We start from the raw sequence: 91,423 nt of genomic DNA on the forward strand, positions 1-91,423 counted from the left end.
AACTTTTTTACCATCCGATGCATATTTTTCAGCATTATTTAGAAAATTGCAGATTATATGCACAACACTATCTTCATCAGTATCAATAAAACACTCTTTTTTAGAGTTTATAATTAAATTGAATTGTAATGATTTACTGTCAAAAACTGGTTTAAATGTAGAATAAACTTGTCGAACAAGCTTTGTTATATTTACAGGCTTTATATTCAGTTTGATCATCTTATTAAAAGTCAAAACATTTTGAACTAACCGTGTTAACCGTTTGCTTTCACAAATAATAACATCTATATAATCAATTAGTTGACAGGGTTCATTACTTAATTTTTCTTTTAATATTTCGCTATATAGTATGATATTAGTTAAAGGAATCTTAAACTCGTGGGAAAGTTGATCTGCTAAATTTAGTTTTGGCTCAGCCCTACATAAAGTTTGAAAGTATTTTCGATAAAAATATATGATTGTAAGAATAAGTAATATAGTAAACAAAATAATCAAAAAAACAAAAAACGCATAAAAGTAAGTTAAAGATTTTGTTTCAAAATAATGGAGTACTTTCCAATATGAGGAAAGATAATCAAAATTAATTTTGATATTATTGTTATATAGTTTTTCTTTTGAATGGCTCTGCTTATCATAATTAAATAAAATAAAATGATTAGCTATTAATACTTTATCAGCAAAGAAAGGGGGGGCAATGTCTCTATTTATTGAATAAAATTCTGAACCTATTATGTTATTATCCTTAATTAACCAATAGATTATATGATTATAATCTTGGTACCAGCCAAACTTAGCTGGAAATAATTCTGATATGATACTGCGATTACTTAAAGTAGCTTTTTCATATTTGATTGGTTCTGTTAATTTAGTCCAATGTTTATGATTTGAAGTAATTAAACAGCTAATTTTATTTTTCTCAATTTTCAAGTAGTTTTGTATACTATTTTGAGTTTCCAGCAAACATTGAATATCATTTTTTTCATTTTTTAAATCCAAATTAAAACGATTAAAATACATCGAGTATTGACTAAAACAAGATTCAATCATAGTATTTATATTTTCAAAGCAAGCCTGCACTAGTTTTTGTCGGTTATTTGGGGTTATAACACCTTTATTTTCAGTACTCCACCAACTTAAATAGCTAATAGCAATAATAAATATAAAAATTGATAAAATTGCTGTTAATGTTTTCATAAATTAATTTTTATAATAGCAAACTGTTTAAATTAACATTGTTTTCATTGATGTTTTTACGATAAACGTCACACCACTTTCAATTCAAATTACCAAATAAAAAATAACTTCCACAGGTGTTCAACACCTAAAACTACTATGAAATTTTTAATCTTTTTAAGATACTCATAGAGTAATGGAGATTAAAGTTCAATTACTAAAGCTAAATTTATAAACCTATCACTTATTTGAATTAAGCAATACCGACATCAAACAAATTTGGGTTTAACCTTGTTTTTTTCTTGATAAAAATAACCATTAAAAGCTAAGCAACAACTTATTTTTGATAATTAACCTTATAATTTTTCTGTGAAAAATTTGTGCAATTATCATCTTTTTGTTAATTAAACTGTCTAATTATTGTATTTAATTGCAAAAAATTGTAAAAAAGCCATTTACAAAAAATTATTGGAACATGTTTTTATTATTAACAATAATTTTAAATTTTAGTTATATTACTTTGAATATTTGTTAAAAAAATTACTGATAATTTGTAACATACATTTTGATATCATCAATACAAATAATGCATTTATACTGCTCATTATATTAATCAAATTACGAGAAGTTATGTCAAAATCAATGATAATATTGAAATCATTTCGTTAGATTTACATATCATTTTCGATTGTAGTCAATTTTTATTAAATTTGACACATTTTCAATTAGTTGATGATATAACTTGATAATCTAATTGTTACAACTAATTTAGATCTATGACAATGTATTGAACCACAAAGAAAAATAATAAATCACTCTTATAATAGCAAGCTATTAATAGATTCATCTATCATAGGTGATCATGACAAAAAAATAAATAGCTATAAGTGTTGTATAAATTATTTATAAAGAAAAAGAAAAAGAAAAAGAAAAAGAAAAAGAAAAATAGTGTTTAGTTTTTATTTATTAATTCGTAAGTTAATTTTACAAAAAAATATCACTCAATTATTTAACCAGTAAATTGCTTATATTTTTCAATATAATAAAATAAAATTAATTATAAAATAATTAGGATTATTACTTTAACTAAGTGTTTAAGTAGCAGTCAAATTAAATCAACTATTCGAATAAACTTTCAAAAAAACGTCTAACTTTACATAATATTTACTGAATTAAATATTGATAATTAGATACAACTAAAATGGTAGTTACTAAAGTGCTAAAGACTCATTGATTATTGCCAGCATTGAGCGCAAAGGTATATAATAGAAGATTAGCCATTGTTATAGAAAAATGTAGAGAACATCTAACATGACTCATATACAAGAAAAACTTACACTGATTAAAAACAGTATTATCACTATTCCAGACTATCCTAAAAAAGGCATTTTATTTCGCGATATTACCAGTTTATTGGAAGATCCTATCGCGTTTAAGGCGTCTGTCGATCTATTAATTGATCATTATAAAGATAAAAAAATCGATAAAGTTGTGGGTACTGAAGCGCGAGGCTTTATCTTCGCTGCACCCATTGCATTAGCTTTAGGTGTTGGTTTTGTGCCGGTTAGAAAACCAAATAAGCTACCGCGTCATGTATTTAAAGAAGAATATCAACTTGAATATGGTACCGATACGCTCGAAATTCATTCCGATGCGATCAAATCGGGAGAGCGCGTATTGATTATTGATGATCTGTTGGCTACGGGTGGCACAGTTGCAGCGACAGCAAAATTAATACAACGATGTGGTGGAATTGCAGAAGATGCCGCTTTTGTTATTAACTTACCTGATTTACAAGGCAAAACCAAATTAACTCAAGCTGGAATCAATTGTTTTACACTCATTGATTTTGAAGGAAAGTAATCCACCTTTATAGTAGGGCGAAACTTTCGCCCTATTGCACTGGTAGCGTCCCATCTTTTCATCAATGTTATCGTAGAAAATCAAAGTAATTTTTTATCTATTGCACCTGCTCAAAAAAAACACTTATCGATGCAACATTCTGGACTGGCTATCGATTCCAAAGGGATTATTATGCTATTGGAATAGATATCAAAAGCAATATCAATTGTTGAAATAACCTTGTTATGCATAATAAATTAGTTAATACCCCCCCCTACAGAACAAATACTCAATGAGATAGTTCAAAACGTACCCTGTTACATTACAAACAATCAACCAATAAGACATCTATTTACCAATTGAGGGCAGTTGAATCAATTAACAAAGTGCTTGGCACTATCTTTTCTGAAAAAGTTGTTGATAAAAATGTTGTCATTGAGCCACTTAAAGTCATCGTTTATGCGCCTTTTGGTGGTAGAGAATGTGAGCTATTTCATACCAAACACGCCATGAGTTTAACATCCAAATTAGGTATTAAATTACTGATTCATATTGGACAAGAAACAGTCGCACTGGAAGGCAAATAGTTTAACACACTTATCAATACTGGCGACAAAATCAAAAAAGGCGATAACTTATTTAACACGATATCAATAGCTTAAAAAAGAAGAATATAATTAATTTGTTAACATCAATTGCGATAACCAACCGTAATAATTTTATGACAATTATAATACCCTTAGCCAACAATGATTAGCCATGATCGATTAATGATGCTATCAAAGCAAAGCTAAGCTAAGGATCACAAAACCAAGCACTCAAATAACAAAATTGTTACGTTCTATCATTAAAAAACCCGTCAAAGTCACAATCGTAAACTTCATTATTGACAAACAAATAAAATAATTGCATAAAAAATCACATTAATACTTGATTAAGCGCTTAATGTGAATTATTATTCAAAAATAAAGCATAATTATTAAAAAAGGAAATAAATAGAAAATGAAAAAATTTAGTCATATTATTGCCAGAACACCCGCTAAATCACTAATTAATGGGCTAACGTCAGCTAATTTAGGTAAACCCGATTATCAAAAAGCCTTAAATCAACATAATGATTATATTCGCGCTTTACAGCAATGCGATGTTGACATCACCATTCTTCCCGCTGATGAACGTTTTCCTGATTCTGTATTTGTTGAAGATGCCGTACTTTGTACGCCGCATTGTGCAATAATCACAAGGCCGGGCGCTGAAAGTCGACGAGATGAAACAACTATCATTGCCGATACCATTGAACGTTTTTATCCAAATAAAGTCGAAGCCATTACAGCGCCGGGAACGGTTGAAGCTGGCGATATTATGATGGTTGGTGATCATTATTATATTGGTTTATCGGCGCGTACCAATCAAGCTGGTGCCGATCAAATGATTACCATATTAAAAAAATATGGTATGACAGGATCGGTTGTCACTTTAGAAAAGGTTCTCCATTTAAAAACAGGCCTAGCCTATTTGGAAAATAATAATTTACTTGCAGCAGGCGAATTTATCACTAAGCCGGAATTTCAACACCTTAATATCATTGAGATCCCTGAACAAGAAAGTTATGCCGCTAACTGTATTTGGGTTAATGATCGCGTCATTATGCCAGCCGGTTATCCGATCACAAAAGCAAAAATCGAAGCATTAGGCTATCAAGTCATTGAAGTCGATACCTCTGAATATCGAAAGGTTGACGGTGGCGTCAGCTGTATGTCATTACGATTTTAATGTTGATGTATTAAATGACGCTATTTTTAACCCTTTAAAAAAGATAACAACATGAATACACCTACAAAAACAAAACTTGGTATTTTGCCACTAACCTTGTTAGTGGTAGGCAGTATTGTTGGCAGTGGTATTTTTAGTTTGCCGCAAAATATGGCCGAAGCATCGGGGGCTGGTTCGATTTTAATTGCTTGGGTAATAACCTTAATTGGCATGTTAATGCTAACACGAATCTTTCAATATTTGTCGATTCGATTTTACAAGATCAATGATGGATTATACGGTTATGTCCGTGAAGGTTTTGGTGATTATATCGGCTTTAATGCAGCATGGGGATATTGGATATCCGCCTGGATGTCTTGTGCCAGCTATTTAGTCATTTTATTCAGTGCATTAGGCTCGTTTGACTGTTTGCGTTTTTTTGGCAATGGTACCACATTGCCTGCTGTCATGGGTGGTTTGGTCTTTTTATGGATTGTCCATACTTTTATTTTAAAGGGAATTTATCGCGCATTTTTATTAAATTGTTTAGTCACATTGGCTAAAATTGTGCCCATTGGTTTGTTTATTATTTGCGTGATTCTTGCATTTAAAATCGATACCTTTAACACCAATTTTTGGGGAACACCACAATTAGGATCGGTCATCGATCAGGTCAAACATACCATGCTTTACACGGTATGGGTGTATTTAGGTATCGAAAGTGCGACGGTTTATGCGTCACGGGCAAAAACAATTTTAAGCATTAGCCGAGCAACCTTTTTCGGCTTTGCAATCACTAGTCTATTATTAGTATGTGTTTCGGTTTTATCGCTAGGAATCGTACCCCAACAAGAACTTGCCGAAATGAAGAATCCATCCATGGCTTGGGTGATCGAACGAGTGGTTGGCAGTTGGGGAGCGACATTTATAAATATTGGTTTAATTGTTTCGGTCAGTGGTGGGTTACTCTCTTGGTTATTACTTGCAGCCGAAATGCTATTTTTAACCGGACATGGTAACAGACACACTGTACCGAGTTATTTTGGTAAGATCAATAAAAACGGCACGCCTGTTAATGCATTGTGGCTAACTACCGCGCTAATTAGTGTTTTAATCATTCTTGCCCACTTCTATCAATCTGGCTATAACACCCTAATTCAACTCTCAACGTCAATGGTACTAATCCCCTACTTACTTTCGGCGCTATTTGTTTTTAAATTGGCGGTTAAACAACGAAAAACCGACTTAATTTTTATTGGTAGTATTGGTTCAATTTATGGATTTTGGTTGATTTATGCTGGAGGCATTGTTTACTTATTGCTCTCTATGATTTTATACAGTGTAGGTTTATTATTTTATCTCTATGCACGAAAACAACGATCACTCCCAGCTTTTAGTTTTTTACACGACAAAATCTATGCCTTAACTATTGTCATATTAGGGATGACTGCAATTCTATATTTTTATATGTAAAGCTATTAAACGAATTATCAAGCGTTATTTTCGAAACAGATAAAAATCGACCAATAAAGCTCGAAAATCATCGGAATAGCGCCCATCCTCATCTCGCATACAAAGATGCTGTTCCAAAACAGCATCACAAGGCTGAAAAGCAAAAGTCATTAATGACAAAGAAAAGGATTTGTTGGCAGAGTACTTAACTTTGAGTTCTTGCTGTAAATATAAATGATTAGACTTTGCTAATAACTTAAATTGATTGGATAAGTGATAAGGCAAAACCAAACAAAACCTACCCGTTATGCTTAATAACCGTTTTACAACATCAAGCAGCTGTTGATAGCTCAAACTTTCAGTATAGCGAGCCAGTTGCCTTTGGCGATCACGGCAATCAACGGCAGATTCAAAATAGGGAGGATTGGTAACAATCAGATCATAACAACCAGATGACTCTATTCTAAATTGATTGATATCTCCCTCAATGGCGTTAACCTTGCTAAAATCAGCAGAAAAGGCATTTTGCTGACACTGGTTTACAGCCTGTTTATCAATATCAATAGCATCAATCTGACAATCATGATTGATAAGGCGCGCGGCTAACATTAAAGCAATCACACCACAACCCGTGCCAATATCAAGTACCTGTTTAGGTGCATGTGTAATCGGTGCCCAGGCGCCTAATAAACAACTATCGGTTGTTACTTTCATTGGGCTTTTATCATGAGCGACAAAAAAATGTTTAAAGGTAAAACCACCTTTTTTGAGTGATAAATGATTATTTGGCATCAAGACTCTTTTTGAATAACGGTTTATTCGAAGCAATAGCATCAGCCCAACGCGTCGGTTCAGGCAAACGATAACCACGTAAACATAGATTAACCCATTTTAACGCACTATCTTGGCTAACACGATGACCAGATGAGATGAATAGTGGATTACAATTATTTTTACTTTGTAACACCCAACCAATTTGTTGTTGCTTATCAACTAATGGGGTAACTTGACCTGCTATTTTAGCGATCGGCGAAAATTGACCACATAGGCGTTTTTTTGCCACACCAATAGTTGGCATATCTAACAATAATCCTAAATGGCTGGCAATACCCAAACGCCTTGGATGCGCAACACCCTGACCATCGACCAACAAAAGATCCGGTTTATGCTTCACTTGCTGCCAAGCGCTAAGTAAAGCGGGATATTCACGAAACGATAAATAACCGGGAATATAAGGAAATTCAGTTTTTAAGCGTGCAATATGATACTCAACTACTTTAAAATCAGGATAAGTTAAAATGACAATAGCTGCTCGCGTGACATTACCATCATCTTCAAATCCAACATCGGTCCCCCCCACTAACTTTATTGCGGGATTAAAATCATCAACCAATTTTACCTGATTGGCTAAGCGTTGCTGGGATTGCTTTAATTGTACTAAATTGATAGACATTTTTATTCTGCTGGGTATTATTATCGGCAATAAAGTGATTTTAACAGAATTAGTATGCGATATACATTAACAAATCCAGTTGAATTGACTGAAGAAATAAAAAAAAGCCGTTTTATCGTCAATGCTGCGCCCGTCACCACTGCCGATCAGGCAAGCCAATTTATTGAACAAGTTAGCGATATTAATGCTACACACAACTGCTGGGCATGGAAAATCGGTCAACACTACCGCTTTAATGACGATGGCGAACCCACCAGCACCGCAGGTCGCCCAATTCTATCAGCAATTGAAGGACAGGATTGTGATCAAGTCGTGGTAGTGGTTACGCGCTATTTTGGTGGCATAAAATTAGGTACAGGTGGATTAATTCGTGCTTACGGTGGCAGCGCCAGCCACTGCTTACAACAAGCCCAGTTGATCGAACTCATAACCCGTATTCCTCTACAATTTCACTGCTACTATAACGAATGGCCGATTATTGAAAATCGCCTTAAAGAACTCGATGCCATTATCGAACATCAAGATTTTGACGCCGAAGGCGTAGAAGTTAGCTTAGCAATCACCCAAGATAAAATCACAATATTACAAAAAAATATCAGTGATATAACACGTGGTAGAGTTTTGATAGAGGAATAACATTCTGAAAATGTTATGTTACTATTTTTTATGATTTAAAACATTAATGGTTTGGCGATGTTGAGGTTTATATTAAAATGCCCACTTTACTTCAACATCTAAGAAAGGATTGTTTCTATTTATTAAGAAATTCGTTTCTTTCATTCTTAATTTTTTGAAAAAGATTTTTTTGTTTGGTTTTGGGCGTTAATGATTTTATGAATTTTCTTTTAAGTGAAAACACCCAAGTTGGGATATTTGTGCACCCCCCCCGAAGTTACCTGTATCATCTAAGAGACTTACCGCTTCGAGTCCACCATCAGTGCAAATTTTTTCCGTAAAAATTTTCGCCCACACTGTGCTAGAAAGAGGTCTGCAAGGTGCCTTGGTCTTCGTTTCGTGTGGTTCACTGATTTGTTGCTAACAAAGTCGTGTTGCCAACCATCCCTATTTGGCATACACCGCGCGCGGTTGTCGGCACTTTATCATTGCGTAAATATTAACTTTAATAAACCCAACGGATTATTTATCCATTTTTATTTTTGTATTGGTGAGTGAAAATTTTAGATCTTTTAATAAGATTCTGTCATTTTAGGAACGCTATACAACAACACACGCCTGTCATTGAATTTTTGAGTAAGCTTTTAGTCTGTTTAACTACCTACACGGCAGTGAACAATTTCATTAGTAATTCTCCACTCTTTCACCATTTCTAAACTACCTACACGGCAGTGAACGAAGTTTTGGATATTACAGCTAGCGCGGGAATTTTCTAAACTACCTACACGGCAGTGAACATGATTTAGCATCAAACGCTGTAAAAAAATCATTTCTAAACTACCTACACGGCAGTGAACCAGATGAATTTATATGACATTCGAAACGGAAATTTCTAAACTACCTACACGGCAGTGAACCTTTAGATTTTAGTCCTAGCTCCTCAGGTTTTTTTCTAAACTACCTACACGGCAGTGAACTTGTAGATGTAACACTACAACAATCACCACGGTTTCTAAACTACCTACACGGCAGTGAACTTTTGGTTGAGTAAAATTCGATTATTGGTGCATTTTCTAAACTACCTACACGGCAGTGAACATTATTCTGGTTTTGACGGCCATTCAATGTTTTTTCTAAACTACCTACACGGCAGTGAACATAAAAATTCAGTAAATACACCAAACCCAGGTTTTCTAAACTACCTACACGGCAGTGAACACAGAAGTTCAGAAAGCAGTAAATATCGGTATTTTCTAAACTACCTACACGGCAGTGAACCTTTAAATTTTACTTTACTGTGCGGATTGGTTTTTCTAAACTACCTACACGGCAGTGAACTAGCGTGTCGATTACTATAAAGTTTGTTTGGGCAAAGGTAAATAGTGTTTTGGGTGGTTCAAACCCTTTTTTTTGATGAATTTGTAATTTATTGATTTTATTTGATTTAAAACAAGGTCAAAAAAAAGGGTTAAAAACTCGCATAAATTTGGATTAGGTAGAATTTCAGACATTAATAGTTTAATGTTTTTTCATAACGATAATTACGTCCAAAAGCTAGACTAACCCAAAATCCCCCATGTCTACCTAAACTCAACCAGATCACCAATTTGTTGGCTAAGGATTATCATCAATTCGAGTATTTGTCGATCGCCATGAATGAACATGTAAAAGGTATCTAAGCGCGGGTAAAATTTTTTCATTTCTTTGCCTTTTGGTGTTTCGGCTGGGCAAAAGTTGAAGGAGAGTACTTCATGCGTTACCATAATACACATAAAGTCATCCCAGTAGAAAACCCCTTCCATGTCCATTGCTTTATAATAGAAGCCTTCTTCATAAAAAGCACAGTATGACTCACATGGCCATTGTGCATTTTTGTAAAGTTTTTTTAATCGTCTTATTTCGGTAAAGACCGCAATATAATGACTAATTAAAGAGAACACCATACCAATTCCAAAGAGCATAATAATAAATGCCACACTAGTCATCATTTTCATTGGCAGACCAAATGTTGCCGTAATTAAAACAACGAGGATAAAAGCAACGATCGATCCACCTAAACATAAAAACCTTTTTTTAGGGAGAAACATGTGGTGAATCATTTTAGCAATTTTGGGGAGGATTTCATCGCGTGATTCTAATTTAAAATGGCGATCAAATAAAAATGTTGCCTGTTCAGGATCAAAAGCAATATAGGGTTCTTTTACCTGTTTTTTCATTATTTTTTCCTTATTACTATTTTATTTAGATTTTAATTGTCTTTTTTGTAAAAAATCAAAATATTTTCCATAAAATAATATTATTTTGCGAAAATGGCTATTGAATTTTTTGACTGGTTGTTCTGTTGACTAAAAAATATAAACAATTTAATCGTTATATAACGATTATTTACTGCGAAACTCTTTGTTGTAAGCAATCATCTTGAAAAGTATTTTTGTTCATTTTTTCAGTATAGATTAGTACAATTCACTAGTTGCTTGATATAGATAATCTCATTACAATGATGTGAAAATAGTTTTTAATAATTGAAAATATGATCACCTACCGCGATGCCACTTTAGCTGATTTACCTTTTATCGTTGATGTCTACAATTCAACCATTGCTAGCCGCATGGTGACAGCTGATACAGAAACTGTTTCAGTACAAAGCAAAGTGGCATGGTTTGAACAACATAACCCTCAAAACCGTCCGCTTTGGTTAATTCAATACCATAATCAACCATGCGGTTGGGTTAGTTTGTCATCCTTTTATGGACGACCCGCCTATAATAAAACAGTCGAAATTAGCCTTTATATCCATCAAGATTTTCGTGGTCAACAAATTGGGCAAAAAGCCGTTGAGCACATTGAGGAATTTGCTCAAAAAGTAGGAATAACCGCTATTATGAGTTATATCTTTGGTCATAATATTCCAAGCTTAGCGTTGTTTAAAAAAATGCAGTATCAACAATGGGGGCTATTTCCTAATATTGCAGAACTTGATGGGATCAAACGTGACTTAATTATACTTGGTAAGCGATTGTCCTGATTTTCATCACTGCTTATTATTCCCTACTGTTATAAAGGATCTTTTTTTAATGCGCATAGTCAATGTATTAAAAATACTTACATCACAAGCTAAAATCACAAATGTTTTAATAATGTTAAATGTGGGTTATTTTGTGGTATCACGATTATTAGGTTTCACTACATTAACCTATATGACTGATGAACAATTCCTTATTCTTTGGGGAGCAGATAATGCGGAATTAACCTTATTTTACCATGAATATTGGCGCTTATTTACCAGTATGTTTGTGCATGCTGATTTGACACATTTAGTAATGAACATGCTTGCCTTATGGAGCGTAGGCCCTATTTTAGAAAAACGCATACCAGCTTTTGTGTATATTGGCATCTACTTGTTTTCCGGTTTGTTTGGTAACTTAATCAGTGACTTTTTTTTACTTTATCAACATGTGGTTAGCTGCGGTGCGTCGGGCGCCATTATTGGTGTTATTACCTCACTATTAGCTTATAGTTTAGTATTTAAAACTAATTTCGAAGAGATGCCAATCAAAGCTATCTTAATTAGTTTAGTCTTAACCGCAGGACTGGGATTGTTACCGTCTATTAATAATATTGCCCATGTAGCGGGCGCGATTAGCGGATTTATCATAAGCTTTGCTTTCTTTACTTGTCTTAAATTGGCCCATTATCCAAGTAAATTAGGCATGATACTGCTTTTAACTTTACTTGTAATTGTAGCGGCTATATTCGTTTTATTGGTCTATGAATTAACCCCATATGAAGAATTATTTTACAAATATTTGGAGCTATATCATAAAAATAACTGAAAAAAAGCGCGAATGATTCATTTCATACCGCGCTTTTGTAATGAAAGTAAATCGCTAAAAACTATTTAAAATACGAGCAGGATCAACTTTACAAGCTCGCTTAGCAGGATAATAACTCGCAACTAAGCTTAATAACATAGCTGTAACAAATACTATTGCGACATCGGTAAAATGAATTTCTGAGGGTAAAAAATCGACAAAATAGATATGGCTATTTAAAATTTTATGTCCCATCAGTGATTCGACTACTTTCATAATATTTGATAATTGCCATGCAACTACAACACCTAATATTACGCCCATTAAACTCCCAATCAATCCAGAAATAATGCCATACCAAATAAAAATATGTTTGATCAGACCATTGGTTGCACCAAGCGTTTTAAGTATAGCAATATCACGTTGTTTATCTTTCACAGCAATAACAAGTGTAGATACAATATTAAAACAAGCAACGCCAATAACTACAATCATCGCCAAATACATAATTTGTCTTATCATCTGAATATCTCGGTACATAAAGCCATAAGCGTTTTCCCAACTATTAAAAGACAAATTCATATCCAAACCCAATGCAGCTTGAGCAATAATACGGCTTGCATCGAATACTTTATCGACATTAACCATAACACCCGTGACACTGTCACCCATGTCTAGCAACTTTTGTGCATCAGCTAGAGGCACTAAAGCCACATTGTTACTTAAGCTACCACTTAAATCTAAAATACCAACAACGTGTAAACGTACGCGCTTTGGTTGTTTAAGTTGAGTTGAGCCATTGGTTGATACTGGAAGCAATAACGAAACCCAGCTGCCCTCTTTAATTGATAATGTTTTGGCTAATCCTGCACCAATAATCACCTGTTGACTATCAGATTTAAATTCTTGCCATTTGTTATTCAATACAAATTTAGGCAGCGCACTTGTTTGGCTTTCTTGTTCAGGATCGATACCTTGCACTTCAACCGCCCCAAGTTTGCTACCATTTTCAATCAAACCAGTAAAATTGACAAAAGGCACTGCTGAAACGATATTCTTATTTTCTTTTAACTCCTTTTGCACCTGACGCCATTGTTCTAAATTGCCATATTGTGGATATAATTGTCCATGCGGTACAACCGATAAAACACGATTATGTAATTCGCGTTCAAAGCCATTCATCGCACTTAAACCAATTATTAAAGCAGCAATGCCAATAGCAATACTCAGGGTTGAGATAATCGAAATTAAAGATAACATGCCACTTTTACGACGACCTTTTCGAAATTTAATAGCCGTCAATAATGATAAATTCATAGTTAATTTTCCAGTAACGGTTTGTCTGACTCACAATTACTCAACAATTGCCCATCGCTCATAGTTAACTGTTTATCTAATTTTTTTGCCAAACTTAAATCATGCGTGACAACTAAAAAAGCGGTGCCATGTTCACGATTTAAACGAATTAACAAATCAAAAATAGTATCGGCAGTTGATTTATCCAGATTTCCTGTTGGTTCATCAGCCATCACTAATGCAGGATTATTGATTAATGCGCGACCAATAGCGACTCTCTGGCGTTCCCCACCCGAAAGTTCAGCCGGTCGATGATCTGCCCGCTTCACCAAGTTAACCGATTCTAACATTGCCATTGCCCGTTTTTTAGCTTCGTTAGCTGAAACACCGCCAATTAATAACGGCATCGCCACATTTTCAAGTGCAGTAAAATCCGGTAAAAGGTGATGAAACTGATAAACAAAACCAATTTCTTGGTTACGTAAATGCGCTTTTTGCACTTCAGACAATTGATTAAGCTGTTGTGATTTAAAAAAGATTTCGCCAGATGTTGGCTTATCTAAGCCACCAAGTAAATGTAAAAGTGTACTTTTCCCCGATCCTGAGCTACCAATAATAGCTAACATATCACTACGATAGATATCAAATGATACATTTTTTAACACTTCGGTCACCATTTTGCCTTCTTTATAGGTTTTATAAAGATTTTTAGCGCAAAGTAGTCTTTCTGAATTATTCATAACGTAAAGCCTCGGCAGGTTGAATATTAGCTGCACGATAAGCAGGATAGATAGTTGAAATTAGCGATAACATAAGCAATCCAATAATAATAAATATAATTTGTGATGGTTCAACCAACGAAGGTAACTCAATACCTGCAAATGATAATCCCAAAACTTGCATAAGTTCATTTAAATTCAAAGCAAGAATTAGACCAATAATACTGCCTAATAACGTCCCCATCACGCCGGAACTGGCACCTTGAATAATAAAAATCAGCATAATTTTAAATCGTGATAATCCTTGAGTTTTCAGGATTGCAACTTCACCTTGTTTTTCCATCACTAATAAACTTAACGAAGTGATGATATTAAATGCAGCGACAATAACAATTAAGCTTATTAATAAACCCATCACATTCTTTTCCATTTTTATAGCCTGAAATAACTCCCCGCGTTTGGCACGCCAATCATTAAATATTAAACCATCGGGCAAAGGCGTATTTGTTACCGCTGCGATATTTAGAGGGTTATCTAAAAATAGACGCCAGCTTGTAATCATATTAGCGGGATAACGTAACAGATTTCTTGCATCGGATTGGTTAATATAAATTAGCGCTTGATTGATATCATGATTGACCGAAAATAACCCAACAATATTGAATAAACGCTGAGAAGGGATTCGCCCTACTGGGGTAATTTGGCTGGCATCGGTGACCATTAAACGAATTTTATCACCGACTGTCACCCCTAATTGATTTGCTAATGTCTGCCCTAAAATTACGTTATATTGCCCAGCTTGTAGATCAGCTATCGAGCCACTATAAATATAATCATTGATAGGATCTTCATCTTCCGCTGTAATTCCCATTAATGTGCTTACGGTAATACTTTGTTCACTTTGTAATATTACATCGCCAGTCACTAATGGTGTGATTCGATTGACGCCCTTAATGCTATTAAAAAGCGTACTTGGTGTGAGATTAGGATCGATTCGACCTTGCGTTGAAGTAATTTGTGCTTGAGGAAAAAATTTCAAAATACTATTTTGCATTTGATTTTCAAGCCCATTCATTACCGACAACACGACAATTAAGCCAATCGAACCTAGCATAATCCCTATCATCGATAACCACGAGACAAAACGACCAAAGCCATCTGTTTTTTGACCATAAACATAGCGTAAGCCAATATAAAAAACTAATGGGCGAAATATTTTTGACATAAACGTTTATATTACCTAAAACTTTTAATAAAGTTTACTCGTTAAGTAGAATTTGCTTATCATACAGGATTAAACAGTTATAGAAAACAACCACGTAATTACGCTATAATCCTTCGATAACTTTTTTTGATATCAAAAAAAATTCCTATGCCTAAAACAATCAATCTATCAACACTTATTCCACAAAAACCTGGGGACATAAAACACTGTGGTCAACTAGTTGGCTCAGCTTTATCACTATTTTGTGCGCAAGCAATTCAAGCTCATAACGGATTAGTGGTGATTATTACCGATGATATGCAGCAAACCTCACGCATACACGAAGAACTAAAACAATTTTCGCCCTTTCCGTCTATTTTTTTCCCAGATTGGGAAACCTTACCTTATGACAGTTTTTCCCCACATCAAGACATTGTATCGGCGCGCTTATCTTGCTTATATCACCTTGGTCATTTAACCAAAGGTGCTCTGATCTTACCAATTAATACATTAATGCAAAAAGTTTGCCCGCAAAGCTTTTTAGGTGGGCATGTATTCATGATGAAAAAAGGTCTGCAGATAAGCCGTGAACACCTACGTTTACAATTAGAAAATGCGGGTTATCGCTCAGTAAGTCAAGTAATGGAACATGGTGAATATGCCACACGCGGCGCATTATTTGATATTTTTCCAATGGGCAGTGATAAACCTTATCGTATTGATTTTTTTGATGATGAGATTGATAGCATTCGAACTTTTGATGTTGAAAGCCAACGCACTTTTGAAGAAATTGAGCAAATTCAACTGCTACCTGCACATGAATTTCCATTTGATAAAGCAGCTATTGAGCTATTTCGTAGTCAATGGCGTGAACAATTTGCAGTGAGACTTGAGCCAGAAAGCATTTATCAGCAAGTCAGTAAAAACATCCTACCAACAGGTATTGAATATTGGCAAGCGTTATTCTTTAATGAGCCGCTGGTGCCGCTGTTTTCATATTTTTTAGATAATACTTTGATTATTAATACGGCAAATATTGAACAGTTTGCCAATAAATATTGGCAAGACATTAATCAGCGATACGAAAGCCGCCAAGTTGATCCAATGCGTCCACTATTATCACCCTCAGTTATTTGGTCTAAAACCGATGAAATATTTGCGCAATTTAAACATTATCCGCGACTTATTGTAGCAAACGAAGCCGTTAATCAATCAACTAAAAATATTAACTTACCTTTTAGTGCATTACCTGATGTTGCAATACAAATTCAACATAAAGATCCTTATTTTCATTTTGAACAATTTAATAAAGAGTTTGCGGGTAAAATTATATTTTCGGTCGAATCAGAAGGACGCAAAGAAGCGCTTCAAGAAATACTTGGTCGTCTACGTATTTATCCCACAACAATTACCCAATTAGATCAACTAGACAATATAAATGATCGCTTTTGTGTCATCGTTGGCGCAAGCGAACAAGGGTTTATAGATTTACAGCACAATTTTGCGTTTATTACTGAAAACGAATTGCTAGGACGACGAATTATCCGCCGTAAAAAAGAGTCGAAACAATCAATCAATACTGACTCGTTAATTCGTAGTTTAGCTGAATTAACACCGGGTAAACCAGTGGTACATTTAGAACATGGGGTTGGACGATATGCAGGATTAACCACACTTGAAACCGGCGGTATTACAGCAGAATATCTAATTTTACTCTATGCTAACGAGACTAAACTTTATGTACCTGTTTCGTCGCTGAATCTAATTAGTCGTTATTCAGGCGGCGATGAAGAAAATGCGCCCTTAAATAAACTAGGTACCGATGCGTGGAGTAAAGCACGGCAAAAAGCGGCTGAAAAAGTCCGCGATGTGGCAGCTGAATTACTCGATATCTATGCTGAGCGTGAAAGCAAACCTGGTTTTGAATTTAAACAAGATCGTGAACAATATAAACTCTTTTGTGAAGCTTTTCCTTATCAAGAAACGGAAGATCAACAAAATGCCATTGGTGCTGTTATTGGTGATATGTGCTCCCCTTATGCTATGGACAGATTGGTATGTGGGGATGTAGGATTTGGCAAAACCGAAGTTGCCATTCGAGCGGCTTTTTTAGCGGTAATCAATCATAAACAAGCCGCTGTTTTAGTGCCAACAACGCTATTAGCACAGCAACACTACGAAAATTTTTGCGATCGTTTTGCCAATTGGCCAATACGTATTGAAAGTTTATCCCGCTTTAAAACAGCAAAACAGCAACAAGCGGTAATTCAAGCACTGGCTGAAGGCAAAGTAGATATTGTCATCGGCACACATAAATTACTGCAAGAAGACGTGAAATGGAAAGATTTAGGCTTACTTATTGTTGATGAAGAACATCGGTTTGGGGTTCGACAAAAAGAGCGGATCAAGGCTATGCGAGCCAATATTGATATTTTAACATTGACCGCAACGCCAATTCCTAGAACGCTTAACATGGCAATGAGTGGTATGCGCGATCTCTCGATTATTGCAACGCCACCAGCTCGCCGTTTAGCTGTAAAAACGTTTGTCCGGGAATACGACGATTTAGTTATTCGTGAAGCCATTTTACGAGAAATTTTACGTGGTGGTCAGATCTACTATTTGCATAATGATGTATCAGATATCGAAGCTGTTGCTGAAAAACTAGCCGAACTGGTACCGGAAGCCCGAATTGCAATTGGTCATGGACAGATGCATGAACGCGATCTTGAAAGAATAATGAATGATTTTCATCATCAACGATTTAATCTTCTAGTCTGCACAACTATTGTCGAAACAGGTATTGATATTCCTAACGCCAATACCATTATCATTGAACGGGCAGATAAATTTGGTCTGGCACAATTACACCAACTGCGCGGACGCGTTGGGCGTTCTTACCATCAAGCTTACGCTTATCTGTTAACGCCGCACCCTAAATTACTCAGTAAAGATGCTAAAAAACGGCTTGACGCTATCGCCACATTAGAAGATTTAGGTGCAGGTTTTGCCCTCGCAACGCACGATCTTGAGATTCGTGGTGCCGGTGAATTGCTCGGCAGTGATCAAAGTGGGCAAATTGAAACCATTGGCTTTAATTTGTATATCGAATTGCTTGAAGATGCCGTTAAATCATTAAAAGAAGGTAAAGAACCAACACTCGAATCTTTACTGAATAATCAACAAACCGAGATAGAATTACGCTTACCAACATTAATTCCTGATGATTTTATTCCCGATGTTAACACACGTCTATCCCTGTATAAACGTATCGCAAGTGTCGATGATTTAGATGAGTTAACCGATATTCAAGTGGAAATGCGCGATCGCTTTGGTCAATTACCCGATGCTGTTTTGTTTTTATTAGACATTACTAAAATTCGTCATCATGCAAGCCAACTTGGCATTACTAAAATTGAATTGGGTGAAAAAGGCGGTTTCATCGAGTTTGGCCCTAACAATAAAATTTCGGTCGATTATTTAATAGAAATGATTCAAAAAGCGCCAAAAAATTATCGCCTAGAAGGCACAAATCGATTAAAATTGTTGAAATCAGAATTACAACGTCTTGAACGTATTGAATATATTAAAAATTTATTGGTTGATTTTGCTAAACATCAAGCTTAACAACATAATTCATAATTAATTTAAAAGAGAAATATAATGAAAAAAAGCACACTGGCAGTTGGTATTATTGCAATATTAGGAATTGGATACGTTGGCACAGCATGGTATACAGGTAATATCATTGAAACTAACATCGATAGTAAGTTAGAGCAAATAACAGAAATTGCCAATAAATATCAAGATGACTTTACCGTAAAATTTGCTTACAGCAATTATGAAAAGCATATTTTTTCAACAAAAATGCATTTAACCATTACCCTATCGCCTATCGATTCCCCTAATGATAGCATCAATTTATTTAACGATGATATTACCATCCACCATGGCCCTTTCCCAATTGCCGCCCTAAGCAAAGGTTGTTTAACACCGCAGATGGCTTGGATAGATTATACCATGACCGAACAGGCTTACCCTGAGCTTTGGAAACTTGCTGATAACAAGCCACTGATTACAGGGCATGCGGGTGTAAGTTATGGTCAATATTTGACTGTTGCATTGGCAAATAAAGCCATTACCATGACAAATGCCCAATGGGATGGGCTTGACGGTAAACTCGATCTTTCTGAAGGAAACTACACATTTGAAAGTAATAGTGATGCATCAAGCATTAAAAGTACGGCCAATTTAGACAAATTTGTTTATCAATTAAATGATAAAAGTTCAATTTCATTAAATAAATTAAAATTATCAGCACAACCAAATAGTGAAAAAGGCAAGATAAATTACGAGATTAGCTTTGATAACTTTAAAACTATTATGGATGATTTTGATATACAAGGCAATGTTGAAGTCAGTAATGTCAATAGCAAAGGTGTCATTGATTCAAATGATGTTAATATGGATATCGAAACAACGTTTGATAAATTTACCTTTATACCAACTGGCAAATATTCAAATATAATGTCACAAGTTGAACTGCAAAAATTTGATTTCAAGCAAAAATCTGTAGTTAACTCAACCAATACTGTCGATGGTTCAACAAAATCAACAATTGGTTCTATCATTTTAGGTCAACAAAACTTAGGCTCAACCCTTTTAGATCTGGATTTTAAAGGTGTTGATAAGAGATTCATTTTTTCAAATATAAATGAATCTTACAGTTACAACAGTGACGCTTCTAGCAATCCAGTTAATACTAAGGTAACGTTAAATAAGTTTAATTTTCACAATGCTAGTGGCGATATTAATATGACCGCAAATATTGATATTTCTGGTGTTGACAGTGATGATTTAACCATCAGTGATATTGATAATATTAATGCTTTGCAATTTAGCCTACATGCACCATTTGATGTTATGGCGCGTTTTGCTGCACAAATGGATAACCCGAAAAGCAACGAAGTCACGCCAGATCAACTATCTAAAGCTAATCAAACAGTTCAAATCATGGCAAAAATGTTCTTAAGTGGTTCTGATGCATTCGTATTTAATAACGGCAACACTAAAGGTGTATTCTCTGACATAGATTTTTCTAAAGATAAAGATGAGGTTTTAGTGAATGGTAAAACAATTGCTAAAGATGAATTTTTAAATAATCTATAATTACCTATTACATAAAATCTGATAACAGATGAGCTATTGCGCCGGTCAATTCTGGCGCAATGTTTTTTTAAATCATTGAGCAAAAACAGGTTATGAACACAAACTCCCCATCTCACAACGAAAATCAATTTAAACGTACCATGAAAACTCGGCATTTAATAATGCTATCGCTAGGGGGCGTGATTGGTACAGGGTTATTTTTTAATACAGGTTATATTATCGCAACGGCCGGCGCAGTTGGCGCAATCATCGCTTATTTAATTGGCGCATTGGTGGTTTATTTAGTCATGCTATGTCTTGGCGAACTGGCTGTTGCCATGCCCGAAACGGGCGCATTTCATACTTATGCGTCGCGATTTATCAGTCCAGGAACAGGCTACACTGTTGCTTGGCTTTATTGGTTAACTTGGACTGTAGCACTAGGTTCAAGCTTTACTGCTGCTGGTCTATGTATGCAGTATTGGTTTCCTACTGTTTCGGTTTGGATTTGGTGTCTAATTTTCTGTGTCGTGATTTTTGCTCTAAATATTATTACCGCTCAATTTTTTGCGGAAAGTGAATTTTGGTTTTCAATCATTAAAGTGGTCACCATTATCATCTTTATTATTGCTGGCTCAGCTGCAATATTTGGCTTTATTCCAATGAAAAACGACATGCCAGCACCTTTTTTACATAATATAACTGACAATGGTTGGTTTCCAAATGGCATTATTCCGATTATTATGACGATGGTTTCAGTTAATTTTGCTTTTTCTGGGACCGAATTAATAGGCATTGCTGCTGGCGAAACGCATAATCCTGAAAAGAGCATACCGTTAGCAATTAAAACCACAATTTTAAGATTGATTATCTTTTTTGTTGGCACTATTTTTGTGTTAGCCGCGTTATTACCGATGGATCAAGCTGGCGTAATTAAAAGTCCATTTGTTATGGTATTTGAAAATATTGGTTTACCTTATGCAGCTGACCTATTTAATTTTGTTATCTTAACTGCAATTTTGTCAGCAGCAAACTCTGGGCTATACGCATCAGGACGTATGCTTTGGTCACTTTCAAATCAAGGTACACTACCAAAATGCTTTAGCAAATTAACCCAAAAAGGCATTCCAACTATTGCTATCGCAGTCAGTATGCTAGGTGGGTTATTAGCACTATTTTCAAGTGTTATTGCGCCCGACTCGGTATTTGTTGCACTAACTGCTATTTCGGGTTTTGCCGTAGTTGCAGTGTGGTTAAGCATTTGTGCTTCACACTACTTTTTTAGAAAACAACTTTCAATTGCTGAGCTAAAAACACTAAAATATAAAGCCCCATTGTACCCAATTGTACCTATATTAGGTTTTATATTATGCTTAATTGCCTGTGTCGGTCTTGCGTTCGATCCAGAGCAGCGTATTGCATTATATTGTGGTATTCCTTTTGTTATTGTTTGTTTTATTGCACATCATTTTACCGAAAAATACCAAAAAAAGAGTCATGCCAATGAATAGTTGTAATCCAATAGCTGCTTTGCTAAAGCAGAAAAAATACATTGTTATTGATGGTGCGCTTGCCAGCGAATTACAACGCCGTGGTTGTGATTTAAATGATAGTTTGTGGTCTGCTAAAGTGCTTATTGAGCAACCCGAATTAATCAGTCAAGTCCATTATGAATATTTTAAAGCAGGCGCTGATTGTGCTATCACGGCAAGTTATCAAGCTACTCCGCTCGGGTTTGCCAAAAAAGGGATTGATTTAAAACAGTCCATAGCCTTAATCAAAACAAGTGTTAAACTTGCTAAGCAAGCCAAACAACGTTATTTAAATGAGCTAGCTGATAACAAGCCACTACTGATTGCAGGATCAGTTGGCCCTTATGGTGCTTATTTGGCCGATGGTTCAGAATATACGGGCGATTATCAACTAACTGAACAGCAATTTATTCAATTCCATTTGGATCGAATTAAAGCGTTAATTGAGGCAAAAGTCGATATTCTTGCTTGTGAAACGTTACCCTCTTTTCCCGAAATTCAAGCGTTAACCAAGCTTATTGCACAATTCCCAACGATAACTTGTTGGTTTTCTTTAACGTTAAAAGATGAAAATCATTTAAGTGATGGTACCCCAATATCAAAGGTGATTAACTATCTAAACAACGTTGATCAGATTGTAAGTGTTGGCATTAATTGCATTGCGTTAGAAAAAGTCACGCCAGCATTAGCGGTAATGAGTAAGCTGACAACTAAGCCTATTATTGTTTATCCTAATTCTGGTGAGCAATACGATCCTATCACCAAGCAATGGCATAAAAACCATCAACATTGCTGTACCTTTGCAAATCAAATTGATATATGGACAAAACTCGGGGCGAAATTAATCGGTGGGTGTTGCCAAACCACACCAAAGGATATTGTAGAAATAACAGCGTTATTAAATCGTCAATAAACCATTGAGCTTATAAACCTATTGCTCAATGTTATAGTTGAATATTGTAACGTTTATCGCCCATCAATTGGGATTTGATGGGTTTATATCAACACTAAATTGGCTTAGTTTTGAGTTCTTGCCGCTAGAACTCGTTCAACGGTATCGACAATTGCTTGTGTTTGCGAATCTATTTCAATATTGACATGATCACCTATTTTTTTGCTATCTAACGTGGTGATTGCTAATGTTTCAGGAATAAGATGTAAATCAAAACAATTTTGCTGTATATCACCAACAGTTAAGCTGGCACCATCAACACCAATAAATCCTTTATAGAGTACATATTTCATAAATTGGGCTGGCATAGCTAAAGTCATTTGACAATTAGTTGCTGTTTTTTGAATATTGGTAATGGTTGCCACGCAAGAAATATGTCCGGACATAACATGCCCTCCTATTTCATCACCATATTTTGCACTACGCTCAATGTTCACGTAATCATTAATTTTTTTAGCGCCCAATGTAGTAAGTGCTAAGGTTTCTTGCATAATGTCAAACGACACCCAATCTTGTTCAAAACCGGTCACAGTCAAGCAACAACCATCATTGGCAATAGACGCGCCAATTTTCAAATTGTGATTTAGCTCATCAGGCAATTTGACCTTATAAGTGCGTAGTTTATCGTGATCGATAATATCAATAATTTGCCCCACACCTTGCACAATTCCTGTAAACATAATGTATCCTTAATAAAAAACGGTTATTCGTTATTATTTTAACTTATTTAATACAAAATTAGCTAGAATTAGCATAGTTAACCGAGTTTGAAAGTCCTATAAAATAATATGTTTAAATAATTTGCCACCAATCCATGAGCCATTCATGTTACAAAAATAAAATTAACTGCACATTTTTGACTAAAAATAGTCATAAATTCGCTAAATAGAATGGCTTATTTATAGGCAGCTATTTGCCTTGATTGTCATTGAATTAGTGATCCTAATCATTGAAATAAAGTCTTATACAATTTTATTGCTTAGCTAATAATAAGATTATAACCCGAGGTATACATTTTGTTATGATCTCGGTTATAGTTAACCACCTTTGTCAACAAAACAGATAAAATATCATTAAATAAAACTATCGAATTTGTAAGGATCTTTATATGTTAAAACTTATTTTAGCTATTTCGGTTGGTTCTGTGGCTGGAGGATTATTAAGATGGTTTTTATCATTAAAATTAAATGTGATTGCCTTTGCCATTCCTATTGGTACTTTACTGTCTAATCTGATTGCGGGTTACGTTATCGGTTTTGCTATTGCATTTTTTACACATAGTCATCTTTCAGCAGAATGGCGACTGCTGGTTATTACTGGCTTTTGTGGGGGGTTATCTACCTTTTCAACATTTTCAGCCGAAATAGTTAACTTTATACAAGAAGGCAAAATAACATGGGCACTAACAACCATTGCTGTTCACGTTATTGGTTCAATATTAATGACTTTTTTAGGTATTTTATCTTATCAATATTTTCGCTCTTGATTTTATATAAATAGATTTACCTTAAAAGAATCATCAAACAGAGTTTACAACCGCGAAATACTGTATTAATATACACTGTATATAAATACAGTTTAGAGGTTATTATGTTTATTGAACATTCAACTCCACAACTTATTGCGGTTGATTTTGAATCACCTTTTCAACAATTATTACAACAACAGCAATCTTTATTAAAATCATTAAATAAAGCCAAAAAATGGCAATTATGGCTTTCAGATAGACCGATGCTAAAACGTTCATGGTTTAATACAGCTGGGCTTGATAAACAAAAAGTGATTCAATTGGCTAATTTGAAAAATGAAAATTTAATTGCAACTATTGAAAAAGCCCTGCAAAGCGAAACTTGTAGCTATATTGCTGCTTGTATTCATAATTTGAATGAACAGGATAAACAACGCTTGCAAAAGGCGGTATCAAATAGTGATACATGCTTATTATTAGTTAATGATGAACAATATCAACAGCAGACACAATATCATTAATCATTTTGAGTATTACACAGCAAAACCTTATTTAGTCATTAAATGACTAAGTTTACTATTCGCTGTTTAATGACGTGCTTGAAGAAAATTCATAGTTAACTGCTAATATTCATTTTATGCAAACAAAGTTAAATCAATAAATATAGCGTTATCATCATACAAAGGTGAGTTTAAACAACCAAAAAGATCTTTTTTTTGGGATCTTTTTAGTTGCTTGGGCATTTAATCGTACATAAAATTAATATTGACTCTATTTTTATCTAAATCAATCATCAATTCACATCCTGTCCATATTGTCTTACCGTTAGTTAAATTATTATCGATGTGAAATTGCCTTAATTTGATTAGATAACTTAATATTCCTAAATTCACATATCTTGAAGTCGTAAACCAATTTCTTTCATTAAGATCGTTGATATAATCATATTCATAATGGCAACGCTGATCATTTGATAAAAATTTAGCTTTCATAATCACTTTTTTCGCTTCTATTGGCGCGACATTAAGTAAAATTTGGCTTATACCATTATAGATACTACTATCCTCTCTCATTGCTTATCTCCTAGGATATTTCAAAAAAAATTGACAACTAACATTTTGAGTTCACGTTGAACATAAAATTAATAGGGATAATCTACAACTGATATTAAAGTACTATTTAAAATGTATTGCTTTAAATACTAAGCAAAAATCAACGGTTTTGATAAGCTTAATATTTGTCTTATTTGATCAATAAATAATGTTATTACGAATTACTAAGTTTAAAAGCAAATCTGATTTGATAAAGTGAAAGTCTAACTAGCATAATGAATGCTTAACATAATTAGATTCATCACTAGGTATATATAGTTAAAATATTGCTGGGCATTCTACGATAAAAGTGCTAAAAACCAAAACTATTAATCAATACTTGTCAGCTATTTAGTACTGTTTATTAAATGTAATGGATAATGACATGCATGACACTTATCGTGCAATCTACCTATAAAACATTTAAAATCAAATGTTAACCATTTTTTTAACCATTACTCTTTACAAGAGTTTTCCACCATAAAAACCATTTAATTTACATTATAAAAGCCTTAATTAACAAAATAACAGGTGCAGATAGACAAACCTGAGTATGCCAGAGATGATTCAACATAAAATATAAATGACTATTAAATCGCTACAGCAAAAATCTAGCTAGTATTCAATAAATTGAATAACAAAAAATCGTTCCGTTGTTGATAATACTAAATTCCAAAAATATACTTTACTAATTTAATATGTACACTTATAATAATAACACTTATTAAAATCATGGAAGAACACTATGAATACTATTACAACCTCGTTTTTACTCCCTACTACGGCTAAACCTGAACACGTATGGCAATATTATGTTGATTTATCTTTAAGAAAATTGTGGGAAACCGATCTTGAGGATTTTAAATTATTCGGTGAGATGAAAACGGGTGCAGAAGGTATATTTAAATTACAAAATACACCAGAAATGCCCGTTACTTTATCAAAGGTTATCGTTAATCAAGAATTTACTGAACAATTTATGATGCCAGAGATGGGCGTTTTCTATTTTTCACATCAAATTGTGCCAATTGCAACAAATCAATATGCATTAAAATCAGAAATATCATTAAAGCCTAATCAAAACGTAGCGGATAGTGCATCTTATCATTTCATAAAACAACTGTCTGATGATATTATTGACAAAACATATGCATTGAAAAATTTAGTTGAAAGGTAAATGATGATTCAGGACAATAAGTTTCGTACACAATTTGTAAAAGACGCTGACTCATTAGGATTTGTCTTTATGCGCACTTATTCGTCCTGGCAGACCAAAATCAAACAATGTCTAAAAAAATACGCGATTACTCATCCCCAATTTATTGTACTGGCAACGCTTGCTTATCTATCCCAATCTGATGACGAAATAACCCAAGTAATATTAGCGACCAAAACCAATATTGATGTCATGACAATTTCGCAAATTTTAGATAATTTAGAAAAAAAAGGGTTAGTAAAGCGATCGACCTCAATCAAAGATAGCCGAGCAAAGCGTATTAATTTGACACAAAGTGGTTTAGATAAAGCCAATGAAACAGTATCTTTAGTGGAAGCGATCGATAATCAATTTTTTTCAGTATTGGGCAATAACACGCCAATTTTTCATCAAATGCTATCAAAATTGTTAGACGGTAATCATTAAACTTATGCTAGAGAACAAGTTAGCCATAATCGATTAAACAACTAAAAACAACAACAAACGGATGAAGCAAATCTCACAAATTTACTTTTAATTTTTCCCTCCTTTTCATCAATCACTATTAAATAAAAGTCTGTACTCAGTTTTAGCGTGCTAGCGTTTTACTTGTTATTAGCATTTTTGCGGATAAAAGCCCAATTGTGTCTAGTCATTTTAGGTTGGTCTACATATAAACATGCTGGATAATAAATCATAGCACTTTAAGTTTAGAGGTAATCAGCATTACACACTCAATACTATTTTCAATTTTATTGCTGAATAAAAAATAAGGCACTTTTTCCAATATGCTTTTAACGTACTTGCTTGTTTTAATTAAGCTAAGTTGATGTTCTCACGTTGCTAGGGCTGATAAGGCTAAGGCATTTTTCATCATTTTCTTTACGCTGATACTACACTTTTAGTGTAGATTATTATCAACAGATTCAATACACTTTAATGTAGTTCAATTAATTAAGGTGTTGAGCTGCTAGCATACTGCGTTTATTGAATTTTTAGCGCATCTTGTTTAGCCTGATTAATGACTGCTTTAGCCATCCATTGTGACAAAGATACTACCTGTTGGTTATCGAGTTTCCAGATATCTTTCAGCACTAAAAATATTTCTGACCCATAAATAACCGAAATCGCATGCAAAACATTATTATAGATTTGTTCAGGCATTTGAGATTTAAGTGGTTTTAAAATAGTTGATAAAATTTCCTTCCGGTTACCACGAACTAACTTATCACTTTGTTGAGATGACGTTGTTCTTTCTGCTGCCCATTGTTGTAATGAAATTCTTAATGCTGCACGAAGTGCCCCTTCATGTTTTAACATTTGTGGAAAGGCAAAAGCTAAAAAATCCAATATTTGTTGATCTGGATCTTGATTATCGGATTGCCAGTAAAAGATCGGCTCTAATGCGCTTTCTACAACAGCAGCAATTAAGTCGCTTTGAGTTGGAAAGTAACGATAAGCTGTGGCTCTAGATATGCCCGATTTATCTGCAAGTTCAGTAATCGTCAGTTCACACCCCTGCTCTAGGGCATTTAGTGCAGTATTGATTAAACGATCAAACGTTCGTTTTTTCACACCGCTATATTTAGGTGATGAAGCTAAGCTGTTATGAGTCATACGGTCAATTTTCTAATTACATTTTTAATGTATATATCATACTTCAATTTTCGGTATTCAATAAATTTTATGATTTAACAAAAAAATGAGACTAAAGTCTCATTTTTGATTTATAATATGTGGCAGACTATCACCCCATAGGTCAAAGTATCGAATTTTAATTTATCCATAAAGGAGGGATAAATGACATCTAACAATATGATTTATTTAGTATCGACACTTGATACCAAAGGGGAAGAAATTGTTTATATTAAAAACCTGCTCGCTGAAAAAGATTTAATCTGTAAAATTGTCGACTTATCAACGCAGCCCCATGCTTTTAATCATCTGGCTGATGTCAGTGCCAGTCTGATTGCTAGTTTTCATCCTGAAGGTAGTGGTGCTGTTTTTTGTGGTGATAGAGGAAAAGCCATTGTCGCAATGGCGAAAGCATTTGAGCTATTTTTATCTAAACAAAACGATATTGGTGCAATACTGGGGTTGGGCGGTTCAGGCGGCACTGCATTAATTACACCGGCTATGCAGTCATTAGCAATTGGTATACCTAAATTGATGGTATCAACCATGGCATCGGGTGACATTTCGGGTTATATCGGTGCTAGTGATATTGCCATGATGTACTCAGTTACTGATATTGCTGGGATAAACGTTATCTCAAGAAAAATTTTAAGCAATGCAGCAAACTTTATCGCTGGTTCAATATTATTTAAAAAGCAAGAAGTGGTCGAAGATAAACCAGCGATAGGGTTAACGATGTTTGGTGTAACAACGCCATGTGTACAATCTGTTTCCGCTCAGCTTCATGATCAATATGATTGCTTAATTTTTCATGCCACGGGTAGTGGTGGAAAGGCAATGGAAAAATTGGCCGATAGCCACCTTTTACATGGCGTGCTTGACATTACAACAACCGAAGTATGCGACTATTTATTTGGCGGTGTATTGGCTTGCGATGATAATCGGTTTGATGCGATAGCTAGAAGCCAAATACCTTATATTGGATCTTGTGGGGCACTCGATATGGTTAATTTTGCAAGCCCTGATACCATTCCTGAAAAATATCAAAATCGATTGTTCTATCCACACAATCCGCAAGTAACATTAATGAGAACCACACCAGAAGAAAATCAACAAATGGCGAATTGGATTGCAAATAAACTTAACCAATGCCAAGGATATGTCACCTTTATCATCCCCGAAGAAGGATTTTCAGCCTTAGATATAAAAGGCGGTGCGTTTTGGTCACCAGACGCTAACAAAGCCTTTATTGAAGAGTTCGAAAAAACGTATATGGTCACCGAAAAAAGACGATTAATTAAAGTTCCTTATCACATAAACTCACCACAGTTTTGTGATCTAATTATCAACGAATTTAAAAAAATAATGAAATAAATGGAGAGAATTATGACAAGTAAACGCGCACAGTTGTTAAAAAAATTTCACGATATGATAGCTAAAGGCCAACCAATTATTGGTGGCGGTGCTGGTACTGGATTGTCGGCTAAATGCGAAGAAGCGGGTGGTATCGATCTCATTGTTATCTATAATTCTGGCCGTTATCGTATGGCGGGTCGTGGTTCGCTAGCAGGTTTACTTGCTTATGGGAATGCCAACGAAATTGTTATGGATATGGCAAAAGAGGTGTTACCGGTAGTTAAAAATACCCCTGTGCTAGCTGGCGTAAATGGTACAGACCCATTTTGTCAATTTGATCAGTTTTTAGATAAATTAAAAGAAACCGGTTTTGCAGGCGTACAAAACTTTCCAACTGTTGGTTTAATCGATGGTAACTTTAGGGCAAATCTTGAAGAAACAGGCATGGGGTATGCGTTAGAAGTTGAGATGATTCGTCAAGCAAATCAAAAAGATTTACTGACAACACCTTATGTATTTAGTGAACAAAATGCTATTGATATGGCAAAAGCCGGCGCAGATATTTTAGTACCTCATATGGGACTAACAACCGGCGGAAGTATCGGGGCAGAAACTGCACTAAAACTTGCTGACTGTGTACCACTAATTAATCAATGGGCAAAAGCAGCGAAGGCAATTCGACCTGATATCATCATACTATGTCATGGTGGTCCAATTGCAACCCCTGAAGATGCTGAGTATATTTTACAAAATTGTCCAGATTGTAATGGTTTCTATGGTGCAAGCTCAATGGAACGTTTACCGACCGAAATTGCTCTAAAACAGACCACTCAGCAATTTAAAGCGATTCGTCGTTAATCTATAATCGCCAAAAACTGCACAAAATTATTAAAGAACGGCTCAATCATCCTAGAGCCGTTACTTTAACATTAAATACCTCAAGCAATATTCTTTATAAAATACGTATAGCCATAGTATCCAAAAGATCGCGATAAAGATTCAATCAAATTTGATAAAATAATTGATAATAGCTAAAACACCACGTATAACTACGCATAATAACTTGATTTAACTTCGTATAAAGGTAGCAAATGCTAGACATTCTTAATTTTATTGAATCATATCAGAAACATCATTCTGTATTTGATCGAAAGTTAGCGTTAATAAAACAGTTAATTATTTATCTCGATAAACATGATTTTCAAGGTCATATTGACAACATTTTGCCCATTTTGGATCAGCACACCGGTTACAGTGAATTCCGAATCATGAATGATTGTGAATCGAACAATCCGAATTTATGGATAGAATACCAATATCATGGCAAACATATTCGACTTAGTCCTGGCGATATTGTCATTACCATGAAAAAATGATATCAATGCTAAGTGATATCATTTTTCATAAATTTATAATGATTTTTTAATTTATTTAATCATCGGTAATGAAATTAAAAATGATAAAAACCATTACGTTGATAATGTCATTGCAAATGAGTGAGTCATTCAATTAAGAATTAACTTGACTATCATGGATTTCAACAACGAGCACATTACCTTCATCTTTTAGGAAAGATTCATCATTATTTGGTGCGCGTAGAGACATCATTTTGTCATCGCCACATTCCATTGTATCGCCCGCAACCATGGTTGCACCACTTTCACGTAAATAATTGAGCACATTACTAAATAACGTAAAGTAGTATTCGCTTTCATCATGACTTTTCGCTAATACAGCAAAATCTGGCAGCCCAAATGCATCGGCACCATAGGTACGCATCCAGACACCGTCGACGTTTTCCACTTGATATTTAACAAACCCACAGAACAATGTTGGTAAAGAAGTGGATAGTAAATCAATTCCATCTTCATCAGTAACTAATTCTAACAGTGATTCAATTGGGAAAGAAGTATGAGCTTGCTCATTTATGACGGCTAACGCATTAAACGTTGCAAAACTTGCTGCTAAACGCGCCAATGCTAAATATTGTTCGAGGACATCTTGCTCATAGCCTTTATAAAATAACATTAAATGACTATCGTGATGACGAACTTGTTCTTTGATATCTTGGCTATAATGTGCTGAGGCAATACAAGGCTCTAACGCATTGGCAGGATAAGGATGATTCATACCAATTAATTGAATAACATGTTTATCCCAACCAATTAACAAGTAACATCCTCCATCTAATTGCTCGAATGGTGTTTCATATTGAATATTTTTTATTGAAGGATCTATCTTAAGTAGCGCTTCTTTTAATTGATTTTTATCAAAATCCAATTTGCCCTTAAACAAAACACTTAGGCTTATGGCATTGTCAATATTTGGATTAGCCACTAATGTGCCACTCTCTAACATTGATTTGTTTTTTTTACCAAAAAGACGTGAAAAAAAATTCATTGATACCTTCCTTTATCATATACAATCAAAAAATAAGCACTAAATTGTCATTAGTGCAGGATGTTATTGAGAATTATACTTTACGATATTGCGCCACTAATACCAAACTTCCATCTTTTAAAAAGCCCTCTTCTGCTGAGGGTTCACGCAAAAGCATTATTTTACCGCGATCATCTTCGATAGTATGCCCTGCTGCTATTTCTGCATGAGTCTGATGCAAATACAATAATAGATTATTGAATATATTTAGGTATTTATCTGTTTCATCAAAACTATCAGCAAACGCAGCAAAATCGGGAAATCCTAGCTGACCAGCACCATAAGTTCGCATACAGATGCCAGTATGAATATCTACTTTCATGGCTTTAAAACCGACAAAAAATAGGGGTAAACATTCACAAAGTAATTCAATCCCATTATCGCTCTCGACTAACGCACTAACCACATGAGTTGACAAAATAGTCTGTGCCTTTAGGTTAAGTAGCCCTACCATATTAAAATGTTCAAAGCCAATAGCAAATTGCGTTAATATCAAATACTGTTTAATAAGATCGTCTTCATAGCCATGATAAGAGATGATAATATGGCTATTATGATGTTTAATCGTTTGAATTAAATCTTGATTATCCTTAGCAAATTCAATACTTTGCTTTACTACCTCGGGTGAGCAAGCCGTATCAAAACCAACAACTTTAATTAAGTGTTGGTTCCAGCTCGCTAAAGCATTAAATGCTTCACCCTTGCCACAAGGCAAAGACTGGAACTTGACTTTCTTCATTGAAGAATTAATTTTGCCTAGAGATCGAGTTAATTTATTGAAATCAAAAGAGAGAGTACGATCAACTAAAATAGTTAATGAAAGTGGATTTTTTATAGCGGGATTTTCAATGATCGCACTGTCTGATTGCGCTACATTACTTTTTTTAAAAGTAAACAGTCTAGACAAAATACTCATGAAAATTTCCTAATACATTGTTGTGTTATAACATTATTTATAACAAAATATGACTTTAATCATTTTTATGTATACATTATATTATTTATCTATTTTTTTCAAATAGTATCGTTTTTTTCAACAACAACTTTACCACTGTACCTGTTCAAGCTCACTGATTAAAAAGTCGATTAAGCAACGAGTACGAAGTGGCAATAATTTACGGCTTGGATACATTGCATAAATATTATAATCTTCAACATAATAATTAGTTAAAACCGAAACTAACTGGCCGGCTTTAACATCTTGACCAATAATGAAGTCAGGCTGCTTTGAGATACCACCACCTTGAAGTATTATTTGCCTGCATGTATCGCCATTATTACAATAGACATTTGCACTCAAATTTACCGAATAACAGCGATTATTTTGATAAAAATTCCATTGCTCTTTTTTTGCCCAGTGACTGTACATAATAATTTTATGTTGTTTAAGATCATCGGGATTTATTGGCATGCCATAGTGAGCAATATAATCAGGGGAAGCGGCTACAATCATTTTAGTTGTAGCTAATTTACGACTAATTAAAGAAGAATTGTCTAAATTACCAATTCGAATAGCTAGGTCATATCCCTCTTCCAATAAGTTAACAAAGCGATCGGATAGAGTGATATCTAAAATGATTTGAGGATATTTTTTGCTAAATTTTTGCCATAATGGTGCTAAATGCAAAACACCAAAACTAACAGGAACATTAACTCGTAAAATACCTTGTGGGCTAGCTTGCTTTAAACTCAGACTTTCTTCTGCTTCTGCTGTAGCATTAATAATGGCTTTTGCTTGCCAGTAAAAGGTTTGCCCTTCATTAGTTACAACCATATTACGTGTTGTACGCTGTAATAATCTTACTTGTAGGCGATCTTCTAAAGCTTGAATATAACGCGATACCGCTTGTTTAGACAAATTTAATTTACCCGCTGCTTCAATAAAACTGTTACAATCAACAACGGTGACAAAAACTGTCATCTCCAAAAATTTATTTGATTTATTCATCCATTTTCACCTAGTCAAGTAATTGTTCCACTTAATGAGACAATAAGTCACATAATAGCTTATTTATCTACAAATAAATAACCATTATGATGAACTTACCATTTAAATGATAATAATTGTTAACATATAGGAAAAATAAAATGAAACAATATCGAATTGATTTAGCCTCACTTATTTTACGCATTACGCTTGGTGTCATGTTTTTAGCGCATGGTTTTACTAAATTAGTTGTGTTTACCCCTGCTGGCACTGCCCAATATTTTGAGTCACTTGGTTTTCCAGGTTTTGTGGGGTATTTAACTATTTTGTTTGAAATTGGGAGTGGTGTTTTATTATTGTTAGGGATTTTCACACGCATAATCAGCTTTTTAGCCGTAATTCAGATGATTGTTATTACTTATATTCATTCAGCAAATGGATGGATGTTTACTAATACGGGGGGCGGCTTTGAATATCCTGCATTTATGGCAATGACAGCATTAAGTTTACTGCTATTAGGTACTGGATGCTTTAGCCTTTTCTCTAAAAGGTATCAATTAATCAATCTACTATAAAAAACCAAACAATAAATTAAACTAAAAAGTTAATAAGAAAAAACAAAGGAAAGGCAAAATTAAGCAACAAGCTTATTGCCTTTCCTAATACAGTTGCAATGAAAATATTAAGGAAATTAATTTACGCTCATCTCTTCAATAATAGCACTAACAATTTTGTGTGCTTTGTGCGCTTTTTTTAATCACTTTACCATGTTGTTCATGCCCAATTACTGTCGGCAATATCATGGGACAATTTAAGCTTAATTGCTAAGATTTATCCCCCCCTTATGTTACCGAGTTAATATAATAATTTTTTTGATTTACTGTGGTTACCGAATCACAAAAATTGACAGTTGAAACATCAGTAGAATTGATCCCAAAATTTGCATCATAACCCTACTTGGGATAAATACGATAAATCGTATCGTTAGAAAAAAGACTAACCGCTACTTTATTAACATTCATTACTTGGAAGTTTACTCAATCATAGAAGGGATAATCAGATAAATAGGCCAAAAGCATGTAGACAAAAACGGTAAGATAAAATAGATCACATCAAAAAATTTTTGTTTTTTATCTTTGTACTTTTTTCTATGTAATTGATAATATCGAATAGCAAAGGCAAAAAGAATGCCTGTTATTGGAAATAATAAAAGGGAAAATTCCCTATAACATAGACTGTATGATAACCATCCAATGATAATTAATGTCGCAACTTGAGTACAACGATACAAATCAACTTTATAGTTATTAGATTTATTTAATCTGTTAGCACGATGGTATCGAATTGTGATCGGAAAAAGAATAGTAAAAATGGATAACAGCACTAATACCATCACACCCATATCCATATAGATATAATCAAACAAGTCAAAGCAAAGTAAACCAATAAAAATGACTAAACAATATTTAACAAACCAATGATATCTAATCCCAAAAAACAAAAAAGCACTTAAATAGGGTAAATAAAAGAAAGGAAACATAAACAGCCATACGAATATATAGCTATCGGTATGATCTGAAGGATGCAACATGACGAATTCTTATAATAAATAACCTTTTTCATATAGTTAAATTATATCACATTGCAAATCAACAATAAAATTCAATAAAAACATCAAAAGAATCGATTTAATAATTGTTCATTCTATGACTTAACTAATCTCAATAAACTGCTCACAACTTATTACAGATGCAAAATTCATTAAAGCAGACATAAAACTGTTATGGACAGTTTCAGCCGGTATCAATTCACCATTAAACTCAAGATCTCGAGTAGTGCAAGCATCATCAATCAATATTGGTTGATAACCTAATTCGCTGGCACATCGCGTCGTGGAGTCAATACACATATGACTCATCATGCCACAAATAACTAATTGTTTAACATTTTGCTGCTGTAATTTTTGTTGTAAATCGGTTTGAAAAAAACTATTGGGATAAGACTTTTGTATAATTTGTTTATATTGATTGCTCGAAGCTAGCAAATCTGGGTGAATGTCGGCACCATGACTCCCTTTGGCAAAAAAAGCTGCATTAGGATCTAATTTAATATGTTGAATATAAAAAATGGGTAAGCCATTTTCGGAAAAATATTTTTGTATTGTTAAGATGTTGTTTAGCACACGTTCAGTATCAACTAATGTAAATTTACCTTGCGGAAAATAGTCATTTTGTACATCAATAATTACTAATCCTTGTTTCACTGCTTTCTCCTGTCATTGTTTTATACAACTAAATTATGCGATAATTTGTCATTGCCTAACATAGTGTATTGAAAGCATTTAGATAAATTAACTTTCAGCGTGAAAAAATGGATAAAAAAGATCGAGCTATTTTAAATGAACTTAAAAATAACAGTCGACAATCCTGGAAAGAGATTGGTGAAAAAATCTATCTGTCTGGTCAAGCAGTCGGTCAACGAGTAGTAGAGTTACAAATTAAAGGTATTATTGAAAAATTTACAATCAAAGAAAAAACCAAACATCTGCAATTCATCACTATTTACATGAACACGAATCAATTTGAATCTTTCGAGCAGCTAATTAAATCTTATTGCGAAATAATTGAGTTTTATAAAATTACCGGAGATGGCTGCTATTTTATAAAAAGCTGTTTTGATCGCCAAACACTAACAACTTTTTTAGAAAAAATAGAATATTTTTGTCGTTATAAGGTCAGCCACCAGCTAAAAAATATTCTATAAAATGGTCATGTTTATTCACAATAAAGAGGTCAAATCGACGTTAAGGTAAAATTTTTTTAGATTTTTTTGATCAAAACTAAAAAAACAGTTGCCAGTGAGCAAAAACTGTTATATTTTGTACAACAGTATTTATGGTCAATTAAATTATTGGTTTATTTTATGAATTGTTTTTGCGCTTTAGTTATTAAACATCATCACCATCATCATTCCTGAATAGTCTTCGGGCGATAGGTGCTGGAAGACATTTGATCTTCCGGTGATAACGCAAAAGCAAATAGAAAACCCTCGGAAGATCAAACTTCCGAGGGTTTTTTGTTTTTAGTTGATAAATTTTGGTTAAGTTGGAGAATAAATATGTTGGATAATTCACGTTTACGCATTGCTATGCAAAAATCGGGACGCTTAAGTGATGAGTCAAAAAAATTGCTTGCGCAGTGTGGTATTAAAATTAATCTTCAAGAGCAACGTTTAATTGCTTTTGCTGAAAATATGCCTATTGATATTTTACGTGTCCGTGATGATGATATACCTGGTTTGGTAATTGATGGAGTCGTAGATATTGGTATTGTTGGTGAAAACGTTTTAGAGGAAGAAGTACTCGACCGTCAAGCAGAAGGTGAAAATCCACAATATAAAAAATTACGGCGTTTAGATTTTGGTGGCTGCCGTTTATCAATCGCTGCGCCGCGTGATTTTGATTATACTGGCCCTGAATGTTTAAATGATTTACGTATTGCCACTACTTACCCACACTTATTGCGTCGTTATCTATCACAATACAACGTCAACTTTAAAACTTGCTTGCTAAATGGTTCGGTCGAGGTCGCTCCGCGCGCTGGACTTGCCGATGTGATTTGCGATCTTGTCTCTAGTGGCGCCACGTTAGAAGCCAACGGGCTACGAGAAATTGAAATTATTTACCAATCTAAAGCTTGCCTGATTCAGCGACAAGGTGAAATGCCACAAGTCAAACAAGCCTTAATCGATAAAATAATGACACGTATTCAGGGAGTTATTCAAGCACGAGAATCAAAATATATTATGTTACATGCTCCAACTGAAGTGTTAGACCAAGTCGTTGCATTGTTACCCGGCGCGGAAAATCCAACAATACTCCCATTGACGGGCGAACAAAATCGAGTTGCGCTGCACATGGTTAGCAGTGAGTCACTGTTTTGGGAAACCATGGAAAAACTAAAAGCATTAGGCGCCAGCTCTATTTTGGTATTACCAATTGAAAAAATGATGGAGTAATAAAAATGAAAATCTCATATTGGCAACAATGTTCAGATAAACAACAGCAAGCACTACTCATGCGACCTGCCATTGCTGCATCAGATACTATCAGTCAAGCTGTTACGACAATTTTAGAACAAGTAAAACAAGACGGTGATAAGGCGCTAATAGCACTTAGTAATAAATTTGATAAAGTCCAAATTAAACAAATAAAATTAACTGAAGCTGAAATAAAAGCGGCAACTGCTCGAGTCAATCAAGAATTGAAGCAAGCCATGCAGTTAGCGGTATCAAATATCAAAAAGTTCCATCAAGCCCAAGTTAAACCTGTCATCAATGTTGAAACGATGCCAGGCATAAATTGTCAACTAGTCACTCGACCTATTGATTCAGTAGGGTTATATATTCCAGGTGGTTCAGCCCCCTTATTTTCAACGGTATTAATGTTGGCCACTCCAGCAAAAATTGCCGGATGTCGTAAAGTAATTTTATGTTCGCCCCCTCCAATCGCTGACGAAATTTTATATGCTGCTGAACTTTGTGGCATAAGTGAAATTTATCAATTAGGTGGAGCCCAAGCTATCGCGGCAATGGCATTTGGCACAGAATCCGTCCCTAAAGTTGATAAACTTTTTGGACCCGGTAATGCTTTTGTGACCGAAGCTAAACGCCAAGTGAGTCAACGCCTTGATGGTGCTGCTATTGATATGCCAGCGGGCCCTTCTGAGGTTTTGGTCATTGCTGATAGTTTGGCAAATCCAGCCTTTATCGCAGCCGATCTATTATCTCAAGCAGAGCATGGCCCAGATTCACAAGTGGTTTTGCTTACCCCTGATGAAAAAATCGCTCAAGCAGTATCTACTGAAGTGGACAAACAACTTAGTACATTATCACGACATGAGATCGCCCAAAAAGCTTTACAAGAAAGCCGTTTGATTGTGACTAAAGATTTAGAAGAATGTGTAACAATTAGTAATCGCTATGGGCCAGAACACTTAATTATACAAACCCGAAATGCAGATGACTTAGTTGATAAAATAAACAGTGCTGGATCAATCTTTTTAGGTGATTGGTCGCCGGAATCTGCTGGTGATTATGCATCGGGTACCAACCACGTACTACCCACTTATGGTTATACAGCAACTTACTCAAGTCTTGGGCTAGCTGATTTTCAAAAACGTATGACAGTGCAAAAACTCACTCAAGAAGGGTTGAAAGAGATTGGTCATGCCGTTGAACTCATGGCAGAAGCAGAGCAGCTAACCGCCCATAAACAAGCGGTTAGTTTACGATTAGCGACACTAAATACAACCAAGTAAAATTAGGGATAAACAATGGACATTAATCAACTAGTCAGAAAGAATGTGCAAAAACTGACCCCATATCAATCCGCCCGTCGTATTGGTGGTAAAGGTGATGTATGGCTTAACGCTAACGAATACCCTGTTGCGCCTCATTTTGAATTAACTGAACAAACCTTAAATCGCTATCCAGAACCACAACCTGAACAGGTAATTAGCCGATATGCGCAGTATGCAGGAGTCACTAATGAACAATTAATTGTCAGTCGAGGGGCAGATGAAGCGATTGAACTATTAATGCGAGCATTTTGTGAGCCAGAACAAGATAGTATTTTATATTGCCCGCCAACTTATGGTATGTATCAAGTTAGCGCTGAAACACTCGGAGTTCAAACCAAAACAGTCCCTACTAAAGCAGATTGGCAACTCGATCTTGACGCAATTAAACAAAATCTTGATAGCGTAAAATTAATTTATGTCTGTTCACCCAATAATCCAACCGGTAACCTAATTAATCCTGATGATATTAAATCATTACTTAATATGGCAAAAGACCGCGCGCTAGTTGTTATTGATGAGGCTTATATCGAGTTTTCGCCTGAATCTTCTGTGATCAAATGGTTAGCGACCTATCCACATTTAGTGATTTTACGGACTTTATCTAAAGCATTTGCTTTGGCAGGATTACGCTGTGGGTTTACCATCGCTAATAAACCGGTGATCGATGCATTACAAAAAGTCATTGCTCCCTATCCATTAGCAACCCCAGTAGCAGACATTGCCGCTCAAGCTTTAAGTAAAGACGGCATAAATACCATGAAACTTCACGTTATCAATCTCAATAACCAAAAAGAAAAATTTGCAAACGCACTGAATCAATTATCGATTGTTGAAAAAGTTTATCCTAGTCGATCTAATTATTTATGTGTTAAATTCCAAGATGATAAAGATGTATTTAAGACCCTTTGGAATCAAGGTATCATTTTGCGAGATCAAAGCAAATCCATTGGACAAAAAAATATTATTCGAATATCTATTGGCACACAAGCCGAATGTGAAGCTGTAATATCAGCACTCAAAGCGATAAAATAGGAGCAATAATGTTACAAAAATATTTATTTATTGATCGTGATGGTACATTAATTACCGAACCACCTATTGATTTTCAAGTCGATCGTTTTGAAAAATTGGCTTTTGAACCTAATGTTATTCCTGCCCTACTTAAACTCCAATCAGCAGGCTTTAAATTAGTCATGGTCACAAATCAAGACGGACTTGGCACTAAAAGTTATCCGCAACAAGATTTTGATGGACCGCATAATTTAATGATGCAAATCTTTACATCACAAGGAGTTAACTTCGAAGAAGTCTTGATCTGCCCTCATTTTCCTGAAGATCATTGTCAGTGTCGTAAACCTAAAATACAACTGGTTCTTCCTTATCTTACCAGTGGCAAATTAGATAAAGCGCATAGTTATGTAATTGGTGACAGACTTACCGACATGCAACTTGCCGAAAATATGCAAATAAAAGGATTGCACTATAATCCCGAAACACTCAATTGGAGCGAAATAGCCCAAAGGCTAACCACAGCTGATCGTTATGCTAAAGTTGAACGTAATACTAAAGAAACTAAAATTTTAGTTGAAGTCTGGCTTGATCGTCAAGGTGGTAGTCAAATCAACACCGGTATTGGTTTTTTTGACCATATGTTAGATCAAATAGCGACACATGGCGGAATTAAACTCAATATTCAAGTACAAGGTGATTTACATGTTGACGATCATCATACTATTGAAGATACTGGACTTGCCTTGGGTGAAGCTTTAAAACAAGCTCTGGGTGATAAACGGGGTATCACACGTTATGCTTCGGTCATTCCAATGGATGAATGTTTAGCAAAATGCGCGATGGATATCTCGGGCCGACCATATCTTGTTTTCTCGGCACATTTTACTACACCAAAAGTTGGCGATATGAGTACACAAATGGTTGAACACTTTTTTTACTCACTAAGTTATGCAATGGCAATTACTTTACATATCGAAACTGAAGGTGTTAACGATCATCATAAAGTAGAAAGCTTGTTTAAGGCTTTTGCCAGAACATTAAAACAAGCTATTAAGATTGAAAGTGACAGATTACCAAGCTCAAAAGGAGTCCTGTAATGAATATTGTCATTTTAGATACCGGTTGTGCTAACCTTTCATCAGTAAAATATGCCATAGATCGATTAGGTTATAAATCGATAATCAGTCTTGATCCTAATGTGGTACTTAATTCAGATAAACTGCTTTTACCTGGCGTCGGCTCGGCTTCATCGGCAATGCAAAAACTCAAAGATCGCGATTTAATTGATCTCATTAAAGTTTGCACCCAACCAGTATTAGGGATTTGCCTTGGCATGCAACTTTTAGCTGATTTTAGCCATGAAGGGCATGTTCATACTTTAGGTATTATCCATGAAACAGTAACTGAAATACCTGATCGTGGATTGCCACTACCTCATATGGGATGGAATCAGGTCTATCCTAAAGCCGGACATCATCTGTTTCGTGATATTCCAGATGGTGCTTATTTTTATTTTGTACATGGATACGCGATGCCATTATGCTCAGCAACTATTGCAGAAACCAATTACGGCGAAAGCTTTACCGCTGCCGTACAAAAAGACAACTTTTACGGCGTACAGTTTCATCCCGAGCGTTCTGGCTCGGTCGGTGCAACGTTGCTAAAAAACTTTTTGGAGATATAACAATGTCAACATTTCCAAATATTATACCGGCACTTGATTTAATTGATGGTTCAGTTGTCCGTTTACATCAAGGTGATTATGATCAAAAACGCAATTACGGTAACGATCCTTTAACTCGGTTACAGTCTTATGAAAAGCAAGGTGCAAAATTACTACATCTTGTTGATTTAACTGGTGCCAAAGATCCAAACGCACGGCAGATAACCTTGATTAAAACGTTAATAAGTGGCGTTAACGTACCGGTTCAAATCGGTGGTGGCATTCGCACACAAGCAGATGTCACAGCCCTGCTCGATGCTGGCGCTGCACGGGTAGTTATCGGCTCGACAGCAATAAAGCAACCAGAAATGGTTAAACAGTGGTTTGAGCATTACGGTCCTGAAGCTTTGGTATTGGCACTCGATGTTCGAATTGACAGCCAAGGCGATAAATACGTTGCAATACATGGCTGGCAAGAGGACTCAAAGCAAAAACTTGAACAAGTTATTGATAACTACCTACCATTTGGTTTAAAGCATGTTTTGTGTACCGATATTTCGAAAGACGGAACCTTAAGCGGTTCAAATGTTGAATTATACCAAGAAATTAGTCAAAAATACCCACAAATCGAGTTTCAAGCCTCTGGTGGGATTGGTCAATTAGACGATGTTAAAGCATTACAAAACAGTGGTGTAGCAGGCGTAATTGTTGGGCGAGCATTACTTGAAGGTAAATTTACAGTTCAGGAGGCAATTTCATGCTGGCAAAAAGGATAATTCCTTGTTTAGATGTTCGTAATGGTCAAGTAGTAAAAGGTGTACAGTTTCGCAATCACGAAATTATCGGTGATATCGTACCTTTAGCGAAAAGATATGCCGAAGAAGGCGCTGACGAACTGGTATTTTATGATATTACAGCCTCATCTGATGGTCGAGTTGTTGATAAAAGTTGGGTGGCAAAAGTTGCTGAAGTTATTGATATTCCTTTTTGTGTTGCTGGCGGGATTAAAACGGTTGAAGATGCAGGTCAGATATTAACATTTGGGGCCGACAAAATTTCGATCAACTCACCCGCATTAGCTAATCCAGATTTAATTACTGAATTAGCAGATTGTTATGGTGTGCAATGTATTGTTGTTGGAATCGATACTTGGTATGACCAACAATCTCAACATTATCATGTTTATCAATTTACAGGTGATGAAAAGCGTACAGTTGCGACCAAATGGACTACCTTAGATTGGGTAAAAGAGGTACAAAAACGCGGCGCTGGTGAAATCGTATTAAATATGATGAACCAAGATGGTGTGCGTAATGGGTACGATTTGACACAACTACAAGCTGTGCGTGATGTTTGTCATGTGCCTTTAATTGCCTCAGGCGGCGCAGGCACAATGGCGCATTTTTTACAAGCGTTCAGGGACGCAAATGTGGATGGCGCTTTAGCCGCTTCTGTTTTTCATAAACAAATTATCAATATTGGTGAACTTAAACAGTATTTAGCTCAACATGGAGTAGAAATTCGATTATGCTAATTCCAAATTCCGATACAAAATTAGACTTAAGCAAACTTGATTGGCAAAAAGTGGATAATTTAATGCCTGTTATCATCCAACATTACGTCTCGGGTGATGTCTTAATGCTTGGCTATATGAATCAAGATGCGCTAACACAAACACAAAATAGTGGCAAAGTAACTTTTTATTCACGCACTAAACAGCGTCTATGGACTAAAGGTGAAACATCTGGCAATTTTTTAAATGTAAAAAGTATTTCAACCGATTGTGATAACGATACATTACTTATTTTAGTTGATCCTGTGGGTCCAACTTGTCACACAGGTACTAACAGCTGTTTTGCTCAGGCACAAACGACATGGGGATTTTTATTCGAACTAGAACAGCTGCTTGCAGCGCGTAAAAGTGCTGATCCAACATCATCCTATACAGCTAAATTATATCATGATGGAACAAAACGCATTGCACAAAAGGTAGGTGAAGAAGGCGTTGAAACTGCTTTAGCAGCTACCGTTCATGATAAAGAAGAGTTAAAAAATGAATCAGCCGATTTGATTTACCATTTACTGGTATTATTGCAAGATCAAAATCTATCACTACAAGATGTGATAGGTATTTTAAAAGCACGCCATAAAAAATAGTGCTAAACGAAAAAGTGCGAATTATTTCGCACTTTATTTGATTTGATTACTACGGACTTAAATAGATAGCGCTATTATTTCAATCTCATTAACGAATCGGTAATTTCACCCCATTGAACATAGTTTGAACATCAACGTTATTTTCGCACAAAATAAGGCGATCAACGGTTGATTTATTTAAATGTGGAGAAAATTGCCTTATAAAATCATACATGTAACTGCGCAAAAATAGTGAACGCGAAAATGCAATATACGTCGTACTATAAGGAAAGATATGCCCTGCACTCAGTACCACAAAATCATTATCCTCATTTTGACTCACTGCCATCTTTGCAACAATACCAACACCAACCCCCAATTTAACATAGGTTTTAATCAAATCGGCATCCGTTGTACTAAACACAATATTAGGTGATTGATTAGCCTTATTAAAAGCCTGATTCAAATCAGACCCATCATTCGAAAAATCATAACTAACTAATGGGTATTTAGATAACTCAGCAATCGAAATTAAACGACTTTTTGCTAAAGGATGATCTTTCATCACTATCACAGCCTGATTCCAGTGGTAACAAGGCAGTGCAATCATATCTTCACTTAATTGAGAGAGATCCGTCACAATAGCAAAATCGGCTTGTCCGGTTTGCGCTTGCAATAAACATTGTGGTGATGAACCCTGCTCCATATGTAAAGTAATATTGGGATATTGTTTCATGAACTGCTGAATGACAACCGGAAGTGTATAACGAGCTTGTGTATAAGTGGTGGTGATGGTCAAGGTACCTTGATTTGGCTGACTATACTCTTTGGCAACAATTTTAATATCATTGGATTTATTTAGGATTTCTCTTGCCAAAGTTATAATCTGTTCGCCAACATCAGTGACTTCGGAAAGATGCTTGCCAACGCGGGTAAAAATTTGCACACCAAGTTCATCTTCTAATAACTTAATCTGTTTACTAATACCAGGCTGTGAAGTATACAGCTTTTCTGATGTTAACGATACGTTAAGATCATTATTAACAACCTCAACTATATAACGCAGTTGTTGCAATTTCATGACAAAGGTTCCTTTCTTTTTATTCCCTTCACCTTTTCGATTAACAAAGAGGTAAAGGGACAAAATAACTCCTTTCACACTTTAGCATAAACGTAAACTCATTTTTATACTAAAACGCATGCATTACCTAAAACAACTTGGTAAACATATTAGGTTTTGTGACCTATTTTTTACTCTTTATCCATTGACCGTCAACGTATTGCATCACCCAACCTGTCGATTTTCCGTTAACTTCGGATGTGACATATTGTTGTTTGCTTTTACGACTAAAACGAACAATGGCAGGATTACCATCCGGATCTTTATTCGGTGCTTGCGTTAAATAGATAAACTTTTCGGGCAACCGATCTTTAAAACGTTGTAATTCTTCAATTAATGGTGCACGGGTTTCTCTTGATTTTGGAAAATTATGTGCAGCCAAAAAGATACCTGATGCGCCATCACGTAACACAAAATGAGCGTCAGATTTGCTACATTTAAGTTCAGGCAAATCGACTGGATCTTCTTTAGGGGGCGCAACATCACCATTTTTTAAAATTTTACGGGTATTTTTACAATCAGGATTAGTACAGCCCATATATAACCCAAAACGCCCTGATTTTAAATGCATCTCAGATCCACATTTTTCACATTCGATAATTGGACCTTCATAACTTTTTACTTTAAAGTGACCTTTTTCAACAACAAAGCCATCACAAATTGGGTTATTACCACAAATATGTAATTTACGTTCATTATCAAGTAAATAGCTATCCATTGCGGTATGACATTTTGGACAACGCTTACGGGCTCTTAATGCATCGGTTTCAGCGGTTTCCGACTCTTCTAAAATATTGAGAGTTTCGTGCTCTGGAATTAAATTAATCGTTTGTTTACAACGCTCTTTAGGCGGTAGTGCATAGCCTGAACACGCTAAAAATACGCCCGTTCCTGCTGTTTTAATGCCCATTTCGCGCCCACAATGAGGACACTTAATTTCAGGGGTGAGCACCAAAGGATTAAGTTGCATACCACCTTTATCGGGTGATTGCTCTGCCACTTCAAGATGTTTACTAAAATCACTAAAAAACTGATCGAGCACTTCTCGCCACTCTTGTTTTTTATTAGCAATCTGATCGAGTGCATCTTCCATACGCGCGGTAAAGTCATAACTCATGAGATCATTGAAGTTTTCATTTAAACGATCAGTAACAATTTCACCAATTTTTTCGGCATAAAAACGACGATTATCTAAACGCACATATCCACGATCTTGAATAGTTGAGATTATCGTTGCGTAAGTCGATGGGCGGCCTATTTCACGTTTCTCTAACTCTTTGACTAACGATGCTTCGTTATAACGTGCTGGTGGTTTAGTAAAATGCTGATTAGGATTAAGCGCAATCAAGCCCAACTTATCGTTAATTGATACAGCGGGTAAAATTTTATCATCATTATTTTTGGCCAATTGCGGTTGCACTTTAGTCCAACCATCAAAACGTAAGGTACGTCCTTTAGCTTTTAATAAGAAATCACCAGATTTAACAGTAATTGTTGTCGAGTTATATTCGGCTGAAGTCATTTGACAGGCAACAAATTGACGCCAAATCAATTGATAAAGTTTACACGCATCAGCTTCAACATCACTTATATTATCCGCCAGTAATTTAACGTCTGACGGGCGGATTGCTTCATGCGCCTCTTGAGAGTTCTTCTTGCTACTGTAAACATTTGGTGATTTAGGCAAATATTTATCACCAAAATTTTTGCCAATATATTCACGTACCATGGCTAATGCATCTTGGCTCAAATTAGTCGAATCGGTACGCATATAGGTAATATAACCAGCTTCATAAAGACGCTGAGCAAGCATCATCGTTTTTTTGACGCCAAAACCTAAGCGCGTGCTCGCCGCTTGTTGCAAGGTCGAAGTAATAAATGGCGCAGTTGGATTGCTCTTAGTTGGCTTTTCTTCGATATTGGTCACTTGATATTGGCTGTTGTTTAATTCAGCTAGTGCAATATCAATGGCGACTTTATCTTTAGGTTCGAACGCTTCATCTTGATAATGAGTAACTTGTAAAGTGAGTTGCTCGTTGTTCGCTGTACTTAAATCAGCAAAAAGATCCCAATACTCTTCAGGAATAAAGGCATGAATTTCGCGCTCGCGTTCTACCACAAGTCGAACGGCAACCGATTGAACACGACCTGCTGATAATCCTCTAGCAACTTTTTTCCAAAGTAAAGGTGATAGCATAAAACCAACAACGCGATCCATAAAGCGACGGGCTTGCTGGGCATTAACTCTATCCATATCAAGCATGGAAGGATGATTAAACGCATTTTTGATCGCTGTCTTGGTGATTTCATTAAATACCACACGACGATATTTGCTATCTTCACCGCCAATAACATCTTTCAGATGCCATGCTATTGCTTCCCCTTCTCTATCCAAGTCGGTTGCGAGGTAGATCATATCGGCATCTTTAGCGAGTTTTTTTAGTTCTGAAACAACCCTTTCTTTACCAGGTAAAATTTCGTAATGAGCTTTCCAACCGTTATACGGATCAACACTCATACGATCAACTAAAACCTGTTTTTCAGAACGTTTTACTTTTTTTTCGGCTTTATCTTTTGTGGTTTTTTCAACTCGATGGCTACTGCCACTTACTGGAAGATCGCGAATATGCCCTACGCTTGATTTAACCACAAAATCTTTGCCAAGATATTTATTTATTGTTTTTGCTTTGGCAGGTGATTCCACAATAACAAGGGATTTTCCCATAATTAAACCTATTTTATCCTGTAATTTACGTTATTTACTGTCTTGTTTCACATCAAGTAATGACAGTAAATCATCTTTTATTGTCGATACTTTCGTTGCATATTGCTCTTTTTGCTCAGCATCCTCAATAAGTTGTGTAATGGTCTGTGACAACGTGCAACCTCGGCGTTTTGCCAAATTAGCTAATCGTTGCCAAACTAAAAATTCCAAATCAATAGACTTTTTTCGTGTATTTTGTTGCTCAGCGTTAAAATGTCGTTTTCGTTTCGCACGAATGGTCTGCTTCATGCGATTATCTAAATCAGGGTTTAGATGCTGTTTTATCCATTGCACAACACCTATTGGATTATGTTCTAAAAGTAATAATTCATTTACGGCGTGCTGAGCTGCGCTCTTCTCGATATAACGAGTAATCAACTCGCCTTCTAAATGCCTTTTCACAAGATAGTGCCATTTCCATCCACATTCAAGGTTTTCGAGTTGTTGATATTTCATCTTTTCACCTTGTGACGCTGTAACTAAAGGTTGTAGTTGTAGCATAATCTCATCACACAATAAAGAAAATTATTGCATTTGACAAATTTTTTATAAATCTGCTATCGTTCACATTTATTTAGAACTTGATTTAAGGAAATCACCAATAATGGCTAAAGCTGATGTTATTTATATTAATGGCTATATTTATACTGCAGACAAACAAGACAGTGTTTGTCAGGCTATTGCTATCGAAAATGGCTATATTATTGCAACGGGGAGCACGCAACAAATAAATAGCAGTCAGTTTGTCGATAATAATACGACAGTTTACGATTTACAAGGAAAAACGATGATTCCCGGTCTTATAGATGCGCATTTGCATACTTTTTGGGGGGGAATGCAACTCTCTTCTTGTAATTTAAATTATCAAAGTTTAACCGTTGATCAAACTTTAGCTATTATTCAAAAATATTTAGATCAAGACTCAACCGATAATGATACCAATTGGTTACAAGTACGAGGATGGCTACGTCAAGAAGTGTTGCCAATAGGTACCGATATTACACGTTTCGATCTTGATAAACTTAATACCCAGCGCCCGGTAATTTTGTTTTCAAATGATTGCCATACACTCGTTGCCAATAGTCTGGCATTAGAAAAATTTGGTCTTAATAAAGATACGCCTGAACCATCAGATGGTAAGATTGGTCGAACTAATAATGGCGAACTTAATGGCATTTTAGAAGATGCGCCGGCGATGCGTGCATTTGACAGCATATCTAAGCTAACCGATCAGCAAGCGGTGAATATTGCAAAATTATCACAAGCAGAACTGAATAAACAAGGCGTAACGGCAGTGATGGATGCTCGCATTACTGAAACCATTGCTGATGCTTTTTTGACCCTTAAGCAACAAGACGCACTTTCAATACGCCTATTTGGTGCACATGAGTTACCACCCGATGATGTATCATCAATAGATCAAATTCCGCTGTTATTGGACAAAGTTAAGCAATTTGCTCATCATTATGATGATAAAAGCTGGCAACCTAAACCAGGTATAAAAATTTCGCATACTAAATTGTTTGTTGATGGGGTTATGCAAGCACCATTAATGACGGCACGGCTATTAAAACCTTATCAACTTGAACACGAAAACGATCGTTACGGCGATCTTTACTATTCAACAGAAATGCTTGATGCGTTAATCCTTGAATCAGCAAAAGCAGGCTTTCACCCACATACGCATACAGTAGGAGAAGGTGCAATTGAAGTGGTACTCAATGCTATTGAAAAAATGCGAAAAGCATTGCCTGATGCGGATATAAGACCAAGTACGGCTCACAATGAGCTTAGTGCTGCGCATCAATTTGCACGCTATCAAAAATTAAAAGCTTGTGTGGTGTTTTCGTTCCAATGGGCTGGATGCAGCGCAACAATGGTTGAACAATATCATACGCTTTTTGGTCCAGAACGTTATAATGGATTAGAAGCACATGGCCAATATATTGATGCTGGTGTGAATTGTGCATTTGGTAGTGATTGGCCAATCGATCCCCTTAATGAATGGTACGATTTTCAAGTGGCAATGACACGACAAATAGATACCGATCACCCTCGTTTAAACAGTGATCGAAATTTGACAGTAACAGAAGTGCTGCGTTGTGCAACCATAGGAGCCGCTTATATATTGAAACAAGAGCAATACATTGGTTCAATTGAAAAAGGCAAATTTGCCGATCTAATCATTTTAGATCGTAATCCATTTACCATACCGGCAACAGATATACAAAACGTTAAAGTATTAACAACGATCGTTGGTGGTAAAACGGTATATCAAGCATCGTAATTGTTCATTTAAAGAATCGAGTTATTTATCACGACGCCAACACAACGGTAGCGTCGTGATAAACAGTTATTCAGCTTCGATTTCAATTGGCTCGGCACTTTCTACTGCTCTCTTTTTCGTAAAATGCAATATTGCGGCAATAATCAATGCACCAATAAACATGTCAATAATATACCACATTGCACCTTTTGTTACGCCACCCAAGGCAACCAGCCCACCAAACGCTACTAATGACTCAATACCATTAATCATCCCTAACATACCTGCCACTGCCGTACCGACAACAATAGCGATAATTACACGTTTTGGATCTTTAGCGGCAAATGGGATTGCACCTTCGGTTATACCGGCTAATGATAAAAAGAAAGCGGTAATGCCAAACTCTTTTTCTTCTTTAGTATATTTAGAACGAGAAATAATCAATGATGAAATCGCTAAGCCTAATGGTGGAATTGCACAGCACATGCGGAACACACCATTTGGTCCATAAACACCTTCCGCCATAGCTGCCAAAGTAAAGGCTGTTGCTGCTTTACTACATGGTCCCCCCATATCTAGTGCAGCAAGAATACCAATACCAATGCCTAAAAACGCTGCATTGACTTCTGACATGCCTTTTAACGTAGCTACCATTGCTTTCACAAACCAATCTAACGGGTAAGATAGTCCGTAAATATAAATGGGCGCCATCAACAATATCGTGACTGTTGGAATAATCATGACTGGCATTACTGATGCAATGACAGGATGGACTTTAACGGTTTTAAACCATTTTACAAAATAACCAATTAAAACACCGAAAATCATCGCACCAATAAAGCCTGTACTGACATGATTAACACCAATTGGGTTATTGACGACATAGCCCATAATAAACGCAGGCGCTAACGCCGCATTACCGCCAATAGAATAGGCCATATAAGCTGCAAGCACAGGTACCATCATAGCAAAACCATAAATTGCTACTTGCTGTAAATCAGCAAAAAACTGATTACTTGGCAAAATCGTATCGTTGGTTACATCACCTGTCATTAACACAATCGAAAAAAGAATACCTGAAGCAATAATAACGGGTAAAAATTTGCTGATTCCGGTATTTAATGCACGAAATATTTCTTTACCAATACTGTCTTTTACTACTTTAGTTGACATTTGTTCGGCATTATTGAAAATGTTGACCGTATTTTTCACGGCTTCGCCTGTGCTTACTTTAATGACGTTTTTATATGGTTCTAACCGCTCGGCATTTTCAATTGAAATATCAGTGGCTAATATAATCACATCTGCAGTTTTTAAATCGTGTTCGGTTAATGGATTATCAATACCTGCTGCGCCTTGAGTTTCTACTTTACAATCCCATCCCCGTTTTTTTGCCTCATTTTCAATCTTTTGTTTAGCAATATAAGTGTGAGCCATACCAGCAGTACAGGCACAAATTGCAACAATCTTCTTTTTGTCAATCGCACTATTATTCATACAAACCTCGTACTTTATCTGCTAATGACTGGGTATCACTATTAAGTAAAGTTGCAATAAAATCATCATCCGCTAAATGAGTTGCTAATTTAGCAATAATCGCTAAATGCGCCTTATCGGCATGTCCTGGTGCACCAATCAAAATCACCAACTTCACTTGTTTACCGTTATTCCAAATGATGCCATCAAGATATTTTCCCACCACAATAAATGGCGTTTTTACTGCGCTACTTTTGGCATGAGGCAAAGCAACATCGGGTAACACATCGGTTTCCATCTCTTGCTCATGAGCCATCACATCATCAAAAAAAGTTTCAACATTAGTTAAATAGTTTTGACTGGCATTGGACATTAAATGAATAACCGATGATTTTTGATTAACGATATCACTGGTAAGCTCAACCGATAAAACAGGTATTGACTGCATATACCGCTCCTTTTTAATTAAATATAGATATTTAAACTTACTGACTTTTATGATCTCTGTTTATTAAATATACAATGAATTATTTTCGGTGACACTAATTTTGTCTTATCAAGAGTTAGAGCAAGATCACAAATATGCACAATTCAATTTTACGTTTTAACGAGCAATTCCAGTGTAAACAGCTTAAAAATAATGACTAATGTGTGTTAAAGTCTATAAATCGCTCGCTTTAGTACCTTTTTACTAAAAATTAGCTTGCATAATTATCATAATGTGGCAGAATTCCTTGCCGCTTTAAGCGGGTAAAAAGGCAAAACTATACTTAGTAGTTTTTTATTGTTTTTTGGGACAGAGGAGCAAAGTCATGTCCGCAATAAAAATGAAACGAGTTTTAACCACACCTGCATTGATTGCATTTGGTTTAGCTTATATGGTTCCTTTGGGGATCTTTACCACTTATGGGGAAGTCACTGTTGATAGTAATGGTCACTTACCTATAGCCTATATCATCACCTTAGCCATGATCTTTTTTACAGCATTGAGTTATTGTCGAATGGCAAATAAACTGCCGATTGCTGGATCTGCCTACTCGTATGTACAACATACTTTTGGTGGAAAAGTTGGATTTTTGGTAGGTTGGGCACAAATCCTTGATTATCTATTTTTACCAATATTGAATTATTTGGTTTTAGGTATCTACCTGAATGAAGCATTTCCAAGCATTCCTGCTTATGTTTTTGTATTGGGTTCATTAATCAGTGTAAGCTTTTTAAATTATTTAGGGATTAAACTGATTAACTCTGTAAACTTTACATTGATTATTGTTCAAATGATTTTTATAGGGTTATTTATCTTTTTAACTTTAACTAATGTTAATCTTACCCCTGAGGCAATGATGAAACCTCTGCAAGTTAATGCAGGAGATTTTAGTGGCTTAATGTCTGGAGCGGCAATATTATGTCTTGCCTTTTTAGGTTTTGATGCCATAGCGACTTTAGCCGAAGAATCTAACGATGCACAAAAATCATTACCAAGAGCAATTATCTGGACAGTTCTAATTGCTGGCTGTATTTTTCTAGTCGTATCGTATTGTGCTCATCTGGCATATCCTATGTGGACAGATTTTGTAGATAATAAAGATACAGCCAGTTTAGTCGTCGTTCGTCGAGTGGGTGATATAAGCCAATTAGGCGGTAATTTTATGTATAACTTCTTCCAAGCCGCATACTTAACTGGTGTTTTTGCATCAGCCATGACAGCGCAAACCAGTGTATCAAGAATTTTTTATGCTATGGGACGTGAAGGTGTTTTGCCTAAAAAAATCTTTTATAAAATTCACCCTCGTTATAGAACACCTTATTTATCGATTATTTTTGTCGCCTGTTTTTCATTGTTAGCGCTGGTATTAGATCTTAGTTTAGTGGTGTCGATGATAAGCTTTGGCGCATTAGTGGCTTTTACTTTTGTCAATTTATGCGTGATTAAAAGTTACTTAGGTGATTCAAAAGCGAAAACAGCATTACTGCTATTTAAATATGGATTATTGCCTGCGATTGGTGTTTTACTTTCACTATGGCTATGGACCAGTCTTGATGCAACGGCGATGATTGTTGGTTTAGTTTGGTTAGCAATTGGATTTTTCTATCTACTTTATCTAACTAAAGGCTTTACTACTTTATTGCCATCGATTGATCATCATGAATTAAATTCAATCATCAAAGATTAAGTTCTTATAAATTGGTCTACTTTAAAGTATCTAGTTACTGCCCTTTTAAAACAACTCCGTCGACCTAAGTCGACGGAATAATAATCTTGTAAGCGTGGCTATTTGTTTAACCGATTACTCACCAAAACCACTAGCAAATAATTCGCGAATTTCATCCATTGCGGCTTGTTCGTCTTCACCATCACAAATAATTTCAACAGTTGAACCACCTTTAACGCCAGCACCAAGTAATCCCATCATGCTTTTTAATTTGATTGCTTTGTCATTATAAACAAGTTCAATTGATGATTTGTAACGACCTGCTAATTTAACAAGTGTGGTAACAGGGCGAGCATGAAGACCAGTTGAATTTTTTACTACCATTTGTTCTTTTAACATACTAAAGTCCTTATTTATATCTTTACGTTAATACAATGAATGGTATTTATATCATAAATTGAGTTATTTTGCTCTTTTTTTGCATACAAATTTCGATAAAAATAACGCTTTTATTGTTGTTACATAGTTGAGCAGGATTGGACTTAAACCCAAAAATATCGAACAACATGGAAAAAAATCGGCGCAGCAAAGCAGATAGAATCGAAGCGATCCAGTATACCGCCATGACCACCTATCAATTTGCCCCAGTCCTTTACTCCCTTATCTCGTTTAATTGCCGACATCACTAATCCACCACAAAAACCGAGTAAAGTAATCATCAGCGAAATTAGGCCAGCTTGCACAAAACTAAATGGCGTTATCCAAAACATGCTTGCGCCAATTAAACTTGCCGAAACCACACCACCAATAAACCCCTCTACTGTTTTTGACGGCGATAAATTGGGGCTAATTTTATGTTTACCCCATAATTTACCAAACACATATTGGAGTACATCTGACAACTGCACCACTAAAATCAAAAAAGCGATGAGTAATAAATTACGATCTTGATAATGGTCGATATCTAATACCAGTAATGCTGGTACACAAGATATACAATAGACAGTAATCATCAGTCCCCATTGCACATCTGCGGTTCTTTCTAAAAAGTTATTGGTTGAGCCGGTTATTGAGGCTAAAATCGCCAAAAGTAAAAAGACATAGACGGGAATAAAAATACTAAATAGACCATACCAAGACAATGCAACTAAAATATATTGCATTGGTAAGGCAATGACGTAGGCAAAGATTAAAGCAAAATAGTCATAACGGCTAATCGGTGTTAAATGTAAAAATTCTCGCAGTGCTAATCCCGATATAACGAAAAACAGAAAAATTACGGCTAACTTACCAATCCAAAAAGCAACACCGATAATGATCACCATCACCCACCATGCATTGATACGCGTAATTAAATTATCAATAACACTATTTGGTGCTGTTGTACGCCTTTTTAACACCCAAGCAATCGTTGTGGCAATCAGCAAAAACAAGCCTATACCAATAAATAATAATAACGTATCACGTTGGTAAATCGACATTTTTTCTCCTAATTGCTCAATTAAGTCATCTCGCAAAAATAAACGTTATACAACTCATCAACGACAAATGATTATGCTAATCAAAACACCCACTACTAGCAAAAGCTGTATAGCTAACACGATTAACTGTACTTTGAAAAGACCTAATGTACCGATTTGACGTTGTTTAATGGTTCTAACCGGCGTTCGAACCGATTTGATTAAATGCAATTTCAACAATGCTTGATCGAGTTCATTAAGCACATCAGGTACCTGATCTAAATGATTGGTTAAATAATCAAATAGTTTTTTATCAAAAGCAATACGCACTGCATAATATTTGGTGACAATACCAAGCAAAAACACAACTAAACAAGTTGAAGACATGAACCATGAAAAATGCAATAGATCACTCAATAATCCCATAATTACAGCTGACAAGGTCAATAACATTGAAAATATATCAAGTTGTTGACTTACGGTCAGCAAGCTACAAAATGTCGCTATATCAGTCTGATTAATCTGGGATTGTTGCTTAATATTTTCACTGCTTAACATATCGATTCCCTGTTAGTGAGCTGAGCAAGCCAATTTGTTAAAATTAAACGCTGCCTATCTGAAATAACAATAGTCGTGCGACACGTTTTAACCTGTGTTATTGCATCTTCAACAGTCAATGCTTTTTTAGTCCACAATAACCAAGCAATAACGGCAGTAGCGCTTCTTGAATACCCCAACGCACAGCATACTAATAACTTTCCCTGCCGATGATATTGCTCAATACGTTGCGCTGAATATTGACACTGTTGTTCAGATAATGGCGTCATATCTAATACCGGAATCAGGCTATAGCTACCGTCAAAATGCCCAATGGGCAATTCAGCACACAAATCAATCACCGCTAAAAATTGATATTTATTTAAAAAATGGCCAGAAGGAATTCGACCTAAATAAACATTATCCGTGATTCGATCAACATCTTGATGCTTGATTGTCCATAATCGTGAATTGAGCCACATAATCGAAAAATAAGGGAGATATAATAGCGCAACTGCTAAATTAAACTGTCCATTAAGTTGTTTTTGAAAACCCTCAGCACCTAAGATCACATAATTAACGGCAACCAATAACAAAGATGCCGATAGCCATAATAACCACAGCCCCCAACCACCAACATAAATCGCTAAACTAAACGATAATAATGACAAGATAAAGTAGATCACACCCCATCGATACTGTTTAGACAGCGGTCTAGCTTTTAATATTGATCCCCCTGATTGTGGCCACAACCAAATACAAAAACAACCAACCCATAAACCTGTTGGTACATCAAAAAAGTGATGCTGCCAAGTTGTTAATACCGATAACGCAATACATAAACACCAAAGATGCAGTAAATAACGCACCAATACAGTTTGGTAATAACTTGCATAAAACTGCCATAGAATCACTAACAGCGTAATATGTAATGAAGGAGCTTGATTAAAGGGTTTATCAAATCCCATTAAAATATCAAATAGAAGTCCAAAAAAACCGTCTAATGGTGGGCGCTCAAAACTAAATTTTAGTGGAAAAACAAGAAAACAAACGACACAAATAATTTGTGCTGATAATAATCTTAAGCCAAGTATTTTTAGTGACTGACTAGATTTAGCCAATAAGATAGCCAATCCATACATCAAATCAATTGACCAATAAGGCACAATAGTCCAAGGCAATAAAGGGATTGCTTGTTCCCAAGCATAAACCACACTATTAACTTGAACACGTGTTGAGGTAAACCAATTAGCAAAATTATAACTGCTAAAAAATAACAACGTTAATCCAATAAGCCACAGCCATTTTTGAACGGTAAGTTTAGTCATCGTATATCGTGGTATTGGCATAAATTATTTTTTTATTCGTTGTGCTAGTGAAACCGTAAAAATGCCCCACTGATCAACACTCATGGTTATTTTTTGAAAACCTGCCTCACTAACCAGTTGATCCATTTCCAGTTGCGTTCTTCGGCGCATAATCCATGGCTGCCCATCACGATGTGAGGTTAATGCTCTGGCAATAAACTCGAGTTGTGGATGCCATGGCTGATTAGTGTAAATTAAATATCCGCCTTCAGACATGACATCGGCTAACCCTGACAACGATTCTCGCAACAATTGATTGTCACTAAATAACTCATACAAACCAGATACTACTGCTAAATTAGGTTGAGGTGATAATTGTGCTAACTCTTGCCGACTAAAAGCATCGCCTTTTTCAAAACGAACAATATCCGTTAAGCCCTGCTGCTGAATTAATGCTTGTCCATCGCGAATATTAATATCACAGTAATCACGTAATAGCACTGAATTAGGTTTATGTGCGATTTGATTTATCGTTTCAATAATATAACGTCCATGCCCTGCTGCAATATCAACAATATTAACAGATTGATTTTGTTGTTGTAACTGTAAAATAGTTTGCTTTAACAGCGCTTCAAGATGAACTTTTCGCTGACGGATACCACGCCAACCAATAGATTGTAGATAAATATAATCAAAAAATTGTCCAAGTTTAGAACTGCCCGATGGTTGGTTTTGATAGACATAGTCAAGCGTACTGCCTGAATCAAACCCAGTGTCAAAACCGAGTTTGATTCCGTCAGACATTTTACTGGCATAACGCAAACTGGTTTGAATAAATTTCCAGTATAAAGGCTTAATCAAACCAACGGGTGGCATAGTTAAATTATCCGCCTCTTGCCTTGTATAACCAACTAAATCGGCATTAACTAAGCAAGGAACATTTATCGGATTGGCAAAACAACCGACAATAAATCGCCGTGCTCGATCAATAGCGAAATGGCGATCTTTTTCACCTAAGGTATCATGATAAAATCCAGGTAATATATGTAACTCTTTTTGTGCGGTACCCAAATTCTCATAAAATTGTTGTTGTGGTTTACGCCTTACCACATAATCAGACCCCGACACCAGTAGTTGCGTGGGTACCGTAATCGCATTTGCATCTTGAACTATGCGATCTGCCACCGCATACAAATCTAATAATAACCGCACCGATATTGGTCTAGTAATTAATGGATCTTGAGTAAACGATTGTGCTCGACTCGCATCATGGGTCAGCAGCTTAGGCTTAACATAACTGTTAACAAAAAAGTTGCCTTTTAAGTTATACAGCAATTTTAGACCCGATACCGCAAAAGGGACATATAACTTGACGCTAAAGGCCGGTGAAGCTAAGACTAAGGCTCGAATATTCGGTACATAATCATGTGCCCAAGCTGCAGCAATAACCGCCCCTACACTTTGCGCAATAACAGCAATATCTTGATCACAAAAGTGATACTCTTGCTTAATATGTTGTATAAAACAGTGGGCATCTTTAATCAGTGTGGCAAAATTAGGGGCATCGCCTCGTTCACCTGCCGATTGACCGTTACCTCGCGCATCCCAAGCGAAAATTTGATAATCAGGTAGTTCAAGTTCGTTAGCAAGATGTGCCACTCGACCTGAATGCTCATGGCCTCGATGAAAAATGACGATAGCGCGATCTTTACCACAGTTATTGTCGATTGCCGGCCAATAGCGATAAAATAACTGACAACCATCATGGCTTATAAAGGTTTTTTGTTGCTCTTGACGCATAATATATTCCTTATTTATTTTGCGCTTCTAATAAGCCTTTGTTCACTCGATTAAAGATGGTATAGATAAGTAAAAGAGTAATCAGACACAATAACGTATTAATCCAACTTAAAGGCAGTAAATGGGTGGCTATACCTAAGCTTATTATACTAAAAATAGTGGCGCGATCACTTTTCCCCATTGGTCCATCATAACGGCGTGATGCTCCAATCATTAATCCCAATACGCCACTATATTCAGTCAAAAAGGCTAGTAACACGACCAAAATCACCAGAAAACTACTCACGCCGTCTAGTGGCATAAAAACCAGTAATAATGCGCTGTCTGATATCACATCACAAATTTCATTTAAATAAGCACCCAAATTAGATTTTTGCTGAAATTCACGTGCTAACATTCCATCAATAGCATTGAGCGCCATTCGAATAAACATCCATATTGGAATTAACATAAATAACCAATGATATTGGGCGAAACACCCAACCATTAGTGCTACTAAAATCGATGCCAAACAGGCGAATAAAGTCACTTGATTAGCCGTTACACCAGCATTATAAAGCTTATGGGTATAAGGTCTAAGTAGTGCCTGAAACTTCGGCTTTAATTGATAAACTGATATCACTGATGATCCTAAATTTTAACCTACTGCTATGATAATATTGGCAAAATATAACATAGCAGTTTTTTATTTCATTATACAATTCGTTGCAATTGGGTATACTTTAACGAACTGACCATAAAATGCAAACGATTGAGTACATTGACTTCACCAGCACCGTCGTCAAAATCTAAATAGAGCAAATTAAGTTTAGGGTTAAGATCACGCATCCGTTTTTCTACCCCTTTTGATACTACATGATTAGCAATACAACCAAATGGTTGAAAGCTAATGACATTATTAATACCATATTCAGCAAAGGTCATAATACCGGCTGGAATCAACCAACCTTCGCCAAATTGATTGGCTAAATTAAGAATTTGCTCGGCTTTTTTAGCGATATCACGGATATTATGAAACGGTTGATAATATTTAAAATCCGATAAAATCTGATTAGTTTTATTGATATAGCGTTGGGCCACTTTTTCAAAAAAGAACAGTAATGACGATAGATAACTTTTTGGTAAAAGATGATTATCAATATTACTGTCATAATTGACAAACACTTGAGCAAAAAATTCAATCATGGGTGGAATTACTGGCTCAATTCCCTGATCGACTAACCATTCGACACTATGCTGATTGCCAAAGCTGTTATATTTTACATAGATTTCACCAACAATCCCTATTTGTGGGCAATCTTTATTGACGGTTTCAACCTGATTAAAATGCTCAACAGCTTGCGCCAATAACGCATAAATCGCTCTATGCCCTTTCTGCTCATTAAGTAGCTGCTGTAGCTTTCTAATGTACAGCTCTTTAAGTTGATTAGCCTGTTGTTTCACTTTGGCTCTAGGTGCCACCGCGTAATACATTTTCGATAATGAATCAGCAAATAACATAGCAAAAAAGGTGGTTGGCAGAGTTTTAAGCCAATTAATTTTAAAGCCAGGTTGTTCACTTGCATTCATATTATCGGTACTAAGTGACACAATCGGCACATCTTCAAAACCATTACTAATCATGGCTTTTTTGATTAACGACAGATAACTGCTCGCACGGCATTGCCCACCGGTTTGCGTGATACCAATTGCCACTTCATCACGATTATATTTACCCGATCGTAACGCTTTAATCACATCGCCAACAATAATCGTTGCTGGGTAGCAAATTTCGTTATTACAGTACTTTAATCCCCACTCAACCGAGCTTTTATCTGGTTTTGGTAACGTTTCTAGCTTATAACCTGATAATGCAAAAATCGGCGGTAATAACGGTGAATAAAAATCAGAAATAAATGGCGCTAAAATAGTACGACGCTGTTTATCCTTTTTACTGAAAACTGCCGTTTTTTTACGTTCCACCATTTTCAATGGTTGATGTTGATTCATACGAATTGATTCGATAATCGATCGTAAGCGTAAACGGACAGAACCCGTTGCGGTGATCTCATCTACACGAATGATCGTACAAGTTTTACCCTTAGATTCTAAGATTGCTTTACACTCATCAGTGACAATCGCATCAGGCCCACAACCAAATGAATTGAGCTGTACAAATTGAATATTATTCGGTTGCTGTGCAACAAATGAAGCGGCAGCATATAAACGATTTGGATAGCTCCATTGTGAACAAATTTGCAGTTCTGGCGATAATTGATGAATGGCACCTAATACCGAATCTTCGGTAATAACATCACAGCCTAGCGCATTTAAAATTTCGGGCGTTTTGTGATTAATTAAACTATCACTATGATATGGCCGTCCAGCTAAAATAAATACATAGCGCCCAGTTTGTTTGGCATTATTAAGTACTTCAACCGCTTTACTGTATAAATCATGTTTAAACTCAGCTTGTGCAATTAATGCAGCTTCAAACGCTTTGTCGGCAACTTTTTTGTCGATACCTAACGAAGTTAAATAATTGATACAGCCTTTTTTAAGTAACTTACTATTGGTAAAGTTAATAACGGGATAATCTAATGGAATGCGAAATTTTTCTTCGGGATTGATCGCACTGTGGATCACTTCAGCATAACTGCTGACAATTGGACAATTATAGCTATTAACCGCATTGTCAAACTGAGCTGATTCAAACACAACCATCGGCATAAAAATACGATCGACCTTCTGTTCAATCAACTCCATGATATGACCGTGCACTAATTTTGCCGGAAAGCAAATGCTATCAGACATTACCGTTCCAGCCCCTTTTTCATAAATACTTTGTGTTGAAAAAGGTGAAAGTGTCACGTTTATACCACTTTGAGTCAATAACGTGTGCCAAAAAGGGAAGTTTTCATATTGCCCTAATACACGAGGAATACCAATATTAATTTTAGCTTCGGCATTAACCACATTAGTTCGTTTAAATAGCAGATCATTTTTATAATCAAACATATTAAACGAGCTGTAATCGCGATATTGATTATTACTTAAAAAACGTTCACATTTATTACCCGAATAGTAACGTTGACCGTTGGCAAATCGGTAGATGATAATATCGCATTTATTTTCACAACCTTTGCAGCGAGACGGTTTAGCTTTATTGTCTTTTGCTTTGTGAAGATTATCTAAACCAATAAATTGCGAAGCTGTAGGGTGCGCTAAATAATGGTTTTTAGCGACCAACGCTGCGCCATAAGCTCCCATTAACTCAGGAATATTAGAACTGGTAATTTGCGCACCGGTTAACTGTTCTAACGCACGAAATACCGCAGGATTTTTAAAAGTACCGCCCTGCACCACGATATGATCGCCCAGTTTACGCATATCATGCAGTTTCAGCACTTTATGAATGGCATTTTTAATCACAGAAAACGCCAGTCCTGCCGAAATATCACCCATGGTGGCATTTTCACGCAATGCCTGCTTCACTTTAGAATTCATAAAAACAGTACAGCGTGTACCTAAATCACATGGATTAGAAGATTGACACGCGGCATCAGCAAAATCAATAGTATTAGAGTTAAGTGATTTGGCAAAAGTCTCAATAAACGATCCACAACCCGATGAACAAGCTTCGTTTAATTCGATATGATTAACCACACCATTAGCAATAAAAATGGCTTTCATATCTTGGCCGCCAATATCCATCACAAAACTGACATCAGGATCGATATGTTTAGCTGCGGCAAAATGCGCCATGGTTTCGACCAAACCGTCATCAATAGCAAAAGCGGCTTTTAATAGTTCTTCACCATAACCTGTCACACCGGTGCGAGCAATAATAATCTCCTTACCTGATGCAGTAATTTCATCGTTTAATTTAGTTAAGCCATGAATTAAGGCGCTAATCGACTGACCATTGTTGGGTGCATAATGCGTAAACAACAGCTCATTATCTTCACTAACAAGCGTAATTTTGGTGGTAGTAGAGCCACTGTCAATGCCTAAAAAAGCATTCTGTTTTTGATAATCTGCTAAATTGCATCTAGCAATTTCGATATATTTGCGCTTCTTTTTCCAATTATCAAATGACAACGACTCATTAAACAACGGTTTTAATCTAGATGATTCATTAACTTTAATTTGAGTAGAAGCATTTAATCGTGCAATAAAATCTGTCAACGAAAGCTCGGTTCGCTCAATAATGTGAATTGCAGCACCCCAAGCGGACAGTAAGGTCGGATGTTCGGTGGTAACAACCTGATCATCTGTTAATTTTAGCGTATTTAGTGCGGCTTTACCTAATGTTGGGATAAATGAGAAAGGCCCACCAATTAACATCACTTTTGGCACAATATCATAGCCACGAGCCAAGGTGTTGACTAGCTGAATACATACGGCATGTAAAACTGAATAAGCGATATTTTCTTTCGAGACATTGCGGCTAATTAAATTTTGGACATCGGTTTTGGCAAAAACACCACAACGAGAAGCGATAGGAAAAATTTGGTCATGATTTTGAGCAAGCGCATCAAACTGCTGAACGGGAGTATTAAGCAAAGTTGCCATCTGATCGATAAATGCGCCGGTTCCCCCTGCACAGCTACCATTCATTCGAATATCGGGTGGTCGATCGGGAAAAAAGAAGATCATTTTACTATCTTCACCACCAATATCTATCAACGTCCGTACTTCAGGATATTTGCGTTGTACCACTTCCGATGCTGCAACCACCTCTTGAATAAAGGCGATATCGGCTTTTTCGGAAATGCCCATTCCGGCAGAACCCGTCACTTTTACAGACAAGCGTATATCATCACCAAGCTTCTGTTTAATTTCACTGAGCAATTGAAGTACTGTTGCCACAATATGCGTATTATGGCGTACATAATTAGTATAAACAAAATTGTCATGTTCATCTAACACAACGCATTTTGCTGTAGTGGAACCCACATCCAATCCGAGCCTATATATTTTTGACATAATAAACTCACATTTTATTAATTTAGATTTAATTTATTACAAAATTGGTAATAAATCTCAAATTATTAATTTTATTTTTATATAAATCATTATAACCAAATCTTAGTTCTTTTTAATAGGGATGGATAAAAAATCCCCTAAAACAAAAGCGATACACAATAATAATTTATCTTAAGAAAGCGTGATGTGATTTGTAATTCTGTCTAAAACTAACTGGAATCTGACCTATATCATACAAATACAGGTCATAACAATTATAAAATAATCAGTAATCTAATGAGTTTGCAACGGCTTAAAGTGCTTTTTCTAAACCTTGTTTAGCAATAGTAATCACATTTTTTAGATCGACACCTTGAGCTTTAGCAGCAAAAATACAGCCACAATAACATTGACGATAAACATCATATTCTTTGCAAAGTTCAATAGACCGTTTATAACCATTGTTCTTTTTAAAATCAGAAGGGAGATAATTAACAGAAAAGATCTCTTGGATCTCAAATCCTAATTCATTAATTTTTTGACTGTTCTTTTTAGGGCTGAGCGTCAATGCGCTTGCAAAATAGTCAAATCCTAACTCTTGCGCTTTAATTGCCGCCAAATCTAAACGCATTTTATAACAAATATGGCAACGCTCACCGCCTTCGGGGGCATCGCGCAAATGACCAACTTGCTTAATAAACTCTGCTGGCTGATAAGGTGCTTCTAAAAATTGTACGTTATTTCCGGTCTTTTGATTAAAATCAGCAATAAATTTTTGTTGCACCACACTTCGATACTCATATTCAACGCGTGGATGAATATTAGAATTCGCAAAATAGATAGTAATATCGGCATATTGTGCTAAATACTCCAATACATAAGTACTACAAGGTGCACAACAGCTGTGAATCAATAATTTAGGACGAACCGCACCCGACTGCCAATCGGCAATGACTTCTTTTAAAACGGAATCATAATTAACTTTATTATGTGGGTTTAATTTATCAAGAATTGTTTTCGCATTAATTAACATGAGGACTCATTTATTATTTTGATGATAGTAGTCATTATTGGTCGCTATAATATAGCGTTATAGATTTACGTCAAGATAAACGCGCCAATTTTTATACTGAAACACATATATTTCCTTAAACTTTTCGGCAAGTTTATTACCTAAAGTGAGTTCAATATTTGTTAACTATTTTCGCATAGTGCTAATAGATCTTCATAAGTTAACTTATGCTTATTGCTGTTACACCAGCTTGCCGCTTGCTTTGCCATTGCAGCTTTAAGTGACCGACTTAATTTAAATGGACGAATGACCTTTTTTGAAAAATTAAAAAGAAACACATATTGTTGTGATTGGCTAGGATAGATGCCTAGACAATAAAAAAACGCAATCTCTTTACCTTGGTTATTCATACATAAAATTAGCTGATCTACGCTAAAATCCTTTTCATATTTTTTTTCAACCAGTAAGCAATCGCGATTCATATCAAATTTTATAGTTGGATGCTTTCTGGCGACGACTTCTTCAGCCAGTTGTTCATCCTCATCGCTTAAATAAGAATCCCAAACCAAAAGTCCTAATTCAATCATAGGATTTATTGCTAAATAATTGGCTAAAGTTGGAATAGATGCTTTTGTAATACGTTGATGTAGGGTTTTATAATTCTGTAAATATCGATCAAATTTTTGATCACTAGATTTTATCACTTCTGGTAATTGTTTGAGTTGTTCGATATCAGCTAAATAATCTGCATACAGATTTTTGTTTTGTATCATTACACATGTGTCACGATTGAGGCCGATACCTATGTTAGTAAAATTTGCACTACCAATAATCACCTTTTCTGTCTCTACTTCAGACTGAATCAAATAGAGTTTCCAATGGACACTTTGGTTATAGCGAAAATCGACATAAAAACTGAATTTATCACAATTTTGCGCTTTTTGCTGGCAAAACTTAATAAAATCTGGCGAGTTAAAAGCATTAATGGTGCTGATAATCAGTTCCAACTTAATACTATTATCTTCTAGTAATTGTTCTACTATCATTTCGGTATGACTGGCAAAAGCAGAAACAATGCTGATTTTTTTATTGCCCTTTTTCAATAACGCATTCTCTAAATCATCATTATGAAGAATTTTCATACTTTTCCTTATCTTTTTTTCGACTTAACACGCTTTACCCTAAAACTAGCAAGACTACCACACTTTAACTGGCAATGAGCTAGAAATAAATCGGTAACTGTTATCAGTAATAGTAAACACTGATTAACAGCTACACTCTGTGTTATTACCTCACCAGTCATCAAAATAGCATAAAAGATGAAAAAAATAACATATTTAAACTATAGCGTTCTTAATCCAAACTTATATTTAATTCTTTTTAGCATCAACAAATATATTAAAGGTTAGTTTTATAATATGTTATTTTTTAAAACACACATTCATTTTTGTTCAATAAAGGAGTTATAATTATCACAATAATTTTCAGTTATAAGATTTAGGCTTCCAATTGAATGTTCAACTCATTAACAGTTTAAAAAATCTGCAATTATATAAAAAAAGACATTCAAATAGTGTGCTACTATGGCGTGAAATTTATCCATTAGCTATGCCAATCTTTATAGAAAATCTTTCAGTGATATTGATGGGTATTTTTAGTACCTTTTTAGTTAGCTGGATAGGTAAAGCGCAAATGGCGGCTGTCGGTTTAGCTGAAAGCTTTAATATGATTATCATGTCATTTTTTATGGCAGTAGCATTAGGAACCTCTGTAGTCGTTGCGTTTAGCTTAGGTCGTCATAATCGTAAAAAAGCGGTTTTTGCTGCCAGACAATCCATTACCCTATTAGTATTAGTATCCGTGCTATTATTTGTATTTGTCGAATTCTCGGGCTATTGGATTGTTGATATCATTGCTGGAAAAGCCGATCCCGAAGTTAAACATTTAACCTTAACATTTCTACGATTAACAGTATTAGGCTACCCTGCATTAGCGTTTATTTTGGTGGGATGTGGTGCATTAAGAGGCGCAGGCAATACCAAACTGCCCATGTACCTAAACATCATTATGAATATTTTAAATATATCGATTAGTTATGTACTTATCTATGGAATTGGCAGTTGGCAAGGTTTTGGCTTTATTGGTGCAGGTATTGGTTTAACAACATCGCGTTATTGTGGCATGTTTTTTATCTTATTAGTCTTGACGATAAAACCTAGTCGTGCGCTTTTTATTCCATTGAGAAGTTACTTTCATTCATTTAATGCTAGAATTTTGGTTGATATTCTTAGCATCGGTATTCCAGCTAGTGTTGAATCAGTGATGTTTAATGTTGGCAAATTACTGACGCAAACGTTTGTTGCCGGTATGGGCACGTCAACGATTGCAGCAAATTTTATCGCTTTTTCCATTGCAGGACTGCTTAATTTACCGGGTGGAACTTTAGGTGCAACCTCAACCATTATAGTTGGAAAACGCCTTGGTATGGGACAAATCTACCAACCAACCAGACAACTAAAATTTATTTTTCAATTTACCAATATATTGCTCTGTTTGATTGCATTTGTGACAATGCCCTTTGCTGGCCTGCTCAGTTCACTTTATACCAATGATCCTGAAGTTATCGAAATATCAAAACATTTACTGTGGTTAAATGCTCTATTTACGCCATTTTGGGCTTCATCTTTTGTATTACCTTATGGGTTTAAAGGTGCCAAGGATGCCAGTTATACTATGTGGGTGGCAATCGGTAGTATGTGGATGTGCCGAATTGTCGTTGGTTATCTATTTGGTGTTTATCTTGGCTTTGGTGTAATTGGCGTGTGGTTTGGAATGTTTCTTGATTGGATCATTAGAAGTATATTCTTCTACTACCGCTTAGTCAGTGGTAAATGGCTATGGCGACATCAAAAACACAATTAACTATAAGTTTTCTCATTGAGCTATTTTAATTGTTCATGATAACGAGTGGTTTAATTAGGATTTAACCATCGACTATACAATTATTAGCTAAAGGTGTTTAAATTTTATTATCAAAAATTTATTATTTACCACTAGTAAAAACCAATTTGAAGGTAGCATAAGTTATCGTTTTGAATAAATTACTATTTAATTAAATAACTTTTTTCATCAAGCGTATTGTTACTATTTTAATTTCATCATGTTAATAACAATCTAAATCTAATATCGTTTTGGGCTTTGCGTCAGTAACAAGTTGATCAGGACTCCACCAAATTTATATACTCAAATTATCAAAATCCAGCAAAATATCCTGAAAACGTAGCACAATGAATACCCTATTTTTTGTGAATAATATCCGAAGTATGGTATGGCAGACATCGATTAACGTTGAGTTATCATATCAATATCAAATTGTGTTTATATCTTGGCATCATTTCGACTATCTGTACATTACCAAGAGTTTCAAAATTAACAACACCATAAACCTCTAAAAAAATTCTAGTATTTCATTACCAATCAAATGTTGATATTAAAATCTTGCTACTGTTAGCGAAATAAATTGAATAAAACTTTTAAGTAATAAAAAATAAATTAATTACCGACTGTATCTATTGGCTTGTAAATAAGCATGTCGAAAACAACTATTTTATACACGGCGATGAAACAACTGAAAACATATTGTCTGGCATAAGCAAGAAATGGGCAAAAATTTTTGGTTGTTTGTTAATTTGAAAGTAATTTACCTAAGCCATTGAATTGGTTAACTTTAAATCACAAGGCATCGTTACAGCTAAACTTTTCCACATTAATATAATGCCCCAAAATTGTAATAGCATAAATTTATAATAATTAACTTTTGTAATAACTCATTTTCAAGGATTGATAGCGTTAAAAAAGTGCGATTATTCCTTTCATTACCAAATTGTTTATTAGATGACTTTCCATAGATTTACTTTTTATCATTGGTTAGATAATTAAATATCACAATAAAATTTGTGATATTTATCACATTAACCATATATCGTAATTTCAGTACGCAAAATCATAATATTGTTTTGATAATGAATTTTATACACTCAATCCATCGTTGTTTATTTTCAATAATTCGAAATAGAAACAAATATGCTTAAAAACTGTTTAGAAAACAGTGTGTTTATATAATTATAAGGAGATGATGATGGATAATAAAAGATTATCAGTCATGGAAAAAATAGGCTTTGGAATGGGTGATGCAGCATGTGGAATTGTTTATTCATCAGTCACCATGTTTTTGACCTACTTTTATACCGATATTTATGGACTATCAGCTGCCGCAGTCGGAATCATGTTTTTAGCAACACGAATTTTTGATGCCATTATCGATCCTATTACCGGTATGGTAGCCGATAGAACTAAAACTCGCTGGGGAAGATTTCGACCTTGGTTAATTTGGTTTGCCATTCCCTATGCTGTGCTTGCAGTCATGACCTATACTACACCTGATTTTGGTTACTCTGGTAAACTCTTATATGCCTACATTACTTATGCGTTGTTGATGCTATGCTATACCTTTATTAACATCCCTTATTGTGCACTAGGAGGGGTCATTACGCGTGATGAAAAAGATCGTCTTTCTGCACAATCATTTCGTTTTACCATCTCATCAGCAGCTGGACTAATGGTGTCAATCGGTACTCTATTTTTGGTGGATTGGTTTGGTAAAGAGAATAAACAACTCGGCTTTCAAATGACAATGGCAGTAATGGGCATTATTGCTATTGCGATGTTAGTGTTTTGTTTTGCAACCACTAAAGAACGCGTAACACCCATTGAAGATAAAAATGTCAGCATAAAAAAAGATTTAAAATGTCTGCTAGCTAATGATCAGTGGTGCATTGTTGCTATTATTACGTTTTTTTCTAGCATGGCTGGGGTGATGCGTAGCTCAGCAACACTCTATTATGCAACTTATTTAATGATGGGCGGTATTAGCTCGGCAGCGGGAACAGCGATGAAATCTGCTTTTGTGTCAACCTCAGTAATTGGCACTATTTTAGGTGCAATGGCTGCTGGATATTTTGCTAAACGTTTTACCGCGATTCAATTATTTAAAAATATTAATTTAATTTTGTTTGCCATTGGCGTCATTATGTTTTTTATTCCACCAGTTTGGTTAGCTGTGGTATTCCCTCTTTATTTTTTAATCGGCTTTTTCCATTCAATGTATCAACCCTTCAAATGGAATATGATGGCGAATGCAGCCGATTATGGTGAATGGAAATTTGGTCGACGCGCAACAGGCTTGTCTTTTTCTGGAAACTTATTTGCACTTAAATTGGGTATGGCAATAGCGGGCGCATTGGTTGGTATTTGCTTAGGCTTATTAGGTTATCAAGCTGGTGTGGATGTGCAAACGCCACTTGCGACGATGGGCATTATTGGGCTGTTAACTATAGGACCTGCGTTTTCATATTTGTTACTTTGGTGGCTTATGCGTTTTTATAAATTAGATGACAAAATGATGGAAAAAATTCAACAAGATTTACTTGCCAGACAAAAAAATATTGAAAACAATAACTAGGATAAAAAGTTACGTTAATGACGTAATGTAAAAGGTAATTATATGCGTTCTGATTATTATAACAATCCCATTATCTGTGCTGATTATTCAGATCCAGATATTGTCAGAGTCAAAGACGATTTTTTCATGGTTTCATCTAGCTTTAATCATATGCCAGCACTGCCGATTTTGCATTCTAAAGATTTAGTGAATTGGCAAATTATAAATCATGTATTTTCGTCTCTTGATTTACCGGGTTATGATTGTGTGCAACCTGGGAAAGGCGTTTGGGCGCCATCTATTCGATATCATGACCAAAAATTTTGGGTATTTTTTAGTACGCCCGATGAAGGAATATTTATGTGTAATACGCATAACCCATGGGGGCAATGGAGTAAACCACATTGCGTAAAACCCGCATTAGGTTGGATAGATCCTTGTCCATTTTGGGATGATGATGGTCAAGCCTGGTTAGTTCATGCTTTTGCACAAAGCCGTTCTGGCATCAAGCATAAATTACAGCTGTTTCGTATGAGTAATGATGGCACGGCTTTAATTGACGATGGAAGAATTATTTATGATGGCACAGCCGACTTACCAACACTTGAGGGTCCAAAACTCTATAAAAGAAACGGTTGGTACTATATTTTTGCGCCAGCTGGCGGCGTTGAAACCGGTTGGCAAACCGTATTACGTAGCCAACACTTAGAGGGGCCTTGGACTGCTCGTAATGTCTTATTTCAAGGTAATACCACTATTAACGGTCCCCATCAAGGCGGCTGGGTTGAACTTGATAATAATCAATGCTGGTTTGTACACTTTCAGGATGCCAATTTATATGGACGAATCGTACATCTACAACCAATGCACTGGGGTGATGATGATTGGCCAAGAATCGGAACCGCCATCGATGATAACTGCGGTCAACCTGTTGTGTCATATCCAAAACCATTAACCACTTGTAATTCAGATGATTATACCATGCAAACGAGCGATGACTTCAAGCAAGGCAAGATCGGTTTACAGTGGCAATGGCAAGCCAATCCTCAAAAAAATTGGCTTGCAGAACAGAGCGATGGCTTAACGTTAAATTGTTACCCACTACCAATACATAACAAACAACAAACACTCTATTTTGCTCCTAATTTGTTATTACAAAAATTTTCGTCATGGCAATTTACTGCTGAAACTGCATTAGAGCTCAATACAAACAATTCGGGTGATTTTGCAGGTTTGATCATTTATGGCGAACGTTATGCGGCCCTAACCCTTTGTTATAAAAATCATCACTATTTTTTATGTTATCGATATGGTTGGATGAAAGATGCTGGGATAGTTGATGAAAATAAAGAAATAATTACTGAACTGGATTCACCGAATTGCCAATTAAAAGTTGAGGTCGGATTAAACGGTATTTGCAAATTTTATTATCAAGATACCAATAAAGTGTGGCAAAAGATCAGCCGTGATTTTGCGGCAGGCAAAGGCAAATGGGTTGGCGCGAAAGTGGGTATTTTTGCTGCCAGCGAAGCAAAACAAGCAATAAGTGGTAAAGGTAAATTCAAGTATTTTGAAATTATTGCCAAATAGATCACAATACAAGGTAATATCAAAAGTAAATATACTATTTTTGATATTACCTATTTATGTCAAATTAGACCACTGTTAAACAACGATATAGCTAGATGAACTTATAGCTTTATGATACAAAAAATTGTAATTGAGTTATAAAATTTATTACAGCTAAATAAGCATAAATGGCTAATATTTCTTAATTTAAATTCTGAGCCTATTATCAACATCACGATTTATAACGATCATTATTACTACTGTTTAAATAGCAAGCAATAACACTGCGTTAAGTACCACTTATTTATAAATTGACCACTGATTAGTGTAATAGTAACCAGTGGCCAATGCATATTCTTATCATTAAATTTTAGTCATAAATGATTGGTAAATTAAATGCTAGTTTTAGTAATTAGTATATTAGTTTACAGCTTATCCAATAACTGTGCCTTTTTCGCGTTAAATTCCTCTTGAGTCAAGATACCTTCATCAACCAGTTGTTTGAGCTGTTTTAATTGGTTAATAATTTGTTCATTATTAGCCGTCGCTGCAGTATTTGTGGCATTATTTTTATTTAAATCAAACGATTTTGCTAAATCTAAACCTGCACCAAGTTGTAAACCTGCACCAGCCAATCCCCCTTCATTTTGAGCTGCATCGCGTAATGCTTTGAGTTTTTCATGTTCGACATAATCTAAACCGACCTCTTTGGCAGCTAATGCATCCGTTCTTGAATTAGCTATTTTACTAATGCGCTCCAAAGTCTCTTCACTAAATGTGGCTGACTCAATTTGAAAATCCTCTAACAAAAGACCTAATTTGCCAAAAATAGCTTGCAAACTCTGTTTAATTTGGTCCGATAATTTAACCAATTGCGAATCAATATTTTGATAAGAATAACTTTCCGTTGCTAATTGTGAGGTGATAGTTGGAATGATACGCGAAATCATTAATTGACTCAGTTCGTTTGCGGTATAAACTGATTTACTGCCTACTACTTCGGTAAAAAAATGCTGAGCTTGTTCAATTTTAATTGCATAGGTTCCATAAGCACCAAGTTCAATTGGAAATTGATATACACTATCAATATATTTTATCGGCGTTGATGTACCCCATTTTTGATTAACCAAACTTGCTAAACGGAAAAAATACACATGCATTTTGTGTTCGCTTTCCAAGCTTTGCAGTATTTTAACTAAGTTAGTAATGAAAGGATGATTTGATGTAGAAAGTTCATAAATACCCGATTTAGTCATCACATCGATCACTTCACCCTTATAAACTAAAATGCAGCCTTGTCCTGGATTGATAATTAATTTACTGGCATTTTTTACTTCATTAGTTGGCGTTGGAAACTCATAAAATAAAACATTTTGCTCTTGGTTTTTCCACTCTATTACTGTTTTTAGTTGTCTTTTAAAAAAGTTGCCTAATCCCATATCATATTCCTTATACTAGTCATACTTATTATTTTTCATTTACTAAAGTTAGTTTTTTAATGATAGTACCATCAGAAGCTATTTGCGCATACTTATCGCAACTCTGTTTAATGATAAATCCATCATTAAAAGGCATGATCTCTTTTATGGTGATATCATCACTTGATAATGTCCAAATCACTTTACCGTTATTAATATCCAATCGTTGATAATTATAATTTGAATCGGGACTTGCACTAGTTCTGGTTTTTATAATTAATGTATTATCGTCAAAATAGATAATTTCAGGATTAAAGTAAAGTCTATCCGGAGTAAGGTTTTGATGAGAAACCAGTTGATATTTTGGATTATCGTAATAAGGAAGACTGTAATTATAAGCGCTTGCCGCATCAGTAAACTTGCCAGAACCATCAGTATGTTGATCACCAACTTTAGCTGATGTAAAAGTGTAATGGCTTTTACCATCAGGACTAATAAAAGTAAATTTAATTAACTTAAAATCCTCACCATAATTATTGGCAAAGCTAAAAGCAGTGTGTTTACTGGTATCATCTGCACTCCGCTCAAAATCTTTAATTGTCATATAAAAATCATTATTATCAACAAAAGCTTTATCCTGCAAAGGGAAATAATAGATCTTTTGCCCATCATCAGTCAGTATATGTAAAACGTGACCAACGGCGCCTTGTGCGGTCGTGATATTGACTGAGGCAATGCCTTTATTAAATTGAGGGTAATTTTGCAATAACGAAGATGTCACATCAGTTAGGGTAAAATTCCTTTTATCAAGTAAAAAAACAGTGCGTTTGCTTGCAACTAGATAGGTTTTATCTTTAGTAAAGTCATATGAAGTCCAATTAACTTTACCAAACTTATCAAATTTCACATTAGCAATTGGGCTTTCTTGCACAATTTTTTCGGAAAGCAAATCATACACAGTAAAATAATACTTTTGTTCATAGGGTAAACCATTGGAACGATTAATGATTCCTATCACAAAAGGTTTATTATCGACTAAAACTAATGAGCAAAAATTATAATTAACACGCAATGTACCACTACTTTGCGCAATTTGCGGATTGGCCGACACTGATTTAGTGGTTGTAGTCTGATTTTGTTGTATTTGCGTAGTTGCGGCTGGGGCATCATAAGAAGGCTTCGATTTAAAAAACATATTGAGCAAACCAACACAAACGCAACCAACCACGATACAGCCTAGAATAACAATTATTTTTAATTTAAAATCACCAAAATACTCATTATCTAAATTAGTTTGTTTATTATCATAAGTGACATTAACATTAATATCATCACTATCTAAAAAATATTCAGTATGACAATTTTCACAACGATAATGATCGGGTTTAATTTCAGTTTTTTGTATGCTACCACAATTTGGGCACTTGATTATTTTGATTTGCTTTGCCATTCCTATTTACTCTTATCATTATTTAATTTTGGATAAATATCGGCTATTTTATCGATTAAATAAGGGAGTGTCACTTGAAATATAGGTTTAAATTTAACGCTAACTTGCCTAATTCATCAGCAAATTTGTAAAACAGATCAAATGAAGTTGCTGCAATAACGATGACTTTTATTTTAATAACAAAGTGACAAAATTAATCACAAAATTAAGTAACGCTATTCAAAAAAACGATAAATAGATACTCAATTGAGATCAAGTAAATCAATTAATAATTATTCTGTTAGTGTAGTAGAGAATTTTAAGTGTAAAAATGAATGATAACAAATAATACACTACCAATTTTGAAAGGAATGATGCCCTGATATTTAAAAATAATTGTTTATTATCAATAATATGAATAAATAAAGCGAGATAATTTATAGGATTAAGCAAAAAGAAAGCTTATCTGCTTAATTATAGAAAAGGATGGATAAGATGAATGGAAAAAAATTGGTAGTGTTTGTTTAATTTATTCGGGCTTAGCTGGAAACGAAATATTCGTATCAGATACATCAATGCGAGTTAATAATATGCGATATTTTTTCCATTGTTTTAGCTGTTCCTCTTCATTAGATTCTTGCATATCTAAATCGATAATATCTTGAAGCAACGCTATTTTTTCGTTGGCTTGATTTATTAGTGAATTTTTCATAACTTGATTTTGTTCAATGGTAGCGTTATTTTCGGCCACTTTATCTTTTACCCATTTTTTCCCGTTCCATTTACAAAATTCGAATGGCTCAAGTAACGTAAATCCTGCTTTAAGTTCTCCAAGGTAGTCAATTTTAATAGCTTCCTTTGTTTCAATATTAAAGGCTGTTTTTTCGCGGTTATCTTTGACTAAAACCCATTTACCATCTTGCTCACACGGACAAAACCCATCTTTAAATTCTGGAGCAATCCGTAATGCATTGTCAGGTGGCATTGTGTCGTCGTTAGCCTCTAATTGATGTGTGTACGGTTTTAGTTCATTTGTATTATCATAATAATAATTAATCATATCAAACTCCAAGGTAAATTACAGGTGTCATACCAATGTTAAGTGGGCGATTTTCATTTGCTGTTGGTACAACTCGTGATGCATTGAAATTATATCCGTATGTCTTGGCTTGCATACTTGCAAATGCACCACCATTTTCTGGATTCACTGCATCCCCCCCAGAAAATACACCTTGTGCGTATTTATAATGATTAGTTACAACACCAGTGTCGAAATGTCCCCAAATTTCTCTGATAGCATCATCTTCAACACTACCTACTTGTCGGCTAGCTCCATCAGCGGCTCGCTCAAAAAAACTACGCCCATCGGCAGAAAATGCCGTTGGCACATTAATATATTGTTGTCCATTTATAGTTTTAATCGTAATGCGATGGTCGTTTTTATAATTGGCAGATAAACCATTTAAAACCTTGCCTTGCGGTGAACTTAATAAGTAATTATCGCCATTACGAAAATACCATCCAAATGGCAATTCATCACGTCGAAATGGCATTAAACGTTGGTCACCAATAGCATCTTTAAATACCACATGGCTACCTATCATATAAGTAGGTGTATTATTAACAACTGTTTTAACCGCTGGAATAGCTCCCACAATATCGGCAGAAGCATTCGCCGTCGTTATTGCCTCATACCAATTTTGCTTACCATCATCTTTTGAATCTGTGCGATAATAAATGCGAGGAATCTTGTTATTAACTACAGCTAATTGTTCGACTTTCCAATGCTCGCTGTTACTAGGATACGCAAGTAATGTTGCCGAATCATCCCTACCGTTAAGTGGCAAATTAGGAAAATTGGATGTCATACATTGATAAAACCCTCCTACCAAGCGTTCATCAAAATTGTTGACAGTAGCACCCGTTTGACCGCCGATACCATAGTCGCCTACTTTTAATGCGGATTTACCATTAATTGCAACATCATCAATATTTTCAAATCTCCACGCGTTTCCATCTTTTGTATACCTAAGCTTTGTAAACCAATCTTTTTTTCCTGCATCATAAAAATAAAATGAGAAATTGTCTCCAGTTGGGCGAATTACTGTTACATTATCAGGATTTTCATAATTGAATTTGATACCGCACGCTTTGTATTCAAAGGTAAGTTGACCTGTAACGGTATCTCCGGTTTTTTTCACAAATGTCGATGTATCTACTGTTGAAGCCCATTGCTTTGCATCTGATGCTGATTTAGCCGCTGCATTCGCTGATGTTTTAGCATTAGTTTCGGATGTTTTAATTAAATTAGCGCTATCGCTAGCGTTTTTAGCTGATACGCTCGCTGCTGCTGCTGATTTATTAGCTGAATCAGCACTTGTTTTGGCTGTATTTGCGCTATCTGTTGCTGATGTGCTTGCCTTTTGGGCGCTGCTTGCATTTTTTGCTGACTCACTAACATAAACTTTACTTTCTTCAATAAGCTTAATAAGTTCTTGTTGAATAGAGTATTGCGAAATTATTGTAACAACGCTTCCATCAGGTGCTGTCAATGTAACTTTACCATCACCCGTTAATATTGTCTGCCAAGCATTAAGTTGTGTTTGATAATAATTTAGCATTTCAGAAATACGTAATGCTAAACTTTCAATTGAAACAGTTGGTGATGTAGGGATTTGATATATTACCCCTGTTTTACTTTCTCCACCATAATCATCTGCCAACGTTAATTGCGTATCAGACTGTACGGATGCTATCTCATAAATTTCAATTTGATTAGATGATTGTAGCAATAACATTCTACCAGCAGAAATACCCAACAACTGATTAGCCCATTTAGTGCCAATCCCTGTCACGATGTTACTGCCTTTTGTTACATTGATTGTACCTGTTTTGTACCAAGACATAGTATTCCTCGAAATTTGAATATAAAAATCTAATAATTTTTGTTAGTTAATCAATAAACCCGCTAGAGTTATTTGTCAGCAACACCACTGAATTAAAGCCAAAAATATATGTGAATGTTCCTTGATCTGGTTTATTGACTGTTACTGATACATCGATCCGTTCACCTAAACTAAACGGAGGAATTGATAGGCATAAATTTTCAATTTTTCCATCACGATAAAATTCATTTAAACTAAATGGGTATTGGTTATTAAATAATAATCGGATATTACCTCTGATATAATTTTGGGGTCTGGAAAATTGGTCGTATACATTAATTTTAATGTCACCAAGAAATGCTAAAGTTTGCGGTAATCCATTACCTTCAATACTCATAACGAATTCATTTTCGTTCGGATTACGCTCGTACAAACCAACTTTTTTTTGGAAAAATTTAGCAGAAACAATATTTCCTTTAATTTGATTAACATTGAGAACACCTTTTATGTTACAGTTTTCATTAATTACAACATTATTCAACTCCCCTGAGGTTGCCTTTAACTTTCCTGTTATATCGGCATTTACCGCAGTGAGTTTCCCTTCGTTTTTTAATAATTGCCAACCAGAAACTCCATATTGGTAATTATCAGACTGAATGACATTACCTATTTTTGCACTATCAATTGACGCATCTCTGATTTTTGCATTTGTAATTGTTCCATTACCGATTACTGCATCATTAATAACTACCTGATTTCCCTGTGTGGTGAATACCATTTGAGGGTTACCGTTGGCATGGTTCATAATTGAAAATCGATCTTGCAAGAAGATAACATTTGATTGCATGCCTGCTGATGTATTTTCAACCCCCATGGTCATACCCGCAACATACTGCCTGCCATTATTATCAACCTCCACTTTCATTGTGCGGTAGGCAGATAATTTGCCATTGGTGTCTTGGATGGCTTTTGACACATCATTAACTTGCGCAGACACATTACCGATATGGGTATTAATTGAGCTAATACTATTAGCCTGTGAAGTAATTACATTACCTTGTTGAGTAACTGTTGTTTCCATTTGATTAATGGCTGTTGCATTATTTTTAACACTATTATTTACACTATCTATTGATGATGATAATTGCGTTAGAATGTTACTTTGAGACTCAATCGATTCACCTTGTTTTACTGTCGTTTGTTTAAGTTCATTGATAGAAGCGTTCGCGCCATTTAAATTTGATGAGATTTCGGTCAATTTAACTGCGGTTGCCTCACTTTCATTTACAACCAAAGCTTTCGTTTCTTTTATCTCAGCATGAGCATTACCGATTTCTTTTCGCCACCTTTGAGAATCAACATCATTTGCTAAAGCGTTTTCAATAATGGACTTAGCATTTTCGATTGATAAACGTGTATTTTCAGCCAGCATAGTAGTGTGGTCTGTGATTGAGCTGGTGTTATTATTTGTTTGTTCTACTAATGAGTTCCATGCGTCAGTCTCTTTTATTTCCTCAAAAATGTGATCGGTTAAGTCATTGGTATTGGTACTGGAAATACCTTGCACCCAATCGGTCCAATCACTCACATTACCAATTTTATCAACTAAACGAGCACGATAGAAAAAAGTTTGACCAATTGCAAGTCCCATTTGTGAATAGCAGCAACTAGGATAACTGACATTAGAAAGTAATCTTGCATCTTCTTCATTTTCATTGTTGGAATATTGAATTTCGGTATGGCTGGTATCGCCCGCACCTTTAGGAAAGGACCAAGTTAAATCTATACCTAATATCACATCATCACTTGCGCTAAAGCCGACAGGTTTTTCAGGTGTTCCAACTTTGCCTTTAATGAATTTTGATTGTGAATATGCCCAAGGTGATGATGTATCAAGCGCATTAACAGCGCGAACACGCACATCATATGTACCAGAATATACACCTTCAATGGAAAAATTAGTTCCATTAGTTTTGCCAATATTTTTCCAAGATGAATTATCTTTGCGCCACTGAGCAATATAATTTGTTGCACCTTCAACGGCATCCCACTGAGCATTCAAACATGAAATAGACAGCCCTTGTGAGATATAGCTACTTTCAAAAACACTAATATTTTTTGGCGGTGACACCGCTATTGGTGGTACCACAGTAATTGGCTTAGGCTCAATTCTAATGCCTTCATCAATAAATTTAAATTTATTCGGATCATGTTGCACTGCTGTAATATTAAATTTACCATTTTCGCCAGCAGATATCGAGGTTACCCGAAAATATTGAATAGCAACATTATCACTGTCAATACACCAGACAGCTCCAGCGACAGGTGTTATTTTATAGTTTGCAGTCACCGTTATTGTTTGCCGATCTTCACTAATTGATCTAATCGTTCGACTTTGCGCGGTACCATCGGGCAAATTAATCACTAAACGATCTCCTGCTTGATAATCGATCTTCCTATCAAGTGTGATTTTTCGACCGGTAACTGATTGTATTCGTCCGCCGTTTTCTTTACCTGAACGTGAGGGATCGGCGATACCAATAATTCTAGCTGGTAAAGGAATGTAACCATCTAATCCGACAGTAAACGCAACCACTTCATCTTTCGCATTTGAAAGCAAAGCCCATCGGCCACGCCTTTGGGCTTCGGCTTGCGATGTACAGCCTATAGCGGTTAACTTCATGACATTAACATCATAACGACGCATCAAGTCATAATCCCATACGGGTTCAACATCGTCACAGTAGTGGTTATCCGGATCTGAATAGGCCACTAAACATGATGTATAGCGATTTTTATATGAACCACTTGAATAGGTAAAATCTCCAACAACGTTTGAGGGATGGTAAATAAAATCAGGTTCATCTTGTGGCATATCCGCCGTTAGACAGATTTGATCATTACCCCAAAATAATATGCCACGAAATGAAGCCACCAGATCTTTTAAAACAGTATAAGCATCTTCCTGACTCTGTATATATTCATTACAAACAAAACGTGGTTCTTTACCGCCTCGTCCATCAGATACCATCTGATCACAATACTGACCCAGTTGATAAATAGTCCATTTATCAAGCATGTTAGCATCAATTCTTAATCCCATTCCAGTGATTTCATCGCGCATTAAGTAATAAGCTAGCCAAGCGGGATTATTGGTATAAGCCATTTTAAAGCCACCTGTCCAAACACCATAATACGTTCTTGATACAGGATCATAATTATCGGGAACAGGAATAAGTTTACCTTTAACTTTACAGCTAATTTTTGGTATTGAGCCATTGAACTGACTTGCATCAAGCTCTACGTATAATAATGCAGTATTAGGATAACGTAATTTGCTATCGATCACTTCAGCATAAGATGCAACACCAAATGCATCAATTAATTTATTCGATTTAGAATCAGGGGTTAGTCGTCTAACGCGTATGGCCCAACCATCGACAGCTTTCGGTAAATTAATCCGGTGGTCTCGTTGATATTCGGATGTTGTTTTTCCAAAAAAAGTCCCATTAACAACGGTTATAAAAGGACTACCATCAATCGATAAATCAATTGCATATTGTGTAATAGTGCCATAAGTATCGCCATTATCGAGATATTTAACATGATTTGGTAAACTTAATTTAATCCTAATTGCATCCAGATCTAAATTCGAAAATGCACGCACCCACGGTTTATCGGCTTTGACTGTAAAACCAGCTCGCAGTTCATTACTAATTTCTGGAATACCCTGAATGTAGTCTTGTGTTTGTGAACCGTTACGAAACTCCCAAAAAACACCGTTAAAGTTTCGCGAGCCATCAGGATTAGCAAGTGGTGTATTATCAATAAAAATATTTTGTTCAGTTAAATTACCGCATATTTCACCTTCACTTAATGCCAATAATACCTTAAGTTTGGCATTTGAAAGTAAAGTATCTGGGTGTTCATATGGCGTATGTTGTTTTTTACTTCCGCCTTTTTGCCCTTCTATCAATTGCATAACTCCCCTACTGTTGATCTTCTGAATAAATACCGGCATTAATTACCGCGCCACCAATTTCACGCTCACCAAGTAAAACAGGCACTGGATAGCCAACAGCATTAGTATTCACTGGCCCACCAAATCCATAATTGGGTTTATTTTCGGCACTCGATGATTTACCTGCATTAAATTTAGGCTGTGGAGTCAACAGTTGCACAATTCCCCCTAACATCATACTAACCCCGATTCCCGCAAGAATTGTTCCAGCTTCAATTGTTGCACCGAATAAAGTTAAACTGGCGCCCCCAGTCCAAAACGCTGCAACTAATGCAACTGCACCAATAATAATTTGAAACATACCTCCACTTTTCGCACCTTGTGTAACTGGCATAATCATATAATTTTTACCATTCGCATTAATATCAAACTCATCAATACCAATATTTTTGCCATCAACAAAAAAAGCGAACTTAATACCTTTTAAATGCGCTGAACACATGTATTTTTCAAATCCTTTGATCGTTGCACATAGTGCGCGTAATAGTTCTTTAAGATTTTGCACATCATATTGATGATTTTTACCAAACTGCTTAGCCATTGCACCTTTTAGTGTTAAATTACTGAGCATGAAATAACTCCTTATGTCGTACTATGCGAACTGTTCTATCTCGAAAATATTTACCGTAAGGCGTACGAGTCGATAATTGACCGTATAAATGATGTAAAATAAGATTGTCACCAACATAAATAGCAGCATGATTGGTCACTTGCGCACCAATACGCATCATGATGATATCGCCAACTTGCATTTCAGTGATGTTGACTGCAACAAATCCTTCAGCTTGCCAATTATCATCATAAAGATGTTCTGTTCCGCTTTCCCACCACTGCCTTGGAACCGAATAATTATTTAAATCAATATTATATTCTCGCTGATAATAATCCATAATCAGTGACCAACAATCAGCATGCCCGAGTAGCCATTGGCGTCCGGTATAATCTCGATTTATGCGCGGTGATATTGTGCAAAAATCACCATCTGGTACAGATATAATGCCCCACTCAATACCTGAATGATCACATTGAATACGGTCAAATTCAGATGGCACTAGTGATACAACATCAGGATGAGAGTGAATAATCATGATAATTTCGCCCAACTTTTCGGCTTGTAACTGTTCGTCAGCGGCAATCAAAAAATGCTCTTTAGGATTATCAGAAATATTCTGACAAGGAACATATTTTTGTGATTTACCCGTATCAATAATCAATCCACAGGCTTCATTTGGGTATTGACTTTCTGCATGATTTTTTATGGCATCTAATAATTTTTGTCTCATATTACTTACTCTGTAAATTAGCTGCAGGAAAACCACCAAAAGGAAGCGAAGCATTACCATGCCTTGCTTTACAATCTTTTAAAAGTCCACCGCATACATCTTTTGCTGGATCGTCCGTTGGATCACCAGTTTTGGTGAAATATTTATTACCAGCATAATCACAACCAGTACCACTTCGATACCAGCCACGCATACACCAAGTGCAAACAGTGGTAATTTGCCTTGTTGGTAGCTGTAGATTTTGGATATCAAAAGGTGAACACAACTCAAATTCAACCATAGTTTTGGTTTCTGTTTTTTTGCTATTTACATAAAATAGTTGGACGCGTTCTTGAGCTGGATCTGCATTTGGATTACCATTAATCCAGTTGGCCGCATCAAGATACTTAGCCATTGTGGTATGGATTTTAATTTTTGCTTGAACTAAATCTGCATAATCCAAGCAAAGCCTTGTCACTTTTCCTTCAATATTGCCAACTGATAACGTTGGTGTTGGTTGGGCGCCTGTGCTACTCAACTCAAGACCTTTTAGTTCGTAAGGGTAAGGTAAGTATTCTTTTCCTTGCCATTTAATAGAAGGTAAATTATCAACAACAAAAGAGGCCCAACCCTCTGATGAGACATTATGCGCATGAAAGCGAAGGACTTCATCTAATCCAAATTTTGTACCATCAAGTTCAATAAGTTGAATTAGCTCGTTGCCTTCAAGTGCTTGTAAGTCCTGTGTTATTGGCATTTATGTTCTCCAGACATAAAAAAACCACCTAAAGGTGGTTAATTGAATAGGTAATAATAATTTATGGTGCATAAGCCTGAATAAATTTGAATGATAATGAAATAACATTTCCCCCCATAAATTCTGATTCGATAGATTTATTTACGACTCGGTATAACTTTTCTTCACCATAGGGATTAGTCCATTTGAAAGATTTGATAATATGAGAATTTAAAAAAGCGCGAACTTGTTTAACTTCGCTTTGTTGCCCCATATAAGTCAATTGCCACTCTTCTGTAGTACTATTAATACCGGTGCTTGATAATTGTGTATAACCATCGCCAAAACTAATTTCATTAATATTGGATAGATCCGAAACTTTTGGATTTCCCATTGTTTTCCATTGAAATTTATCTACTGCCATAACCTCTCCAATAACTTATCTTGCATGCATTACGTTATATAAGTCACCACCTGGTGAAACAAGTTTTTTCATCATCTCATTCATGCGTTGCTGTATAACGGCACCAACTTGAGCCTCAACAGCTTTTGCATCAATATTATTTGTTGTAGTTGTTGCTGAGTTGTTTTCTGATGACATATTAACGGCAATATTTGCCGATACATTTACAGCACTTGTTGATTGATTCGATTGACGAGTAAAAGCAATGGGTGAAGCCTGACCAACATCGACATATCCACCATTAGCATACTCTTGTTTTTTATCATTCATTAATGCATAAAGTGTATTTACTCCTATACGTTTGGTTGCTTCTTTAGTGAAAACAAATTCACCTTTGTGAACAATACCGGCTGGTTGATATTTATTACCTCGACCGGTAAAGCCCCCTGGGTTTAACGCATATCCAACATTACCACCCATTGCATAACCACGAATTTCGCCGCCACTGTAGGCATCTTGAAGTCCCCCTGTCGCTTTACTTGCTCCACCACCAAACCCCATCCACCCTAAAGCTGTTTGAATTACTTGGGCTAGTATTAGCTTATTAATAATTTCAATAATATTAATTAAGATAGAACGGGCAAACTCGTTAAAATTGGCTTTTCCAGTCGTCACTAATTGAGTCATCATATTTGCCATAGAGCCCATGGTATTTTGTGCAAACCCTTTGGCTGCGCTAAATACATCTGAAGAGGTTTCTGCAAATTCTTTTAAACCAGTTTTTAATCCCATAATCCAATCACTTTTCTGTGTATCGTCTAAGGCATAACGTTGTTCTAAAAGATTGGCTGCTGATATGTAATCTTGAGTGATGCTAACAATATCTTCTGATGTGAGATGATTACTAGGATCTAAATCTTTTTCTTTTCTTCTTTCTAGTTCAATCCTCTCAGAATAATGGGCACTTTCAGCCGAGCTCATGCCAAAAGTTGCTTTTTTATCAGTAATACTATTTTTATACTGAGATATAGTTTCAGAAATATTTTCTTTTATTTGTTGTGCTTTGTTAAGCGCATTAATTTCTTCTGCTATAGCTGCATTTTTTTCATACTGCAAACTTAGAGATAATTTATTAGCCAACAAATAACGTTCTTCAGCCGTTAATTTGCTTTTATCTGTTTCTTCTTCAAGCATTTTAATTTGAGCTTGAAATTCTAAGTATTTTTTTCGTTCAGCCGTGATATTTTGTACTGTTGTATTTTGCTCTTTTAAAGAAAGCAATTGAATCTGTAAGCTTTTTTCAACTTCTCTATTAGATTCTAATAAATTGTGCTTTGGCGTATAATTGAAAGAATTAATGTTATTATTTGTTGGGTTTGGGTTTGGGTTTGGGTTTGGGTTTGGGTTTGGGTTTCCATTATAGTCATTTAAAGTGTTTAAACTTACAACAGCATCATGAGATTTAACAACCAAGCCATTTAATAATTTGATAAGATCATTTAATGAGTCATCTTCCTCTCCTGCTTTGAATTTTAAATCTGACACAAATACAGCTAAATCATTTAATTTTTTTGAGGATGAAGCTGAATCTTTTGTAGATAAAATATCAAATATTTTTTGATAGATTTCTAATATTAATTGCTTTTCTGTATTAAATTTTTTCGCTAAAATTTGTGCTTCATTTTCAATTTTTTGTTTTCTACGTTCTATCTCTTCTTGTACTTGTTGTCTATTTTCTTCATCAATAATAGAACTTCCAGATTTATAACTCCCACCAGGATTTTGCTGATTTTTTTTAATAAAATCCATATCATTAAAAATATTTACGTTATCTTTAGCAAAATATTGTTTTAGCGTTTCTTTTAATGAACTAAGAGTCTGATTAGCATCTTGCTTAGCAACTTCAACTGTTGCTTGCGCTAATTTAGGATTGATTTTATTTAATTTAATTATCTCATTTGTGAAAGAAGCAATGCCGTCTTGATTAATTTTTATTACATTATATAAACTTTCTTGCGCTTTTCTTAGTGTTTCTGTTGCTGTTGTCGATTTAGAAAAATAGGAAATCAAATCATTACCAACAACAATTCCAATTTCAGCTATTGTTCCTACTATACTTGCTATCGGATTTTTAAATAGTGCCCCAATTTCAACTCCATATTCAGCAAATGATAAAAGAGGATTTTTACTTTTTTGTGATTGTTCCGATAACTCTTTTATTTGATCAGAAAGCGAACTAAGTGTTACTTTCATTTGATCATTTGAAGCAGAAAAATCCTTCTGTATTTCAATCAGTTCTAATAAACTATTTTGAGAACTCTCGATCATTTCATCATAAAATTTCAATGAGTGAGCATCAAAAAAATCTGATCCATTATTTCTAGATAACCTATTTTGAGTTAAAAGAAGATTATATAATTCATCATTAACTGGAGAAATAACTTTTGATAGAATCATTAATTCTTTATTTTGTTTTTCTAGTACTTTAGAATTTAATTCTATCGCTTTAATATTTTTTACAAGTAATTGTGTATACTTCTCAGAAAATCTTAGATTTTTTTCAGTCGATGAACCTAGTGTATTTATTGCCGCAGCCGATTCCTTTGATTTTTTTACAAAAAAATCAAGCTGTTTATTTACTTCTGTAACGCTTTTAACATTAATTTTTAACGTTAGCGATGTAATTTGTTCTGCCATAATACTCTCCAGGCATAAAAAAACCCGCCAAAGCGAGTTTATTAAGTAATAAGTTGTTCTACTAAAATAGAGAAGCCAATCTTAAATTAAATCTGTTGCTAAATATTATTTAAGGAATTTATTACCAACAATAATAGTGCTTACTTTATTTCTTGTCTTTTGGTTATTATATCTTGCATTTCATTTGATATGGTTGAAATCGCTGAAATGCTATTTAGCACAGTCTCATCGGCCCAATGCGAATTGCCCATATCACTAATTAATAACTCAGATATAGCGGTGATATGACTTAATTTTGCATATAACTTATCAAAATCTGATTCGGCAATAATAATATTTCTGTTCATCTCTATTTCCTTAACTAACTTAATTTTCTATAAATCTAATAAATGGATTGATTCATTAATGGCTCTATTATGTATGCTTACTTTGCTATTTGTAATTTAGATTTGATTGTTTATTGCAATTTTACAAATTGCAAATTAATCAATAACTTTTGTTTGCGCACCTTCACTAGGCTGTTTTAATATGATTATTTCAATTTTGTTATCACAATCTTTATTTGTTTAATATCAATAAATTAATTTATTATGCTATTTTTTATTGGTAATAAATCCGTTTCGATTCGTTTTTCCATTGCTCATTTATGAATAAATAGATGTGACTTATCGCTTATCTTATTTAGATTAAAAATAACAAGTGTTAGATAACCGACTTTCGTCGGTTATTTGGTTTTATGAATTATTTTTAAGGCTTGGCTTTCCATTAGTTGAATATCGTGAAAAATCGTTTCGCTTTCTAAAATATTATTCACTTTCATCACCCAAGGAAGGCAATTATAATCAAGCCCGATTAGTCCACTCATGCTTGTACGCCATTGCGTTGACATGGCTTTAAATAATCGAAATGAATCTAAATTATCCTGCCATATCTCTATAAATTCGCCATCATAATCATCCTCAGACAAACCAAAAGCAGCTAATTCATCTTGAGAAGGTTCAGGCGTATATAACGCAGTGACAAGCTCAATTAGTTTTTTTCGCGTTGACCAAATAATTCTTTATAGTAAGTTGTTGTAATTGCTTGTGAAGCAGATGGATAGTTATTTAATAAAATTTGCATATTGTCTTGATTAAATTCATCATTTAAACTCCAACCAGCGACAATTTTCATGATAAAATCAATAACACCATTATTTTTCAGTTCATCTTCAAATTTAGCAAGTTCATTGACTGGATAATGTTTGAAAGTAAACTCAACTGATCCGTCTTCTTGGCCAGGCCGAGCAATTAACACTTTGCATTTAAAAGTGGGATCTGCAATTAATTTAAATTTTGCCATTGACCATTCACCTTATTTATCTTTATAAAATGTAATAGCGGGTGATTCAACAGTGGTACTAATTTTTACTGTTTCAACTTCGTTAATTGTGGTTTCTGGTGTTGGATCAAATGAAACCCGCACCGCGTCATAACGTGTTTCATTCGCTTTTGGTACATACATTTTCATAGCCACAACTTCATTGGTTTGATCTAAGCTTTGTAGTAAAGGATAAATCGGTAATGAGCTATCATGAGCAATGGTAAAAGTTTTGGTTTTAGCTGATTTTATCGTCGGTAATTGACGTTCTGTTTCATCTTCTAAAAATTGAATTTGTACAAATTGTTGTTCACCGCCCTCGCTGGCTACTTCTTTAATTTGTGGCAATCGTTCCCAATCGGTAATTTTAGTAAGACTACCAAAGCCTTCGTTAGCTGGGAATACATTAACATTACTTGTGTTAATATTACCTAAAGTGACATCGGTATTATTAACACGTACAATTCGTGCCACAACATTATTTAGTTTATTCCATGACGAAGCAATAACAACTTCGTCATCAACATTAAGTCCATGCCCAGCTTTTAATGTCACGACAGCCTCTTTATCGTTAGTAATTAGATTAAAATCAAGCTTAGCATCTTTTGATTTTTGCACGTAAACTCGTGCACCATTAGGTAAAGCAAAACCCATGTGTTAACTCCTTTATTTTATTACATTAAAGTGTCAGCAAGATAATTCATACTGACGGGAATAGTGTAAGTGGTTTTATCCGTTATAGTAGGATAAGCACTTGGTACAGAATTAATATAAAGCGCAAAATTGTCTTTTTTTAACTCTAAATTAAGTGGGAAGTGAGCAATAATCGCATCACATATACGCAAAGCATCTGATTTGCCCGTATTGATTGGTACTGATAAACACCTTAATAAACTCTTGATTCACTGTCCAAATCGAAACAGGTTGTGATCGCTGGTAATAAAGTTGATCTTAAATAAGCATTATCGTTCTGTTGAATAGTAACATTTTTATCAAAAATGGATAATTGTACCTGTTTTGCAACTATTTCAAGATATGATTCAAGCCGTGCCGAAATAGGCAAAAATCAATTTTTACCTCTTTACTAAGTTTATTATTAGAATATATCTATGCTTTCAATATTGCTTTTCTGATCGTTTTGTTTGGTGTATGTCTTACATTATCAAATTCCAATCGAGTAATATTTTGAATGTGATTAGTGATATAAATGAATTGCACATCACAAAACATATTTTTATTTGTGCCATGCAGTATTTTGAAGTGTTAGTAGAATCAATGTAATTGACATTTTCTTTATCAACTAATTCTACTTCTGTAGTATCAGATGATACGTGCCAATTGGACTCAAATTGTCGACTAAAATCTGTCTGATGATTTTCTAATTCAAGAAATTTGAGATGAGTTATTCGAAGGGGGTAGAAGACGATGTCTTGTAAAATATCGATACTTATTTGTTTTACCAGCGTATCAGGCTTATCTTTCCCTTGATTAATAAACTAATTGATTCCATTCAAAAAATTTTGTAGTTGCTAGACATAACCAACATCTATTGTTAACAAAATTCATTTAAGCACTGAGCAAAATTGATAAGGTTAAAGTAAGAGTAGTAACTAGATTAACCCATTTACATATGTTGTTTTTCCACTGTTTTTTATCGCGGTTAACACCTGTTGACGGTTAGATGTAGGACTAAAACTTATGTGTACCCATTGATTATGTTCTTGAATAAGCTTATCAAATTCAACTCTTGCATCGATTAATCGTTGACAAATTTCTTTAGGTGTACCAAAAGACGAATGAAAATCGACGGCTAATCCTAGCGTGTGGGCACTGGTTGCGACTCCACCAACACGCGCATTTAGCGCAGGGCAACGATAACCAGAAGTAATAATAATGGGCTTTCCTAAAGCTTGTCTGACTAATTCCAACTTTGCAGCGGTGAATTTAATATTAGGCATCAACTCTGTAGGCACGCTATTATCTATCTTTAATCTGCTGGCTAATAGAGAGTTAGTAAATTCCTCTAATTTAAAGTTTGCTGTAAGTTTCACGGTTATTCTCCTTTAGCTTTTTTTAACAGTTTTTCTTCGAGTATTTTTATTAGGGTTGCACCAGACCAACCAGCTAGACCAGCTACGCCTCCTGCTAATTCAAATTCCCAGTTGAAATAACTTGCGCCCAGTACAACCAATAGACCGGCAAATATTGAAATAAATATTTGTGCAAATAACACCCAGACATTGAATTTGTTGCCATTGAGCACGTGATAGCAATAACTCGCTAATGAGCCCAATAAGGTGACAATCATTAAATAAATGACAACATACCAATTAATGTTGTTAGGATCTTTTATAGGCATAATAAATCTTTATATAAGTTAACAACGGTAATTGAATTTAACCGCTGATTTTGTTTATTTAAAATAGGAAAGATAATTTATAAAAACAATGTGATAGGTTAATTTTATTGAAAAGAACATGTATTAGAAATAATGCATAATACTATGAATTTCTTAATCTTTATCTTGTCATTATTAGACAAATTATTTAATTTTAATGAGTAATAAACGATTGAACCCAATATCCCTAATATTTTACTATTTTCTAATCATGCAATATCAAAAATAGTTGCCGCCTCCTTTTTTTAATAGTAATTTCATATAACAAATTGATAAAATTATAAAATATTTACCAATAAACATTTTTATAATGTCAATTAGACTAATTTACATCAAAATCATTGCTACTGTTGTAGCAAGTAGAAATCGATAAAAGGTAAATAACATTGATACGCAAAAGATTATCTTGTTTTCTTGATGAATTAAGATGTTTGGTATCATTTAAGAGCATTAATACACTATCAAATCAAATTTAATATATTATTGATTATTTACCTAATTAATCTCTAAATATTTGCATTACCCTATTTCGAACGACTCAAATTCAAAATTAATTTAATTAGCCAAATATCCTATTTTGCAAATATTTCACATAACAAAAAAGCCCGTCTATTGCTAGCGGGCTTTTTTATGCGTTTAAATTTTGATTATGGACTAATTATATATGCTTATT

General features: G+C 35.2%; 79 protein-coding genes, 1 CRISPR repeat array and 1 other annotated feature (1 of these 81 only partly in view). Of the genes, 33 read left to right on the plus strand and 46 right to left on the minus strand.

Features of this window, described 5'->3' with window-relative positions; translation table 11 throughout:
• On the minus strand, positions 1–1,194 hold the 5' portion of the coding sequence (locus J3U57_RS07590) for a sensor histidine kinase (RefSeq protein WP_267344069.1). It extends 252 nt beyond the left edge of the window; 1,194 of the gene's 1,446 nt are visible here — the first part of the coding sequence; it begins with the start codon at positions 1,192–1,194; its stop codon lies beyond the left edge, outside the window.
• A 1,290-nt stretch (positions 1,195–2,484) separates the two neighbouring features.
• On the opposite strand from J3U57_RS07590, the gene apt reads away from it, so the two are divergent.
• From apt to J3U57_RS07610, 4 genes are all read left to right on the plus strand, one after another.
• On the plus strand, positions 2,485–3,036 hold the full coding sequence (gene apt, locus J3U57_RS07595; protein WP_267344068.1) for an adenine phosphoribosyltransferase: 552 nt from the start codon (positions 2,485–2,487) through the stop codon (positions 3,034–3,036).
• 338 nt (positions 3,037–3,374) lie between these two features.
• Positions 3,375–3,602, plus strand: coding sequence for a PTS glucose transporter subunit IIA (locus tag J3U57_RS07600; RefSeq protein ID WP_267344067.1), 228 nt, complete (start codon positions 3,375–3,377; stop codon positions 3,600–3,602).
• A 415-nt stretch (positions 3,603–4,017) separates the two neighbouring features.
• Positions 4,018–4,788, plus strand: a complete 771-nt coding sequence (ddaH, locus tag J3U57_RS07605) for a dimethylargininase (protein ID WP_267344066.1) — start codon at positions 4,018–4,020, stop codon at positions 4,786–4,788.
• A 51-nt stretch (positions 4,789–4,839) separates the two neighbouring features.
• Positions 4,840–6,240, plus strand: coding sequence for a basic amino acid/polyamine antiporter (locus J3U57_RS07610; RefSeq protein ID WP_267334251.1), 1,401 nt, complete (start codon positions 4,840–4,842; stop codon positions 6,238–6,240).
• 24 nt (positions 6,241–6,264) lie between these two features.
• Here J3U57_RS07610 and J3U57_RS07615 read toward each other — a convergent pair whose 3' ends face one another.
• Positions 6,265–7,011, minus strand: coding sequence for a tRNA1(Val) (adenine(37)-N6)-methyltransferase (locus tag J3U57_RS07615; RefSeq protein WP_267344065.1), 747 nt, complete (start codon positions 7,009–7,011; stop codon positions 6,265–6,267).
• Positions 7,001–7,672 (minus strand): deoxyribonuclease V, encoded by a 672-nt coding sequence (gene nfi / locus J3U57_RS07620; protein ID WP_267344064.1) that lies wholly within the window; start codon positions 7,670–7,672, stop codon positions 7,001–7,003. The genes J3U57_RS07615 and nfi overlap by 11 nt, the downstream gene beginning before the upstream one ends.
• A gap of 54 nt (positions 7,673–7,726) precedes the next feature.
• On the opposite strand from nfi, the gene J3U57_RS07625 reads away from it, so the two are divergent.
• On the plus strand, positions 7,727–8,308 hold the full coding sequence (locus J3U57_RS07625) for an IMPACT family protein (RefSeq protein ID WP_267344063.1): 582 nt from the start codon (positions 7,727–7,729) through the stop codon (positions 8,306–8,308).
• A 628-nt stretch (positions 8,309–8,936) separates the two neighbouring features.
• Positions 8,937–9,625: direct repeats of the CRISPR family, unit length 28 nt; unit sequence TTTCTAAACTACCTACACGGCAGTGAAC.
• A gap of 242 nt (positions 9,626–9,867) precedes the next feature.
• On the opposite strand, the gene J3U57_RS07630 is transcribed toward J3U57_RS07625, so the two are convergent.
• The gene (locus J3U57_RS07630; protein WP_267344062.1) at positions 9,868–10,503 is read right to left on the minus strand and encodes a hypothetical protein; all 636 of its coding nucleotides are present in this window, start codon (positions 10,501–10,503) and stop codon (positions 9,868–9,870) included.
• Between the two features lie 314 nt (positions 10,504–10,817).
• Here J3U57_RS07630 and J3U57_RS07635 point away from each other — a divergent pair, with 314 nt between their 5' ends.
• Positions 10,818–11,312, plus strand: coding sequence for a GNAT family N-acetyltransferase (locus tag J3U57_RS07635; protein WP_267334246.1), 495 nt, complete (start codon positions 10,818–10,820; stop codon positions 11,310–11,312).
• 49 nt (positions 11,313–11,361) lie between these two features.
• Entirely contained in the window at positions 11,362–12,120 is a 759-nt protein-coding gene (locus J3U57_RS07640) for a rhomboid family intramembrane serine protease (protein WP_267344061.1), read from the plus strand.
• A gap of 54 nt (positions 12,121–12,174) precedes the next feature.
• On the opposite strand, the gene lolE is transcribed toward J3U57_RS07640, so the two are convergent.
• From lolE to lolC, 3 genes are read right to left on the minus strand one after another with little or no spacing between them, the layout of a single operon-like run.
• Positions 12,175–13,416, minus strand: a complete 1,242-nt coding sequence (lolE, locus tag J3U57_RS07645; RefSeq protein WP_267344060.1) for a lipoprotein-releasing ABC transporter permease subunit LolE — start codon at positions 13,414–13,416, stop codon at positions 12,175–12,177.
• 2 nt (positions 13,417–13,418) lie between these two features.
• Entirely contained in the window at positions 13,419–14,135 is a 717-nt protein-coding gene (gene lolD, locus J3U57_RS07650) for a lipoprotein-releasing ABC transporter ATP-binding protein LolD (protein WP_267344059.1), read from the minus strand.
• Positions 14,128–15,330, minus strand: coding sequence for a lipoprotein-releasing ABC transporter permease subunit LolC (lolC, locus tag J3U57_RS07655; protein WP_416379668.1), 1,203 nt, complete (start codon positions 15,328–15,330; stop codon positions 14,128–14,130). Before lolC ends, lolD begins: the two co-directional genes overlap by 8 nt.
• 156 nt (positions 15,331–15,486) lie before the next feature.
• Here lolC and mfd point away from each other — a divergent pair, with 156 nt between their 5' ends.
• The 4 genes from mfd to mmuM all read left to right on the plus strand — a co-directional run bounded on the left by mfd (position 15,487) and on the right by mmuM (position 22,911).
• The gene (gene mfd / locus J3U57_RS07660; RefSeq protein ID WP_267344057.1) at positions 15,487–18,945 is read left to right on the plus strand and encodes a transcription-repair coupling factor; all 3,459 of its coding nucleotides are present in this window, start codon (positions 15,487–15,489) and stop codon (positions 18,943–18,945) included.
• A gap of 36 nt (positions 18,946–18,981) precedes the next feature.
• Positions 18,982–20,487, plus strand: a complete 1,506-nt coding sequence (locus J3U57_RS07665) for a YdgA family protein (protein WP_267344056.1) — start codon at positions 18,982–18,984, stop codon at positions 20,485–20,487.
• Positions 20,488–20,579: 92 nt separating this feature from the next.
• Positions 20,580–21,977 carry an S-methylmethionine permease gene (mmuP, locus tag J3U57_RS07670; RefSeq protein WP_267334239.1) on the plus strand — a complete coding sequence of 466 codons (1,398 nt, stop codon included), beginning with the start codon at positions 20,580–20,582 and terminating at the stop codon, positions 21,975–21,977.
• Positions 21,970–22,911 carry a homocysteine S-methyltransferase gene (mmuM, locus tag J3U57_RS07675; protein WP_267344055.1) on the plus strand — a complete coding sequence of 314 codons (942 nt, stop codon included), beginning with the start codon at positions 21,970–21,972 and terminating at the stop codon, positions 22,909–22,911. Before mmuP ends, mmuM begins: the two co-directional genes overlap by 8 nt.
• Positions 22,912–23,015: 104 nt before the next feature.
• Here mmuM and J3U57_RS07680 read toward each other — a convergent pair whose 3' ends face one another.
• A complete protein-coding gene (locus J3U57_RS07680; RefSeq protein ID WP_267344054.1) occupies positions 23,016–23,630 on the minus strand; it encodes a riboflavin synthase subunit alpha in 615 nt (204 codons plus the stop codon).
• A gap of 428 nt (positions 23,631–24,058) precedes the next feature.
• Here J3U57_RS07680 and crcB point away from each other — a divergent pair, with 428 nt between their 5' ends.
• Together crcB and J3U57_RS07690 are read left to right on the plus strand one after the other, a co-directional pair.
• Positions 24,059–24,436 (plus strand): fluoride efflux transporter CrcB, encoded by a 378-nt coding sequence (crcB, locus tag J3U57_RS07685; protein WP_065634622.1) that lies wholly within the window; start codon positions 24,059–24,061, stop codon positions 24,434–24,436.
• A gap of 104 nt (positions 24,437–24,540) precedes the next feature.
• Positions 24,541–24,939: a SulA-like leucine-rich domain-containing protein gene (locus J3U57_RS07690; protein WP_267334236.1), complete on the plus strand. Its 399-nt coding sequence runs from the start codon at positions 24,541–24,543 to the stop codon at positions 24,937–24,939.
• A 222-nt stretch (positions 24,940–25,161) separates the two neighbouring features.
• Here J3U57_RS07690 and J3U57_RS07695 read toward each other — a convergent pair whose 3' ends face one another.
• Complete coding sequence (locus J3U57_RS07695; protein ID WP_267334235.1) at positions 25,162–25,491, minus strand: hypothetical protein; 330 nt, start codon at positions 25,489–25,491, stop codon at positions 25,162–25,164.
• Between the two features lie 763 nt (positions 25,492–26,254).
• On the opposite strand from J3U57_RS07695, the gene J3U57_RS07700 reads away from it, so the two are divergent.
• Both J3U57_RS07700 and J3U57_RS07705 read left to right on the plus strand, forming a co-directional pair.
• Positions 26,255–26,686 carry a hypothetical protein gene (locus J3U57_RS07700; protein ID WP_267334234.1) on the plus strand — a complete coding sequence of 144 codons (432 nt, stop codon included), beginning with the start codon at positions 26,255–26,257 and terminating at the stop codon, positions 26,684–26,686.
• Between the two features lie 3 nt (positions 26,687–26,689).
• Positions 26,690–27,151, plus strand: coding sequence for a MarR family winged helix-turn-helix transcriptional regulator (locus tag J3U57_RS07705; protein ID WP_267344053.1), 462 nt, complete (start codon positions 26,690–26,692; stop codon positions 27,149–27,151).
• 537 nt (positions 27,152–27,688) lie between these two features.
• Here J3U57_RS07705 and J3U57_RS07710 read toward each other — a convergent pair.
• Entirely contained in the window at positions 27,689–28,321 is a 633-nt protein-coding gene (locus J3U57_RS07710) for a TetR/AcrR family transcriptional regulator (protein WP_267344052.1), read from the minus strand.
• 183 nt (positions 28,322–28,504) lie between these two features.
• On the opposite strand from J3U57_RS07710, the gene J3U57_RS07715 reads away from it, so the two are divergent.
• From J3U57_RS07715 to J3U57_RS07725, 3 genes are all read left to right on the plus strand, one after another.
• On the plus strand, positions 28,505–29,713 hold the full coding sequence (locus J3U57_RS07715) for a Tm-1-like ATP-binding domain-containing protein (protein WP_267344051.1): 1,209 nt from the start codon (positions 28,505–28,507) through the stop codon (positions 29,711–29,713).
• Between the two features lie 12 nt (positions 29,714–29,725).
• The gene (locus J3U57_RS07720; RefSeq protein WP_065634629.1) at positions 29,726–30,553 is read left to right on the plus strand and encodes a phosphoenolpyruvate hydrolase family protein; all 828 of its coding nucleotides are present in this window, start codon (positions 29,726–29,728) and stop codon (positions 30,551–30,553) included.
• A gap of 233 nt (positions 30,554–30,786) precedes the next feature.
• The gene (locus J3U57_RS07725) at positions 30,787–31,071 is read left to right on the plus strand and encodes a hypothetical protein (RefSeq protein ID WP_065634630.1); all 285 of its coding nucleotides are present in this window, start codon (positions 30,787–30,789) and stop codon (positions 31,069–31,071) included.
• Positions 31,072–31,204: 133 nt separating this feature from the next.
• Here the strand turns inward: J3U57_RS07725 and J3U57_RS07730 are convergent, their stop codons facing one another.
• The 3 genes from J3U57_RS07730 to J3U57_RS07740 all read right to left on the minus strand — a co-directional run bounded on the left by J3U57_RS07730 (position 31,205) and on the right by J3U57_RS07740 (position 34,082).
• Positions 31,205–32,095 (minus strand): DUF4261 domain-containing protein, encoded by an 891-nt coding sequence (locus J3U57_RS07730; RefSeq protein ID WP_065798263.1) that lies wholly within the window; start codon positions 32,093–32,095, stop codon positions 31,205–31,207.
• A 73-nt stretch (positions 32,096–32,168) separates the two neighbouring features.
• Positions 32,169–33,050: a DUF4261 domain-containing protein gene (locus J3U57_RS07735; protein ID WP_267344050.1), complete on the minus strand. Its 882-nt coding sequence runs from the start codon at positions 33,048–33,050 to the stop codon at positions 32,169–32,171.
• Between the two features lie 129 nt (positions 33,051–33,179).
• On the minus strand, positions 33,180–34,082 hold the full coding sequence (locus J3U57_RS07740; protein WP_267334229.1) for a LysR family transcriptional regulator: 903 nt from the start codon (positions 34,080–34,082) through the stop codon (positions 33,180–33,182).
• A gap of 140 nt (positions 34,083–34,222) precedes the next feature.
• Here J3U57_RS07740 and J3U57_RS07745 point away from each other — a divergent pair, with 140 nt between their 5' ends.
• Complete coding sequence (locus J3U57_RS07745) at positions 34,223–34,636, plus strand: DoxX family protein (RefSeq protein ID WP_267344049.1); 414 nt, start codon at positions 34,223–34,225, stop codon at positions 34,634–34,636.
• A gap of 458 nt (positions 34,637–35,094) precedes the next feature.
• On the opposite strand, the gene J3U57_RS07750 is transcribed toward J3U57_RS07745, so the two are convergent.
• Both J3U57_RS07750 and J3U57_RS07755 read right to left on the minus strand, forming a co-directional pair.
• A complete protein-coding gene (locus J3U57_RS07750; protein ID WP_267344048.1) occupies positions 35,095–35,652 on the minus strand; it encodes a hypothetical protein in 558 nt (185 codons plus the stop codon).
• Between the two features lie 120 nt (positions 35,653–35,772).
• Positions 35,773–36,324: a cysteine hydrolase family protein gene (locus J3U57_RS07755; RefSeq protein ID WP_267344047.1), complete on the minus strand. Its 552-nt coding sequence runs from the start codon at positions 36,322–36,324 to the stop codon at positions 35,773–35,775.
• A gap of 107 nt (positions 36,325–36,431) precedes the next feature.
• Between J3U57_RS07755 and J3U57_RS07760 the strand changes: the two genes are divergently transcribed.
• The 9 genes from J3U57_RS07760 (at position 36,432) to hisIE (ending at position 44,252) form a co-directional block, all read left to right on the plus strand.
• A complete protein-coding gene (locus tag J3U57_RS07760; protein ID WP_267344046.1) occupies positions 36,432–36,824 on the plus strand; it encodes an Lrp/AsnC family transcriptional regulator in 393 nt (130 codons plus the stop codon).
• Positions 36,825–37,015: 191 nt separating this feature from the next.
• Positions 37,016–37,141, plus strand: a sequence feature (His leader region).
• A 37-nt stretch (positions 37,142–37,178) separates the two neighbouring features.
• The gene (hisG, locus tag J3U57_RS07765; RefSeq protein ID WP_267334224.1) at positions 37,179–38,078 is read left to right on the plus strand and encodes an ATP phosphoribosyltransferase; all 900 of its coding nucleotides are present in this window, start codon (positions 37,179–37,181) and stop codon (positions 38,076–38,078) included.
• Positions 38,079–38,083: 5 nt separating this feature from the next.
• A complete protein-coding gene (gene hisD / locus J3U57_RS07770; protein ID WP_267344045.1) occupies positions 38,084–39,379 on the plus strand; it encodes a histidinol dehydrogenase in 1,296 nt (431 codons plus the stop codon).
• 15 nt (positions 39,380–39,394) lie between these two features.
• On the plus strand, positions 39,395–40,453 hold the full coding sequence (gene hisC, locus J3U57_RS07775; RefSeq protein WP_267334222.1) for a histidinol-phosphate transaminase: 1,059 nt from the start codon (positions 39,395–39,397) through the stop codon (positions 40,451–40,453).
• An 8-nt stretch (positions 40,454–40,461) separates the two neighbouring features.
• Positions 40,462–41,529 (plus strand): bifunctional histidinol-phosphatase/imidazoleglycerol-phosphate dehydratase HisB, encoded by a 1,068-nt coding sequence (gene hisB / locus J3U57_RS07780; protein ID WP_267344044.1) that lies wholly within the window; start codon positions 40,462–40,464, stop codon positions 41,527–41,529.
• On the plus strand, positions 41,529–42,116 hold the full coding sequence (gene hisH, locus J3U57_RS07785) for an imidazole glycerol phosphate synthase subunit HisH (protein WP_065634642.1): 588 nt from the start codon (positions 41,529–41,531) through the stop codon (positions 42,114–42,116). Before hisB ends, hisH begins: the two co-directional genes overlap by 1 nt.
• A gap of 2 nt (positions 42,117–42,118) precedes the next feature.
• Positions 42,119–42,871: a 1-(5-phosphoribosyl)-5-[(5-phosphoribosylamino)methylideneamino]imidazole-4-carboxamide isomerase gene (gene hisA, locus J3U57_RS07790; RefSeq protein ID WP_267344043.1), complete on the plus strand. Its 753-nt coding sequence runs from the start codon at positions 42,119–42,121 to the stop codon at positions 42,869–42,871.
• Positions 42,853–43,629 (plus strand): imidazole glycerol phosphate synthase subunit HisF, encoded by a 777-nt coding sequence (hisF, locus tag J3U57_RS07795; protein WP_267334219.1) that lies wholly within the window; start codon positions 42,853–42,855, stop codon positions 43,627–43,629. The genes hisA and hisF overlap by 19 nt, the downstream gene beginning before the upstream one ends.
• Positions 43,623–44,252, plus strand: a complete 630-nt coding sequence (gene hisIE / locus J3U57_RS07800; protein ID WP_267344042.1) for a bifunctional phosphoribosyl-AMP cyclohydrolase/phosphoribosyl-ATP diphosphatase HisIE — start codon at positions 43,623–43,625, stop codon at positions 44,250–44,252. The genes hisF and hisIE overlap by 7 nt, the downstream gene beginning before the upstream one ends.
• Positions 44,253–44,340: 88 nt before the next feature.
• Here hisIE and cysB read toward each other — a convergent pair whose 3' ends face one another.
• The 3 genes from cysB to matP all read right to left on the minus strand — a co-directional run bounded on the left by cysB (position 44,341) and on the right by matP (position 48,571).
• A complete protein-coding gene (gene cysB / locus J3U57_RS07805) occupies positions 44,341–45,312 on the minus strand; it encodes an HTH-type transcriptional regulator CysB (protein WP_267334217.1) in 972 nt (323 codons plus the stop codon).
• Between the two features lie 163 nt (positions 45,313–45,475).
• On the minus strand, positions 45,476–48,076 hold the full coding sequence (gene topA / locus J3U57_RS07810) for a type I DNA topoisomerase (protein ID WP_267344040.1): 2,601 nt from the start codon (positions 48,074–48,076) through the stop codon (positions 45,476–45,478).
• Between the two features lie 30 nt (positions 48,077–48,106).
• Positions 48,107–48,571, minus strand: coding sequence for a macrodomain Ter protein MatP (gene matP, locus J3U57_RS07815; protein WP_416379607.1), 465 nt, complete (start codon positions 48,569–48,571; stop codon positions 48,107–48,109).
• 148 nt (positions 48,572–48,719) lie between these two features.
• Here matP and J3U57_RS07820 point away from each other — a divergent pair, with 148 nt between their 5' ends.
• Positions 48,720–50,402 (plus strand): amidohydrolase, encoded by a 1,683-nt coding sequence (locus tag J3U57_RS07820; RefSeq protein WP_267344039.1) that lies wholly within the window; start codon positions 48,720–48,722, stop codon positions 50,400–50,402.
• Between the two features lie 66 nt (positions 50,403–50,468).
• Here the strand turns inward: J3U57_RS07820 and J3U57_RS07825 are convergent, their stop codons facing one another.
• Both J3U57_RS07825 and J3U57_RS07830 read right to left on the minus strand, forming a co-directional pair.
• A complete protein-coding gene (locus J3U57_RS07825; RefSeq protein WP_267344038.1) occupies positions 50,469–51,878 on the minus strand; it encodes a PTS fructose transporter subunit IIC in 1,410 nt (469 codons plus the stop codon).
• Positions 51,871–52,305, minus strand: a complete 435-nt coding sequence (locus J3U57_RS07830; protein WP_267344037.1) for a PTS sugar transporter subunit IIA — start codon at positions 52,303–52,305, stop codon at positions 51,871–51,873. The genes J3U57_RS07825 and J3U57_RS07830 overlap by 8 nt, the downstream gene beginning before the upstream one ends.
• Before the next feature lie 364 nt (positions 52,306–52,669).
• On the opposite strand from J3U57_RS07830, the gene J3U57_RS07835 reads away from it, so the two are divergent.
• Complete coding sequence (locus J3U57_RS07835) at positions 52,670–54,031, plus strand: APC family permease (RefSeq protein WP_267344036.1); 1,362 nt, start codon at positions 52,670–52,672, stop codon at positions 54,029–54,031.
• Between the two features lie 114 nt (positions 54,032–54,145).
• On the opposite strand, the gene J3U57_RS07840 is transcribed toward J3U57_RS07835, so the two are convergent.
• The 9 genes from J3U57_RS07840 to J3U57_RS07880 all read right to left on the minus strand — a co-directional run bounded on the left by J3U57_RS07840 (position 54,146) and on the right by J3U57_RS07880 (position 66,215).
• Positions 54,146–54,409, minus strand: a complete 264-nt coding sequence (locus tag J3U57_RS07840; RefSeq protein WP_065634652.1) for an HPr family phosphocarrier protein — start codon at positions 54,407–54,409, stop codon at positions 54,146–54,148.
• Positions 54,410–54,552: 143 nt separating this feature from the next.
• A complete protein-coding gene (locus tag J3U57_RS07845; RefSeq protein ID WP_267344035.1) occupies positions 54,553–55,491 on the minus strand; it encodes a phosphatidate cytidylyltransferase in 939 nt (312 codons plus the stop codon).
• Between the two features lie 57 nt (positions 55,492–55,548).
• Positions 55,549–56,028: a hypothetical protein gene (locus tag J3U57_RS07850; RefSeq protein ID WP_267344034.1), complete on the minus strand. Its 480-nt coding sequence runs from the start codon at positions 56,026–56,028 to the stop codon at positions 55,549–55,551.
• Entirely contained in the window at positions 56,022–57,335 is a 1,314-nt protein-coding gene (locus J3U57_RS07855) for a phosphatase PAP2/dual specificity phosphatase family protein (protein ID WP_267344033.1), read from the minus strand. The genes J3U57_RS07850 and J3U57_RS07855 overlap by 7 nt, the downstream gene beginning before the upstream one ends.
• Before the next feature lie 24 nt (positions 57,336–57,359).
• Positions 57,360–59,114 (minus strand): bifunctional alpha/beta hydrolase/class I SAM-dependent methyltransferase, encoded by a 1,755-nt coding sequence (locus J3U57_RS07860; RefSeq protein WP_267344032.1) that lies wholly within the window; start codon positions 59,112–59,114, stop codon positions 57,360–57,362.
• Between the two features lie 10 nt (positions 59,115–59,124).
• Positions 59,125–59,736, minus strand: a complete 612-nt coding sequence (locus J3U57_RS07865) for a CDP-alcohol phosphatidyltransferase family protein (protein ID WP_267344031.1) — start codon at positions 59,734–59,736, stop codon at positions 59,125–59,127.
• Between the two features lie 71 nt (positions 59,737–59,807).
• Entirely contained in the window at positions 59,808–64,082 is a 4,275-nt protein-coding gene (locus tag J3U57_RS07870) for an acyl-CoA dehydratase activase-related protein (RefSeq protein WP_267344030.1), read from the minus strand.
• Between the two features lie 292 nt (positions 64,083–64,374).
• Entirely contained in the window at positions 64,375–65,094 is a 720-nt protein-coding gene (locus J3U57_RS07875) for an epoxyqueuosine reductase QueH (protein WP_065634654.1), read from the minus strand.
• A 161-nt stretch (positions 65,095–65,255) separates the two neighbouring features.
• On the minus strand, positions 65,256–66,215 hold the full coding sequence (locus tag J3U57_RS07880) for a phospholipase D-like domain-containing protein (protein WP_267344029.1): 960 nt from the start codon (positions 66,213–66,215) through the stop codon (positions 65,256–65,258).
• Positions 66,216–66,582: 367 nt separating this feature from the next.
• On the opposite strand from J3U57_RS07880, the gene J3U57_RS07885 reads away from it, so the two are divergent.
• The 3 genes from J3U57_RS07885 to J3U57_RS07895 all read left to right on the plus strand — a co-directional run bounded on the left by J3U57_RS07885 (position 66,583) and on the right by J3U57_RS07895 (position 72,163).
• Entirely contained in the window at positions 66,583–67,995 is a 1,413-nt protein-coding gene (locus tag J3U57_RS07885) for an EmmdR/YeeO family multidrug/toxin efflux MATE transporter (protein ID WP_267344028.1), read from the plus strand.
• Positions 67,996–69,208: 1,213 nt separating this feature from the next.
• Entirely contained in the window at positions 69,209–70,594 is a 1,386-nt protein-coding gene (locus tag J3U57_RS07890; protein WP_416379665.1) for a glycoside-pentoside-hexuronide (GPH):cation symporter, read from the plus strand.
• A 42-nt stretch (positions 70,595–70,636) separates the two neighbouring features.
• The gene (locus J3U57_RS07895) at positions 70,637–72,163 is read left to right on the plus strand and encodes a glycoside hydrolase 43 family protein (RefSeq protein WP_267344026.1); all 1,527 of its coding nucleotides are present in this window, start codon (positions 70,637–70,639) and stop codon (positions 72,161–72,163) included.
• Positions 72,164–72,567: 404 nt separating this feature from the next.
• Here J3U57_RS07895 and J3U57_RS07900 read toward each other — a convergent pair whose 3' ends face one another.
• From J3U57_RS07900 to J3U57_RS07980, 17 genes are all read right to left on the minus strand, one after another.
• Positions 72,568–73,581, minus strand: coding sequence for an SPFH domain-containing protein (locus tag J3U57_RS07900; RefSeq protein ID WP_267344025.1), 1,014 nt, complete (start codon positions 73,579–73,581; stop codon positions 72,568–72,570).
• Between the two features lie 28 nt (positions 73,582–73,609).
• Complete coding sequence (locus J3U57_RS07905; protein WP_267334204.1) at positions 73,610–75,010, minus strand: hypothetical protein; 1,401 nt, start codon at positions 75,008–75,010, stop codon at positions 73,610–73,612.
• A gap of 508 nt (positions 75,011–75,518) precedes the next feature.
• On the minus strand, positions 75,519–76,049 hold the full coding sequence (locus tag J3U57_RS07910; RefSeq protein ID WP_267344024.1) for a tail fiber assembly protein: 531 nt from the start codon (positions 76,047–76,049) through the stop codon (positions 75,519–75,521).
• Position 76,050: 1 nt separating this feature from the next.
• Positions 76,051–77,895 carry a hypothetical protein gene (locus tag J3U57_RS07915; RefSeq protein WP_267344023.1) on the minus strand — a complete coding sequence of 615 codons (1,845 nt, stop codon included), beginning with the start codon at positions 77,893–77,895 and terminating at the stop codon, positions 76,051–76,053.
• A gap of 46 nt (positions 77,896–77,941) precedes the next feature.
• Positions 77,942–81,856, minus strand: coding sequence for a phage tail tip fiber protein (locus J3U57_RS07920; RefSeq protein WP_267344022.1), 3,915 nt, complete (start codon positions 81,854–81,856; stop codon positions 77,942–77,944).
• Positions 81,857–81,863: 7 nt separating this feature from the next.
• The gene (locus J3U57_RS07925; protein ID WP_267344021.1) at positions 81,864–82,466 is read right to left on the minus strand and encodes a tail assembly protein; all 603 of its coding nucleotides are present in this window, start codon (positions 82,464–82,466) and stop codon (positions 81,864–81,866) included.
• Positions 82,456–83,178, minus strand: a complete 723-nt coding sequence (locus tag J3U57_RS07930) for a C40 family peptidase (protein WP_267344020.1) — start codon at positions 83,176–83,178, stop codon at positions 82,456–82,458. Before J3U57_RS07930 ends, J3U57_RS07925 begins: the two co-directional genes overlap by 11 nt.
• A 1-nt stretch (position 83,179) precedes the next feature.
• Positions 83,180–83,914 carry a phage minor tail protein L gene (locus J3U57_RS07935; protein ID WP_267334198.1) on the minus strand — a complete coding sequence of 245 codons (735 nt, stop codon included), beginning with the start codon at positions 83,912–83,914 and terminating at the stop codon, positions 83,180–83,182.
• Between the two features lie 61 nt (positions 83,915–83,975).
• The gene (locus J3U57_RS07940) at positions 83,976–84,317 is read right to left on the minus strand and encodes a phage tail protein (RefSeq protein WP_065634665.1); all 342 of its coding nucleotides are present in this window, start codon (positions 84,315–84,317) and stop codon (positions 83,976–83,978) included.
• A gap of 15 nt (positions 84,318–84,332) precedes the next feature.
• Positions 84,333–86,993, minus strand: a complete 2,661-nt coding sequence (locus tag J3U57_RS07945) for a phage tail tape measure protein (protein ID WP_267344019.1) — start codon at positions 86,991–86,993, stop codon at positions 84,333–84,335.
• Positions 86,994–87,133: 140 nt separating this feature from the next.
• On the minus strand, positions 87,134–87,340 hold the full coding sequence (locus tag J3U57_RS07950) for a hypothetical protein (protein ID WP_065798291.1): 207 nt from the start codon (positions 87,338–87,340) through the stop codon (positions 87,134–87,136).
• Positions 87,341–87,717: 377 nt separating this feature from the next.
• Positions 87,718–87,960: a DUF1799 domain-containing protein gene (locus tag J3U57_RS07955; protein WP_065798292.1), complete on the minus strand. Its 243-nt coding sequence runs from the start codon at positions 87,958–87,960 to the stop codon at positions 87,718–87,720.
• 62 nt (positions 87,961–88,022) lie between these two features.
• The gene (locus J3U57_RS07960) at positions 88,023–88,334 is read right to left on the minus strand and encodes a phage tail assembly chaperone (protein ID WP_267334195.1); all 312 of its coding nucleotides are present in this window, start codon (positions 88,332–88,334) and stop codon (positions 88,023–88,025) included.
• 12 nt (positions 88,335–88,346) lie between these two features.
• A complete protein-coding gene (locus J3U57_RS07965; RefSeq protein WP_267334194.1) occupies positions 88,347–89,006 on the minus strand; it encodes a phage tail protein in 660 nt (219 codons plus the stop codon).
• A gap of 20 nt (positions 89,007–89,026) precedes the next feature.
• Positions 89,027–89,254 carry a phage tail terminator-like protein gene (locus J3U57_RS07970; RefSeq protein WP_323849457.1) on the minus strand — a complete coding sequence of 76 codons (228 nt, stop codon included), beginning with the start codon at positions 89,252–89,254 and terminating at the stop codon, positions 89,027–89,029.
• A gap of 708 nt (positions 89,255–89,962) precedes the next feature.
• Complete coding sequence (locus J3U57_RS07975) at positions 89,963–90,403, minus strand: D-Ala-D-Ala carboxypeptidase family metallohydrolase (RefSeq protein WP_267334193.1); 441 nt, start codon at positions 90,401–90,403, stop codon at positions 89,963–89,965.
• 2 nt (positions 90,404–90,405) lie between these two features.
• The gene (locus J3U57_RS07980) at positions 90,406–90,711 is read right to left on the minus strand and encodes a phage holin family protein (protein WP_267334192.1); all 306 of its coding nucleotides are present in this window, start codon (positions 90,709–90,711) and stop codon (positions 90,406–90,408) included.
• Positions 90,712–91,423 lie beyond the last annotated feature (712 nt).

It is taken from the genome of Gilliamella sp. B3464, from assembly GCF_026536145.1.
In the GTDB taxonomy this organism is placed as follows: domain Bacteria; phylum Pseudomonadota; class Gammaproteobacteria; order Enterobacterales; family Orbaceae; genus Gilliamella.

Excerpts from the sequence above, each read along its gene's own strand:
- apt (WP_267344068.1), top strand. The coding sequence starts at position 2,485 with ATGACTCATATACAAGAAAAACTTACACTGATTAAAAACAGTATTATC.
- ddaH (WP_267344066.1), top strand. The coding sequence starts at position 4,018 with ATGAAAAAATTTAGTCATATTATTGCCAGAACACCCGCTAAATCACTA.
- J3U57_RS07610 (WP_267334251.1), top strand. The coding sequence starts at position 4,840 with ATGAATACACCTACAAAAACAAAACTTGGTATTTTGCCACTAACCTTG.
- J3U57_RS07615 (WP_267344065.1), bottom strand. The coding sequence starts at position 7,011 with ATGCCAAATAATCATTTATCACTCAAAAAAGGTGGTTTTACCTTTAAA.
- nfi (WP_267344064.1), bottom strand. The coding sequence starts at position 7,672 with ATGTCTATCAATTTAGTACAATTAAAGCAATCCCAGCAACGCTTAGCC.
- J3U57_RS07625 (WP_267344063.1), top strand. The coding sequence starts at position 7,727 with ATGCGATATACATTAACAAATCCAGTTGAATTGACTGAAGAAATAAAA.
- J3U57_RS07630 (WP_267344062.1), bottom strand. The coding sequence starts at position 10,503 with ATGAAAAAACAGGTAAAAGAACCCTATATTGCTTTTGATCCTGAACAG.
- J3U57_RS07635 (WP_267334246.1), top strand. The coding sequence starts at position 10,818 with ATGATCACCTACCGCGATGCCACTTTAGCTGATTTACCTTTTATCGTT.
- J3U57_RS07640 (WP_267344061.1), top strand. The coding sequence starts at position 11,362 with ATGCGCATAGTCAATGTATTAAAAATACTTACATCACAAGCTAAAATC.
- lolE (WP_267344060.1), bottom strand. The coding sequence starts at position 13,416 with ATGAATTTATCATTATTGACGGCTATTAAATTTCGAAAAGGTCGTCGT.
- lolD (WP_267344059.1), bottom strand. The coding sequence starts at position 14,135 with ATGAATAATTCAGAAAGACTACTTTGCGCTAAAAATCTTTATAAAACC.
- mfd (WP_267344057.1), top strand. The coding sequence starts at position 15,487 with ATGCCTAAAACAATCAATCTATCAACACTTATTCCACAAAAACCTGGG.
- J3U57_RS07665 (WP_267344056.1), top strand. The coding sequence starts at position 18,982 with ATGAAAAAAAGCACACTGGCAGTTGGTATTATTGCAATATTAGGAATT.
- mmuP (WP_267334239.1), top strand. The coding sequence starts at position 20,580 with ATGAACACAAACTCCCCATCTCACAACGAAAATCAATTTAAACGTACC.
- mmuM (WP_267344055.1), top strand. The coding sequence starts at position 21,970 with ATGAATAGTTGTAATCCAATAGCTGCTTTGCTAAAGCAGAAAAAATAC.
- J3U57_RS07680 (WP_267344054.1), bottom strand. The coding sequence starts at position 23,630 with ATGTTTACAGGAATTGTGCAAGGTGTGGGGCAAATTATTGATATTATC.
- crcB (WP_065634622.1), top strand. The coding sequence starts at position 24,059 with ATGTTAAAACTTATTTTAGCTATTTCGGTTGGTTCTGTGGCTGGAGGA.
- J3U57_RS07690 (WP_267334236.1), top strand. The coding sequence starts at position 24,541 with ATGTTTATTGAACATTCAACTCCACAACTTATTGCGGTTGATTTTGAA.
- J3U57_RS07695 (WP_267334235.1), bottom strand. The coding sequence starts at position 25,491 with ATGAGAGAGGATAGTAGTATCTATAATGGTATAAGCCAAATTTTACTT.
- J3U57_RS07700 (WP_267334234.1), top strand. The coding sequence starts at position 26,255 with ATGAATACTATTACAACCTCGTTTTTACTCCCTACTACGGCTAAACCT.
- J3U57_RS07705 (WP_267344053.1), top strand. The coding sequence starts at position 26,690 with ATGATTCAGGACAATAAGTTTCGTACACAATTTGTAAAAGACGCTGAC.
- J3U57_RS07710 (WP_267344052.1), bottom strand. The coding sequence starts at position 28,321 with ATGACTCATAACAGCTTAGCTTCATCACCTAAATATAGCGGTGTGAAA.
- J3U57_RS07715 (WP_267344051.1), top strand. The coding sequence starts at position 28,505 with ATGACATCTAACAATATGATTTATTTAGTATCGACACTTGATACCAAA.
- J3U57_RS07720 (WP_065634629.1), top strand. The coding sequence starts at position 29,726 with ATGACAAGTAAACGCGCACAGTTGTTAAAAAAATTTCACGATATGATA.
- J3U57_RS07725 (WP_065634630.1), top strand. The coding sequence starts at position 30,787 with ATGCTAGACATTCTTAATTTTATTGAATCATATCAGAAACATCATTCT.
- J3U57_RS07730 (WP_065798263.1), bottom strand. The coding sequence starts at position 32,095 with ATGAATTTTTTTTCACGTCTTTTTGGTAAAAAAAACAAATCAATGTTA.
- J3U57_RS07735 (WP_267344050.1), bottom strand. The coding sequence starts at position 33,050 with ATGAGTATTTTGTCTAGACTGTTTACTTTTAAAAAAAGTAATGTAGCG.
- J3U57_RS07740 (WP_267334229.1), bottom strand. The coding sequence starts at position 34,082 with ATGAATAAATCAAATAAATTTTTGGAGATGACAGTTTTTGTCACCGTT.
- J3U57_RS07745 (WP_267344049.1), top strand. The coding sequence starts at position 34,223 with ATGAAACAATATCGAATTGATTTAGCCTCACTTATTTTACGCATTACG.
- J3U57_RS07750 (WP_267344048.1), bottom strand. The coding sequence starts at position 35,652 with ATGTTGCATCCTTCAGATCATACCGATAGCTATATATTCGTATGGCTG.
- J3U57_RS07760 (WP_267344046.1), top strand. The coding sequence starts at position 36,432 with ATGGATAAAAAAGATCGAGCTATTTTAAATGAACTTAAAAATAACAGT.
- hisG (WP_267334224.1), top strand. The coding sequence starts at position 37,179 with ATGTTGGATAATTCACGTTTACGCATTGCTATGCAAAAATCGGGACGC.
- hisD (WP_267344045.1), top strand. The coding sequence starts at position 38,084 with ATGAAAATCTCATATTGGCAACAATGTTCAGATAAACAACAGCAAGCA.
- hisC (WP_267334222.1), top strand. The coding sequence starts at position 39,395 with ATGGACATTAATCAACTAGTCAGAAAGAATGTGCAAAAACTGACCCCA.
- hisB (WP_267344044.1), top strand. The coding sequence starts at position 40,462 with ATGTTACAAAAATATTTATTTATTGATCGTGATGGTACATTAATTACC.
- hisH (WP_065634642.1), top strand. The coding sequence starts at position 41,529 with ATGAATATTGTCATTTTAGATACCGGTTGTGCTAACCTTTCATCAGTA.
- hisA (WP_267344043.1), top strand. The coding sequence starts at position 42,119 with ATGTCAACATTTCCAAATATTATACCGGCACTTGATTTAATTGATGGT.
- hisF (WP_267334219.1), top strand. The coding sequence starts at position 42,853 with ATGCTGGCAAAAAGGATAATTCCTTGTTTAGATGTTCGTAATGGTCAA.
- hisIE (WP_267344042.1), top strand. The coding sequence starts at position 43,623 with ATGCTAATTCCAAATTCCGATACAAAATTAGACTTAAGCAAACTTGAT.
- cysB (WP_267334217.1), bottom strand. The coding sequence starts at position 45,312 with ATGAAATTGCAACAACTGCGTTATATAGTTGAGGTTGTTAATAATGAT.
- topA (WP_267344040.1), bottom strand. The coding sequence starts at position 48,076 with ATGGGAAAATCCCTTGTTATTGTGGAATCACCTGCCAAAGCAAAAACA.
- matP (WP_416379607.1), bottom strand. The coding sequence starts at position 48,571 with ATGAAATATCAACAACTCGAAAACCTTGAATGTGGATGGAAATGGCAC.
- J3U57_RS07820 (WP_267344039.1), top strand. The coding sequence starts at position 48,720 with ATGGCTAAAGCTGATGTTATTTATATTAATGGCTATATTTATACTGCA.
- J3U57_RS07825 (WP_267344038.1), bottom strand. The coding sequence starts at position 51,878 with ATGAATAATAGTGCGATTGACAAAAAGAAGATTGTTGCAATTTGTGCC.
- J3U57_RS07830 (WP_267344037.1), bottom strand. The coding sequence starts at position 52,305 with ATGCAGTCAATACCTGTTTTATCGGTTGAGCTTACCAGTGATATCGTT.
- J3U57_RS07835 (WP_267344036.1), top strand. The coding sequence starts at position 52,670 with ATGTCCGCAATAAAAATGAAACGAGTTTTAACCACACCTGCATTGATT.
- J3U57_RS07840 (WP_065634652.1), bottom strand. The coding sequence starts at position 54,409 with ATGTTAAAAGAACAAATGGTAGTAAAAAATTCAACTGGTCTTCATGCT.
- J3U57_RS07845 (WP_267344035.1), bottom strand. The coding sequence starts at position 55,491 with ATGTCGATTTACCAACGTGATACGTTATTATTATTTATTGGTATAGGC.
- J3U57_RS07850 (WP_267344034.1), bottom strand. The coding sequence starts at position 56,028 with ATGTTAAGCAGTGAAAATATTAAGCAACAATCCCAGATTAATCAGACT.
- J3U57_RS07855 (WP_267344033.1), bottom strand. The coding sequence starts at position 57,335 with ATGACTAAACTTACCGTTCAAAAATGGCTGTGGCTTATTGGATTAACG.
- J3U57_RS07860 (WP_267344032.1), bottom strand. The coding sequence starts at position 59,114 with ATGCGTCAAGAGCAACAAAAAACCTTTATAAGCCATGATGGTTGTCAG.
- J3U57_RS07870 (WP_267344030.1), bottom strand. The coding sequence starts at position 64,082 with ATGTCAAAAATATATAGGCTCGGATTGGATGTGGGTTCCACTACAGCA.
- J3U57_RS07875 (WP_065634654.1), bottom strand. The coding sequence starts at position 65,094 with ATGTTAATTAATGCGAAAACAATTCTTGATAAATTAAACCCACATAAT.
- J3U57_RS07880 (WP_267344029.1), bottom strand. The coding sequence starts at position 66,215 with ATGAAAATTCTTCATAATGATGATTTAGAGAATGCGTTATTGAAAAAG.
- J3U57_RS07890 (WP_416379665.1), top strand. The coding sequence starts at position 69,209 with ATGATGGATAATAAAAGATTATCAGTCATGGAAAAAATAGGCTTTGGA.
- J3U57_RS07895 (WP_267344026.1), top strand. The coding sequence starts at position 70,637 with ATGCGTTCTGATTATTATAACAATCCCATTATCTGTGCTGATTATTCA.
- J3U57_RS07900 (WP_267344025.1), bottom strand. The coding sequence starts at position 73,581 with ATGGGATTAGGCAACTTTTTTAAAAGACAACTAAAAACAGTAATAGAG.
- J3U57_RS07905 (WP_267334204.1), bottom strand. The coding sequence starts at position 75,010 with ATGGCAAAGCAAATCAAAATAATCAAGTGCCCAAATTGTGGTAGCATA.
- J3U57_RS07910 (WP_267344024.1), bottom strand. The coding sequence starts at position 76,049 with ATGATTAATTATTATTATGATAATACAAATGAACTAAAACCGTACACA.
- J3U57_RS07915 (WP_267344023.1), bottom strand. The coding sequence starts at position 77,895 with ATGTCTTGGTACAAAACAGGTACAATCAATGTAACAAAAGGCAGTAAC.
- J3U57_RS07920 (WP_267344022.1), bottom strand. The coding sequence starts at position 81,856 with ATGCAATTGATAGAAGGGCAAAAAGGCGGAAGTAAAAAACAACATACG.
- J3U57_RS07925 (WP_267344021.1), bottom strand. The coding sequence starts at position 82,466 with ATGCTCAGTAATTTAACACTAAAAGGTGCAATGGCTAAGCAGTTTGGT.
- J3U57_RS07930 (WP_267344020.1), bottom strand. The coding sequence starts at position 83,178 with ATGAGACAAAAATTATTAGATGCCATAAAAAATCATGCAGAAAGTCAA.
- J3U57_RS07935 (WP_267334198.1), bottom strand. The coding sequence starts at position 83,914 with ATGCCAATAACACAGGACTTACAAGCACTTGAAGGCAACGAGCTAATT.
- J3U57_RS07940 (WP_065634665.1), bottom strand. The coding sequence starts at position 84,317 with ATGGCAGTAGATAAATTTCAATGGAAAACAATGGGAAATCCAAAAGTT.
- J3U57_RS07945 (WP_267344019.1), bottom strand. The coding sequence starts at position 86,993 with ATGGCAGAACAAATTACATCGCTAACGTTAAAAATTAATGTTAAAAGC.
- J3U57_RS07950 (WP_065798291.1), bottom strand. The coding sequence starts at position 87,340 with ATGAACAGAAATATTATTATTGCCGAATCAGATTTTGATAAGTTATAT.
- J3U57_RS07960 (WP_267334195.1), bottom strand. The coding sequence starts at position 88,334 with ATGGCAAAATTTAAATTAATTGCAGATCCCACTTTTAAATGCAAAGTG.
- J3U57_RS07965 (WP_267334194.1), bottom strand. The coding sequence starts at position 89,006 with ATGGGTTTTGCTTTACCTAATGGTGCACGAGTTTACGTGCAAAAATCA.
- J3U57_RS07980 (WP_267334192.1), bottom strand. The coding sequence starts at position 90,711 with ATGCCTATAAAAGATCCTAACAACATTAATTGGTATGTTGTCATTTAT.